The 114153-nt window shown below is 72.3% G+C and carries 104 protein-coding genes (1 of these 104 only partly in view); 61 read left to right on the top strand and 43 right to left on the bottom strand.

Going from position 1 to position 114153, the window contains the following annotated elements:
* The 21 genes from rplN to truA all read left to right on the top strand — a co-directional run.
* A protein-coding gene (gene rplN, locus ACFQBR_RS13055; RefSeq protein ID WP_013156121.1) for a 50S ribosomal protein L14 crosses the window boundary here: on the top strand, window positions 1-51 show its end. The gene continues 318 nt to the left of window position 1, outside the view; 51 of the gene's 369 nt are visible here — the last part of the coding sequence; the start codon falls outside the window, past its left edge; its stop codon occupies window positions 49-51.
* Between the two features lie 3 nt (window positions 52-54).
* A complete protein-coding gene (rplX, locus tag ACFQBR_RS13050; RefSeq protein WP_267946683.1) occupies window positions 55-360 on the top strand; it encodes a 50S ribosomal protein L24 in 306 nt (101 codons plus the stop codon).
* Window positions 360-935, top strand: coding sequence for a 50S ribosomal protein L5 (gene rplE, locus ACFQBR_RS13045; protein ID WP_267946682.1), 576 nt, complete (start codon window positions 360-362; stop codon window positions 933-935). The genes rplX and rplE overlap by 1 nt, the downstream gene beginning before the upstream one ends.
* A 13-nt stretch (window positions 936-948) precedes the next feature.
* Window positions 949-1134 carry a type Z 30S ribosomal protein S14 gene (locus ACFQBR_RS13040; RefSeq protein ID WP_267946681.1) on the top strand — a complete coding sequence of 62 codons (186 nt, stop codon included), beginning with the start codon at window positions 949-951 and terminating at the stop codon, window positions 1132-1134.
* A gap of 284 nt (window positions 1135-1418) precedes the next feature.
* The gene (rpsH, locus tag ACFQBR_RS13035) at window positions 1419-1817 is read left to right on the top strand and encodes a 30S ribosomal protein S8 (protein WP_267946680.1); all 399 of its coding nucleotides are present in this window, start codon (window positions 1419-1421) and stop codon (window positions 1815-1817) included.
* Window positions 1818-1833: 16 nt separating this feature from the next.
* Window positions 1834-2370, top strand: a complete 537-nt coding sequence (rplF, locus tag ACFQBR_RS13030; protein WP_267946679.1) for a 50S ribosomal protein L6 — start codon at window positions 1834-1836, stop codon at window positions 2368-2370.
* A gap of 2 nt (window positions 2371-2372) precedes the next feature.
* Window positions 2373-2750, top strand: coding sequence for a 50S ribosomal protein L18 (gene rplR, locus ACFQBR_RS13025; protein ID WP_267946678.1), 378 nt, complete (start codon window positions 2373-2375; stop codon window positions 2748-2750).
* A gap of 49 nt (window positions 2751-2799) precedes the next feature.
* On the top strand, window positions 2800-3402 hold the full coding sequence (gene rpsE, locus ACFQBR_RS13020; RefSeq protein WP_267946677.1) for a 30S ribosomal protein S5: 603 nt from the start codon (window positions 2800-2802) through the stop codon (window positions 3400-3402).
* A 2-nt stretch (window positions 3403-3404) separates the two neighbouring features.
* The gene (gene rpmD, locus ACFQBR_RS13015; RefSeq protein ID WP_013156129.1) at window positions 3405-3590 is read left to right on the top strand and encodes a 50S ribosomal protein L30; all 186 of its coding nucleotides are present in this window, start codon (window positions 3405-3407) and stop codon (window positions 3588-3590) included.
* The gene (rplO, locus tag ACFQBR_RS13010; protein ID WP_267946676.1) at window positions 3587-4051 is read left to right on the top strand and encodes a 50S ribosomal protein L15; all 465 of its coding nucleotides are present in this window, start codon (window positions 3587-3589) and stop codon (window positions 4049-4051) included. Before rpmD ends, rplO begins: the two co-directional genes overlap by 4 nt.
* Before the next feature lie 282 nt (window positions 4052-4333).
* On the top strand, window positions 4334-5647 hold the full coding sequence (secY, locus tag ACFQBR_RS13005; RefSeq protein WP_267946675.1) for a preprotein translocase subunit SecY: 1314 nt from the start codon (window positions 4334-4336) through the stop codon (window positions 5645-5647).
* Window positions 5648-6313: an adenylate kinase gene (locus ACFQBR_RS13000; protein ID WP_344182269.1), complete on the top strand. Its 666-nt coding sequence runs from the start codon at window positions 5648-5650 to the stop codon at window positions 6311-6313. It begins immediately after the preceding gene.
* Window positions 6313-7137, top strand: coding sequence for a type I methionyl aminopeptidase (map, locus tag ACFQBR_RS12995; protein WP_267946673.1), 825 nt, complete (start codon window positions 6313-6315; stop codon window positions 7135-7137). Before ACFQBR_RS13000 ends, map begins: the two co-directional genes overlap by 1 nt.
* 67 nt (window positions 7138-7204) lie before the next feature.
* Window positions 7205-7669 (top strand): DUF1707 domain-containing protein, encoded by a 465-nt coding sequence (locus ACFQBR_RS12990; protein WP_344182271.1) that lies wholly within the window; start codon window positions 7205-7207, stop codon window positions 7667-7669.
* A gap of 438 nt (window positions 7670-8107) precedes the next feature.
* On the top strand, window positions 8108-8329 hold the full coding sequence (gene infA, locus ACFQBR_RS12985) for a translation initiation factor IF-1 (RefSeq protein WP_013156135.1): 222 nt from the start codon (window positions 8108-8110) through the stop codon (window positions 8327-8329).
* 54 nt (window positions 8330-8383) lie between these two features.
* Complete coding sequence (gene rpmJ, locus ACFQBR_RS12980; protein ID WP_082206327.1) at window positions 8384-8497, top strand: 50S ribosomal protein L36; 114 nt, start codon at window positions 8384-8386, stop codon at window positions 8495-8497.
* 215 nt (window positions 8498-8712) lie between these two features.
* Window positions 8713-9093 carry a 30S ribosomal protein S13 gene (rpsM, locus tag ACFQBR_RS12975; protein ID WP_267946671.1) on the top strand — a complete coding sequence of 127 codons (381 nt, stop codon included), beginning with the start codon at window positions 8713-8715 and terminating at the stop codon, window positions 9091-9093.
* 65 nt (window positions 9094-9158) lie between these two features.
* Window positions 9159-9563 carry a 30S ribosomal protein S11 gene (gene rpsK / locus ACFQBR_RS12970; protein WP_053616319.1) on the top strand — a complete coding sequence of 135 codons (405 nt, stop codon included), beginning with the start codon at window positions 9159-9161 and terminating at the stop codon, window positions 9561-9563.
* A 184-nt stretch (window positions 9564-9747) separates the two neighbouring features.
* Window positions 9748-10770: a DNA-directed RNA polymerase subunit alpha gene (locus tag ACFQBR_RS12965; protein WP_267946670.1), complete on the top strand. Its 1023-nt coding sequence runs from the start codon at window positions 9748-9750 to the stop codon at window positions 10768-10770.
* Window positions 10771-10840: 70 nt separating this feature from the next.
* On the top strand, window positions 10841-11332 hold the full coding sequence (gene rplQ, locus ACFQBR_RS12960) for a 50S ribosomal protein L17 (protein ID WP_267946669.1): 492 nt from the start codon (window positions 10841-10843) through the stop codon (window positions 11330-11332).
* A 145-nt stretch (window positions 11333-11477) separates the two neighbouring features.
* The gene (gene truA / locus ACFQBR_RS12955) at window positions 11478-12476 is read left to right on the top strand and encodes a tRNA pseudouridine(38-40) synthase TruA (protein WP_344182273.1); all 999 of its coding nucleotides are present in this window, start codon (window positions 11478-11480) and stop codon (window positions 12474-12476) included.
* Between the two features lie 376 nt (window positions 12477-12852).
* On the opposite strand, the gene ACFQBR_RS12950 is transcribed toward truA, so the two are convergent.
* The gene (locus ACFQBR_RS12950) at window positions 12853-13692 is read right to left on the bottom strand and encodes a flagellar basal body-associated FliL family protein (RefSeq protein ID WP_344182275.1); all 840 of its coding nucleotides are present in this window, start codon (window positions 13690-13692) and stop codon (window positions 12853-12855) included.
* A gap of 1513 nt (window positions 13693-15205) precedes the next feature.
* Here ACFQBR_RS12950 and rplM point away from each other — a divergent pair.
* From rplM to ACFQBR_RS12930, 4 genes are all read left to right on the top strand, one after another.
* Complete coding sequence (rplM, locus tag ACFQBR_RS12945; protein ID WP_267946666.1) at window positions 15206-15655, top strand: 50S ribosomal protein L13; 450 nt, start codon at window positions 15206-15208, stop codon at window positions 15653-15655.
* Between the two features lie 37 nt (window positions 15656-15692).
* A complete protein-coding gene (gene rpsI / locus ACFQBR_RS12940) occupies window positions 15693-16202 on the top strand; it encodes a 30S ribosomal protein S9 (RefSeq protein WP_330161793.1) in 510 nt (169 codons plus the stop codon).
* 159 nt (window positions 16203-16361) lie between these two features.
* Window positions 16362-17702 carry a phosphoglucosamine mutase gene (gene glmM, locus ACFQBR_RS12935; protein WP_267946664.1) on the top strand — a complete coding sequence of 447 codons (1341 nt, stop codon included), beginning with the start codon at window positions 16362-16364 and terminating at the stop codon, window positions 17700-17702.
* A 232-nt stretch (window positions 17703-17934) separates the two neighbouring features.
* Window positions 17935-18963 (top strand): ROK family glucokinase, encoded by a 1029-nt coding sequence (locus ACFQBR_RS12930; RefSeq protein ID WP_267946663.1) that lies wholly within the window; start codon window positions 17935-17937, stop codon window positions 18961-18963.
* A gap of 4 nt (window positions 18964-18967) precedes the next feature.
* Here the strand turns inward: ACFQBR_RS12930 and ACFQBR_RS12925 are convergent, their stop codons facing one another.
* Window positions 18968-19564, bottom strand: a complete 597-nt coding sequence (locus ACFQBR_RS12925) for a Uma2 family endonuclease (RefSeq protein ID WP_267946662.1) — start codon at window positions 19562-19564, stop codon at window positions 18968-18970.
* Window positions 19565-19767: 203 nt separating this feature from the next.
* Here ACFQBR_RS12925 and ACFQBR_RS12920 point away from each other — a divergent pair, with 203 nt between their 5' ends.
* Window positions 19768-20541 carry an SDR family NAD(P)-dependent oxidoreductase gene (locus ACFQBR_RS12920; protein ID WP_267946661.1) on the top strand — a complete coding sequence of 258 codons (774 nt, stop codon included), beginning with the start codon at window positions 19768-19770 and terminating at the stop codon, window positions 20539-20541.
* Between the two features lie 9 nt (window positions 20542-20550).
* On the top strand, window positions 20551-21315 hold the full coding sequence (locus ACFQBR_RS12915) for a crotonase/enoyl-CoA hydratase family protein (RefSeq protein ID WP_267946660.1): 765 nt from the start codon (window positions 20551-20553) through the stop codon (window positions 21313-21315).
* 258 nt (window positions 21316-21573) lie between these two features.
* On the opposite strand, the gene ACFQBR_RS12910 is transcribed toward ACFQBR_RS12915, so the two are convergent.
* From ACFQBR_RS12910 to ACFQBR_RS12870, 9 genes are all read right to left on the bottom strand, one after another.
* A complete protein-coding gene (locus tag ACFQBR_RS12910) occupies window positions 21574-23748 on the bottom strand; it encodes an acyltransferase family protein (protein WP_344185543.1) in 2175 nt (724 codons plus the stop codon).
* Between the two features lie 404 nt (window positions 23749-24152).
* On the bottom strand, window positions 24153-26885 hold the full coding sequence (locus ACFQBR_RS12905; protein ID WP_267946658.1) for a CDP-glycerol glycerophosphotransferase family protein: 2733 nt from the start codon (window positions 26883-26885) through the stop codon (window positions 24153-24155).
* 40 nt (window positions 26886-26925) lie between these two features.
* On the bottom strand, window positions 26926-28995 hold the full coding sequence (locus ACFQBR_RS12900) for a glycerophosphotransferase (protein WP_344185542.1): 2070 nt from the start codon (window positions 28993-28995) through the stop codon (window positions 26926-26928).
* The gene (locus tag ACFQBR_RS12895; protein ID WP_344185541.1) at window positions 28992-30461 is read right to left on the bottom strand and encodes a bifunctional cytidylyltransferase/SDR family oxidoreductase; all 1470 of its coding nucleotides are present in this window, start codon (window positions 30459-30461) and stop codon (window positions 28992-28994) included. The genes ACFQBR_RS12900 and ACFQBR_RS12895 overlap by 4 nt, the downstream gene beginning before the upstream one ends.
* A gap of 876 nt (window positions 30462-31337) precedes the next feature.
* A complete protein-coding gene (locus tag ACFQBR_RS12890) occupies window positions 31338-32903 on the bottom strand; it encodes an NCS1 family nucleobase:cation symporter-1 (protein ID WP_267946655.1) in 1566 nt (521 codons plus the stop codon).
* 297 nt (window positions 32904-33200) lie between these two features.
* Window positions 33201-34208: a TIGR03842 family LLM class F420-dependent oxidoreductase gene (locus ACFQBR_RS12885; RefSeq protein ID WP_267946654.1), complete on the bottom strand. Its 1008-nt coding sequence runs from the start codon at window positions 34206-34208 to the stop codon at window positions 33201-33203.
* Between the two features lie 19 nt (window positions 34209-34227).
* On the bottom strand, window positions 34228-35634 hold the full coding sequence (hydA, locus tag ACFQBR_RS12880) for a dihydropyrimidinase (RefSeq protein WP_344183188.1): 1407 nt from the start codon (window positions 35632-35634) through the stop codon (window positions 34228-34230).
* 16 nt (window positions 35635-35650) lie between these two features.
* Window positions 35651-36493, bottom strand: a complete 843-nt coding sequence (locus ACFQBR_RS12875; protein WP_267946652.1) for a nitrilase-related carbon-nitrogen hydrolase — start codon at window positions 36491-36493, stop codon at window positions 35651-35653.
* 363 nt (window positions 36494-36856) lie between these two features.
* On the bottom strand, window positions 36857-37762 hold the full coding sequence (locus ACFQBR_RS12870) for a DUF4352 domain-containing protein (RefSeq protein WP_344183190.1): 906 nt from the start codon (window positions 37760-37762) through the stop codon (window positions 36857-36859).
* Window positions 37763-37884: 122 nt separating this feature from the next.
* Here ACFQBR_RS12870 and ACFQBR_RS12865 point away from each other — a divergent pair, with 122 nt between their 5' ends.
* The gene (locus tag ACFQBR_RS12865; protein ID WP_267946650.1) at window positions 37885-38343 is read left to right on the top strand and encodes a flavodoxin family protein; all 459 of its coding nucleotides are present in this window, start codon (window positions 37885-37887) and stop codon (window positions 38341-38343) included.
* Between the two features lie 372 nt (window positions 38344-38715).
* Here the strand turns inward: ACFQBR_RS12865 and ACFQBR_RS12860 are convergent, their stop codons facing one another.
* From ACFQBR_RS12860 to ACFQBR_RS12825, 8 genes are all read right to left on the bottom strand, one after another.
* Complete coding sequence (locus tag ACFQBR_RS12860) at window positions 38716-40281, bottom strand: polyamine aminopropyltransferase (RefSeq protein ID WP_344183192.1); 1566 nt, start codon at window positions 40279-40281, stop codon at window positions 38716-38718.
* Window positions 40282-40352: 71 nt separating this feature from the next.
* Window positions 40353-40781, bottom strand: a complete 429-nt coding sequence (locus ACFQBR_RS12855; RefSeq protein WP_267946648.1) for a DUF350 domain-containing protein — start codon at window positions 40779-40781, stop codon at window positions 40353-40355.
* A gap of 66 nt (window positions 40782-40847) precedes the next feature.
* Window positions 40848-41195: a hypothetical protein gene (locus ACFQBR_RS12850; protein WP_267946647.1), complete on the bottom strand. Its 348-nt coding sequence runs from the start codon at window positions 41193-41195 to the stop codon at window positions 40848-40850.
* Window positions 41192-41725 carry a DUF2617 family protein gene (locus ACFQBR_RS12845; protein ID WP_267946646.1) on the bottom strand — a complete coding sequence of 178 codons (534 nt, stop codon included), beginning with the start codon at window positions 41723-41725 and terminating at the stop codon, window positions 41192-41194. Before ACFQBR_RS12845 ends, ACFQBR_RS12850 begins: the two co-directional genes overlap by 4 nt.
* A 7-nt stretch (window positions 41726-41732) precedes the next feature.
* Window positions 41733-42338 carry a DUF4178 domain-containing protein gene (locus tag ACFQBR_RS12840; protein ID WP_267946645.1) on the bottom strand — a complete coding sequence of 202 codons (606 nt, stop codon included), beginning with the start codon at window positions 42336-42338 and terminating at the stop codon, window positions 41733-41735.
* A 220-nt stretch (window positions 42339-42558) separates the two neighbouring features.
* Complete coding sequence (locus ACFQBR_RS12835) at window positions 42559-43410, bottom strand: sulfurtransferase (protein WP_344183195.1); 852 nt, start codon at window positions 43408-43410, stop codon at window positions 42559-42561.
* 74 nt (window positions 43411-43484) lie between these two features.
* On the bottom strand, window positions 43485-43910 hold the full coding sequence (locus ACFQBR_RS12830; RefSeq protein WP_344183197.1) for a hypothetical protein: 426 nt from the start codon (window positions 43908-43910) through the stop codon (window positions 43485-43487).
* Complete coding sequence (locus tag ACFQBR_RS12825; RefSeq protein WP_267946642.1) at window positions 43903-44265, bottom strand: hypothetical protein; 363 nt, start codon at window positions 44263-44265, stop codon at window positions 43903-43905. The genes ACFQBR_RS12830 and ACFQBR_RS12825 overlap by 8 nt, the downstream gene beginning before the upstream one ends.
* A gap of 223 nt (window positions 44266-44488) precedes the next feature.
* On the opposite strand from ACFQBR_RS12825, the gene ACFQBR_RS12820 reads away from it, so the two are divergent.
* Window positions 44489-44740, top strand: coding sequence for a site-specific integrase (locus tag ACFQBR_RS12820; protein WP_344183199.1), 252 nt, complete (start codon window positions 44489-44491; stop codon window positions 44738-44740).
* 204 nt (window positions 44741-44944) lie between these two features.
* Entirely contained in the window at window positions 44945-45481 is a 537-nt protein-coding gene (locus tag ACFQBR_RS12815; RefSeq protein ID WP_267946641.1) for a DUF4352 domain-containing protein, read from the top strand.
* 124 nt (window positions 45482-45605) lie between these two features.
* On the opposite strand, the gene ACFQBR_RS12810 is transcribed toward ACFQBR_RS12815, so the two are convergent.
* Window positions 45606-46946, bottom strand: a complete 1341-nt coding sequence (locus ACFQBR_RS12810) for a glycerophosphodiester phosphodiesterase (protein ID WP_344183201.1) — start codon at window positions 46944-46946, stop codon at window positions 45606-45608.
* A gap of 454 nt (window positions 46947-47400) precedes the next feature.
* Between ACFQBR_RS12810 and ACFQBR_RS12805 the strand changes: the two genes are divergently transcribed.
* Window positions 47401-48189, top strand: a complete 789-nt coding sequence (locus tag ACFQBR_RS12805; protein WP_352983898.1) for a DUF4352 domain-containing protein — start codon at window positions 47401-47403, stop codon at window positions 48187-48189.
* Window positions 48190-48446: 257 nt separating this feature from the next.
* Here ACFQBR_RS12805 and ACFQBR_RS12800 read toward each other — a convergent pair whose 3' ends face one another.
* Window positions 48447-50516 carry a hypothetical protein gene (locus ACFQBR_RS12800; RefSeq protein ID WP_344183205.1) on the bottom strand — a complete coding sequence of 690 codons (2070 nt, stop codon included), beginning with the start codon at window positions 50514-50516 and terminating at the stop codon, window positions 48447-48449.
* A gap of 155 nt (window positions 50517-50671) precedes the next feature.
* Between ACFQBR_RS12800 and ACFQBR_RS12795 the strand changes: the two genes are divergently transcribed.
* A complete protein-coding gene (locus tag ACFQBR_RS12795) occupies window positions 50672-52171 on the top strand; it encodes an NAD(P)H-hydrate dehydratase (protein ID WP_352983903.1) in 1500 nt (499 codons plus the stop codon).
* A gap of 45 nt (window positions 52172-52216) precedes the next feature.
* Here the strand turns inward: ACFQBR_RS12795 and ACFQBR_RS12790 are convergent, their stop codons facing one another.
* Both ACFQBR_RS12790 and ACFQBR_RS12785 read right to left on the bottom strand, forming a co-directional pair.
* Window positions 52217-52777, bottom strand: a complete 561-nt coding sequence (locus ACFQBR_RS12790; RefSeq protein ID WP_344183209.1) for an NUDIX domain-containing protein — start codon at window positions 52775-52777, stop codon at window positions 52217-52219.
* Window positions 52774-53442 carry a TetR/AcrR family transcriptional regulator gene (locus tag ACFQBR_RS12785; RefSeq protein WP_344183211.1) on the bottom strand — a complete coding sequence of 223 codons (669 nt, stop codon included), beginning with the start codon at window positions 53440-53442 and terminating at the stop codon, window positions 52774-52776. The genes ACFQBR_RS12790 and ACFQBR_RS12785 overlap by 4 nt, the downstream gene beginning before the upstream one ends.
* A gap of 103 nt (window positions 53443-53545) precedes the next feature.
* On the opposite strand from ACFQBR_RS12785, the gene ACFQBR_RS12780 reads away from it, so the two are divergent.
* The 3 genes from ACFQBR_RS12780 (at window position 53546) to ACFQBR_RS12770 (ending at window position 58245) form a co-directional block, all read left to right on the top strand.
* Window positions 53546-54511 (top strand): hypothetical protein, encoded by a 966-nt coding sequence (locus ACFQBR_RS12780; protein ID WP_344183213.1) that lies wholly within the window; start codon window positions 53546-53548, stop codon window positions 54509-54511.
* Window positions 54508-55809, top strand: a complete 1302-nt coding sequence (locus tag ACFQBR_RS12775; protein ID WP_344183215.1) for a methyltransferase family protein — start codon at window positions 54508-54510, stop codon at window positions 55807-55809. Before ACFQBR_RS12780 ends, ACFQBR_RS12775 begins: the two co-directional genes overlap by 4 nt.
* Window positions 55810-56046: 237 nt before the next feature.
* On the top strand, window positions 56047-58245 hold the full coding sequence (locus ACFQBR_RS12770; RefSeq protein ID WP_344183217.1) for a PrsW family intramembrane metalloprotease: 2199 nt from the start codon (window positions 56047-56049) through the stop codon (window positions 58243-58245).
* Between the two features lie 21 nt (window positions 58246-58266).
* Here ACFQBR_RS12770 and ACFQBR_RS12765 read toward each other — a convergent pair whose 3' ends face one another.
* From ACFQBR_RS12765 to ACFQBR_RS12755, 3 genes are read right to left on the bottom strand one after another with little or no spacing between them, the layout of a single operon-like run.
* The gene (locus ACFQBR_RS12765) at window positions 58267-58527 is read right to left on the bottom strand and encodes a type II toxin-antitoxin system RelE family toxin (protein ID WP_344183219.1); all 261 of its coding nucleotides are present in this window, start codon (window positions 58525-58527) and stop codon (window positions 58267-58269) included.
* Window positions 58524-58805, bottom strand: a complete 282-nt coding sequence (locus ACFQBR_RS12760) for a type II toxin-antitoxin system Phd/YefM family antitoxin (RefSeq protein ID WP_344183221.1) — start codon at window positions 58803-58805, stop codon at window positions 58524-58526. The genes ACFQBR_RS12765 and ACFQBR_RS12760 overlap by 4 nt, the downstream gene beginning before the upstream one ends.
* A 41-nt stretch (window positions 58806-58846) precedes the next feature.
* Window positions 58847-61174 (bottom strand): molybdopterin-dependent oxidoreductase, encoded by a 2328-nt coding sequence (locus ACFQBR_RS12755; protein ID WP_344183223.1) that lies wholly within the window; start codon window positions 61172-61174, stop codon window positions 58847-58849.
* A 164-nt stretch (window positions 61175-61338) separates the two neighbouring features.
* On the opposite strand from ACFQBR_RS12755, the gene ACFQBR_RS12750 reads away from it, so the two are divergent.
* The 3 genes from ACFQBR_RS12750 (at window position 61339) to ACFQBR_RS12740 (ending at window position 64587) form a co-directional block, all read left to right on the top strand.
* Entirely contained in the window at window positions 61339-62286 is a 948-nt protein-coding gene (locus ACFQBR_RS12750) for an HpcH/HpaI aldolase/citrate lyase family protein (protein WP_344183225.1), read from the top strand.
* Window positions 62287-62359: 73 nt separating this feature from the next.
* The gene (locus tag ACFQBR_RS12745) at window positions 62360-63058 is read left to right on the top strand and encodes a response regulator transcription factor (RefSeq protein ID WP_267946628.1); all 699 of its coding nucleotides are present in this window, start codon (window positions 62360-62362) and stop codon (window positions 63056-63058) included.
* Window positions 63059-63165: 107 nt separating this feature from the next.
* A complete protein-coding gene (locus ACFQBR_RS12740) occupies window positions 63166-64587 on the top strand; it encodes a sensor histidine kinase (RefSeq protein WP_344183231.1) in 1422 nt (473 codons plus the stop codon).
* 161 nt (window positions 64588-64748) lie between these two features.
* Here ACFQBR_RS12740 and ACFQBR_RS12735 read toward each other — a convergent pair whose 3' ends face one another.
* Together ACFQBR_RS12735 and ACFQBR_RS12730 are read right to left on the bottom strand one after the other, a co-directional pair.
* Window positions 64749-66038, bottom strand: a complete 1290-nt coding sequence (locus ACFQBR_RS12735; RefSeq protein ID WP_344183227.1) for a glycosyltransferase — start codon at window positions 66036-66038, stop codon at window positions 64749-64751.
* A gap of 343 nt (window positions 66039-66381) precedes the next feature.
* A complete protein-coding gene (locus ACFQBR_RS12730; RefSeq protein WP_378553371.1) occupies window positions 66382-68250 on the bottom strand; it encodes a S1C family serine protease in 1869 nt (622 codons plus the stop codon).
* 275 nt (window positions 68251-68525) lie between these two features.
* Here ACFQBR_RS12730 and ACFQBR_RS12725 point away from each other — a divergent pair, with 275 nt between their 5' ends.
* A complete protein-coding gene (locus ACFQBR_RS12725; RefSeq protein ID WP_267946625.1) occupies window positions 68526-69131 on the top strand; it encodes a response regulator transcription factor in 606 nt (201 codons plus the stop codon).
* Window positions 69132-69149: 18 nt separating this feature from the next.
* Here ACFQBR_RS12725 and ACFQBR_RS12720 read toward each other — a convergent pair whose 3' ends face one another.
* Complete coding sequence (locus tag ACFQBR_RS12720; RefSeq protein WP_344182061.1) at window positions 69150-71318, bottom strand: SpoIIE family protein phosphatase; 2169 nt, start codon at window positions 71316-71318, stop codon at window positions 69150-69152.
* A 402-nt stretch (window positions 71319-71720) separates the two neighbouring features.
* On the opposite strand from ACFQBR_RS12720, the gene ACFQBR_RS12715 reads away from it, so the two are divergent.
* A complete protein-coding gene (locus ACFQBR_RS12715; protein WP_344182032.1) occupies window positions 71721-76205 on the top strand; it encodes a HAMP domain-containing protein in 4485 nt (1494 codons plus the stop codon).
* 6 nt (window positions 76206-76211) lie between these two features.
* Window positions 76212-76850, top strand: a complete 639-nt coding sequence (locus ACFQBR_RS12710) for a response regulator (RefSeq protein WP_267946623.1) — start codon at window positions 76212-76214, stop codon at window positions 76848-76850.
* A gap of 523 nt (window positions 76851-77373) precedes the next feature.
* Here ACFQBR_RS12710 and ACFQBR_RS12705 read toward each other — a convergent pair.
* Window positions 77374-78540 (bottom strand): PAS domain-containing protein, encoded by a 1167-nt coding sequence (locus ACFQBR_RS12705; protein ID WP_344182034.1) that lies wholly within the window; start codon window positions 78538-78540, stop codon window positions 77374-77376.
* Window positions 78541-78643: 103 nt separating this feature from the next.
* On the opposite strand from ACFQBR_RS12705, the gene ACFQBR_RS12700 reads away from it, so the two are divergent.
* Together ACFQBR_RS12700 and ACFQBR_RS12695 are read left to right on the top strand one after the other, a co-directional pair.
* Complete coding sequence (locus ACFQBR_RS12700; protein WP_267946621.1) at window positions 78644-79399, top strand: ANTAR domain-containing response regulator; 756 nt, start codon at window positions 78644-78646, stop codon at window positions 79397-79399.
* 52 nt (window positions 79400-79451) lie between these two features.
* Complete coding sequence (locus tag ACFQBR_RS12695; protein ID WP_267946620.1) at window positions 79452-79799, top strand: STAS domain-containing protein; 348 nt, start codon at window positions 79452-79454, stop codon at window positions 79797-79799.
* Here ACFQBR_RS12695 and ACFQBR_RS12690 read toward each other — a convergent pair.
* Both ACFQBR_RS12690 and ACFQBR_RS12685 read right to left on the bottom strand, forming a co-directional pair.
* Window positions 79789-80721, bottom strand: a complete 933-nt coding sequence (locus ACFQBR_RS12690; RefSeq protein ID WP_344182036.1) for an anti-sigma factor RsbA family regulatory protein — start codon at window positions 80719-80721, stop codon at window positions 79789-79791. The two genes, ACFQBR_RS12695 and ACFQBR_RS12690, sit on opposite strands and share 11 nt — an antisense overlap.
* 86 nt (window positions 80722-80807) lie before the next feature.
* Complete coding sequence (locus ACFQBR_RS12685) at window positions 80808-82085, bottom strand: glycosyltransferase (RefSeq protein ID WP_267946618.1); 1278 nt, start codon at window positions 82083-82085, stop codon at window positions 80808-80810.
* A 770-nt stretch (window positions 82086-82855) separates the two neighbouring features.
* On the opposite strand from ACFQBR_RS12685, the gene ACFQBR_RS12680 reads away from it, so the two are divergent.
* A complete protein-coding gene (locus ACFQBR_RS12680) occupies window positions 82856-83617 on the top strand; it encodes a PP2C family protein-serine/threonine phosphatase (protein WP_267946617.1) in 762 nt (253 codons plus the stop codon).
* A 120-nt stretch (window positions 83618-83737) separates the two neighbouring features.
* Here the strand turns inward: ACFQBR_RS12680 and ACFQBR_RS12675 are convergent, their stop codons facing one another.
* The 3 genes from ACFQBR_RS12675 to ACFQBR_RS12665 form a co-directional block, all read right to left on the bottom strand.
* Window positions 83738-84418 (bottom strand): copper resistance CopC family protein, encoded by a 681-nt coding sequence (locus ACFQBR_RS12675; protein ID WP_344182038.1) that lies wholly within the window; start codon window positions 84416-84418, stop codon window positions 83738-83740.
* 79 nt (window positions 84419-84497) lie between these two features.
* Window positions 84498-85067, bottom strand: coding sequence for a copper resistance protein (locus ACFQBR_RS12670; RefSeq protein WP_344182040.1), 570 nt, complete (start codon window positions 85065-85067; stop codon window positions 84498-84500).
* 281 nt (window positions 85068-85348) lie between these two features.
* Window positions 85349-85612, bottom strand: a complete 264-nt coding sequence (locus ACFQBR_RS12665; protein ID WP_267946614.1) for a WhiB family transcriptional regulator — start codon at window positions 85610-85612, stop codon at window positions 85349-85351.
* Window positions 85613-86394: 782 nt separating this feature from the next.
* Between ACFQBR_RS12665 and ectA the strand changes: the two genes are divergently transcribed.
* The 11 genes from ectA to ACFQBR_RS12610 all read left to right on the top strand — a co-directional run bounded on the left by ectA (window position 86395) and on the right by ACFQBR_RS12610 (window position 97342).
* Window positions 86395-86904, top strand: coding sequence for a diaminobutyrate acetyltransferase (gene ectA, locus ACFQBR_RS12660; protein WP_267946613.1), 510 nt, complete (start codon window positions 86395-86397; stop codon window positions 86902-86904).
* Between the two features lie 89 nt (window positions 86905-86993).
* On the top strand, window positions 86994-88259 hold the full coding sequence (gene ectB / locus ACFQBR_RS12655) for a diaminobutyrate--2-oxoglutarate transaminase (protein WP_267946612.1): 1266 nt from the start codon (window positions 86994-86996) through the stop codon (window positions 88257-88259).
* A 130-nt stretch (window positions 88260-88389) separates the two neighbouring features.
* The gene (locus tag ACFQBR_RS12650) at window positions 88390-88791 is read left to right on the top strand and encodes an ectoine synthase (RefSeq protein WP_267946611.1); all 402 of its coding nucleotides are present in this window, start codon (window positions 88390-88392) and stop codon (window positions 88789-88791) included.
* 522 nt (window positions 88792-89313) lie between these two features.
* Window positions 89314-90165 carry an ectoine/hydroxyectoine ABC transporter substrate-binding protein EhuB gene (gene ehuB, locus ACFQBR_RS12645; RefSeq protein ID WP_267950523.1) on the top strand — a complete coding sequence of 284 codons (852 nt, stop codon included), beginning with the start codon at window positions 89314-89316 and terminating at the stop codon, window positions 90163-90165.
* A gap of 7 nt (window positions 90166-90172) precedes the next feature.
* Window positions 90173-90901 carry an ectoine/hydroxyectoine ABC transporter permease subunit EhuC gene (gene ehuC, locus ACFQBR_RS12640; RefSeq protein ID WP_267946610.1) on the top strand — a complete coding sequence of 243 codons (729 nt, stop codon included), beginning with the start codon at window positions 90173-90175 and terminating at the stop codon, window positions 90899-90901.
* The gene (gene ehuD / locus ACFQBR_RS12635) at window positions 90898-91536 is read left to right on the top strand and encodes an ectoine/hydroxyectoine ABC transporter permease subunit EhuD (RefSeq protein WP_344182042.1); all 639 of its coding nucleotides are present in this window, start codon (window positions 90898-90900) and stop codon (window positions 91534-91536) included. The genes ehuC and ehuD overlap by 4 nt, the downstream gene beginning before the upstream one ends.
* Window positions 91523-92365 (top strand): ectoine/hydroxyectoine ABC transporter ATP-binding protein EhuA, encoded by an 843-nt coding sequence (gene ehuA / locus ACFQBR_RS12630; protein ID WP_267946608.1) that lies wholly within the window; start codon window positions 91523-91525, stop codon window positions 92363-92365. The genes ehuD and ehuA overlap by 14 nt, the downstream gene beginning before the upstream one ends.
* Window positions 92366-92574: 209 nt before the next feature.
* Window positions 92575-93507: a CPBP family intramembrane glutamic endopeptidase gene (locus ACFQBR_RS12625; protein WP_344182044.1), complete on the top strand. Its 933-nt coding sequence runs from the start codon at window positions 92575-92577 to the stop codon at window positions 93505-93507.
* A gap of 210 nt (window positions 93508-93717) precedes the next feature.
* Complete coding sequence (locus ACFQBR_RS12620; RefSeq protein ID WP_267946606.1) at window positions 93718-95820, top strand: RNA degradosome polyphosphate kinase; 2103 nt, start codon at window positions 93718-93720, stop codon at window positions 95818-95820.
* Window positions 95821-95894: 74 nt separating this feature from the next.
* Window positions 95895-96842 (top strand): NUDIX hydrolase, encoded by a 948-nt coding sequence (locus tag ACFQBR_RS12615; protein WP_344182046.1) that lies wholly within the window; start codon window positions 95895-95897, stop codon window positions 96840-96842.
* Between the two features lie 56 nt (window positions 96843-96898).
* Window positions 96899-97342 (top strand): SRPBCC family protein, encoded by a 444-nt coding sequence (locus ACFQBR_RS12610; protein WP_267946604.1) that lies wholly within the window; start codon window positions 96899-96901, stop codon window positions 97340-97342.
* 101 nt (window positions 97343-97443) lie between these two features.
* Here ACFQBR_RS12610 and ACFQBR_RS12605 read toward each other — a convergent pair whose 3' ends face one another.
* Window positions 97444-98025 (bottom strand): hypothetical protein, encoded by a 582-nt coding sequence (locus ACFQBR_RS12605; protein ID WP_344182048.1) that lies wholly within the window; start codon window positions 98023-98025, stop codon window positions 97444-97446.
* A gap of 268 nt (window positions 98026-98293) precedes the next feature.
* On the opposite strand from ACFQBR_RS12605, the gene ACFQBR_RS12600 reads away from it, so the two are divergent.
* Complete coding sequence (locus ACFQBR_RS12600; RefSeq protein WP_267946602.1) at window positions 98294-98989, top strand: M50 family metallopeptidase; 696 nt, start codon at window positions 98294-98296, stop codon at window positions 98987-98989.
* A 150-nt stretch (window positions 98990-99139) separates the two neighbouring features.
* On the opposite strand, the gene ACFQBR_RS12595 is transcribed toward ACFQBR_RS12600, so the two are convergent.
* From ACFQBR_RS12595 to ACFQBR_RS12585, 3 genes are all read right to left on the bottom strand, one after another.
* Window positions 99140-99493, bottom strand: coding sequence for an STAS domain-containing protein (locus ACFQBR_RS12595; RefSeq protein WP_267946601.1), 354 nt, complete (start codon window positions 99491-99493; stop codon window positions 99140-99142).
* A gap of 597 nt (window positions 99494-100090) precedes the next feature.
* Window positions 100091-102400, bottom strand: a complete 2310-nt coding sequence (locus tag ACFQBR_RS12590) for a hypothetical protein (RefSeq protein ID WP_344182050.1) — start codon at window positions 102398-102400, stop codon at window positions 100091-100093.
* Between the two features lie 150 nt (window positions 102401-102550).
* Window positions 102551-103645 carry a CaiB/BaiF CoA transferase family protein gene (locus tag ACFQBR_RS12585; RefSeq protein ID WP_267946599.1) on the bottom strand — a complete coding sequence of 365 codons (1095 nt, stop codon included), beginning with the start codon at window positions 103643-103645 and terminating at the stop codon, window positions 102551-102553.
* Between the two features lie 338 nt (window positions 103646-103983).
* On the opposite strand from ACFQBR_RS12585, the gene ACFQBR_RS12580 reads away from it, so the two are divergent.
* Both ACFQBR_RS12580 and rsmA read left to right on the top strand, forming a co-directional pair.
* The gene (locus tag ACFQBR_RS12580) at window positions 103984-105135 is read left to right on the top strand and encodes a ubiquitin-like domain-containing protein (RefSeq protein ID WP_378553351.1); all 1152 of its coding nucleotides are present in this window, start codon (window positions 103984-103986) and stop codon (window positions 105133-105135) included.
* A gap of 56 nt (window positions 105136-105191) precedes the next feature.
* The gene (rsmA, locus tag ACFQBR_RS12575; RefSeq protein WP_267946598.1) at window positions 105192-106076 is read left to right on the top strand and encodes a 16S rRNA (adenine(1518)-N(6)/adenine(1519)-N(6))-dimethyltransferase RsmA; all 885 of its coding nucleotides are present in this window, start codon (window positions 105192-105194) and stop codon (window positions 106074-106076) included.
* A gap of 116 nt (window positions 106077-106192) precedes the next feature.
* On the opposite strand, the gene ACFQBR_RS12570 is transcribed toward rsmA, so the two are convergent.
* Window positions 106193-106420, bottom strand: coding sequence for a hypothetical protein (locus ACFQBR_RS12570; protein ID WP_344182052.1), 228 nt, complete (start codon window positions 106418-106420; stop codon window positions 106193-106195).
* Entirely contained in the window at window positions 106407-107897 is a 1491-nt protein-coding gene (locus ACFQBR_RS12565; RefSeq protein WP_378553347.1) for a PspC domain-containing protein, read from the bottom strand. Before ACFQBR_RS12565 ends, ACFQBR_RS12570 begins: the two co-directional genes overlap by 14 nt.
* A gap of 209 nt (window positions 107898-108106) precedes the next feature.
* Here ACFQBR_RS12565 and ACFQBR_RS12560 point away from each other — a divergent pair, with 209 nt between their 5' ends.
* Together ACFQBR_RS12560 and ACFQBR_RS12555 are read left to right on the top strand one after the other, a co-directional pair.
* The gene (locus tag ACFQBR_RS12560; protein WP_267946595.1) at window positions 108107-109321 is read left to right on the top strand and encodes an ATP-binding protein; all 1215 of its coding nucleotides are present in this window, start codon (window positions 108107-108109) and stop codon (window positions 109319-109321) included.
* A 121-nt stretch (window positions 109322-109442) separates the two neighbouring features.
* On the top strand, window positions 109443-110114 hold the full coding sequence (locus tag ACFQBR_RS12555; RefSeq protein ID WP_276567173.1) for a response regulator: 672 nt from the start codon (window positions 109443-109445) through the stop codon (window positions 110112-110114).
* Window positions 110115-110220: 106 nt separating this feature from the next.
* Here ACFQBR_RS12555 and ACFQBR_RS12550 read toward each other — a convergent pair whose 3' ends face one another.
* Window positions 110221-111150 carry a nucleoside hydrolase gene (locus ACFQBR_RS12550; RefSeq protein ID WP_344182066.1) on the bottom strand — a complete coding sequence of 310 codons (930 nt, stop codon included), beginning with the start codon at window positions 111148-111150 and terminating at the stop codon, window positions 110221-110223.
* A gap of 168 nt (window positions 111151-111318) precedes the next feature.
* Between ACFQBR_RS12550 and pcrA the strand changes: the two genes are divergently transcribed.
* Window positions 111319-113649 (top strand): DNA helicase PcrA, encoded by a 2331-nt coding sequence (pcrA, locus tag ACFQBR_RS12545; RefSeq protein WP_355014136.1) that lies wholly within the window; start codon window positions 111319-111321, stop codon window positions 113647-113649.
* Window positions 113650-113897: 248 nt separating this feature from the next.
* Here the strand turns inward: pcrA and ACFQBR_RS12540 are convergent.
* Window positions 113898-114153 (bottom strand): hypothetical protein (locus ACFQBR_RS12540; protein WP_355014137.1); only part of this gene is annotated, 256 nt, incomplete at its 5' end.

The raw sequence follows: 114153 nt of genomic DNA, 5'->3' as shown, positions 1-114153 counted from the left end.
CGTGACAAGAAGTACATGCGCATCATTTCGCTGGCGCCGGAGGTGCTCTGAGCGATGAAGATCAAAACTGGCGACGAGGTCATCGTCCTCGCCGGCAAGGACAAGGGTGCCACCGGCAAGGTCGTCAAGGCCCTGCCGAAGGAAGACCGTGTCGTCGTCGAGGGCGTCAACCTGGTCAAGAAGCACAGGAAGGCGAACCCGGCGGGCGGCCAGCAGGGCGAGGTCGTCACGAAGGAGGCCCCGATCCACGTGAGCAACATCGCGCTCGCCGAGGACGGCAAGCCCTCCCGGGTCGGCTACCGCTTCGAGGACGACGGAACCAAGGTTCGCGTCTCCCGTCGCACCGGTAAGGACATCTGATGACGGTTACCAACGACATCACGGCCCCTCCGATGCCGCGGCTCAAGGAGAAGTACCGTAACGAGATCGTCGCTGCCCTCAAGGAGGAGCACGACATCGCCAACATCATGCAGGTCCCCGGTCTCACGAAGATCGTGGTCAACATGGGTGTCGGCGAGGCGGCTCGTGACGCGAAGCTGATCCAGGGCGCGATCGCCGACATCTCGGCGATCACCGGCCAGAAGCCTCGGATCAACCGGGCCAAGAACTCCATCGCGCAGTTCAAGCTGCGCGAGGGCCAGCCGATCGGCGCCAGCGTCACGCTGCGCGGCGACCGGATGTGGGAGTTCCTCGACCGGCTGCTCTCGCTGGCTCTGCCCCGTATCCGGGACTTCCGCGGCCTTTCCCCGAAGCAGTTCGACGGGAACGGCAACTACACCTTCGGTCTGACCGAGCAGGTCATGTTCCACGAGGTGGACCCGGACAAGGTCGACCGGCAGCGTGGGATGGACATCACGGTTGTCACCACGGCCACGACCGACGAACAGGGCCGCAGCCTGCTCAAGCGGCTCGGTTTCCCGTTCAAGGAAGCCTGAGGGGTAAGCACACATGGCTAAGAAGTCCCTGATCGCCAAGGCGCAGCGGAAGCCGAAGTTCAGCGTCCGCGCGTATACTCGATGCTCTCGGTGCGGCCGTCCGCGCGCCGTCTACCGGAAGTTCGGCCTCTGCCGCATCTGCTTCCGCGAGATGGCGCACCGCGGCGAGCTGCCCGGTATCACCAAGTCGAGCTGGTAGTTTCCGGCGGGGCCGACCAGGCGCTCACTCCCTGAGGAGGGCGCACTGGGTTCGGCCCCCCGAACCGCCACCCCCTTGGTGGCTCGACAAGTGTCCGTGACCGCCCGACGCGGTCAGCGGTCCAGCAACATCCAACCATCAGGGCACGGCAGTCCCGCGAGGGACAGCGGTGCCCACGACCACGCCGTAGGTCCGTTTGTGCACCTCCACGGGGAGACCCGTGGGAGGGCAGGCTCTGGGAAAGCCCGCACTCGGAAACCGCGGTGAGGAAGGGCCAGTCGGCCATGACGATGACCGACCCGATCGCAGACATGCTCACGCGTCTGCGTAACGCGAATTCGGCTTACCACGACACCGTGGCGATGCCGTATTCCAAGATCAAGGCGCACATCGCCGAGATCCTCCAGCAGGAGGGCTTCATTCAGGGCCACCGGACCGAGGAGGCCCCTGTGGGCAAGAGCCTCGTCCTGGACCTGAAGTACGGCCCCACCCGAGAGCGTTCGATCGCGGGCATCCGCCGGGTCTCCAAGCCCGGTCTGCGGGTGTACGCCAAGAAGGAGAACCTCCCGCGCGTGCTGGGTGGCCTCGGTGTGGCGATCATTTCGACGTCCGGTGGCCTGATGACTGACAAGCAGGCCAAGAAGCGCGGCGTGGGCGGCGAAGTCCTCGCCTACGTCTGGTAGAGGGAGAGACTGAAGCATGTCGCGAATCGGTCGACTGCCGCTCTCGGTCCCCAAGGGCGTCGAAGTCACGATTAACGGGCAAGACGTCACTGTCAAGGGGCCGAAGGGCGAACTGAAGCACACCGTCGCCGAGCCGATCACCGTCTCCTTCGAGGACGGGGTCGTCACGGTTGCGCGTCCCGACGACAAGCCGGAGAACCGGTCGCTGCACGGTCTGACCCGTGCACTGGTCGCGAACCTCACCGAGGGTGTCTCCAAGGGCTACACGAAGACGCTGGAGATCCACGGCGTGGGTTACCGCGTCCAGGCCCGCGGCTCCAACCTGGAGTTCTCGCTGGGCTACAGCCACCCCGTCGTGGTCGAGCCCCCGCAGGGCATCACCTTCCGCGTGGAGAAGCCGACGATCCTCCACGTGGAGGGCATCGACAAGCAGCTGGTGGGCCAGGTCGCCGCGAACATCCGCAGCCTGCGCAAGCCGGACCCGTACAAGGCCAAGGGCGTGCGGTACCAGGGCGAGCACATCCGCCGCAAGGCCGGAAAGGCTGGTAAGTAGCCATGGGTATCACCGTGCGCAAGCGGACCTCCAAGAGCGCGACCTCCCGTGCGCGCCGCCAGTTCCGCGTCCGCAAGAAGGTCGTGGGCACCGCCGAGCGTCCGCGTCTGGCCGTGTTCCGGTCCTCCAAGCACATCGTCGCGCAGGTCATCGACGACACCAGGGGTCACACCCTGGTCGCCGCCTCCAGCGTCGAGGCCGACCTGCGCGGTGCCGAGGGCACCAAGTCCGACAAGTCCGCCAAGGTCGGTCAGCTCATCGCTGAGCGCGCCAAGGCCGCTGGGGTCTCCGCCGTGGTGTTCGACCGCGGCGGCAACCAGTACGCCGGCCGTATCGCCAAGCTCGCCGACGCGGCGCGCGAGGGCGGGCTGGAGTTCTAGCGATGACCTCTGTACTGGGCAAGATCAACCACGAGAAGAGGAACCACTGATGGCTGCAGCACCGCGGCGCGGCGCCGGTGGCGAGCGGCGTGATCGCCGTGACGATCGCCGCGGCGGCGCCGCAGACAAGGGTGTCTCCTACATCGAGAAGGTCGTGACCATCAACCGGGTCGCGAAGGTCGTCAAGGGCGGCCGTCGCTTCTCCTTCACCGCTCTCGTCGTCGTCGGTGACGGCAACGGGATGGTCGGTGTCGGTTACGGCAAGGCCAAGGAAGTTCCGGCCGCGATCGCCAAGGGTGTCGAGGAGGCGAAGAAGAACTTCTTCCGCGTCCCCCGCATCCAGGGCACCATCGTGCACCGGGTCCAGGGCGAGGACGCCGCTGGCGTCGTCCTGCTCCGTCCGGCCGCTCCGGGTACCGGCGTCATCGCCGGCGGCCCCGTGCGCGCCGTGCTGGAGTGCGCCGGCATCCACGACATCCTGAGCAAGTCGCTCGGGTCGTCCAACCCGCTGAACATCGTGCACGCCACCGTGGCGGCTCTCAAGGGGCTCAACCAGCCCGAGGAGATCGCCGCCCGCCGTGGCCTGCCGATCGAGGACGTCGCCCCGGCCGCCATGCTGCGTGCTCGTGCTGAGGCGAAGGCAGGAGCCTGACCATGGCCAAGCTCAAGATCACGCAGACCCGCTCCAAGATCGGCGGCAAGGTGAAGCAGCACGCTGCTCTCCAGTCGCTCGGCCTGGGCCGGATCGGCAAGTCCACCGTCCGTGAGGACCGCCCTGAGGTTCGCGGGCAGATCACGATCGTCGCGCACCTCGTCTCTGTCGAGGAGGTTGCCGAATGAGCGACTACAACCCCGACGAGCTGCTCAAGCTGCACCACCTGCGGCCCGCCCCGGGCGCCAACAAGGCCAAGACCCGCAAGGGCCGCGGCGAGGCGTCCAAGGGCAAGACCGCGGGCCGGGGCACCAAGGGCACCAAGGCTCGTAACACCGTCCGTCCCGGCTTCGAGGGCGGGCAGATGCCCCTCATCCGCCGGGTGCCGAAGCTCAAGGGCTTCAGCAACGCGCGGTTCAAGACGACCTACCAGGTCGTCAACCTGGACAAGCTGAGCGAGCTGTTCCCCGAGGGTGGCGAGGTCACCGTCGAGGCCCTGGTCGCCAAGGGCGCGGTTCGCAAGAACCAGCTCGTCAAGGTTCTGGGCACCGGTGAGATCACCGTCGCCGTGCAGGTGAGCGCGAACGCGTTCTCCGCCTCGGCGAAGGAGAAGATCGCCGCTGCCGGTGGCTCCGTCACCGAGCTGTAGGGGTCTACCCCGAAATGCGCAACTGGGGGCGTCCGCCCGGCAGGTCAGTGAAAGACCGGCCGGCGGGCGCCCCCGTGTGTTGTGAGAAGTGATCGTTATGACTCACGACCGCAACTGCCGCGTGATGGCTGTTACAGTTCCATCTGTTTGAGCTCCCCGCTTGACGTACTGTGAATACTTCCGAGCAACGGGCGACTGCCCGCTGCTGACGTTCTACGACGATTCAGGATCGGCCGCGATGTCTGGAACCCGTTCCGCCGCCGAAGCCGCGCAGGAGGAGACGTGCTAGGTGCGTTCGTCCGTGCATTCCGCACGCCCGACCTGCGTAACAAGCTGCTGTTCACACTGTTCATCCTGACGATCTTCCGTCTGGGGTCGGTGATTCCCGCTCCGGGGATCGACTCCGCGGCGATCCGGGAGCAGATGGAGGCGGTCACCGCCGCAGACCAGAGCGGTGTGTACGCGCTCGTGAACCTGTTCAGCGGCGGCGCGCTGTTGCAACTGGCGGTGTTGGCGCTCGGGGTCATGCCGTACATCACCGCGAGCATCATCATCAACCTGCTCACGGTGGTGATCCCCCGCCTGGAGGCCCTCAAGAAGGAGGGCCAGTCGGGGCAGAGCAAGATCACCCAATACACCCGCTACCTCACGCTGATGCTCGCGGTCCTGCAGGCCACCAGCATCGTCGCCATGGCCAGGACGGGCGCCCTGTTCCAGGGGGCCATCCCGGTCAGCACCTACATGCCCAACCAGGACATCCTGACCCTGGTGACGATCGTCTTCGTGATGACCGCCGGCACCGCCATCGTCATGTGGTTCGGCGAGCTGATCACCGAGCGCGGCGTGGGCAACGGCATGTCGCTCCTGATCTTCACCCAGGTCATCGCGATGTTCCCGTCCTCCATCATGGGGCTCTTCGAGGAGCGCTCCATCTGGGTCTTCACCCTCATCTGCATCGCGGGCCTCGTGCTCGTGGCCGCGGTGGTCTTCATGGAGCAGGCGCAGCGCCGCATCCCGGTGCAGTACGCCAAGCGCATGGTGGGACGCCGCATGTACGGCGGAAGCTCGACCTACATCCCGCTGAAGGTCAACCAGGCGGGCATCATCCCCGTGATCTTCGCCTCCTCGCTGCTGTACCTCCCGCAGCTGGTCGTCGGACTGGTCGGCCAGGACTCCACGAACCCCGTGGTGACCTTCATCCAGACCTACTTCCTGTCCGGCACGCACCCCGTGTACCTGGCGACCTTCTTCGTCATGATCATCGGGTTCGCGTTCTTCTACGTGGCGATTACGTTCAACCCCACTGAAGTCGCCGACAACATGAAGAAGTACGGTGGGTTCATCCCGGGTATCCGACCGGGGCGTCCGACCGCCGAGTACCTCGACTACGTCCTGACGAGGCTGACGACCCCCGGATCCCTGTACCTGGGTGTGATCGCTCTTCTCCCGATGGTCGCGCTCGGCGCCACCGGCGCCAACGCGAACTTCCCCTTCGGCGGGACGAGCATCCTGATCATGGTCGGTGTCGGGCTGGACACGGTGAAGCAGATCGAGAGTCACCTCCAGCAGAGGAACTACGAAGGTTTTCTGCGATAAATGCGAGCAGTATTGGTGGGGCCGCCTGGGGCCGGCAAGGGCACCCAGGCCCAGATCCTCGCGTCGGAGCTGTCGATCCCGAAGGTGTCCACCGGTGACATCTTCCGGGCCAACGTCAGCGGTGGCACGGAGCTTGGCAAGAAGGCCAGGGAGTACATGGACCGTGGCGACCTCGTCCCCGACGAGGTCACGAACGCCATGGTCAAGGACCGACTGGCGCAGGACGACGCCGCTGTGGGCTTCCTGCTCGACGGCTTCCCCCGCAACGTCCCGCAGGCCGAGACGCTCAAGGGCATCCTGGCCGACCTGAAGACGCACCTGGACGTGGTCCTGGAGCTGAGGGTGGACGAGGACGAGGTCGTCAAGCGCCTCTCGGGGCGCCGCTCGTGCCCCGAGTGCGGCCGCGTGTACCACGTGGAGTACGACGCCCCGAAGTCCGAGGGCGTGTGCGACCACGAGGGCGCCGCGCTGTACCAGCGCGAGGACGACCGCGAGGAGACCATCAGGCACCGCCTGAAGGTCTACCGCGAGCAGACCGCGCCGCTGGTGGAGTTCTACGAGCGCGAGGGGCTGCTGGCGACCATCGCCGCCACGGGCTCCGTGGCCGCGGTGACGGCCCGGGCCAAGGCCGCGATCGAGGAGCAGGCCCGAAAGGCCAGTTCCTGATGTTTCGGAAGGCGGAGCCGGACGTGCAGATCAAGACGCCGGAACAGATCGCCAAGATGAGGGCGGCGGGCCAGGTCGTGGCCCGCGCCCTGGACACCCTCCGGGCCGCTGTGCGGCCCGGAGTGTCCACACTGGACCTCGACTCCGTGGCGGAGAAGGTCATCCGCGACGCGGGCGCCGTGCCGTCCTTCAAGGGCTACCACGGCTTCCCCGGGTCCATCTGCGCCTCGGTCAACGAGGAGGTCGTCCACGGCATCCCCAGCGCCGAGCGGGTGCTGGCCGAGGGCGACATCGTCTCCATCGACTGCGGCGCCATCCTGGACGGCTGGCACGGGGACTCGGCGATCACCGTCGCCGTGGGCGAGGGCCGGCCCGAGGACCTCCGCATGATGGAGGTCTGCGAGGAGTCCATGTGGCAGGGGATCGCGCAGATGCGGCCGGGCAACCGCCTGGGCGACATCGGCTTCGCGATCGGCGGCCACATCTCCGCGAACGGCGGCTACGGCAACGTCCGCGAGTACGGCGGCCACGGCATCGGCACCGAGATGCACATGGACCCGCACGTCCTCAACTACGGCAAGCGGGGCCGCGGGCTGAAGCTCGTCGAGGGCATGTGCCTGGCGATCGAGCCGATGACCACCCTGGGCCGCCAGGACGTGCTCCAGCTGGACGACGGCTGGACGGTGGTCACGAAGGACGGCAAGAGGGCGGCGCACTTCGAGCACACGGTCGCGGTGACCGCAGAGGGCCCCGTGGTCCTGACCGCCCGTGAGTCCAACCGCGATAAAATCACTCATATGGGGTTCGTCCAGCCAACCTGGTAGCGGCCCCGCCCCACGCGCACCGCGCGCGGGACGCGACCACTCACGGGTGAAGATCGAGGTGCGCGCAGTGTCCGACCCGGTGCCGTCGATACGAACGTCCGACTCCGAGCGCGACCGTGTCGCGCAGCTCCTCCAGACGCACTTCGCGCAGGGCCGGCTCGACCACGAGGAGTTCACCGACCGGCTCGGCCGCGTCTACAAGTCCCGGACGGCGGACGAGCTGGCCACGGTCACCCGCGACCTGCCCGAGCGCGATCTGGCGGACCTGCGCGGGGCGTCCCCCCTCCAGGAGGAGCCCCTGATCGCGCCGCCGATCAGCATGCGGGACCCGGCGCTGATGGTGCCGTGGATCCTGTACGCCGGGGTCAACGTCCTGTGCTTCGTGATCTGGCTGATCCTCTTCCTCACCACCGACTACAACTACCCGTGGTTCCTGTGGGTGCTGGGGCCGTGGGGCATCGTGATGAGCGTGGTGACCTTCGGGGTCCTGGCCTCGCAGCGCAGCCACCCCGGCGGCGACCACTCGCCGTAGGCCGGCCTCCGGGCGGTCGCGGTCCGGCCCTCCCCGGCGCCGGCCCCGTCCGCCCGGCCAGGGACGCCGCACGGGGAAGAAAGCGGCCACCGGAGGCGTTGTCGGGGGCGCCCCCGAACGCGGCCCGGGGCGCGGAGCGGCGCCGGTTCCCCCTGCGGGGGCGACGGTATAGGGTTCTCTGCCCGCCGGTCAGAAGCACTTGCCCGAAGGCGATAGACTGTCACTGCCCATACGCGGGCTGTTGGGTCAGTCTGCCTTCTTTGTGCCACGTCTTCCCATCGACGTACGCCCTTGCAGTTGACCTGAACTACCAGTGTGTCCTGGCGTCGACGACATCCGGCCCGTACGGTGTCGCCGGGGCCGTCGCGTTGTGCGAGGCCACTGGGGTCGCGTCGGGACTGTCCTGATCAACCAATCGATGAGCGAGGCGTGGAGGACATGGCAAAGAAAGACGGCGCCATCGAGATCGAGGGTTCCGTTGTCGAGTCCCTACCCAACGCTATGTTCAAGGTAGAGCTCGACAACGGGCACCAGGTTCTTGCCCACATCAGCGGCAAGATGCGGATGAACTACATCCGTATTCTCCCCGACGACCGTGTCGTCGTGGAGCTGAGCCCGTACGACCTCACGCGCGGGCGCATCGTTTACCGCTACAAGTAGCCCGTCGTGGGCCGCACGGCCCAGGATGAGTGATGTGATGAGTTCGGAGTCACCATGAAGGTCAAGCCGAGCGTGAAGAAGATCTGCGCGAAGTGCCGCGTGATCCGTCGCAACCGTCGGATCATGGTCATTTGCTCGGACCCGCGGCACAAGCAGCGTCAGGGCTAACAGCCCCCGCAGCTCGCCGCGGCTTCTGAACCGCGACAACCCGGCAAGGGAAGGACTTCCCTCCCGGGCGCAGTACAAACGAAAACCTGTTCCGATTCCCGGCGCCGACGAGGCCCGGGGACAACCCCCGGTCGGAGGCCGGGGCCTCGTCGATTGGGCGACGAGAGGGTGGAACGGGGCAGACCTCCGGGGCATGGATATGGAGTCTCGCCCACATGGCACGTATTGAAGGCGTTGACCTCCCTCGCGACAAGCGGGTGGAGATCGCTCTCACGTACATCTTCGGGATCGGCCGCACCCGCGCGCTCGAGACCCTGAAGCAGACCGGCGTCGACGGCAACACGCGCGTCCACCAGCTGTCCGAAGAGGACCTGGTCAAGCTGCGCGAGTGGATCGGCGCGAACTACCAGGTCGAGGGCGACCTGCGCCGCGAGGTGCAGGGCGACATCCGTCGCAAGATGGAGATCGGTAGCTACCAGGGCGTCCGCCACCGTCGCGGGCTCCCGGTCCGCGGTCAGCGCACGCAGACCAACGCGCGTACCCGCAAGGGCAAGAAGAAGACCGTGGCCGGTAAGAAGAAGGCCGGTAAGAAGTAGTCCGCTCGGACTGTCGACCGCGTCCGAGAACAGCAACGGACCGATGATCTCTGGGAGTTTCGCTAATGCCGCCTAAGGGCCGTCAGGGTGCCGCGCGCAAGGTGCGCCGCAAGGAAAAGAAGAACATTGTCCACGGACACGCTCACATCAAGAGCACGTTCAACAACACGATCGTGAGCATCACCGACCCGACCGGTGCCGTGATCGCGTGGGCAAGCTCCGGACAGGTGGGCTTCAAGGGCTCGCGCAAGTCGACGCCGTACGCCGCGCAGATGGCCGCCGAGGCCGCTGCCCGTCGCGCGCAGGAGCACGGCGTCCGCAAGGTGGACGTCTTCGTGAAGGGCCCGGGCTCCGGCCGGGAGACCGCCATCCGCTCGCTCCAGGCGACCGGCCTCGAGGTGGGCTCCATCCAGGACGTCACCCCGGTTCCGCACAACGGCTGCCGTCCGCCGAAGCGCCGCCGCGTCTGATCGGCAGCGCGTGCCCGCGGCCCCGGCCGGCAGGGCACCGTGCCGTGCTTGATCCCGCGCGGTCCCCGCTGGGGCCCGCGCGGGCTGGGTAGTAATCCGAGTAGTGGACACCGCCGTTCCGGCGGAACGTCCATCCGGTGGCCGTCATATAGCGGTCGGCCATGTGGAAGGGAAAACACGGACCATGTTGATCGCACAGCGTCCCACGCTCGCCGAGGAAGTCATCTCGGACCTGCGCTCGAGGTTTGTCATCGAGCCGCTGGAGCCCGGTTTCGGCTACACCATCGGCAACTCGCTCCGGCGCACCCTGCTGTCCTCCATCCCCGGCGCGGCTGTCACCAGCATCCGCATCGAGGGCGTCGAGCACGAGTTCACCACCGTGCCCGGTGTCAAGGAGGACGTCACGGAGATGATCCTCAACCTCAAGGGCCTGGTCGTCAGCTCCGAGCACGACGAGCCCGTGCTGATGTACCTGCGCAAGCAGGGCCCCGGCGTCGTCACCGCGGCGGACATCGCTCCGCCCGCCGGCGTCGAGGTGCACAACCCCGAGCTGCACATCGCCACGCTCAACGGCAAGGGCAAGCTGGAGATGGAGCTGACGGTCGAGCGCGGCCGCGGCTACGTCTCGGCCACGCAGAACAAGCAGGCCGGCCAGGAGATCGGTCGCATCCCGATCGACTCCATCTACTCGCCGGTCCTGCGTGTGACCTACAAGGTCGAGGCCACCCGTGTCGAGCAGCGCACCGACTTCGACCGCCTGATCGTCGACATCGAGACCAAGCCGGCCATCCGTCCCCGTGACGCGGTCGCCAGCGCGGGCAAGACCCTGGTCGAGCTGTTCGGTCTGGCGCGCGAGCTCAACGTCGACGCCGAGGGCATCGACATGGGCCCGTCGCCGACGGACGCCGCCCTCGCGGCGGACCTGGCGCTGCCCATCGAGGACCTCAACCTGACGGTGCGCTCGTACAACTGCCTCAAGCGGGAGGGCATCCACAGCGTTGGTGAGCTGGTCGCCCGCTCCGAGCAGGACCTGCTGGACATCCGCAACTTCGGTGCGAAGTCCATCGACGAGGTCAAGCAGAAGCTCATCGACATGGGCCTGTCCCTGAAGGACTCCCCGCCCGGATTCGACCCCAGCACGGCGGCCGACTCCTACAGCTCCGACGACGACGAGGGCGAGTCCTTCGTCGAGACGGAGCAGTACTAACCGACCTTCGTCGCCCACATGGTCCACGGCCGAGTGCGGCCGCGGATCGCATCACTAGGAGAACGACACCATGCCCACGCCTACCAAGGGCGCCCGTCTGGGTTCCGGGCCCGCTCACGAGCGGCACATCCTGGCGAACCTCGCGACCTCGCTGTTCCAGCACGGCCGCATTCGCACCACCGAGGCCAAGGCCAAGCGTCTGCGCCCGTACGCCGAGAAGCTGATCACCCTCGGCAAGCGCGGTGACCTGCACGCCCGTCGCCAGGTTCTCACCAAGATCACGGACAAGTCCGTGGTGCACGAGCTGTTCACCGAGATCGGCCCGCGCTTCGAGAACCGTCCCGGTGGCTACACCCGGATCACCAAGATCGGTCCGCGCAAGGGCGACAACGCCCCCATGGCGGTCATCGAGCTGGTCGAGGCGCTGAACGCCCCCGCCGCTCCGGCCGCCGCCCCGGTCGAGGAGCCCGTCGAGGCCCCCGCCGAGGAGACCGCGGCCACGGAGACCGAAGAGGTCGCCGAGACCGACGAGGCCGCCGAGAAGAGCGCCGAGAGCAAGTAGGGCGGATGGCGCGCGCGGGCAGGACCTGTGTGTGCGACCGCTCGCCGAGTGCCCGACCCCTCCGGGGGTCGGGCACTCGTGTTTTCCAGGAGGGCGGGCGCCTGGGGCGCCGCCCTCCGACGGTGGGCCTGAACGGATGGGTGTGATGGACGAGAACGGGACGACGGCCGGGGCCGGGCCCGCGGGGGAGCCCCCGCGCGGCGCCGCGGCGGAGGAGCCGGGACGCGCCGGTGTTCCAGGGGGCGCCGGGGCCGGTGGCGCCGCCGGCCCCCCGGAGGTCGGCGGGGGCGCGGGAGACGCGTCCGGGGCCGAGCCGGCGGTCAGGATCCGGCTGGACATCGCCTACGACGGCACGGACTTCTCGGGGTGGGCCGCGCAGCCCGGGCGCCGCACGGTGCAGGGCGAGCTGGAGTCGGCCCTGGAGAGGGTCCTGCGGCTGCCGCGCGTGGCACTGACCTGCGCGGGTCGCACGGATGCCGGGGTGCACGCCAGGGGGCAGGTGGCGCAGGCCGACATCCCGGCGGCCACCTGGGAGGCCGAGGGGGAGAGGGTGCTCCGCCGCCTCGCCGGGGTCCTGCCCAAGGACGTGCGCGTGACCGGGGCCCGGAAGGCCCCCCCGGGGTTCGACGCGCGGTTCTCCCCGCTGTTCCGGCGCTACGAGTACCACGTGAGCGACGCCCCCCACGGGGTGGACCCGCTGCTGCGCCGGTCGGTGCTGTGGCACAGGAGCCCGCTGGACGAGGGGCGGATGAACGAGGCAGCGGCGCGGCTGGTCGGCGAGCACGACTTCGCGGCCTTCTGCAAGAAGCGGGAGGGCGCCACGACCGTCCGGGAGCTGCTGCGCCTGGAGTGGGCGCGTGTGGACACCCACCTGCTGCGCGGGACGATCCAGGCGGACGCCTTCTGCCACAACATGGTGCGTGCCCTCGTGGGGGCGCTCCTGGCCGTGGGCGACGGGCGCCGGGACGCGGACTGGCCGGGGACGGTGCTCGGCGCGGCCGTGCGCGACTCCTCCGTGCACGTGGTGGGACCGCAGGGGCTCAGCCTGGAGGAGGTGCGCTATCCCGGGGACGAGGAGCTGGCGGCGCGGGCCTCGGCGACCCGGCGGGTGCGCGAGCTGCCCTGCCGGGGGCACTCGGCCTGACACGGTGCGTGTGGCGCCTGGCACGGGGCGCGGCGGCCGGGGACCGGCGGCTGCGCGGCCGGGCCGCCGGGACGGTCAGGGCGTGCGGTGCCCGGTGCGGCCGGGCGCCGCGTCAGGCGTCCTGCGCGACCGGTGCGGTGCCGTGGGGCCCGCGTGGCCTGTGCGACCGGTGCGGTGCAGCGGGGCCCGCGTGGCCTGTGCGACCGGTGCGGTGCAGCGGGGCCGGTGTGACCCCGGGATCCCCCCGCTTTCCACGGTAGGGCCGGGCCGTGGGCGGGGGAAGCCCGCTCCGCGGGCTGTGGACGGGGGCGGAGAGGCCGAGGACGACAGAGGGGGCGCCCGGACCGGGCGCCCCCTCCCCGTGTTCCCGGGCGGATCAGGCGCGGTCCTCGCTGAGGGCGCCGAACGCCTCGTCGAGGAAGCCGTCGCCGATGGTGCGCAGCTCGGTGGCGGACTCGCTCTCCTCCGAGCCCTCCTCGGAGCCGTCGCTGTTGGTGGCCAGGGCGAAGAGCACGTAGCGGCCCCACTGGCCGCTGCTGCCGTGCCCGCCCGCGTGGCCGAGCCGCTCCGCGGGGGTGCCCTCCTCGCCGGCGAGGCCGGCGAACCACTGCGCCCCCACGAGGTCCTGCGCCTCCATGGCGGCGGCGGCGTCCTCGTCCGAGGGCATCGCCGCGACCCCGATGGTCACCGCGTGGGCCTCGTCCTCGCTGAGGTAGGACGCGCGGACCATCTGGCGGCACTCGTTGTCGGAGAGGACCTGGCCGTAGTCGCCGTGCGCGCCCGCGGCGCAGTCCTCGATGTCGTCGACGGCCACACGGGTGAACGTGCCGCCCTCCACGTCCAGGGTCTCGGGGAAGAGGTCGTCCGGCGCGAGCGCGCCCGGGTCGTCGGACTCGTCCGCGACGGCGGAGGCGCTCGCCCCGCCGGACTCCGTCCCCCCGCCGCTGGCGAGGAGGAACGTCACGCCGCCCGCGACGACCAGCAGCGCGGCGAACCCGGCGATCATCAGGAGGCGGCGCTTCCCGGCGCGCGCGTCCGCATAGCCGTCGTCACCGGACGCGTAGTCGTCGTAGTCCTCGTAGTCGTCGATCCCCCGGACGTCGAACTGCGCGGTGTCGACGCCGGCGTCGTCGGGGACCTCGTCCCGGTACAGGGGGCGGTTGTCGCGCCTGCCCGGCGCCGCGGGGACGGCGTGGATGTTCTGTGTGGCCCCCATGGCCTCCGGGGGGAACACGGGGTCACCCCTACCCGGCTCCCCGGCCCCCGGGCCGCGAGGCGGCGCCTGGAAGGCCTGCTGGGGGCTCGGGGCCGCGCCGGGCGGAAGCGCGCCCGGCGGCAGCGCGGGGGCTCCGCCGATCTGGCCGCCGGACGGCACGCCGGGGAGCGGGCGCGGACCGCCGCCCGTGGGGCCCCCGTGCGGGGGGACCTGCCCGCCGGTGGGGGCGCCGTACGTCGGCTGCCCGGTCACCTGGAAGTCCGGCTGGGGCCCCTGCTGTCTTCGGGGATCCTGCGGCCCCTGGGGCGTGCCGGGAGCCTGCGGCAGCCCGGGCGCCGGGGCGCCGGGGGGCGGGCCGGGCCGTCCCTGCACGTGCGGGGGGAGGGGCGGAGCGCCCTGGCCGTGGGGGAGGGCGCCCGGGGGGAGCGTCCGGCCGGGGGGCTGGTGGGGAGCGCCCGGGGTGAGATGTCCCATGCCGGGACCGCCGCCCGTGGGGCCCCCGTACGGGGGGACCTGCCCACCGGTGGGGCCCCCGTGCGGAGGCACGTGTCCGCCGGTGGGAGCGCCGTACGGCGGCTGTCCGGGGTGCATCGGGGGCCGGCCGCCCGTGGGCGCGGCGACGGGGCCGCCGGGGTAGGGCGGCTCCTGGGGGCCGCTCGGGCCGCCGCGGCCCGCGGGGTCGCCCTGGCCGCCGTGGAACCCCTGCTGGGGCCCGCTCTGCGGGTACGGGGGAGGGGTCTGCGGGCCGCCGGGCCGCGCGTGCGGGGGGGAGGGCTGCGGGGGGAGGGGCGGCCGGCCGCCCGCGGGCGCGGAGTGCGGCTGCTGCGGCCCCGATGTGGGATGCTGGCCCTCGGTATGGGGGGCCGCTGATCCGAGCAGGTCCTGGCCGTCACCGGCCTCCGGTCCGAGGGGTCGCCCGTCGGGTCCGTACTGTGGCTGGTTCGGATGGGTACTGATGGGAGTCTCCGAAGGCTCTGGGGATGGGAACCGGGCCGCGGTCGACCGGGCTCACGGCCTGGTGCGCCCTCTGGCGTCAGCACCGGCTCCCGGGGGGTCGGCGTCCGTGACGGGCGTCTCCTGGGGTGCGTGTCGGCGCCCGTCGTTCCGGGCGGAGACCGGCCTTTCGGTGCAAGCGTAGCCAACGCGCGGACGGCCGCAGGACGAAGCACTCTCGGCACAAGGCATAATAAAAGGCGGAGAGGTCACGGATGTGACCCCGTGCCGGCGCTTCCCGCCGAGCGTGGTCCTGCCGGTCCGCACTGTCGCTGGCTTTGACCTGCGCTATGGTGGCCAGGTAGGATATCCCGTCGTTGTGCGTTGAGTTGCCGTGGGCCCCGAACTCCCGTATTCGGGTGCCGATCCACGCACCATCGTCTGCGCACTCACCATCGGAGAGTCCTGTGATTGGCATGGGACACCCGGCCAAACACCCCGCAACCGCGGGTGTGTATACGAGTCCCCCTTCCCACCTTCGGGATGGGGCAGCCGACTGAAGAAGCGAAGGCAAACGATCGTGCGCACATACAGCCCCAAACCAAGCGATGTCCAGCGTCAGTGGCACGTTGTCGACGCTACCGATCTCGTGCTCGGGCGTATGGCGAGCCAGGTTGCCACGCTCCTTCGGGGCAAGCACAAGCCGTACTACGCGCCCCACATCGACACCGGCGACTTCGTGATCGTCGTGAACGCCGACAAGGTCGCCCTGACCGGTAAGAAGCTGGAGCAGAAGAAGGCCTACCGGCACTCCGGCTACCCCGGTGGTCTGCGCTCCGTGGCGTACGTCGACCTGCTGGAGAACAACCCCGAGCGCGCCATCGAGAAGGCCGTCAAGGGCATGCTGCCCAAGGGTTCCCTCGGCCGCCAGATGGCCAAGAAGCTCAAGGTGTACGCGGGCGCGGAGCACCCGCACCAGGCCCAGCAGCCGGTTCCGTTCGCCATCACCAAGATCGAGCAGCCCGCCTAGGCGTTCGCAGACTTTTACAGAGAGCACGAGGAAAACCGTGGTCGAGCCCACCGGCATCGAAGAGGTCGAGCAGGAGATCGCTGACAACCCGGAGGAGTTCCCCTCCGAGTACACCAGCGAGTCCGACGAGACCGTCGCCGCCTACGTCCCCACCGCCTCCGGCCCCAGCGCCGGTACCGGTCGCCGCAAGTCGGCTGTCGCCCGCGTCCGCATCGCCCCCGGTTCGGGCGAGTGGAAGGTCAACGGCAAGCCCCTTGAGGTCTACTTCCCGGACAAGGTCCACCAGCAGACCATCAAGGACCCGTTCGTCTCCCTCGGGTTCGACGGCGCCTACGACGTCTTCGCCCGTCTCGACGGCGGCGGCACCAGCGGCCAGGCCGGCGCGCTGCGCCACGGCATCGCCCGTGCGCTCGCGACCCTGGACCCGGAGAACAACCGCCCGACCCTGAAGAAGGCCGGCTTCCTGACCCGCGACTCCCGTGAGGTGGAGCGGAAGAAGGCCGGTCTCAAGAAGGCGCGCAAGGCTCCCCAGTTCTCCAAGCGTTAGTGCTCATGCGCCGGCACCTGCTCGGCTGAGCTTCGGCCCGTACGCCGTTCCCGTTTCCAGGGGGCGGCGTGCGGGTCTTTGGTTTTTCCGGTGGCTTGCGCCACGCTGAACTTCACCGGCGCCGGACGCGGCGCCGTTTGCGAAAGGGGCTGGTCGCCTGTGGCTCGGCTGTTCGGAACAGATGGTGTACGGGGTGTCGCCGGTCGGGACCTGACCGCGTCCCTGGCACTGGACCTCTCCATCGCCGCGGCGAGGGTGCTGACCCGGGACAGCGGGTCGGGGCGCAGACCCAGGGCCGTGGTCGGCCGGGACCCGCGCGCCTCCGGCGAGTTCCTGGAGGCGGCCGTGGTCGCCGGCCTTGCGAGCACCGGCGTGGACGTGGTCCGCGTGGGTGTGCTCCCCACGCCGGCCGTGGCCTTCCTCACCGGCGAGCTGGACGCCGACTTCGGCGTGATGCTCTCCGCCAGCCACAACCCGGCCCCCGACAACGGCATCAAGTTCTTCGCCCGGGGCGGCCAGAAGCTGGAGGACGCCCTGGAGGAGGAGATCGAGGGCATGCTCGGCGTGCCCTCGACCCCCGCCGTGGGCGACCAGGTCGGCCGGGTCGGCGAGGCGGACGACGGGGCCGAGCGCTACGTCGCCCACGTGCTCGCGTCGGTCCCGCACAGCCTCAAGGGCCTCAAGGTCGTGGTGGACTGCGCCAACGGCGCCTCCACCGCGGTCGCCCCCGAGGCCCTGCGCCGGGCGGGCGCCGAGGTCGTCACCATCGGGGACCGGCCGGACGGCTACAACATCAACGAGGGCTGCGGCTCCACGCACCTCGAGGTGCTCCAGGAGGCCGTGCTCCTGCACGGCGCGGACGCGGGCATCGCCAACGACGGCGACGCCGACCGCTGTCTGGCGGTGGACGCGGACGGCCGCGTGGTCGACGGCGACCAGATCCTCGCCATCCTGGCCGCCGAGGCCAAGGACGCGGGCAGGCTCGCCGAGGACACCCTCGTGGTGACGGTCATGTCCAACCTGGGGCTGAAGCTCGCGATGGAGCGGGAGGGCATCGCCGTGGTGGAGACCGCGGTGGGCGACCGCTACGTGCTGGAGGAGATGAAGCGCGGCGGCTTCGGCCTGGGCGGCGAGCAGTCCGGGCACGTGATCCTGCTGGACCACGCCACGACCGGCGACGGCGTGCTGACCGGGCTGCACCTCCTCGCGGCGATGGCCCACCGCCGGCAGGGGCTGGCCGAGCTGGCCAAGGTCATGACCCGCCTGCCGCAGGTGCTCATCAACGTCCCCGACGTGGACAGGTCCCGGGTGAAGGACTCCGAGGAGCTGTGGTCGGCCGTACGCGCCGCGGAGGCGGAGCTGGGTGAGACCGGCCGGGTGCTGATCCGTCCGAGCGGGACCGAGCCCAAGGTCAGGGTGATGGTGGAGGCTCCCGGGCAGGAGCAGGCGACGGCGGTGGCCGAGCGGCTGGCCGCGGTGGTCCGCTCCGCACTGGGCTAGGACGTGGTCCGCGGGTGCTCCCGGTGGGCCCGGCGCCCGCGCCGCGAGCCCGGAACGACCCGCGGGACACGGCCCGGGCGCTCCAGGGGCCTTCGCTCCGCGAAGGCCCGCCGGGGCGCGGCCCCGACCCCTCGAACGCGCACCCGGGCACGACGCCGCCCGGGTGCGCGTTCCCCTGTGTGGCGGACCCGCCACTCCGGCGCGGGTCCCTGGAACCGGTGAAGTGGTCACGATGGCGGACACGCGGTACGGGCACGCCCTGACGATCGGGGTGGACATCGGCGGCACGAAGGTCGCGGCGGGCGTGGTGACGCCGGGCGGGCGCATCCTCGCCCGCCTGCGCACGGAGACGCCCGAGCGGAGCAAGAGCCCCGCGGTGGTGGAGGACACGATCGTGTCCGCGGTGGAGGAGCTGCGCCGGGAGTTCCCCGTGCGCGCGGTGGGGGTGGGCGCGGCCGGCTTCGTGGACGAACGGCGCGCGAACGTGCTGTTCGCCCCGCACCTGTCGTGGCGCAAGGAGCCGCTGCGCGACGCCCTGTCGCTGCGGCTGGGCCTGCCGGTGGTGGTGGAGAACGACGCGAACGCCTCCGCGTGGGCGGAGGTGTGCGCCGGTTCCGGCCAGGGCGTGGACCACGTCGTGGTGGTCAACCTCGGCACGGGAATCGGCGGGGCGGTGGTGCTGGACGGTCGGCTGCACCGCGGCCGGTACGGGCTGGCCGGTGAGTTCGGACACATGACGGTGGTGCCGGGCGGCCACCGGTGCGAGTGCGGCAACCGCGGGTGCTGGGAGCAGTACGCCAGCGGCAACGCGGTGACCCGGGAGGCCCGGGAGCTGGTGGCGGCGGAGTCCCCTGTGGCCAGGGCCCTGCACCAGGCGGTCGGGGGCGACGCCCGGCTCATCACCGGTCCGCTGGTGAGCGAGCTGGCGCGCAAGGGCGACCGGGCGTGCGTGGAGCTCATGGAGGACGCGGGGGAGTGGCTGGGGACCGGCCTGGCCAATCTGGCCGCGGCGTTCGACCCGGAGCTGTTCATCATCGGCGGCGGCGTGTCCGAGGCGGGGGAGCTGCTGCTGGCACCGGCGCGTGCGGCGTTCGAGCGCAACCTCACCGGGCGGGGCTACCGGCCGACCGCACGGGTCGCGGCGGCGGCCCTCGGGAACGAGGCGGGGCTGATCGGCGCCGCCGACCTCGCCCGGGAGGGACTGCCCCGGTGGCACCAGAGGCGCCGCCAGCGGCGCTTGAGGGGGCCGTACCGGGGCTGAGCCGTCAGCGGGGGGCCAGCGCCTTCACGTCGATGTCGATCGGGAAGGGCACGTCCAGCTTGAGCCGTTCCCGTGCGATGGTGACCGGCACGTAGCGGGGGTCCTTCGTCCCGTCGAGCTCGTAGACGTGGATCGCCGGGCCGTTCTCCTCGTGCTCGACCCTCCAGAAGTGGGGAATGCCCGCCTGTGCGTACTTGAGGGGTTTGGTGGTGCGGTCCCGGTCCCGGGACTCGTCGGACACGATCTCGATGGCGACGAGAACGTTCTCGGGCGGTACGTGGGTGGCCCGGTACCGGTCGAGGTGCTCCTCGTCGCCCTTCTCGAACCGGTAGAGGAGTACGTCGGGTTCCGGCCTCTGGTACTTACCGAGTTTCATCGTCATCTCTTGCAGGACCTCGACGTTCGGGGGAGCCGAGTCCTCCAAGGCATTGGCGAGCCGACGCATGACCTGACTGTGGAACCGGGTCTGGGGGGAAAGCAGGACGAGCGCTCCGTCGATGAGTTCCATCCGGGGTACCCCCGGGGGAAGGTTGTCCATGTGATCGGCGGTCCATCCACCGGGCGGCGGCATGAACCAGGCGGGGAGCGGCTCGGCGGTCATCGATTCCTCCGGGGTCGATTCCTGAGCCCACTGTAATCCTGTCGCTCTGCTCATGACAGGAAGGTAGCGCTCCGTGACGACAAGGTGCGTCGGAGCGGGAAAGGGGCCGGTGGGACGGTGCGGGCTCCGGTCCGGAGAGGTCGTCCGCAATTAACCGAACCCGGTTCTAGTGCGTGGGTCACATCCTCGGTAGAGTTCGGGCCATGGATCTGAACGGAATCTCCGCCCTCGTCTCGGGCGGCGCGAGTGGCCTGGGCGAGGCCACCGCCAAGGAGCTCGCGGCAGCGGGCGCCACCGTCGTCGTCGCCGACCTCAACGCCGAACGCGGCGAGGCCGTCGCCAAGGAGATCGGCGGGGTCTTCGTCTCCACCGACGTCTCCCGGGAGGACCAGGTCAAGGCCGCGGTCCAGGCCGCCGTCGACACCGGCAGGCCCTTCCGCGTCGCGGTCTCCTGTGCCGGGATCGGCTGGGCGACCCGTACCGTCGACCGCCACGGAACCCCCCACGACCTGGACAGCTACCAGAAGGTCATCCAGGTCAACCTCATCGGCACCTTCAACGTGCTGCGCCTGTCCGCGGCCGAGATCGCCAAGACCGAGCCGCTCAACGAGGACGGCGAGCGCGGCTCGATCGTGAACACCGCCTCCCTCGCGGGCATCGAGGGCCAGATCGGCCAGATCGCCTACTCCTCCTCCAAGGGCGGCGTCATCGGCATGACCCTCCCCGCGGCCCGCGACCTCGCCGCGGTCGGCATCACGGTCAACACGATCGCCCCCGGCATCCTGGAGACCCCCATCTACGGGGAGGGCCCCGCCTCGGAGGAGTTCAAGGCCCGCCTGGCCGCGCCGGTCCCCTTCCCCAAGCGCCTCGGCACCGCCGCGGAGTTCGGGAAGCTGGCGCGCGCCCTGCTGGAGATCAGCTACGTCAACGGAGAGGTCGTCCGCATCGACGGCGCGCTCCGCATGCCGCCGAAGTAGGGGGACACCGTGTCCGACGAGGTTCTCTACACGGCCGAGGACGGCGTCGCCGTCATCACCATCAACCGGCCCGGGGCCAGGAACGCGGTCAACGCCGCGGTCGCCGCCCAGGTCGCCGAAGCCCTCGACGACCTGGACGCACGCAAGGACCTGAGCGTCGGCATCATCACCGGCGCGGGCGGCACCTTCTGCGCGGGGATGGACCTCAAGGCCTTCATGAAGGGCGAGGTCCCCCTGGTGGAGGGGCGCGGATTCGGCGGGTTCGCCGAGCGCGGTCCGAGCAAGCCGCTGATCGCCGCCGTCGAGGGCTACGCCCTCGCGGGCGGGTTCGAGGCGGTCCTCGCCTGCGACCTGGTCGTGGCCGCCGAGGACGCCCAGTTCGGGATCCCCGAGGCCAAGCGCGGCCTGGTCGCCGGTGCGGGCGGGCTGCTGCGCCTGCACCACCGGATCCCGCGCAACATCGCCATGGAGTTCGCCCTCACCGGCGACTTCGTCGGCGCCCCCCGGCTGGCCGAGCTGGGCCTGGTCAACCAGGTCACCGTGAGCGGCGGGGCACTGGAGGGGGCCCGCGCCCTGGCGGCGCGGATCACCCCCAACGGCCCGCTGGCGGTGAGGGTGTCCAAGGAGATCATCGCCTCCTCGGACGACTGGTCCTCCGCCGAGATGTGGGAGAGGCAGAACGAGCTGGCGGGCCCCGTGTTCGCCAGCCGGGACGCGATGGAGGGGGCGGCGGCGTTCGCCGAGAAGCGCGCCCCCGTGTGGAAGGGCGAGTAGCGCCGCCCGGCGCCTCCGGCTCCGCGTGCGGCGGCCGTCCCCTCCCGGGGGCGGCCGCCGCCGTCGTCCGCGCCCGGGGGCCGGACGGGGCCCGGCCCCGGACGCCGCCAGGCCCCCGCCAGGCCCCGGTGTCCCTGTCCCGGACGCAGGGCCGGCCCCGGACGCCGCACCGCGCCCGGCGGGCGCGCACGGCCGCCTGGAGGACACGGGGACCGCCGCGCGGGGGAGGGTCCGGTCCACGCCACCGGGGCGCGACCGTCAGGGCCCCTCCCCGCCGCTTCCCGTGGGGCCGGTACGCGGTGGCCCGTCCGCCTCCTCCCCGGAGGAGCCGACGGGCACGAGCGGGTGGCCCGCCGCCTCGGCGAGGGAGCCCCCGTCCGCAGGGGCGTCCACGAGGGCGTCGAGCAGGTGCGGTTCCAGGACCACCGCGAGCGACGTCGAGAACGCGTAGGAGAAGTGGTCGGAGTCGTAGTACACCAGCTGGTTGCCGATGACCCCGCGGCACCGGCCCTCCTCGCACAGGTAGTCGGTCATGTCCAGGAACCGCGTGTTGCCCGGCACCTCCTCCAGGTCCTCGAAGGGGGAGGAGAGCGCCATCGAGCGGGACTGGTCCTCCGTGCAGCGCCCGGCGCCGTGGCGGTCGACGCACTCGGCCACGTCGAACCCGAAACGGGGGGTGTCGCGGACCGCGACCACGTCCGCGCCCAGGTCTTCCAGCTGCCGCCACCGCTCCACGAAACCGTCCGGCACGTGCTCGGAGGCGCCCTCTCCCGCCCGGGTCAGCGATCCCAGGGCGAACACGGCATCGGGCCGCAGCGTCGCGATCTCGTCCATCACCCGGTCGTTCCAGACGGTGCACTCCGCGAAGGGCTCGCCCCGGTAGGTCTGCGGATCCGCGCTGAACTGGCAGGCGTTCTTGGTCATCACCACCAGCCGCCACCCGTGCCGCTCGGCGATGGGGCGCAGGGCCTGGAACCAGTGCCGGGCGTGCGAGCTGCCGGTCAGCACCAGCGTGTAGTCCGCCCCGGGGTCGCCGAACACGCACCTGCGCATCTCCGTGTCCGGGAGCAGGGAGTTGCACTCGGAGGTCTGGTCGATGGTGTCCCGTACGACCGTGGTCGTGTCCGGGTACACCGGCAGCGCGGGCAGGTTCGCCCTCAGCTCGGGGTCCAGGTGCACCGCGGCGCCCGGGTAGGCCAGCGGGTCGGAGCTCAGCTCCAGGCGCAGCCTGCGGTCGTGTTCGATGGACCCGCCCCACAGCAGGCCCGCGGCCAGCACGGGGACGACGAACAGGACGCCCGCGGCCAGCGACCACGACGGGGCGCTCCGCGTACGGGTGAGCCGGCCCACGCCCCCGTCCACCACCCGGCTCGTGGCCACGGCGGCCGCGAACGAGACGCCCAGCACGAGCAGGCCGCCCGCCGGTGTCGGGCGGTCCTGGCCGGTGACCTCCAGGTGGAACACCAGCACGGGCCAGTGCCACAGGAACAGCGTGTAGGCGTGGCCGCCCAACCAGGTGAGCGGGCGCAGTCCCAGCAGGCGGGTCGCCGACAGCGGGGCGCCGTCCCCGCCCGTGCCCGCCAGGACGACCAGGACCGCGGCGCACACCGGCCACAGGGACGCGAAACCGGGGTAGGGGAGCGCGTCGCCGACCACCACCCCGCAGGCGGCCAGCGCGGCCAGCCCCAGCCATCCCGCGGCGGTCCGCAGCCTCCGGGGCAGGCGCACCCGGTGGACGACCAGGGCGAGCACGCCCCCCAGGGCCGGTTCCCACAACCGCGCCCCGGTGTCGAAGTAGGCCCACACGGGCTCGGCGGCGGTGATCCACAGCGAGTACGCGAACGACACCGCCAGCACCGCGCCCACCGCGGGCAGCGCGACCGCGCGCACGTTCCGGCCCAGCCGCGCCGCGAGCAGGCCGGCCGCCGCGATCAGGAGCGGCCACAGCAGGTAGAACTGCCCCTGCACCGCCAGCGACCAGAAGTGCTGCACGGGGCTCGCGGACGCGTTCTCCGCCATGTAGTCGACCGAGTCCAGGGCCAGGCGCCAGTTGCCGAAGTACAGCGCCGAGGCCTGTACCTCCGCGATGACCCCCGTCCACCGCGAACGCGGCAGGAGCAGGTACGCGCCCGCCAGCACGGCCGCGAGCACCACCGCCCCCGCCGGGAAGAGCCGCTCGACCAGCCTGGCCCAGAACGCCCCGAAGGCGATCCGCCCGTCGCGCTCCACCGACCGGACCAGCGAGCCGGTGACGAGGAACCCGGTGAGCAGGAGGAAGACGTCGACGCCTCCGGAGACCGTGCCGAACCAGATGTGGTAGACGGCGATCAGCAGCGCCGCGACGGCGCGCAGCCCCTCGATGTCGGAGCGCCGCCGCCCCGGTTCGACGCGGGCGGGGGAGGGCTCGGGGCGGAAGGGGGCGGGAAGGGGCACGGGTGCGGATCAGCCTCGGGACTCGACAGGGGTGGGCCAGGGGCAGCGGCCGGGCCGTGCTCCGGGAGCGCGGTCGCGGGAGGACCGGGCCCGGCGCCGCCGGGGGCGGGAGCCGGACGCGGCGCCGGGGCGCCGACGGCGCCCGGGAAACCCTGCGGGTCCAGTATCGGCGGGCGCCGCGGGCGGCCCGCCTCCCGGGCGGACCCTGTTGTCGAGTCGAGACGGAATCAGTGTTGACGCGTAGCCTCGCGCCGGGGGGCGGGTGCCCCGGATCACACGGCGGCGGACGGTGCGCCGGGCGTGCCCGGCCCCGATCCGCCTTTCCGCCCCTCCGCCGCGGCGGGGCGCACGGCTCCGCCCCCGGGCTCCGGGAGGACCCGGCGCCCGGGGGCGGAGAACACGTCCTAGCCCTCGCCGCCGCCCAGCATGCGGTCGACCACCCGCTGTGTGGCACGGCCGTCGGAGGGGTGGCAGAAGTCGCGGACGAACGCCTCGTACTGCTGCGCGTACTCCTCGGTGACGGACCCGATGTCCCGGATGGAGCCGATGAGCTCGTCCGAGGTCTTGATCAGCGGCCCCGGGGCCCGCGCGGTCAGGTCGAAGTAGAACCCGCGCAGGGTGTCCCGGTAGTGCTCCAGGTCGTAGGTGAAGAACAGCATCGGTTTGCCGGAGTGGGCGAAGTCGAAGAACACCGACGAGTAGTCGGTGATCAGCACGTCCGTGATCAGGTACAGGTCGGCGATGTCCGGGTACTTGGACACGTCCCACACGAACCCCTGCCCCGCGCCCGGGATGCTGTCCAGCACCTTCGGGTGCTTGCGGAACAGCAGCACGTGGTCCTCGGCGAGCTCGCGCTGCGCCGCCTCCAGGTCGATCCGGAGGTCGAGCTTGAAGCGGGTCCCGCCGTAGCGCTGGTCGTCGCGCCAGGTCGGGGCGTAGAGGACCACCTTCTTGCCCTCGGGGATGCCGAGGAGTTTGCGGGTCCGCTCGGCGCGCTCCTCGCGGTCGGGGGCGTGGAAGACGTCGTTGCGCGGGTAGCCCGCCTCCAGGATCTCCGTCTCGCAGCGGAACGCGCCGCGCATGATGGGCGTGGTGAACGAGTTCGGCGAGACCAGGAAGTCCCACTGGCGGGACCGGTGCGGCAGGCTCGCGATGTAGGCCCGGTTGGCCTTCGGCGTGCCGAGCAGGTCGGCGCCGATCTTCTTGAGCGGGGTGCCGTGCCAGGTCTGCACCACGGTCTGCCCCTCGCGCCGGACGAACCAGTCGCCGATGCCGACGTTCGTGACGACGTACCGGCTCCGGGCCAGCGCCTCGTACCACTCGCGGCTGTGCCACTCCACGGGCACGACGCCCGGCGGCAGGGACACCTGCTGGTCGTCGACCGACCACAGGTGGTCGACCTCCACGCCGCGGCGCACCAGCTCCTCGTACACGGCCCGCGGCGAGTCCGAGAACTGCTTGCCGCCGAAGCTGTTGTAGAACACCGCCGCGCGCAGGGGCAGCGCCTTCTGCTCCGCGGTGAACGCCTCGCGCAGGACCCTCTGCCGGTAGGCGCCCTTCTCGGAGTCGTCGAGCGGACTGGCGGGGGACAGGAACAGGCGGTCGTGGAACCGGTGGTCCACGGAGTAGGAGCGCTTGGCCCCCTGGTGGACCAGGGGCAGCCGCGGCACCAGGTCGTGCCGGATCTTCACCGGTACGTCGTTGGAGTCGTCCCAGTCCCGGACGGAGCGGAACGACATGTACCACCGGCCCTTGCGCAGCGGCAGGGTGTCGCCGTGGGAGTCGTGGTGCTCGGGGTCGATCACCGCCCGGAAGCGCCCGTCGGCGACCTCCACAGGGACGGGGACCTCCTCGAACCGCTCCCCGTGGCGCAGCACCATCACGCGGTCCCGGTCCGGGCCCGTGTAGGAGCCGGACAGCACCAGGTCGCCCTCCACCCACTCCATCGCGTCCACGACGGGCTGGCGGAGGCGGTCGTGCAGGACGAGGGTGTCCACGGCGGTGACGCCCACCGAGATCTCGCGGCCGCCGTCGGTCGGGTGCGCCTGTGAGAGCACGCCCTCGGCGACGACGACCGGCACCCGGCGCCCGCCGACGACCGCGTGGGCGCGCAGCTCACGGGTCTCCTCCGTGTCCGCCACGGAGAGGTCGGCGAGGGGCACGGTGACGCGGCGGCGCCCGTCGGGGCCGTCCGCCTCGGCCCTGTACTCGCGTTCGACCGGCTCCTTGGCCGGGCCGTGGGAGAGCACGAGGCCCTCCACGGGACGCTCGGCCGGGCCGCGCAACCCGAGGCTGAGCAGGTCGGCGTCGAGGGAGTGGCCGACGAGTTCGGCCTCGACGGACTGGATCTCGAACTCCAGCCGCTTCTTGCGGAACGCGCTCACCCAGCGGGTGGACGCGTCCAGGCGGTGGGCGTGCTGGTGTCCGGCGGGGCCGATGTCGCCGGGGACCAGCCCCGCCCTGTGCGGCCTGCCGGAGGCCCACACGCCGAGGGTCAGCGACCACGTCGAGGGCTTCCAGCCCTGGCTCCCGCGCAGCTTGGCGGGGTCGACGAACAGCTCGAACCCGGCCCAGTCGTAGCAGTGCAGCGCCTGCTTGGAGTCGGCCGTGGCGCGCGGCTCGTGCCGCGGGGCCATGCGGACCACGACGCGCCGGCGCGAGGCGGTGTCGGTCAGCCACGCCATCGCGGGGACGCGCGGCGCCGACTCCACGGGCACGTTGCGCACGTACGCGTACCCGCGCAGGCGCAGGCGTCCCTCCACCCAGGCCATGTCGGTCAGCTTGGTGACCAGCGGCATCTCGGAGTTCTTGAGCCGGGTGACCTCCCTGGGCAGGGACGACGGCGCGATGCCGGGCACCTCGACCGAGGGCGACAGGCGTCCCCGCACCAGGTGGGCCTGCGGGTTGTCCCGCTCGTACCGGATGACCGTCTCCAGGTCGTCCAGGCGGTGCTCCTTGGCCAGCCACAGCTTGACCCTGGTCAGCGGGGAGAAGGCCCTCAGGTCACCGGGGGCCGAGCCGCCGACGAACTCGTCGGCGGCGGCGAGGAAGCGCGCCCGCTCGTCCTGCTCGGACTCGGGCAGGTAGCGCATGAGGCGCTGGAGTTCCTCGGGGACCGTGCGCTTTGCTCCGGCCATGGGTTGTCAGGTTCCTTTCAGGAGCGCGGTGGACGGGGCGTCACACACGCGCGGGAGCGGGGTCCGCCCCGGAGGGCGGGGAGTCGGCGGAGGATCCGGGTGCGTCGTCCGGGTCGGGCGCGTCCGCGGACGCCGCCCCGGAGCCGACCGGGTGCTGGTCGCTCCTGCGCCGGTAGAGGTCGTCGACGGCGGCCTCGAAGCGCGACTGGGAGCTGGAGTCGCCGGAGCCGAGCAGGTAGGCCTTGAGCCTGGTGCGGTCCTCCGCCAGGGGGTCGGTCGCGGCCGACCGGACCGCCGCGAGCGCGGCCTCCAGGCCGCGCCCGTCCGGCGCGAGCATGTACGCGGCGCCGGAGGTGGGGTGCTTGTCCTGGAACTCCTCGTCCGTGATGCCCTCGCAGTTGGTGATGGCGTAGGGCTTCTCGGTGGCGATGAAGTCGGCGACGACGCTGGAGATGTCGCTGATGAGCAGGTCGGCCTGGTTGAAGCACGAGTAGAGGGTCGGGCGGGGCCCCTGGATGACCAGGTGCTCGGTGTCGGCGCGGCCCTCCCAGTACACCCGGTGCCACTCCTCGGACAGCTGCTGGAGCTCGGCGGCGGCGCCGGGGTCGGCGGTGCCCTCCTCGCGGGAGTTGTGGGCCTCGTCGGTGGCGCCGTTGTCGGTGTCGAAGGCGGCCAGGCGCCGTTCGAGGGAGGCGAGGTCCGGGCGCTCGCGTCCCGCCGGGGCGCGGTCGCCGTTCGCGGACGCGGCCCGGTTGGCCTCCTCCAGCATCGCGACGATGCGGCGGTGCGCGCCGCGGGCGGCCGCGGACCGGACCCCGGTGAAGGGGTGCGGCTTGTACAGGACGCGCACCCGCGGCTCGGCGGCCAGCAGTGTCCGGATCAGCGCCGGGCCGGCGTCGGTCAGCGACGTGTTGCCGGGCTCGTCCGTCCATCCCTCCCAGGTCGGGGCGTACAGCACGCTGTGCACGGCGTTGGGGGCGGTGTCGGTGCGGATCGCGTCGAGCTGGGGGCGGCCGACCTCCACGATCTCGTCGTCGCGCACGCCCACCCGGGCGCGGTCGTAGCGGTCGCGCCCGGCCCGTCCGGCGGTCCACACCTCGTCGTAGACCTTGCTGAACGGGTTGATGCTGGCGACCTTGTCGCTGTCCCCGTGGCCGATGAACACGTGGCCCAGCAGCGGGTTGCGCAGCATGTGGATGTTCTTGCCGGTGTTGGCCGGGTAGAGGGCCACGCGCGCCGGGCCGAAGTCCAGCGCCATCAGGTCGGTCGAGGTGGGAACGCACAGGACCGGCACCGGCGTCGGGGCGAGCTGCGCGGCGATGACCCGCTCGCGCAGGACGACCACCGACCGGCGCGGCAGCGCGGCCACGGCCTCCAGCCACATGTTGACCTGGTAGGCGGAGTCGGCCGAACCCGAGAAGTACAGGACGACCTCGGGCCGGTAGGAGTCCAGCCAGTTCTGGGCGAACTCCATGACCCGCTCGGACTCGGGGATGGTCCGGGCGCGGGCCAGGTGCCACCCGAACAGCGCCAGGGCCAGCACGGTCAGGGACACGGAGGCGATCGCCCCGACCACGACGGCCCAGACCGCGCCCTCGGCGACGTAGGCGACCGCTCCGGCGACCAGGAACGCGTCCAGGGGCAGCAGGCGGCTCATGGGCTCGCGGACGAGCACCATGGGCGGGCTGTCGGGGATGCGCAGGGGGCCCAGGTCGATGTTGCGGGTGACGATCGGCAGGCGGCGGCGCATCCGCAGCAGCCGGGCGGCCACACCGCACACCAGCTGGAGCCCGAACAGCACCAGGCAGGTCAGCAGGACCATGCCGATGCCCGTGGAGGTGGCCGTGGGCGTGGTGATGAGCAGGCCCAGGGCGAGGAGCTGGCGCAGCAGGGCCCGCGGCGTGATGCCCAGGCGGATCTGCTGGACGAGCTTGGCGAGCGCGGGCAGGCGGTGCAGCAGGAGGGCGTCCATGGCGTAGCTGCCGACGGCCCCCACCAGGAAGACCCACCACAGGCCGGTGATCACGCCGGCGAGCATGACCAGGTAGGACAGCCCGAGCAGGGCGGACCAGCCGATGGTCTCCCTGCCCAGTTCTCTGAACTTGTTCACTTGGCTCCCTCCGTCTCCCCGCGGGGGGCGCCGGTCACGGCGCCGGGAGGGTCCTCGCGGCGCACGTCGACGACGTGGCCGGTCAGGTCGGACAACAGGACGTCCACGGACGTGCGGGCGACCTTCTCCGCGCTGAGGAGGCTTCCGGCCGGCTCGTCGCCGAAGGCGTTGGTGCGCATCGGGGTCTGCGTGCGCTCGGGGTTGATGCAGTTGATCCGGACCCCGTCCTGCGACCACTCGTCGGCCAGCGCCTGCGTGAGGTTGACGGTGGCCGCCTTGGTGGAGGAGTACAGGCTGTACTCGCCCCTCCCGCGCGTGTAGGAGCTGGAGGTGTACAGCAGCAGCTGCCCGCCGGTCTGGGCCAGGTACGGGAAGGCGGCGCGGGCGATGTGGACCGGGGCGAGGTAGTTGACCCGCAGGGCCTCCTCGATGGTCTCCGGATCGGTCTTGTCCAGGCGCCCGATCCGGAGCACGCCGGCGGTGTTGACGACGAAGTCGACCCGGCCGGTGGCGGAGTGGGCCTGCTCCAGGGCCGCGGCGACGTCGTCGGGGTTGGCGACGTTGGTGCGGGTGGCACCGCGCGAGTAGCGGAACACGCGCGCGCCGTGCCTCTCCGCCAGGTCGGCCACGCCCGCGCCGATGCCGTAGCTGCCGCCGAACACGACGACGGTGGCCCCGGCGAGCCGCTTCGCGTAGTCCTCGTCGGAGAACTCGGGGGTGGCGGAGGAGGCCAGCTGGAACAGCTTGTCGGCGATGAAGATGTCCACCGGCTGGGTGACCTTCATGTTCTGCTCCTCGCCGGCCACCACGTGGATGGGGACGCCGGGCGAGTAGCGCAGCACCACCGAGCAGTCGTCGGTCGCCTCGAAGCCCGGGTCGTCCCACGCCTTGACGTAGGCGTCGCGGATGGTGGCCAGACGGAACCCCTGCGGGGTCTGGCCGCGGCGCAGCCGCGAGCGGACGGGGACGTCGGTGATGACGTCGTCGTCCACCTCGATGATCGTGTCCGAGGAGGGGATCGCCACGTCCACGGCCTCGAAGGACCCGAGCGCGGTGACGCAGTCGTCGATGACGCGCTGGGACAGCATCGGGCGCACGGCGTCGTGGAAGAGCACGTTCGTGGTCTCCGCCGGAAGGTGCGCCAGGGCGTCGAGGGCGAGCTGGGTGGTGGCGTTGCGCGATGTGCCGCCGGGCAGGACGCGCGTGACCTTGGACAGGCCGGCGCCGCGGACGATCGCCTCCGCGTCGGAGACGAACCCGGGGTTCATCATCACGATGACCTCGTCGACCCTCGGAGCCTGCTCGAAGATCGTGAGCGTGTGCTCGAGGATCGACTTCCCGGCGATCTTGAGCAGCTGCTTCGGGGTGGCCAGTCCGATGCGCTGGCCGCTGCCGCCCGCCAGGACGACGGCCACGGTGCGGTGCGCCGACGCAGCAGGCGTCGGGCGCGCGGAGGTGTGAGGCAAGGTGATGTCTCCCGTCGAAACGCGAGATGTCGAACGACGCCCCCGGCTACGCGGACCCCGTCGGGGTGGACGTGTGGGGGAGAGGGAACGCGGGAGGGATCAGGACCCGCGCGGGGGATGCGCGTCACTTCATGACATGTGTGCGTTGTCTGGATGAAAGTGGATGCTTCGGCGTCACGTTGACGGCCGTGGCCGCCCCGGGGTTTACCCGGGGCCCGGTGCGAGTTGTAGTTCGTTCTGGTCGTCTTGGTCTGGGATGCGTGTCCTGTGACCCCTGTTCGGGTGACATCGCCCGCCCGCCCGCCACGGTGCGGTAGGACGGCCGGTGGCCCCTGTGTGAACGGAGTGCGGGACGCGTGTCGGGCACCCGGAGCGGGACTCGTGGGCCGACTCCTGGGCTAACGCACCTCCCCAGGGGAACGGTTCGCCCGGACAGCCGGATATATCCACGTAGTGGGAACACACAGGTGAACACTACCTAACCCGCCGAAGCACCTTCTTCTCGTGTGATAGCAGTCATTCGCCCCGCGCCCGCGGCGAAGGGGCCCGCCGGCGCCGGCGGGACCACCGTGGCCAGGGGAGAGGCCCTGACGGCCCGTGCGCGCAGGTCGTCCGCGGACGCGCCGAACCCGGTCCGCGCGTCCGGCCCCGGCGGGTGCCCGACCTGGACCGCCCGCCGTCCGGCCGGGGCGCCGGACTCCGGGGTGCGCCCCGCGGCCGGGAGGGTGTCCAATCCCACCGGAACGGGAGTGCGCCCGGGCCGGCGGACGCCCCCGGGCCGCCGTCGTGCGGGCCGCGGCCCGCACGGTCCGGCCCGGCACGCGGCGGGGCCGCGCCGGACACCGGCGCGGCCCCGGGACCTGTGGGGCGGTCCGGTCAGTCGGCGGGGTCTTCCGCGGCCCGCCGGCCGCCGGCGCGCCGGTCGGGCAGGAACACGCCCAGCGCCCAGTGGACCAGCAGCGCGCTGACGAGCCCGACCAGCCAGCCGTAGTCGGCCAGCGGGGCCAGGACCGGGATCAGGCCGTCGGCGGGGAAGGGGCCCGAGCCCTCGGGGGAGTGCGATCCGCCCACGGCGAGCACCGTGCCGATCCCGAACGCCGCGAGGGCGCGCCAGTTCCACCCGTGCGCGTACCAGTACTCCGAGCCGCGCTCGTACAGCGCGGCCAGGTTCATCCTGGTGCGGCGCAGCAGCCAGTAGTCGGCGAGCAGGATGCCCGCCACAGTGCCGAGGACGCCGCCCACGGTGCCGAGCCAGGTGAAGATGTACACGTTCTCGTTCTCCAGCAGCCTCCACGGGAAGATGAGGACGCTGAGGAAGCACGTGATGACCGCTCCGGTGCGGAAGCTGATCAGCCTCGGCCTCAGGTTGGCCAGGTCGTAGGCGGGGCCGACCAGGTTCGCGGCGATGTTGGTGGACACCGTCGCGAGCAGCACGACGAAGACCGCGAAGAGCAGGCCGAGCCCGCTGCCCATCTGCGCGACGATGTCGATCGGGTTCCACAGCGGCTCGCCGTACACGGAGGCGGTGCCCGCCGTGACCATCACGGCCAGCAGGGAGAACAGCGTCATCGTGGTGGGCAGGCCGAGCGTCTGGCCCACGACCTGGGCCCGCTGCGACGCGGAGAACCGGGTGAAGTCGCTGATGTTCAGGGTCAGGGTCGCCCAGTAGCCGATGACGCCCATGAGGGACGGGAAGAACAGCGCCCAGAAGGACGGGCCCCAGTCCAGGGCCTCACCGGAGTCCAGGGAGAGCATCGGGGCGACGCCGCCCGCCTCGACGGCCATCCACGCCAGCAGGGCCAGGCCTCCGACGACCATCAGCGGCGCGGCCCACACCTGGACGCGGCGCACGCCCTCCATGCCCCACAGGATGATCGCGAGCTGGGCCGCCCAGAACAGGCCGAAGGACAGCCACAGGGTCCACGGGTTGCCGCCTACCTGAGCGGCGCCGGTCCACCCGTCGCCGAGCAGGCGACCGACGAGGACGTACACGCCCTGGCCGCCGACCCATGTCTGGATGCCGTACCAGCCGCACGCCACCGCGCCGCGCAGCAGCGCGGGCAGGTTGGCGCCGCGCAGGCCGAAGGAGGCGCGGGCGAACACCGGGAACGGGATGCCGTACTTGGCTCCGGCGTGGCCGGTCAGCACCATCGGCAGCAGCACGACGAGGTTGCCGAGGACGACGGCGAGCATCGCCTGCCGCCAGTCCATGCCGGCCGCGATCAGGCCGCTGGCCAGGGTCCACGCCGGGATGCTGACCGACATGCTCACCCACAGGGCGGTGAAGCTGCCGGTGCCCCAGTCGCGCCGGGAGATCGGGACCGGCTGGAGGTCGGCGTTGACGAAGGGGCTCTCGGGGAGGGCGGAGCCCTCCGCCAGGGACACGCGTCCGTCGGGATGGGTGACGACGGCGGATTCCGGGGACGGCGGGGCTTGGGTCACGGGACACCTGGTTTCGGTGGTGCTGGGTGGGGAGCGGGGTGGGGGAGCGGCGCCGGGTCCACGGGGGCGGAGCCCGGCAGTATGCACGGAAAGTCCGGATTGTGCATAGGCCACCGAATATCCTCGCACGTCACCCGGGGTGCGACGACGTCTCCCCGCGTGCCTCGGGAACCGGGCCCCGCAAGGCGCCGGAACGGCATGCGGGCGCCTGCGCGCGGCCCGGACGGGGTGGCCGGGCCGCGCCCCGGGGACGCCGTCCGCCTCCCCGCGGCCCGCCCGGCCAAGTGCTCCCGGGGCTCAGGAGAGGGCGGGGACCACGTCGCGGCCGTAGGCCTCGACGACCCCGTCCACGTCGTCGTGCATCGCGTAGACCGCGAACTGGTCCACACCGGCGCTCCGCAGCCGTTCGAGCTTGGCGACGTGCTCCTCGACCGGGCCCACCAGGCAGAACCGGTCCACGATCGCGTCCGGGACGAACCGGGTGTCGGGGTTGTCCACCCGGCCGTGGTGGCTGTAGTCGTACCCCTCGCGGGCCCGGATGTAGTCGGTCAGCTCCTGCGGTACGGCGCCGGACTCGCCGTACCGCGCGACCAGGTCGGCGACGTGGTTGCCGACCATCCCGCCGAACCACCGGCACTGCTCGCGCGCGTGCGCCAGCGCCTCCGGGGAGCCGTCGGTCACGTAGGCGGGGGCCGCCACGCACACCTTCACCGACGCGGGGTCGCGCCCGGCGCCGGCCGCGGCCGCCCGCACCGCCGCGACCATCCACTCGGTCAGGTACGGGTCGGCCAGCTGGAGGACGAACCCGTCGGCCCGGCGCCCCGCCAGGTCCAGCGCCTTGGGACCGTAGGCGCCCATCCACACGGGCAGGGAGCCGCCGCGGACCCACGGCAGGCGCATGGGCGTGCCGTCCACCTCCGCCTCCCGGCCCTCGGCCAGGTCCTTGATCGCCCCCATCGCGAGGGAGAGGCGGTCGAGCGTCGCGGGCCTGCGCCCCGCCACCCGCATCGCCGAGTCGCCCCGGCCGATCCCGCACACCGTCCGGTTCCCGAACATGTCGTTCAGGGTGGCGAACAGCGACGCGGTCACCTCCCACGCGCGTGTGCCCGGGTTGGTCACCATCGGTCCCACGACCAGGCGCTCGGTGCGCTCCAGGATGCGGCTGTAGATGACGAACGGCTCCTGCCAGAGCACGACCGAGTCGAAGGTCCACCCGTGGGTGAAGCCGTAGGCCTCGGCGCGCACCATCCGCTCGACCAGCAGGTCGGCGGGCGGGTCGGTCTGGAGGACGAGTCCGAAGTCCATGTCGTGTCCCCTCGGGCGGTCAGATCAGGTACTGGCAGGTGGAGCGGGGCACGTACCGGCCGTGGCCGGCCTCGCCCAGGTAGGCGCCGCCGTCCACGACGACGCGGCCGCGCGAGAGGACCGTGCGCGCCCTCCCGGTGACCCGTCTGCCCTCGTACGCCGAGTAGTCCACGTTCATGTGGTGGGTCGCGGCCGACAGAACATGCTCCGCGCTCGGGTCGTAGACGACGATGTCGGCGTCCGCGCCGGGCGAGATCGTGCCCTTGGACGGGTAGAGGCCGAACATGCGGGCCGGGGTGGCGCAGGCGATCTCGATCCACCTGCGCCGGTCGATGCGGCCCTCCACCACCGCCTGGTGCAGCAGGTCCATCCTGTGCTCCACCCCGGGCATGCCGTTGGGGATCTTGGAGAAGTCGCCGACGCCCAGGTCCTTCTGCCCGCTGAAACAGAACGGGCAGTGGTCGGTGGAGACGACGGACAGGTCGTTCGTGCGCAGGGCCCGCCACAGGTGCTCCTGGTGCTCCCGCGGGCGCAGCGGCGTGGAGCACACGTACTTGGCGCCCTCGAAGCCCGGCTCGGCCAGGTTGTCGGTGGACAGGAACAGGTACTGCGGGCAGGTCTCCCCGAACACGTTGAGGCCCATGTCGCGGGCCCGGACCAGTTCCTCCACGGCCTCCCGGGCGGACACGTGCACCACGTACAGGGGCGATCCGGCGACGCGGGCGAGCTGGACGGCGCGGTGGGTGGCCTCCGACTCCAGCAGGGCCTTGCGCACCTCCCCGTGGTGGCGGGGGTCGGTCCTGCCCTCGGCGAGGGCCTGCTCGACCAGCACGTCGATGGCGATGCCGTTCTCGGCGTGCACCATGGTCAGCGCGCCGTTGGACGCGCCGCGCTGCATGGCGCGGAGGATCTGGCCGTCGTCGCTGTAGAACACGCCGGGATAGGCCATGAACAGCTTGAACGAGGTCACGCCCTCGTCCACCAGGGCGTCCGTCTCCCTCAGGGAGGACTCGTCGACGTCGGACAGGATCGCGTGGAAGGCGTAGTCGATCGCACACCTCCCCTCGGCCTTGGCCATCCACTCGTCCACCCCGGCGCGTACGGACCGCCCCCGGCCCTGGACGGCGAAGTCGACGATGGTGGTGGTTCCGCCCCAGGCGGCGGCGCGGGTGCCCGTCTCGAAGGTGTCGGCCGAGTAGGTGCCGCCGAAGGGCATCTCCATGTGGGTGTGGCCGTCGACCCCGCCCGGGACCACGTAGTGGCCGGCGGCGTCGACGGTGCGGGCTCCGCTCTCGGCCCAGGAGCGTGCGGTTTCGCTGCCGCGCAGGGCGAGGGCGGCGATCCGCTCCCCCTCGACGAGGACGTCGGCCTCCACCTCCTCGGAGGCGGTGACGACCAGGCCGCCGCTGATGACGGTGCGTTCCACGGCTCTCCTCCCCCTCTCAGCCCTCGACCAGCGGACCGTAGGCGTCCGGGCGGCGGTCCCGGTAGAACGCCCACTGCTGCCGGACCCGGTCGACCAGGTCGAGGTCGAGGTCGCGGACGACCAGCTCCGGCGAGGTGTCCGAGGCGACATCGCCGACGAACTGCCCGCGCGGGTCGACGAAGTAGCTGGTTCCGTAGAAGTCGTTGTCGCCGTACTCCTCCACGCCCACGCGGTTGATGGCGGCGACGAAGTACGCGTTGGCCACCGCGGCGGCCGGCTGTTCGAGCTTCCACAGGTGGCCGGAGAGGCCGCGGCTGGTCGCGGACGGGTTGTACACCAGCTGCGCCCCGGCCAGGCCGAGCGCCCGCCATCCCTCCGGGAAGTGGCGGTCGTAGCAGATGTAGACCCCGACGCGGCCGACGGCGGTGTCGAACACGGGCCAGCCGAGGTTGCCGGGGCGGAAGTAGTACTTCTCCCAGAAGCCCTCGACCTGCGGGATGTGGTGCTTGCGGTACTTGCCGAGGTAGGAGCCGTCCGCGTCGACGACGGCGGCGGTGTTGTAGTAGAAGCCGGGCTTCTCGACCTCGAAGACCGGCAGGACCATCACGGTGCCCAGCTCCCGGGCCAGGGCCGCGAACCGGGTGACGGTGGGGCCGTCGGGGACGGGCTCCGCCCAGCGGTGGTGCTCCGCCTCCTGCACCTGGCAGAAGTAGGGCGCGTTGAACACCTCCTGGAAACCGATGATCCGGGCGCCCTGCGCCGCCGCGTCGCGCGCGTACTCCTCGTGGGCCGCGAGCACGGACTCGGTGTCGCCCGTCCATTCCGTCTGGACGAGCGCGGCGCGGACGTTGTGCGGCATGGTTCCCTCGCTCCTCGGCTGGTGGGCCCGCGTACTCCCTGCTCGCGCCGGTGGTCGTGCGGTGGGCGCGGCGGGCGGTGCGCGTGAGAGTCGCACCTTAGAGAAGAGGGGAACGGGGGGTCAACGTTCGACATCCCCGTTCATGTGATAAGTCGGTGTTTCCGTTTTTCTCATCGTGCACAACAGGGGCGTAATGGCATTTCCGGGTGAAAACAATTCGGAGGAAAACACAGGTTTCGCGCCGTTTTCCCGAGAAATTTCAGGGAACCGCACATGTCCCCGGCGGACACGGCGAGGGGCCGCCGGAAGGGATTCCGACGGCCCCGTTCACGCTCGGCCCCGTGTCCGGGGGGAGGGTGCGGGTCAGGGACTGAGCTCGACCTCGATCTCGTCCCCGCCGTACGTCTCCGAGCTCAGCCCGATGTGGGTGATGTCGGCGGCCGCGGGCACGTCGAAGACGATGCTCAGGCTCACCGGGGTGCCGTCGCTGGGCAGGTCGCTCCACATGGAGTCGCCGAGCGTGCCGGTGGCGTCGTAGTCCTCCTCGAACTGCTCGCCGGAGGACGTGTACAGGTGCTGCTCGTCGCGCCAGAACGTGTCGGTGCCGGCGTAGGCCACGTCGAGGTGCACGATGACGTACTCGCCGTCGGCGGTGTAACCGCCGACCTCGTCGGTGACCTCGGTGCCGGTGATCGTGTAGAGGATGCCGTTGTGCTCGACGGTCTCGCCGGTACCGCCGCCGGACTCGCCACCGCCGCCGGACTCGCCCGAGCCCTCGCTGGGGCTCTCGGTCGTGACCGTCGTGGAGGTGCCGCCCGACTCGTCCCTGTCGTTGAAGACGAAGGCGATGAGCACCACGAGGATGACGCCGATGACGAACAGGCCGCCGCAGCCCAGGCCGACCCACAGCCACGGGGAGCTCTTCTTCGGCCCCTGCGGGCCGGGGCCGTAGGGGGGCTGGGGGCCGCCGGGGCCGTAGGGCCCGCCCGGTCCGCCGGGGTGGCCGTACGGGCCTCCGCCGGGAGGGCCGTAGGGGTCGCCGCCGGGGGGACCGTACGGGTCGCCGCCGGGAGGGCCGTAGGGTCCGGACGGGTCACCGCCGGGGGGACCGTAGGGGTCACCCCCGGGAGGGCCGTAGGGCCCGGAGGGGTAGCCGTCGGACGGGCCGCCGGGGCCGTAGGGCCCACCCGGCGGGGGAGGGCCCATGGGCGGCTGGCCACCGGTCGGAGGTCCCTGGTACGGGCCGTTCGGGGGAGGAGGCTGACTCATGGAGGTCCTGGCTTTCTGCTGCGGGCGGGTCGGGAGGCGGCCGGGCCGTCTTGCCCGTGCTGAGTGTGACGCCGGCCGGAGGCCGACAGTTCCAGACGCGTTCGACTGCCTACTGTGGGGGCATGGCACGACTTCTCATCGTTCACCACACGGTCTCACCCGCCACCCGGGAGATGTTGGGGGCCGTGCTCGACGGTGCCCGCGACGACGATATCGAAGGGGTGGAGGTGCGGTCGAAGGCGGCACTGTCCGCGACCGTCAGCGACCTGCTCGGGGCCGACGCGCTGGTCCTGGGGACCCCGGCCAACATCGGCTACATGTCCGGCGCGCTCAAGCACTTCTTCGACACGGTGTTCTACCCGGCCCAGGGGGAGACCGAGGGGCTGCCCTACTCCCTCTACGTGCACGGGGACAACGACACCGCCGGAGCCGTCCGCGCGGTGGAGTCCATCGCGAAGGGCATCGGATGGGAGCGCCACCGGCCCCCGGTCACCGTCCACGGCAGCCCCGACGCCGCCGCCCGCGAGGCATGCTGGGAGCTGGGCGCCGTCACCGCCCTCGCCGCCCAGGAGAGGGGCTGACCCGGGGACCGGCCGCGTCCTTCCGCACGCGGGGCCGGGCCGTCCCACGCCCGGACCGGACATGCGACGGCCGGCGGCCCGACCGGAACGCCGGACGCCCGTCCCGGCTCCTGTCGGAAAAGGGGCGGTAAGTCTGGGTAAGGGGTTGGCCTGCGCGGGGACCGGGGCGGCGTGGCGACCCCGTGGAAGCCCGCCCCCCGGGACAGGATGGACCCGGTCGCGGGCCGACGTGCGAACGTCCGGTTCGGCGTCCGCCCCCGCACAGACCCACCGCGTGGCCGCCCACTGGCCCACAGTTCCAGGCCGCGCGGTGTCCACTCCACGGGAGGGCGCGCCGGGGCCGCCCCGGCCCCGCGCCCCCCCCGGGGGGCGTCAGTAACCGCGCCAGGCGCCCTGGTGGTAGGCCATCACCCGGGGGTGCATCAGGGTCGACTCCTCGGCGTCGCTCCCGCGCCGGTCCCTCGGGAAGACCTGCGCCGCGTCCAGCAGCGGCTCGTCCAGGAACCGCAGCGGGGGCGCGTCGTCCGGCACGTCCAGCTCGGGCGCCGGCCCCACGGCCGCCAGGTAGAACCCCCAGTTCCCGAAACTCGGCACGTCCACGTTGTACGGGGTGGTCGAGAACCCCGCCGCCTCCAGCGAGCGGTCCACGCTCCAGAAGGCGTCGGGCGCGAAGAACGGCGAACCCGCCTGCACCACCAGGCGGCCGTCGTCGGCGAGGGCGTGCCGCAGGAGCGAGTAGAACTCCACCGAGTACAGCTTCGACGTGGAGGTGTCGTCGCCGTCCGGCAGGTCGGCGACGACCACGTCGAAGCCCTCCCCGTTCTCCCGCAGCCACTGGAAGGCGTCGGTGTTGACCACCTCCACCCTCGGGTCCTCGAACGAGTCCCCGTTCAGCTCCGTGATCACCGGGTCCGTGGACGCCAGCTCGATCACCGCCGGGTCCAGGTCCACCAGCGTCACCGAGGACACGTCGTCGTAGGCCAGGACCTCCCGCAGGGCGAGGCCGTCCCCGCCCCCCAGGACCAGCACGTTCCCGTGCGGGCCGTCCATCGCGGGGTGGATCAGCGACTCGTGGTAGCGGTACTCGTCCAGGGTCGAGAACTGGAGGCTCCCGTTGAGGAACATGCGCACGTCCTCGCCGTCCAGGGAGCGCGTGAGCACGATCTCCTGGTACTCGGAGCGCTCCGCGTGCACGATCGGGTCCCGGTACAGCGCCTGGCGGGCGTCCACCTCGAACCGGTCGGCGTACACGTAGGCCAGGCCGAGCACCGCGATGATGGCGGCCAGGCCCAGGCCCAGCCCCGCGTAGGCGCGCCGGGTCAGCTCCGAGCGGAACAGCCAGAGCACCACCGCGACGCCCACCACCGCGTTCAGCGCCCCCACCACCAGCGCGCCCCGGGGCAGGCCCAGCAGGGGCAGCAGCAGGAACGGGAAGGCCAGCCCGCCGATCAGCCCGCCCACGTAGTCGGCCGCGAACAGGTCCGCGACCGCCTCCGAGGCCTCCTGCCTGCGGATCCTCTGGATCAGCGTCATCAGCAGGGGGATCTCCATGCCGATGAGCAGGCCGATGACGAACGACAGCACCACCAGGGCGGGCTGGTAGGCGGAGAACCAGGCGAAGGCCCCGTACAGCAGGAGCACCGACAGGCCGCCGACCAGGGAGAGCAGGCCCTCGATCACCGCGAACGACACCGCGGGACTGGCCTGGAAGCGCTTGGACAGCAGCGACCCCACGCCCATGGCGAACACCATCACGGACAGCACCACGGAGGCCTGGGTGATGGTGTTTCCCAGCAGGTAGCTGCCGATGGCGACGAGCGCCAGCTCGTACACCAGGCCGCAGGCCGCGCAGATGAACACCGCCAGCAGTACCAGGAACCTGGCGGCCCTGGCGGGGACCGGGAGTCCTGGCCGGGCGCGGGTCGTGTTCTCAGTCAACGCGGATGCCTTCGTGTGGTGGTGCGGGCGGGGCGGTGGCCGGGGTCAGGGGCCCTGCGCTCCCGGGGGCGTCAGGTGAGGGCGGCGGCCACGACGAGCGCGATCGACACGTGCGCGGTGGCGCTCACCCAGGTGGCCGGGTGCGGCTCGTCGTTGCTGATGATCTGGGCGATCTTGGCCGGGATGATGAGGTCGATCAGCAGGAACGACAGGGCCATGACGCCCAGGCCGATCACACCGTAGACCGCGGCCGAGAGCAGGCCGGCGCCCAGGCCCATCTCCGAGTCGCTGGACAGGATCGCCGACGTGACGATGATGGCCGAGCCCAGCGTGTTCGCGGACACGAGCAGCACGGCGTTGCGGTTGCGGTTCTCCCAGATCAGCTGGTGCAGCTTGCCGGGGGTGAGCAGGTCGGTGATCAGGTAGCCCGCCACGAGGATGGCGATGCCCACACCGCCGTAGGCGAGGGCTGCGAGGGAGTTGAAGAGGATCTCGTTCATGGTCCTGTCCGTGTAGGGGGTGACGTCGTCGGGTTGTCGGTCGCGGGGCTCCCGGGGGCGCGGGGACTACTTGCCGAAGCTGCTGCCGCCGCCGCGGTAGCTGCTGCCGCTGCCGTTGTCGTTCCGGTAGTTGTTGCTGCCGCTGTTGTAGCTGCTGCTGTTGTCGTTCCGGTAGCCGCCGCCGGTTCCGCCGAAGAAGAAGAAACCGCCGCCACCGCCGGAGCCCGACGAGGACCCCTCGCAGTCGTCGTCGTCATAGCCCTCCACGGCGACGACGTCGTCGTCGGGGCAGTAGTTGTTGCTGTTGTTGTTGCAGGCGCTCAGCAGGATGAGGATCAGGAGGATGACGCCGACGACGACGACCACCGTGATGATCTTGTTCCTGTTCTCGTGGGTTTCCTCGTGTGCGTTCATGGTGCGGATCTCTCCGGACTGGGGGGAGTGGTCATCGTCGAGGTGGTCGTCACCAGTTCGCCTGTCTGCGGATAGGCGTGCCAGGTGCGCCAGCCGAGGGGAGAACCGCCGAGAGGGGTCAGGTGCAGGGCGGTGATCGCCAGGGGGTCGCCGGGAAAGGCGACGAGGAGTCCGCCGGGGGAATCGGCCACCTCGCGGTGGAGCCGTTCCACGCGGTCGGCCAGTTCGTCGCGCGCGAGGGACTCCACGAGGGAGTCGAAACGGTAGCCGCCCCGGTCCGGGCGTTCCGCGCGTCCGGGGAGCCCGCCCGGCAGGCCGGGCAGGCAGGCGACCGTCTCCACCAGGGCTCCTCCGCCGGAATCCGGCGCGACGACGACCTGGTGCGAGGCCCCCAGCACGCGCAGTTCGACCCGGGCGCCCGCCACCCGGAGGGAGCGGGAGGCCAGCGGCTCGGTCGGCGGATGCCCCAGGGTCCAGACCAGGTCGTCCGCGCCGGTGTCGACGAAGGGGGCGCTGATGCTCGCGCGCACGTGCGGATCAGCTCCCGGGGTAGATGGTGAACGTGCCGGGGGCGACCTTGGTGCCGGTGCTGGCCTCCCAGCCGCCGTGGTCGAACCGCTCGAACGACAGGAGCCTGCCGTCCGAGGACTCGTAGTCGGCGTAGTCGAGGCCGCCCTGCGCCTTGAGGCCTGTGGTGCCCTCGGAGCGGTAGGAGCCGCTGCCCTTCTCCTGGAGGCGGTAGGTGACGCCCTCCAGTTCGATGGTCTTGCTGTGCGGGGTCAGATCCAGGTCCGGGCGTCCGGACCACAGGGCGAGCTCCACGTCCGGATCCTCCTCGACCGAGAGCCAGCGCTTGCCGCCCTCGACCTCCAGGAAGTGCTCGGACCAGACGTAGCCGCCCTCGGACAGGCGCAGGGTGCCGCGGATCCACGTCCGCTCGGCGCCCCAGTCGATCATGTCGCCGGCCTTGATGGAGCGGGGGTCCCCGGCGGCGCTGTCGCCCTGGTCGGCGAAGGGGTCCCGGGGCGCCGCGGGCGGCGGGGGCGCCGCCTGCCGCTGTTTGGAGCGCTGGAGGTAGATCAGGACGCCGGCCACGGCGGCGACGATGAGGAGGATGAACAGCAGAACGAGTTCGACGGACAAGGTTCCTCGTTTCGCGGTGGAGCGGGGTGCGGGGGCGGGTTGTCGGTTGTGCCCCGGCCGCGTCGTTCCCCGGGCGGGGCAATCCTACTGACGGGTCGGACGCCGCACAGGGGGCGCCGGTTCCTTCCGAGACCGGATCGCGACAGGTCACGACGGTGCGTGGTCGGTCCGGGACGGCGCCGGCCGCCCGCGGGGCGGGCCGCCGGGACCGGACGGCCCGTCAGGCGCGGGGGTCGCCGGTCTCCGCGGGGAGCGAGTCGTCCCCGCCCCACCGGCTCCAGGATCCCGGGTACAGGCGGGCGCCGGCGTACCCCGCGTGTTCGAGGGCCAGCAGGTCGTGGCATGCGGTGACCCCCGAACCGCAGTACGCGGTGATGGTCCTGGCGGAGTCGGCGCCCAGGGAGGCGAAGCGCTCGCGCAGGACCTCCGGTGCGGCGAGGAGGCCGTCGCCGTCCAGGTTCGCCGTCCACTCGGCGCTGCGGGCGCCCGGTACGTGCCCGGGGCGGGCGTCCACCGGCGCGGGCCGCTCGCCGGTGAAGCGGGCGTAGGCGCGGGCGTCGACGAGCAGGTCGCCGGGTTCACCGGTCTCCGCCAGGACGGTGTCGGTGTCCACCACCAGTTCGGAGGGCCAGGGCCGCGCCGTCCGGTGCACGGGCAAAGATACGGTCTCCCCCTCCTCCAGGCCGCCGGTCCACGTCCGCATGCCTCCGTCGAGGAACGCGGCAGGGGTTCCCAGGGCGCGGAGCATCCACACCAGGCGGGCGGCCACGGAGCCCCCGGCGTCGTCGTAGGCGACCACCCGGGCGGAGTCCCCGACGCCGAGGCGGCCCAGCGCCTCGGCGAAGTCCTCGGGCGAGGGCAGCGGGTGGCGGCCGACCCCGGGGCCCGCCGGGGCGGCGAGGTCGGTGTCCACGTCGGCGAAGACGGCGCCGGGCAGGTGCCCGGCGCGGTAGGCGTCACGGCCGGAACGGCCGTCGAGGTACCAGCGGGAGTCGACGAGGACCACCTGGTCGCGGTGCTCGCGGAGCCAGTCGGCCGACACGGCCACCGGGAGGGACGAGGGTTCTGACATGGGCGACAGCCTAACCGGCCACCGCCCGCCGCACACGGAACCGGGTCCCCGTCCCGGGGGCGGGACCGGCCTGGTCAGTCCCGGTCCATGCGGTGCACCCGCAGGACCCACCACAGCCCCAGGGCCGGCAGCACGAGCGGGATGAACAGGTAGCCGCTGCCGAAGCCGGACCACACGGTGTCCTCGGGGAAGACGGACGGCCAGAACACGCTCGCCGTCCCCACCACGAGGACGCCCGCCATCTCGACGGCGCACGAGACCAGGGCGACCCGGCGCGAGGTCCGCCCCGCACGGGCCAGGCCCACCGCCGCCACCAGGTAGACGGTCCCGGCGAACAGCGACAGCGCGTAGGCAGCCGGCGCCTCGTCGAACCGCGTGGCCAGCTGGTAGCTCCCGCGGGCGGTCGCGGCCAGCGCGAACACCCCGTACACGGCGACGAGGAGCCGGCCGGGGCCGGTGCGCAGGGTCTTGGCCGCGGTGGGCGCGGACGTCTCAGGCAACGGGGCTCCAGAGCTGTTCCAGGCGGACGAACAGGACGGGCAGGATCAGGCACGCGAAGGCGATCACCGCGGGGCCCCACTTGCTCCGCTCCATGAAGCCCCACACGGCGCACGCGGGCGGCAGCAGCGCCACCGTCGCCAGGTAGGACACGTACATCGCCGTCTCGGCGGGGCGGTCGCCGCCGACCATGGCGGCCACGGAGGCGCCCACCTGTCCGAGCACGAGCAGCCACAGGACGCCCATGCCGACCAGGTGGGGGACCACCATCGGCCGGTCGCGGAAGGTCGAGACGAGGCACCAGCCGGCCATCGCCAGCGACACCATCTGAATCGTCATGGTCAGCCAGTCGACCACGCCGCCTCCGCTCGCACTCCGCCGCGTCCGCCCATGTCAGCGGTCCGCACACCACACCTGTCTACGACACAGCGTAGTACAGCGCAACCCCCGGCTTAACCCAGGGCCGATTATGCGCCTGACCTGCGAAGACTCTTCGGCGAGGCAAACTCGTCCATGAGCACGACGGTCGTCGGCAGCACTATTGCCGCACGACGCCCGTCCTTCACCGCAGGAGTAGTACGTGCCAGAAAAGACACCGGCGAGCCCGCTCCTGACCCTCGGAAAGTCGTGGGAGCGGGCCCTACGGTCCGGGACCGCCACGAAGAAGCAGCGGAAGTCCGCGTCGCCGTACACGATTCGTAACTACCTCAAGACCCTGCGCCTGCTCGACACCCATCTCGAAGGGGTCGGCCGCCCCCGGACGCTGAAGAAGATCACCGCCGAGGACATCACCGGCTGGCTCGACGCCCCCGCCCCGGGTGCCGATCGCTGACCACATCCGGCCGTCTCCCGCGCAACAGGCGCCCCGTGGTCGGTCCGGGGGCTACGGTTCTCCCAACAGCCGCGCACTCCCGCTCAGGGCTCGGTACCCCCGCGGCCCCCGCTCGCCGCTCTGCCCCCACAGACTCGGAGCTCCCCCATGTCCTACGGACCCTATGGACAGTCCGTTCCCCCGCCCCAGCCCCCGAAGCAGGGGATGTCCACCGGAGCGAAGATCGGCCTCGGCTGCGGCGGCTGCGCCGGCGTCCTGCTGATCCTCCTCCTCATGGCCGGCTGCGTCGCCGCCGTCACCTCGGACACCGAGGCAGACGCCCCGCCGCCCGCCGTGAGCGCCACCACCGAGGAGGCCGACGAGGCCTCGGAGGCGGAACCCGCCGAGGAGGAGCCCGCCGAGGAGACCGGCGTGACGATGACGGCCACCCACGCCGGCACCGTCGGCGACACCATCGACAGCACGACCTACACCGCGATCGACGTCGAGGTCGTCAACGACTCGGACGAGCCCGTCGACGTGAACCCGATCAACTTCACGGCCGTCCTCTCCGACGGCACCGTCGTGAGCGACTGGGCCGACACGATCTTCGCCGACATCGACCCCATCGACGCCGTCACCCTCCAGCCCGGCCAGCGGGCCTCCGGGCAGATCGCCCTCGTCGGCGAGGTCGACGTGGCCACCGTCGAGATGGGGGACATCCTCGGCCTGGGCGACCCGGTCGTCGCCGAGGTCGGGTAGGACCCGTACGGGCCCCTGTCGCGCACGCGACCGGGGCCCGTACGCCTCCGACCGGGGCGACCGCCCCCGCCCGGACGGGCGGGGACGCCAGGTCCGCAGCCCGGGCGCTCCCGCGCCGGCACGGTCAGGCCCGGGCCCCCGGCACGAAGCGCGCCCTGACGGAGCGGACCCCGACGCCCACGTACCCGCCCCGGAACCGGGGGTCGGCGGCCGCGGCCACGACCCCGGAGGCGTCCAGGCGGCTGACGCCCACGTGCGTGGGGGAGACCTCGATGCGCAGAGGCACGTACGCCGGGTCCGTCGCGGACACGGGCACGGCCGGACCCGTCGCTGTCGCGATGCGGACCCCGGCGCCGTCGGCCGCCGCGTAGAGGTCGAGCGTCCCGTTCGGCCGCAGCAGGACGTTGTAGCAGTCGACGCGGCCGTGGTCGTCGTCGTGGTAGCCCACGTCCGACCCCATGCAGAACTGGACCTGCGCGGACCGGGTGGCGCTCGTCGCCTCCAGGAGGGCGACCCGCACGTCCCACGTCCACGACTCCGGCGGCGCCTCGTGGCTGAGCGAGCCGAGCACGGCAGCGGTGTAGTTCCCCGGCACCCCCGCCTCCATCCGCGCGGGCGCCAGCTCCAGGGCCGAGCCGGTGAGCACGCCCGTGACCGGGTTCACCGGTGAGGGCAGGTGGCCGTGCGGCCAGGTGCCCAGGGCGTACAGGTCCGGGCCCGGCGCGCGTCCGGCCAGGTAGAGGGGGTCGTCGGTGACGATCCCGGCCGCACCGGCCGCGAGCGCGGCGTCCCGCTCGCTGCGCCGGTTGATCGTGTAGACGAGGGGGCGCAGCCCGGCGTCGGCCGCTGCCGCGATGCGTTCGGGCGGGGCGTCCTTGCGCATCCCGTAGTAGTCGAAGCCCTGGTCGGCGAGCTCGCGGGGGTCGCTGCCGCCGGCGGTCTCGATGTACCCGGCCGGGAGCCCGGCGGCGACGGCGCGCAGCCCGGGACGCCGCTGGAACGACTGGACGATCACCGAGCCGGCCAGGTCCCAGCGGAACACGTGGTCCACGACGGCGTCGCCGACGGCGTCGAGCCGGGCCCCGGCCGGGGCGGGCGGGTACTTGGCCTCGATCAGCCAGGCGACCGGGGCACGGGCGAAGCGGGCGAACACCTCGTTGAGGGTGACGGTGGGCACGTCCGGCCACCCGGTCAGCCCGAGCCGGGACGCCGACCGGACGGGCCACCTCTTCACCGCCGTGGCGGTCAGCCCGGCCACGGGCAGGGCGACGCCGTGCGTCCGGCGCAGGGTCGTGTCGTGGCACAGGACCAGCGACCCGTCGGCGGCGAGGTGGACGTCGACCTCGATCAGGTCCGACCCGGCGTCGATCGCCGCCGCCACGGCCTCCAGGGTGTTCTCGGGGGCGGTCGACCGGGCGCCGCGGTGGGCGACGGCCAGCGGCCAGGACAGGTGGTCGATCAGCACGGGCGTCTCCTCAGGGGGTGGGGACCGCGAACAACCTACGACGCGCGCCCCCGCGGCGGGGCGCACGGGCGGAGGGCGGGGCGCCTTCCCCGCAGCCCACGACGCCCGCGGCGCGACCGGCCGCCGGGCACGGCGGACCGCGGAGCGGACCCGGGGCCGGACCGGCGGGCCCCAGGAGCGGGGCGCGGCAGTGGAGAACCTCACAGGGGCGGGCGGCATCGAACACCGTGCCGCACCGTGTCCGCCACCGGGGTCCGGCCGGATACGTCCGGGGCGCCGGGGCTCCCGCCCGCGTCCGTGTCCGGAACCGGACGGGCCGGGCAGGGGAGCAGCGCGAACGCGATGCGGTCATGTCGGATATTGTCCTCGCAGCCGCACGTGTTCACCCGACGGTGCACGGTGTAGGCGGCGCTTCCCCTTCCACCGCATCGTGCACGAGAGCCGGAGTACCCCCGTGTCCTATCCCCAGTACCCCTCGGGCCCTCAGCAGCCGCCCTACGGCGGCCAGCCTCCCTACGGAGGCCCCACCGGCGGCCAACCTCCCTACGGAGACCCCTCCGGGGGTCAGCCCCCCTACGGAGGCCCCACCGGGGGTCAGCCCCCCTACGGCGGGCCCCCCGGCGGTCAGCCGCCCTACGGTGGCCAGCCGCCCTACGACATGCCCCCCGGCGGCCAGCCCCCCTACGGCGAGCCGCCCAAGAAGGGCATGTCCACCGGCGCCAAGGTCGGCATCGGGGTCGGCGGCTGCCTCGGCGTGGTGATCATCGCCATCGTGCTCATCGTCATCGTCGCCTCCCTGTCGGGGGGTGACGAACCGGTCACGCAGCCCACCACGTCCTCCTCCCCGGAGGAGTCGACGGGCGAGACCGAGTCCCAGCCGACCGAGGAGGAGGCTCCCGTCGAGCAGGGCGGCATCACCGCCAGCGCCACGCAGAGCGGCACCGCCGGCGACGTCATCGACGACACCACCTACACCGTGGTGGACGTCGAGATCACCAACGACTCGTCCGAGGCCCTGGACGTCAACCCGATCTACTTCACCTTCGTGCTGGACGACGGCACGGAGCGCTCCGACTGGGCCGAGACGATCTTCGCCGACATCACCCAGATGGAAGCCGTGTCCGTCGCTCCCGGGGACAGCATCTCCGGGCAGCTCGCCACGGTGGGCGAGGTGACCGTCACCGAGCTCCGGTTCGACCCGAGCTTCGGGATGGAGGAGCCGATCGTCATCCCGGTCGGCTGACCCGACCGGACGAACGGCGGAACGCCCCGGACGCGCCCGAGCGCGGCCGGGGCGTTCCCGTGTCCCGGTGCTCCGGGACGGGCGCCGAGGGGGCGTCGGGGACGGTCCCTCGCCCGCCGGGAACCGTACGGGACCGGAAAGACCGGGCCGGGGCCGATCCGGCGCCGGCGGCGGTCACGGACGCCTCTCCCCACGGACCGGCGCGGCCCGGAGCCGCAGGCCTCCGGGCCGCGCCCGGCCCCGGGGGAGTCCACGGGCTACTTGGGCCAGTAGAAGACCTCGGCGGTGGCCGACGTGACCTGCGCGCTCGCGTCCCCGAACTGCGCGACCCGCACCCGCACACGCCTGCCCTTGGCGAGATTGCCCTTCCAGGCGTAGGTGAAGTGCCCGTTCCCCGCAGCCTGCACCGGACTCTCGATGGGACGGTTGCGGGCCACCTTCCAGCCGCCGCTGCCGTCGGACTCGTACTCCGTGGCACGCAGCTGCACCTCGGTCCCCGAGGCCAGCCCCTGGAGGGTGACGCCCACGGAGAGGTCGTAGAGCGCCCCGTCCGGCTCGTCCGGTCCCACGAGGGCGTACAGGTCGCCCCGGTGGCCGTCGTGTCGGCGGTCGAACTTGAGGCTGGCCCACGTGCCGGGTGTCAGCTCCTGTGCGTCGTCCTTCTCGAACCTGCGATGTCTGGGCACGTCATCTCCCTCGGTTTCGTCGGGCTTCTTGGCGAAGGTTCCGTCCTTGACGAGCTTGTAGGCCCTGTCCCCGGGACACGAGGTGGAGATGAAGTCGCGGTGGCCGAGCACCTTGCCGGAGATGGAGGTGTCCGGTTCCATCAGCCACTGGCGCAGCTGGCGGACGGCGTTGATCTGCTCGGGTGTGATGGCGTCCTTCGGGCCCGTGGCCAGGGTCACCGAGTAGTGGGAGGTGTTGCCCCCGGGCTGCGCGGCCTGGGCACGGTACAGACCGCGGCCTTCCAGGACATATCCGTGCGCACACGCCATGAACGAGTTCCCGGTGAAGTACACCGTGCCCGCCCGTCGGGCGAGCCAGGTACCGTTCGGCGTGGTCGGGCACCAGATGCGACCGTCGTAGGGTTCCTTCGTGATGGAGAAGGCCGACTTCCGTGTTTGCGCGGCCTTGGGCGCGAAGTGGGTCTTGCGCCTCAGTTCGACCTTCCACATGTCGTACTTCGTCGACGGCGTCGGCGGGCGCCTTCGCAACGACGTCGCATATCCCGCCAGGATCACGGCGAACTGGAAGGCCTCCGCCGCCTCCCGGCTCTTCTGGCTGAGGGCCTGTACGTCGACGGTTCGGCTGTTGTGTCCGTCGGCCAGCAGGGAGGCCTCGATGAACAGGCCGAGCTGAGCCCGTGTGAGGGACCGGAGAAATCCGTATCCGGGAACACGTCCGGGCGCGTGGTCGAGAAGCACCCGACCCGCGTCCACCGAGAGATGGAACTCCACGAGGTGCCGGTTGACTGCTTCCCGCCACCGGGGGACCCCGTCCGCAGCAGTCCCGGAGCGGGGGAAGCCGTCACACGCGGGGCCGAAGAGGGCATGCAGCGCTCCCCTGATCCTGGCCACGTTCTCCGGGTTCTTCTGCTCGGACTGGTAGATGACCACGCCCGTGCTGGGAACGCGGCTCCGGCTCTGCGGCGTGATGTGCCCTTCGGTCCAGAACCACGCCACCAGTTCCACCAGGGCGTCCGACCACTTGGGCTCGGTCGGGAGAGTGACGCACGGAGCGGACAGGGGGATGCGGTCCGCGTACTTCAGGGTCCCGGTGGTCGCCCAGACGCGTTCGCGTCCCTGCTGCGTGCGCTCCGCACGCCCTGTCGCCGCCCATCGACCACCGGCCGACTTCTGGCGTTGCGTCCCTGTGCGGCGATAGAACCGCTCAACAGGCCACCGGTGCTGGGCTGTGGTCAGGGAGGAGTGGCTGTGCCCCTCCATCCTGATCAGCTCGCGCGGTACCGCGGGGAAGACGTTCAGCGCCAGCAGCGGCTGCCACTGGGACATGCCCGTCTCATGGTCGAGGGTGAGGACCACATCGCCTTCGGCGATCTCGTGGAATGTCTTCCAGCCCTCTTCTGTGAAGATCTCCGTCTTTTCGTCGACGCAGTATCCGATGTCGGCCCACCCGCGTGAGGGGCCGGTGTGGAACTTGCGGGTGTTGCGCCAGTAGGTGACACACGCCTCGTGCTTCTTGTCGGCGAGGCCCTGGTCGGCGCTGTCGTAGTGGATGACCAGTCCGGATCGGGGGTTGGCCCTCTCGGCGGGGGAGGATCCCCAGCCGAGGTCGGACCGGGACACGTACTTGCTCGGTCGAGGCATACACCCCATTGTTGCAAGCCGACACTCCGAAGGGTAGTGAAACGATGACATCGGGTTGAAATCGGCCTACCTGGAACGCCAGGTGTGGCGCTGTCCGCCCCACGGGCCCCACCTGCGACACGATGGTGGCCGATCGACCCCTCTGGAGGTAGCCGGTGCACTCAGCACACACCGTCAGCGTCGTCCGCGAAGCCGAGCGCGCGCTCATGGCGCGCGTTCCCGAGGGGGCCCTGATGCGCCGGGCCGCGGCCGGGCTCGCGGCCGAGTGCGCCGGGCTCCTGCCCCGGGTCTACGGGGCGGGGGTGGTGCTCCTGGTCGGCGGCGGCGACAACGGGGGCGACGCCCTGTACGCGGGCGCGCTCCTCGCCTCGCGGGGCGCGTCGGTGCGCGCGCTGGCGGCCGGGCGGACCGTCCACGAGGGCGGCGCCGACGCCCTGCGCGCCGCGGGCGGGCGGATCCTGCCGTTCGCGGGCGGCGCGGCCGAGGAGGCCGCCCTGTTCGACGCCGACCTGGTCGTCGACGGGCTCGTCGGCATCGGCGGGCGCGGCGGACTGCGCGAGCCGCACGCCGCCCTGGCGGTGCTCGCCTCGAACGCCCCCGCCCGGGTGGTCGCCGTCGACGTGCCCAGCGGGGTGGACGCGGACACGGGGGAGGTGGCCGGGCCCGCGGTCCGGGCGGACACCACCGTCACGTTCGGCACCCACAAGCCGGGCCTGTTCGTCGACCCCGGGGCGGAGCGGGCGGGCCGCGTCCGGCTGGTGGACATCGGGCTGGGGCCGGAGCTGCCCGGCCCCGCGCTGGTCCGTCCACAGGCTGTGGACATCGCCGCGCTCCTCCCGGCCCCCGGCGCGGAGCAGGACAAGTACCGGCGGGGCGTCCTCGGCGTCCGCGCCGGCTCCGACCCCTACCGGGGCGCGGCGGTCCTGTGCGTGGGCGGCGCGCTGCGCACCGGCGTCGGGATGGTCCGCTTCGGCGGGGGGAGGGGCGTGGCCGACCAGGTGATCGGCCGCTGGCCGGAGGCCGTCGCCGACCTCCGCGACCCGCAGAGCAGCACCGACCTGTCCCCGGGCCGGGTGGCCGCCGTGGTCATCGGCCCCGGGCGCGGCACCCACCCGGCCAACGCCGACGAGCTCAGGGCGGTCCTGGACAGCGAGGTCCCGGTGCTGGTCGACGCGGACGGGCTGACCCTGCTCACCGGGGGCGGGGGCGGTCCGCTCTCCGCGCTGCTCCGCGAACGGGCGCCGCAGACGCTCCTGACCCCGCACGCGGGCGAGCTCTCACGGCTGCTCGACGTGGACCGGGCCGACGTGGAGGCCCGCCGCCTGGAGCACGCGGCGCGCGCCGCCGACCGGTTCGGTTGCACGGTCCTTCTCAAGGGCTCCACCACCGTGATCGCGCACCCGGGCGCCCCCGCGGTCGCCAACCCGACGGGGACGCCGCTGCTGGCCACCGCGGGGACCGGTGACGTGCTGTCGGGGGCGGTCGGCGCGCTCATGGCGTCCGGACTGCCCGCGCGCGAGGCCGCGACGTGCGGCGCCTACCTGCACGGACGCGCCGCCTCGCTGGCCCGCGGCGGTGCGCCGATCAGCGCGTCCGACCTGCTGGACGCGCTGCCGCTCGCGGTGGCCGAGGTCACCCGGGGCCGCGCCGTGTGACGGGGCCCGCCGGGGCGGCCGGGTCGGCCCGGCCGCCCCGGCTGGTCAGCCGTCCGCCGAGCGGGCGGCGTCGAGGCCGCGCTGCACGATGTCGGTGATGAAGTAGTCGCCGGGGTCGCGTTCGTCGCGCAGCCGGTGCACGAGGGAGTCGTCCACCCACAGGTGCTCGGTGTGCTTGTCGGGCTCCAGCCGCGGCGCCGACAGGTCGCCCTCGACCCGCACCAGGTAGTCGACCTCGTGCCGGGTGACGCCGTCGCCGGGGTCCCAGTCGAGCCGGTACAGCTCCGCGAGCACGCCGACGAGCCGCCAGCCGGTCTCCTCCTCGACCTCGCGGGCCAGGCCCTCGAGCATGGTCTCGCCCTGCTCGACGTGTCCGCCGACGATGTCCCAGCAGTGCGGGAACACCTTGCGGGTCGCGGACCGGCGCTGCGCGAAGACGCGTCCCCGGCCGTCGGCGATGACCGCGCCCGCCACGTGGGTCCTCCCGTCGGCGGTGTCGGGGAACTCGATCCCCGGGGCCACCGCCACGCCCTGCCCGGCCGTCGGCCCCGACCCGCCGGTGTCCGTGCCCCGTCCGTCGGCGCCCGCGCCGCCGCCACCGCTCATGCGTCCTCCTCCTGGTCCGCCGGCGACAAGCCTACGTCGCGGTTGCGGCGCGGCAGGCGCAGGGTGAGGAGCCTGGCCCGCGGCGCCAGTTCCCCGGCGAGCTCGAAGACCGCCTCGGTGCGGGTGCGGTCCTCGTCCAGGACGGAGAACAGGTTGACCCCCAGGTAGAACGTGATCGCCCCGTAGGCGACCTCGCGCGCGGGCAGCAGCCTTCCGAGGGCCGATCCGCCCAGGACGCGGTTCCACTCGTGCTCGATGAACGCGATCCACGGCTCCGCGCGGTCGCGGATCTCCGTGCGGAGCTCGGGCTTGGTGACGGCGGCGGCCACGAGTTCGGAGAACTCGGTGATGTAGCCGCGTTCGAGGTCGGTGCGGTAGATGAGCAGGGCCGCCTCCACGAGCTCCTCCAGGCTCTTCGCGCGCCCGGCGATCTCCCGGTACATGGCCATGCGCTCGGCGCTCGACCGGTCCAGCGCCGCGAGCAGCAGCTGGTCGACCCCGCCGAAGTGGTAGAAGACCAGCGCCGAGTTGGCCTCGGCGCGCGTGGCGATGGCGCGGGCGGACGCCCCGGAGTACCCCTCCTCCCGCAGCACCGCGCAGGCCGCGCCGAGCAGCCTCTCCTTGGTCTCCTCGCTGGTCCGCCGTCCGCCGCCGCTCCTGGCCATGGTCCTCCTCGCGTAGCCCCCTTGCCGGTCGGGGTGTGTTCATCATACGGTTTAATCAAGTGATTAAACCAAGTGCTTTAACCGCTTGATGAAGGGTGCCCCCATGTCCCGAAGCGACGAGCCCGAACCCTTTCCGGCCCACGTCCCCACCCGCGCCCGCTGGACGCTCGCCGCGCTCCTGCTCGCGGCCTTCGCCGGCCTGCTGGCCCTGCGGGCCAACCACTGGGGAGGCCTCGACCAGACGGCGCTGTTCTACGTGGGCCTCCCCGCGGTGATCGCCCTGATCGTCGTGTTCACCGTGCGGGCGCGGAGCGCCACGGGCATCGCGATGGCCGTCACCACCGTCGGCCTCGCGCTGGCGGCGGCCCTGCTCGGCGAGGGCACGGTGTGCCTGGTCATCGCCGCGCCCCTGCTCTACGGCATCGCCGCACTCGTGGCCTGGACGGCGGAGGCCTTCCGGGCCGGCGGCAGGGGCGGACGCCACGCCCTGCTGGGCGTACCGGTCCTCTTCGTCCTCGCCCTGGAGGGCGTCGCCGGGACGAGCCTCCTCCCCCGGGCGGACCAGGGCGAGGGGTCGGTGCTGATCGACGCGGAACCGGAGCGGGTCGCCGCCGCGCTGGCCGCCCCGCCCGGCTACGCGGTCCCCGACGCCCTCTTCCTGCGCGCCGTGCCCTTCCCCCACCCCGTCCGGGCGGCCGGGGAGGGCCTGGACCCCGGGGACGCCCGCGTCGTCGACTTCACCCCGAGGCGCACCCTCCGGATCGGCTCCGAACCCACCCCCCGCGACATGGAGCTGGAGGTCGCGGAGAGCGAGTGGGACGGCGACGGCGGCCGCGTGGTCTTCGACGTGGTCCGGGACACGGCGTTCGCGAACTGGATGGACATGCGCCGGGCGGAGGCCGTCTGGGAGAGGGAGGGCGGCGGCACCCGCCTCACCTGGACCGTCGAGTACGAGCGCACCTACGAGCCCTCCTGGTACTTCGGGCCGATCCAGTCGTACACGACCGACCTGGCCGCCGAGTACCTCGCGACGACCTTCCGGGACGCGGTCGCGGGGGCCGGGGAGTGACGGCCGCGGAGGTTCCCGCGGCCCTGGTCCGGGGCGTCGGACTGTTCGTCCCGCTGCTGCTCCTGGCCGCTTTGTGCGCGTGGCGCGCGCCCCGGCCGCGCGAGGTCGCGTCGATGATCGTCGCGGGGGCGTGGGCCCTGCTCACCCTCGTCCCGCTCAACCTGTACGCGGTGCACGCGGGCTGGTGGACCTTCCACGCCGAGGGCGCCGTGTGGCGCGGGATGCCCGTCGACCTGCTGATCGCCTGGGCGGTCCTGTGGGGCGCCCTGCCCGCGCTGATGCTCCGCTTCCTCCCGGTCCCCCTGCTCACCGGCCTGCTCGTGTGGGTCGACGTGATCGTCATGCCGCTCGCCGAACCCGTGGTGGTCCTCGGGCCCCTCTGGCTCCTCGGCGAGTTCGCGGGGTCGGCGCTGTGCCTGATCCCCGCGCTGATGCTGGCCCACTGGACCCGGCGCGGGCAGCTGGTCCGGGCCCGGACGTGGGCGCAGGCCGTCCTGGCCTTCGGGCTCATGGTGGGCCTGCCGCTGTACGCGCTGGACGCCGTCCCCGGCCCGGGGGAGGCGCTGCTCGGCGCCCAGGTCCTCGCGGCGGCGTGCCTGCCGGGCCTGGCCGCGGCCCGCGAGTTCGCGCAGGTGGGCCGCGGCACCCCGCTGCCCTACGACCCGCCGTCGCGCCTGGTCGCCAGCGGCCCCTACGCCTACGTGCGCAACCCCATGCAGGCCGCCATTGCCGCCGTCTACCTGGTGCTCGTGCCGGTGACGGGGGACCTGCGACTGCTGGTCGGCGCCCTGGTCGCGTTCGCCTACGGAGCGGGGTTCGCGTCCTGGCACGAGGGCGGGCAGCTGCGCCGGGCCTTCGGGAGCGACTGGGAGGACTACCGCGAGGGCGTGCGACCCTGGCTGCCCCGGTGGCGGCCGTGGCCCGGCCGGACCCCGGGGACCCTCTACGTGGCGGCCGACTGCTCCATGTGCACCGGCCTCGGCGGCTGGATCGCGGCCCGGGCGCCCGTGTCCCTGGAACTGCGCCCGGCGGCGGAGCACCCCGAGGTCCTGTACCGCCTCACCTACGAGACGCCCGACGGGCTCCGCCGGAGCGGGGTGGCGGCGCTGGCGCGTGCCCTGGACCACCTCCACCTGGGGTGGGCGTTCGCCGGGTGGGCCCTCGACCTGCCCCTCCTCCGCCACGTCGGGCAGCTGTGCGCCGACGCCTTCGGCGCCGGGCCCCGTGCGTCCCGCGACGTCCGCGGCGCACCGGGCGCACGGCCGAGGGAGGGCCTCCCCTCCGGCGGCGGACGGTGACGGCAGGCGCCCGGAGGCCCCCGGGCCCGGCGGCGCCACCGCGCACTACCGGTCGGGCGGCGGCCCCGGGCGCCGGGGGAGGCGCGGCGCGGGCCCGCCGCATGACATCACGGCCACAATGCCGCAGAGCGCCTCTTCCGCCGCCGCCCCGCGCCGTTATGCTCGGTCGGGCCGTTCCGTCCGCCAAGGGGCGGGACCGGCCCCCGTATCCGCCCCCCGCACGGCACGAGGACGTCGATGGAAGAACAGGCCATGCTCGCGCGGGACCTCGTCCTTCGTGTCTGTGCCGGAGCGACCGAGCTCGACCCCCAGTGGATCAGGGTCGACGGCAAGGTCACCACGCCCTTCCTCGTGCCCCGGGACCGCAACCTCATCCGCGCGATCGTCTCGGCGGGGCGCGCCATGGGCGTCGACCGGCTCCTGGTGTGCCGGACCCGGCCCGAGTTCTCGTACGACCCCGTCACCGAGGTCCCCCTCGACACCGACACCCTCATCGACCTCATCCGGGGCTGGGGGCCCACCCCCACCGACTTCCTCGTCTGCGTCGAGGACTTCTCCGCCGCCGTCCTGGTCACCGCCGACGAGCTCACGGTCGCGGCCGGGCCCGCCGACTTCGTCCGCGAACTCGTCGGCGCCGACATCCCCCAGGCGCGCGTCCACTTCGGCAACAGGGCCCGCGTCGAGGGCGGGCCCGTCCTCACCCGCGCCGCCCTGCTCTACAACTGCGCCGACACCGGCGCCAGGCACGCCAGGAGCCCGCGCGGTCCCGGACCCGACCTGCCCGAACGCCTCGCCCGCCGGGGCGACCGCCTCCGGGAGCGCTCGCCGCGCGCCGTCGGCGCGCTGCGCGCCCTGCGCGGGGCCTGGGGGTGGCTGGCGGTCGTCGCACTGCTGGTCGCGCCCCTGTTCGTCCCCAGCCTCGACACGGCCCTCCCCGCACTGGCCGCGGCCTTCGTGCTGCTGTTCCAGCTGGCCTGGCCCGCGCGGTCGCGCACCGTCTCCTTCGCGACCCTGCTGCGGGTGGCCGCCCTCGGCGCGCTCCTGCTGTGGCCGCTCGCCCTCGCCGAGGCGGCCGTCGTCGGGCTCCTGGGCGTCGACCCGTACGGGGTCGTCGGCTACACCTATGTCGCGGTGGCCGTGGAGGAGGCCGGCAAGCTCGCGCCGCTCCTCCTCCTCGGCCTGGTGGCCCGGCGGCGGACGCGCCGCCTGGCCGCCGTCGACTTCCTGCTGCTGGCCGCGGCGTCCGGCGCCGGCTTCCAGCTCGCCGAGCACCTGCTCACCGGTGTCTCCACCGGGGGCGGCGACCGGCCCGGCGGCGGGGGGTTCCTCCTGCCGGGCGGGAGCACCGTCACCGACGCCTCCGGCGCGGTCCTCGCGGTCTTCTCCGGCCACGCCGTCACCACCGGCCTGGTCGGGGCGGCCCTCGGGCTCGCCGTCGTCGGCCGCCGCTACGGCGCGTGGCTGTGGCTGCTGCCGCCGGTCGCGTTCACCGCGGCGTTCCTGGAGCACCTCAACCTGAACGCCGTGCTGGCCAACGCGGCCCTCCACCCGGTGTCCGGTTTCGTGCACGGCCTGCTCGGCGGCGGGGTCCTCACCCCGTGGCTGCTGGTCGTCCTCCTCCTGTGCGCCGTGGCGATGGACTACCGGACGATCGGCACCGCGGCCGAGTCGACGCCGCCGCTGCCCGGCCGCCCCCCGCTGGCCGGGCTGCGCCGCAGGGCCCGCGGCAGGTCCGTGGCGATGAGGGTGCGCGTCCCCGCGGACATCGCGCCGCTGTTCCGGAGGCTGGCGCTGTCCTGGGTGGACCTGCCGGTCACGCTCGCCACGACGCTGTCCACGATCGTCCACGAGTTCGCGGTGTCCGCCATCGCCGCGCGGCGCGGCCCCGGGGCCCTCTGCGACACGTGGCGGTTCCTCCGCCGGCGCCGGGCGAACGCCATGGCGGAGGCCCGGTCCGCCGGCCGCCCCTGGCGGAGCCACCCCTCGCAGGAGGAGCTCACCCGGCAGGCGCGCTCACTGGCCCGGCGGCTGGGCCTGGCCGCCACCGGCGGTGTCACGGCGGCGACCGCCTCGTTCGCCGCCGCCGCGGTGTACGCCGCCGCGGCCCCCGGGGCGTCCGGGCCGGGCGGAGCCGCGGACCCGGACGCGCCGGCCTACGCGTTCGTGGCACTGGACCGGCTCCAGCTGTGGCTGGGCGGTCTGACGGGGGCGGAGACCGCGTGGGCCGCGCTCGTGCTGGTCGCGGCGCTCTCCCTGCTGGTCTCCGGCAACGGGGTCCCGCACGCTCACCCGCGCATGCGCGAGTTCCTGCGGGCGCCGACGGCGAACACGGGCGCGATCCTGGGCATGCTCGCCCCGGGCCAGGTCGGCTACGCGCTCCTCGGGCTGGCGGGGCTGCTCCTGCCCCGTCGGGTGGACCGCCTCCTGGTCCGCTGAACGCCCCCCGAAGAGCACTCCCTAGAACCTGTAGGCGTCCCTGCGGTGGCGGATGGAGTGGATCTCGATCGCGTCCTTGTCCGGTCGGATCCGGTAGACGATCCGATAGGTCCCCCTCCGGGCCGAGTGCAGGCCGGCGAAAGGCTCGTCGAGGGGTTTTCCGACCCGCCAGGGGTTCGTCCTCAAGGGCCCGTTGACGAATTCGTACGCGGCTGACGCCACGGCCTCGGGAAGTTCCTCGGCGAGGGCACGCCTGGCAGGACCCAGGTAGACGACCCTCACGCCCGGGGATCCCTGCCCAGGCGTGCCCCCATCAGCTCGGCCATGTCCTCCTCGGTGGTGAACTCCCCGGACTCGGCGGCCTCGGCGAGGTCCCTCCTGGTCTCGGGGTCGGAGAGGATGCTCAGTGTCTCCATCAGGGAGTCGTACTGGGCCACGGACATCATGACGACCGCGGGGCGGCCGTTCTTCGTGAACGTGTAGTCGGCGTGTTCGCGCTGTGCGCGATCAGCGAGCTCGGCGATCCTGGCCTTGGCCTCGGTGATCGGAATGGTCTCCATTCTGGTCATTATAATGGCCATTTGTGTTCGCGTCCACGTACTCAGGGAACCGTGATGCCTACAGGCGGCTCGAACGCGCGGACCGGCGGCACCGGGCCGGTGAACGGCTCCACCCTCACCCGCACCGTCTGCCCCGTGCACCCCTGGCTCAGCCGTGACGTCCCCACGTCCTCCGTCAGCGCGTTCGGGTTCCCGTGCGCGCACGTCACGCCCGGCGCCGACGGGTCGTACCAGGCGCCGGTGGACAGCTGCACCACGCCCGGCCTCAGTGCGTCGCTCACCACCACGCCCGCCAGGCACGACCCCCGGCCGCTCGACACCCGCACCACGTCGCCGTCGGCGACGCCGCACGCCCGTGCGTCCTCGGGGCCGATCCGCAGCGGCGAGCGCCCCCCGACCTTCTGCGACATGCTGTGCGCGCCCATGTCCTGCTGGCTGTGCAGCCTCCCGCTGGGCTGGTTCGCGAGCAGCACGAGCGGGAACCCGTCGTCCGCGCCGTCCACGGCCGGCCCCGGCAGCCACACCGGGTGCCCCGGGCAGTCCTCGTACCCGAACGACGCGATCGTCTCCGAGAACAGCTCGATCCGCCCGCTCGGCGTCCGCAGGGGCCTGCCCTCCGGGTCGGCCCGGAACTCGCCCAGGAGCGCCTCGTCCTCCACCCGGCCGGGCATCTCCACCCGCCCGCGCTCCCAGAACTCCTCGAACCCCGGCACCTCCGCGCCGTGCCTGGCCACCAGGGACCGCCACCGCTCGTAGACCGACCTCATCCACTGGGCGCTGGTCCGCCCCTCCGTGAACTCCTCGCGCAGCCCGAGCCGCCCGGCCAGGTCGGCGTACGTGTCGTACTCGTCGCGCGCCTGCCCGTGGGGGGACACCGCCCGCGGCATGGCCCGCACGCTCAGGTCGCCCTTGCTGGCCGTCAGGTCGTCGCGTTCCAGCACCGTCGTCGAGGGGATGACGATGTCGGCGTGCCGGGCCGTCGCCGTCCAGTGCGTCTCGTGGACCACCACCGTCTCCGGCCTGCCGAACGCCCCGGTCAGCCGCTCCAGGTCCTGGTGGTGGTGGAACGGGTTGCCGCCCGCCCAGTACACCAGCCGCACGTCCGGGTACCGGCGCTCCTCGCCGTCGAAGTCGTACCGACCGCCCGGCTCCAGCAGCATGTCGGCGATCCGCGCCACCGGGATCGACGAGTCGACGGGGTTGGCGCCCTGCGGCATCCTGGGCAGGCCCATCGGGGTCGAACCGCCCCCGTAGTTGCCCATCGACCCGTACCCCGACGCGAAACCCGCTCCCGGCAGCCCCACCTGTCCCAGGCAGCACGCCAGCGCCAGACCGGCCCACAGCGGCTGCTCGCCGTACCGGGCGCGCTGCACCGACCAGCCCACGTTGACGAGCGTGCGCTTCTCCGCCATGCGCCGTGCCAGCGTCCGCAGCTCGCCGGCCGGGACCCCGCTGATCCGCTCGGCCCACTCGGGCGAGCGCTCCACCCCGGGCCGGTCGCCGCGCTCGTCGCGTTCCCCCAGCACGTAGGAGCGCAGCACGTCCGCGCCGACCGTGTACCGGTCCAGGAAGCGGGTGTCGGCCAGCCCCTCCGTGAACAGGACGTGCATCAGGGCGAGCATCACCGCCGTGTCGGCGCCCGGCGGGATCGACACCCATTCGGCCTTGACGTCCTCGGGGGTGTCGTCGAACAGCGGCGACACCGACACGAACTCCACCCCCGCCTCCGAGGCGGCCCGCATCTCCGGACCGGCGGTCTGGGCCGCCCGGCCCCCCGAGGTCGTCCACGTGTTGGACAGCCGCAGCCCGCCGAAGGTCACCAGCAGCTCTGTGTGCTCGCGGATCTGCGTCCACGCCGGCGCGCGGTGCAGCAGCCGGTTCGCGGCGGGGGTGCCGATGATCCTGGGGAACAGCACCTCGACGGCGCCGTGGCTGTAGGTGGCGACCGACCGCGTGTACCCGCCGATCGTGTTGAGGAAGCGGTGCAGCTGGCTCTGCGCGTGGTGGACGCGCCCGGCGCTGCCCCACCCGTACGAACCGCCGAAGATCGCCGCGTTGCCGTGCTCCGTGCGCACCCGGTCGAGCTCCGCCGCCAGCAGGTCCAGGACCGTGGCCCATTCGACCTCGACGTAGTCGTCGTCCGGGGCGCCGCGGTGCGGGTCGGGGCCCGGGCCGCGCTCCAGCCACCGGCGGCGCACCGCGGGACGGGCCACCCGGGACGCGTGGTGCTGGGCCGCGGGGGTGTTGGCCATCACGGGGGAGGGCGCCGGGTCGTCGGGGTCGGGGCGGACGCCGACGACCCGGTCGTCCTCGACGACCACCTGGTAGCTGCCCCAGTGGGCACTCGTCGGACGCAGCGTGGCGGACATGGTCACTCTCCCTCGGTCACTCCGGCCCCACCGGGGGACCCGTCTCTCACTCTACGCACGCGCAGGTGGGATGATGGGCCCCGCGACCCGTGGACGGCGGCGCCGGGAGCGGCTCCGCCGCGGGGGCGCGCACACAGGCACGGTCGAGCGGAACAGGGACGGCGATGGGCGAACTCAGGTCGCGGCGGTCGGTACTCGCGGTCCCGGGGTCCAACCCCAGGTTCGTGGACAAGGCGAGGGGCCTCGGCACCGACGCCTTCTTCCTGGACCTGGAGGACGCGGTCGCCCCCTCGGAGAAGGAGGCCGCCCGCGGCACGGTCGTCCGCGCCCTCACCGAGGGCGGCTGGGACGGACGGGTCAGGTCGGTCCGCGTCAACGACACCACCACGGAGTGGGCCTACCGCGACGTCATCGCCGTCGTGGAGGGCGCCGGGGCCGACCTGGACTCGATCGTCCTCCCCAAGGTCACCGCGGCCCGCGACGTCGAGTGGCTCGACACCCTGCTCACCCAGATCGAGCGCGCCGTCGGCCTCCCGGTCGGCCGCATCGGCATCGAGGCGCAGATCGAGGACGCGCGCGGCCTCGTGAACGTCGACTCGATCGCCGCGTCCTCGCCCCGCCTGGAGTCCCTGGTCTACGGCCCCGCCGACTTCATGGCCTCCATCACCATGAAGAGCCTGGTCGTGGGCGAGCAGCCGCCCGGCTACGACACCGGCGACGCCTACCACTACGTGCTCATGCGCATCCTCACGGCCGCGCGCGCCAACGGCGTCCAGGCCATCGACGGCCCCTGCCTCCAGATCCGCGACGTGGACGCCCTCCGCCGCTCGGCCGGGCGCACCGCCGCCCTGGGCTACGACGGCAAGTGGGTCCTGCACCCGCTCCAGGTGGAGGCCGCCAACGAGGCCTTCTCCCCCTCCCAGGAGGACTACGACCACGCCGAGCTGGTCCTGGACGCCTACGCGCACGCCACGACCGTGGACCGCCGGGGCGCCGTCATGCTCGGCGGGGAGATGCTCGACGAGGCCTCCAGGAAGATGGCGCTCGTGGTCGCGGGCAAGGGCCGGGCGGCCGGGCTGGAGAGGACCCGCGCGTTCGTCCCCGGGTCCTGACCGGCGGAAGCTCTGACACGCGCCCCACCCGCCTCTTACCGCCTTCTCACCCGGATAGGGAACCATGGGCGCCATGGAAGCCACCGCCACGGTCCTGGTCGCCGACGACGACCGCGCGATCAGGGACTCACTGGAACGCGCCCTCCAACTGGAGGGCTACAGCGTCCGGACGGTCGCGGACGGGGTCCAGGCGCTCGCCGCGGTGCACGCCGACCCCGTCGACCTGCTCGTCCTCGACGTGATGATGCCCGGCGTGGACGGGCTGGGGGTGGCCAGGGTGCTGCGGGCCGAGCACGACCGCACGCCCATCCTCATGCTCACCGCCCGCGTGGAGACGCCCGACCGGGTGGCGGGGCTGGACGCGGGGGCCGACGACTACCTCGCCAAGCCGTTCGAGCTGGACGAGCTCCTCGCCCGGCTGCGGGCCCTCCTGCGCAGGGCCGCGCCCGTTCCCGAGGACACCGCCGACGAGGGCCCCCTGCGGGCGGGGGAGCTGCGCCTGGACCCGCGCGCCCGCCGGGTGTGGCGCGGCGAACGCGAGATCGAGCTGTCCAAGACCGAGTTCGACCTCCTCGAGCTCCTCATCCGCAACACGGGGATCGTCCTGGACCACGCCACCATCTACGACCGCATCTGGGGCTACGACTTCGGTCCGGAGTCCAAGAACCTCGCCGTCTACATCAGCTACCTCCGCCGCAAGCTGGAGGACGGTGGCCCGCCGCTCATCCAGACCGTGCGCGGAGTCGGGTACACGCTCCGCCCGCAGGGGTGACGGGCGTGCGAACGCCCGCCGCCGACGGCCGCGGGGACGGCGCCGGTCCGGACGTGCCGGGCCCCGGGGCCGCCGGCGCCCACGCCGCCCTCCCGTGGCGCGGCGGCGTGGTGCTCAACCCGCGCGGCTGGCGGCTGGGAACCCGCTTCGCGGTCATCTTCGCGCTGGTGGCCACCGTGATCATCGCCCTGGTCGGCACCCTGGCCTACACCACCGCCGCCGCCCTCATCCGCGCCGACGTCAGGAACGGGTTCGAGAGCACCGTCGCCGACCTGTCCGACAAGCTCGTCGAGATCCACGGGCAGGAGGGCGGCGGGCCCTCCGCCGGCCCCATCCCGTTCCTGTCCAGCGACAACCTCCAGGTGCAGCTCCTCGGCCCCGACGGCCGCCGCACCGTCAGCGTCGAGGACCCCGCCGAGGTCGTCTTCTTCACCCCCTCCGACGCGGACATGGAACTGGCCGCGACGGCCAGGCCGGGCGTCGTCGACATGCGCGAGCAGTCCATCGAGGGGCAGGCCTACCGGATGGCCACGGTCTCCGTCGGCGACGGCGCCGGAGCCCTGCAGCTCCTCCAGCGGCTGTCGCCCACCGAGCTGATGCTCGACCGCCTCGCCACCCAGATCCTGTGGGTGGGCCTGCTCGTCGCCCTCTGCGCCGCGGCGGTGGGCTGGCTGGTCGGCCACCGCACCACCGGGCGCCTCGTCCGCCTCACCGACGCCGCGGAGTACGTCAGCTCCACGGGCCGCCTCGACCCCGTCGGGCCCGGCGACGCGCACGAGGAGGGCAACCACGACGAGGTCGACCGCCTCGGCAGCGCCTTCAACGCGATGCTCGCCCGCCTGGCCAGGTCCAAGGAGGAGCAGCGCCGACTCGTCCAGGACGCCGCGCACGAGCTCCGCACCCCGCTCACCAGCCTCTACACCAACGTCCAGGTGCTGGGGAGGGTGGACCGGCTCAGCCCCGAGGCGCGGGAGAGCCTCATCGACGACCTGCGCGGGGAGACCCGCGAGCTCACCGCGCTCGTCAACGAGCTGGTCGGACTCGCCACCGGCGACCACGAGGACGAGGCGATGCGCGCGGTCCCCCTGAGGGAGGTCGTCGACAGGGTCGCCGAGCGCACCCGCAGGCGCACCGGGCGGGACATCGTCGTGGACGCCGACGACAGCGTGGTGTGGGGGCGCCCCGGCTCCCTGGAGCGGGCCGTCGCCAATCCGGTGGAGAACTCCGCCAAGTTCGACCCCGACGGCACCGCGCCCATCGAGATCCGCGTCCGGGCGGGCGCGGTCGAGGTACTGGACCGCGGCCCCGGCATCGACCCGGAGGAGCTGGGCCGCGTCTTCGAGCGCTTCTACCGCGCCACCGTCGCCCGGGGCCTGCCCGGCTCCGGGCTCGGACTGTCCATGGTGAAGGAGATCGCCCAGGCCCACGGCGGCCGGGTGTTCGCCCGCAACCGCGAGGGGGGCGGCGCCGCCATCGGGTTCCAGCTGCCGGAGCACGGGCCCGGGGGGCCGGAGGCTCCGCCGGGCTGAGGGTGCGGGGCCTGCCGGGGCGCCGCCTCCCGCGGGCGGACCGGGAGCGGGACGGCGGGGCCCCGGGCCCGTGTCCCGGGGGCGCCGCTCCGCGGTGGGCGGTCCCGCGTGGCCGCGCCGGTCCGGGCCCCTCCTCCGGGGCGGGCGGTTCGGCGCCGCCGTCAGCCGCTCAGGACGGCCCCGGCCGCGGCGGACGCCGGGACCGCCGTTCCCTCCGCTGCCTCCAGGTAGATCCGCTCGAACCGCTCCAGGGAGTCCTCCAACCGGTGCCGCGAGGCCATCGCCCGGCTGTGCTCGCCCATCCTCAGGCGCCCGCCCTCGTCCGCGACCACGTCCTCGATCCTCGCGGCCAGCTCCTCAGGGCTGCCCGGCCGGTACAGGTACCCGTTGCGGCCCTCCTCCACCAGGTGCGGCAGCGCCATGGCGTCCGCCGCCACCACCGGCAGGCCGCTCGCCATCGCCTCCAGGGTCGCGATGCTCTGGAGTTCGGCGACGCCCGCGATCGCGAACACGTCCGCGCACCGGTACACGTCGGGCAGGTCCTCCTGCGACACGAAACCCAGGAACACCACCCGGTCCGCCACGCCCTCGGCCACGGCCAGCTCCTCCAGGCTCCGCCGGTACGCGCCGTGCCCGGCCAGCAGCAACTGGGCGGAGGCCGTCCGCGCGGTCGCCCGCACCAGTTCCTCGGCGCGCTTCTCCTCGTCCAGCCGGCCCACGAACAGCACCGTCGTCCGGTCGGGGACGCCCAGCCGCGCGCGCAGCCGCCGCTTGGACGCCGCCCCGCCGTCCAGGGGGCTGAACCCTGCCAGGTCGACCCCGCAGGACACCGGCTCGACCGGCTTGGCGAACCCCTGCTCCCGCAGCAGCCCGGCCGCCGCGGGCGTCGGGGTCGTCACGTGTTCCGTCCGGGACAGCACGGCGCCCAGGTCCCACCAGGCGATCCGGGCGGCGTACGGGCGCAGCGGCCCGGGAACGCGCACGTAGTCGAAGAGGTTCTCCGGCATGAAGTGGTTGGTCGCGACCACGGGGACGCCCCTGGCGCGGGCCGCCGCGGCCAGCATCCGGCCGACGAGGAAGTGGTTCTGGATGTGCACCGCGTCCGGCTCCAGCCGGTCCAGCAGCAGGTCCAGGTGCCCGCGCACCCCCAGGGGGACAGCGAGGCGCACGCTGTCGTGGACGAGGGAGGACATCGAGCGGAGCCTGTGCTCGACCACCCCGTCCCGTTCGACCGTGCGGGGCGAGCCCTCCGGGGAGGGGCACACGACGTGCACCCGGGCGCCGCGCCCGGCCAGGCCGCGGGCGAGGCGCTCGGTGAAGTAGGCGGCGCCGTTCACGTCCGGGGGGTAGGTGTCGGTGCCGATCAGCACCCGGGGCCGGCGCTCCGGGCCGCCGGCCGGCCGGGGAGGGGGCGCCGTCGTGGGGGAGGCTGAAGCGAAGGACGTGGACATGGACCGGATCTCCTGGCTGTCGGGTCGCCGCGTACGCACGAGTGTGACCCACCCGCGTTGACCGTCGCCGACCTTCCGGTGACGGAGGGGCGACCGCTCAGGTAGCACACGGCGCAGAGAAGGATACTCTGCGTGTTCACCCGTGTGCGCAAGCGCACCGTGATGTGGCCGATCGGTGATCTCCGCCGGACCCGGGAGGGCGGGGCCCGGGGACCCCGGGGGCCGGGGCGGTGGCCGCCCGCGGACGGCGCGGCGCGGCGGGGCGGGGCGGGAACGGCGACGGGGCGGCCCCGGGCCGAGAGCCCGGGACCGCCCCGTGGAGAGGGACCGCGACCGCGTCCGGTCAGTTGCCCCCGTCCTGCTCCGCCTCGTTCTCGACGGACTCCGAGCTCTGCTCGCCGAGTGTGACGGCCACGTCCTGGGGGGAGCCGCTGCCGCCGGACACCACCCCGAAGGTGACCTCCTCGCCCGGCTGCCGGGAGCGGATCTCGGCGATCAGCTGGTCCGGCGTCGTGACGGCCCGGCCGTCCACGGACACCACCACGTCGCCCGCCGACAGGCCGGCCTCGTCCGCGGCGCCGCCCTCGACCACCTCGACGACCTCGGCCCCGCCGCCGCGGCTGTTGGTGATGGTGGCCTCGATGGCCGGGTAGCTCGCGCTGCCGTCCTCGATCAGCTGCTCGGCGATGGGACGGGCCTGGTTGACCGGGATGGCGAAGCCCAGGCCCACGGAACCGCTGTCCTGGGAGATCCCCGCGATCGCGGTGTTGATGCCGATCACCTCGCCGGCCATGTTCACCAGCGGGCCGCCCGAGTTGCCGGGGTTGATCGCCGCGTCCGTCTGGATCGCGTTGATCACCGTCGAGGTCTGGCCGTTGCCGTTCTCGGTGGCGCCCGTGTTCACCGGCCGGTTCAGGGCGCTCACCACGCCCGTGGTGACCGTCCCGGACAGGCCCAGCGGGGAGCCGATCGCGACCACGTCCGCGCCCACGCCGACCTGCTCGGAGTCGCCGAGGGTGGCCGGTTCGAGGTCGTTGCGCCCCTCGGCCTGGATGACCGCGATGTCGGAGACCGTGTCGGCGCCCAGCACCTCGGCGGGGGCGGAGGTCCCGTCGTTGAACAGCACCTCCAGCGGGCCGCCCCCGGACGCCTCCACCACGTGCGCGTTCGTGAGGATCTGGCCGTCGGAGGAGATGACCACGCCGCTGCCGCCGCCGTTGGCGGTCTGGATCGACACCACGCTCGGCAGGACGCTCTCGGCGACCTCGCCGACCGCCCCCTCCGTGGGCGTGCTGCCCTGCTCGCCCGTCAGGGAGCTCACCGGGGAGCCCAGGCCGTTCGGGAAGAGGTAGGCGGTGCCCAGGGCCGCGGCCGGACCGACGATCAGGCTCGTGACCAGCGCGGTCACGGCGGCGATCGTCACGACCCGCCCGCCCCGCTTCTTGCCGCCGTCGGCCGCGGGGCCGGGCGCGGCAGCGCCGTACGGGGGGTGGCCGTGGCCGCCCGGACCGAAGCCCGAGCCGTCGCCGAACGGGGGCGGGCCGCCGGGCCCGCCCGGAGCGCCCGGACCGCCGGGCGCCCCCGGGCCGTTCGGGCCGCCGGGTCCCTGCGGACCGCCGTACGGACGGCCGGGGCCGGCCTGGTGCGCGGCGAACTGGTCGGGCGGGCCGCCCGCCGGACCGCCGGGGCCGCCGACGTGCGGCGGGAACGTGTACGAGGCGCGGTCCGCCTCGTTGGGGCCCGTGGCCCACCGCGGGGCGTGCTCCGGCGGGGAGAAGCGCGGACCGGTTCCGGTCACGTGCGCCCCCGCGTGCTGCACGGGGTGTCCGGGGTGGGCCGTGCCCGGGTGCTCCCCGTACCCCCCGTGCGGCAGGGGCCGCTGCTCCGCCGCGAACGGCGGGCCCGCGTGACCCTCCGCCTGCGCGGGCCGCCCCTCGGCGTCCTCCGGGCCGGCGGTCCCCGTTCCGGCGTCCTCCGGCCCGGGGGCCCCGGACCCGCTGCCCTCGGCCGCCTGCGGCGCGGACGACCGGTCCTCGTACCCGGCGGGAATGCCCCCGCGCTCCCCGCCGGGCACGGGCTCGTGCGCCCCGCCGTCGGCGGAGGAGTGTCCCTGACCGGACGGCACCTGCTGGTCGGTCGGCTCGGCGGGGAGGCGGGCGTTCCCGGCCGCCGCACCGGGCTCGGTACCTGTACTCGGTTCGTTGGGGTTCAACTCATCCTCCGACTGGCGGGACGATGTCTAGTGGACGGGATCCATCATGCGCCGCATGGGTTAGAACAGGGTGAGAGCCCGATATACCAGGGTTTCGAGTCCGTGCCGGGGGGCGGCGGACCGGATGCCGGCGGGGACGCGCGCTCCCCGGGCCGCCTCCGCGGGGGCCGGACCCAGCGGCCCTCGGAGCTCCCGTGCCTGCAAGAACCTTATGCACCACAATGTCCGGAACAATACCGCGCCGGGGCTCCGGCTACACGTGAGAAGGGCCGACCTTGATCAAGATCGTGCTGGCCGATGACGAACACCTCGTCCGAGGGGCCATCGCGGCCCTCCTCGGCCTGGAGGAGGACCTGGAGGTCGTCGCGCAGGTGGGCCGCGGCGACCAGGTGGTCGACGCGGTCCTCGGACACGGCGCCTCCATCGCCGTCCTGGACATCGAGATGCCCGGCGGCACCGGCCTCGAGGTCGCCGCACAGCTCAAGCAGAGCGCGCCCGGTTGCGGCGTCGTCATCCTCACCAGCTTCGGCCGCCCCGGCTACCTGCGCCGGGCCCTCGCCTCGGGTGCGCGCGGGTTCCTCGCCAAGGACGCCCCGGTCGACCAGCTCGCGGGCGCCATCCGGCGCGTGCACGGGGGAGGGCGCTACATCGACACCGACCTCGCGGCCGCCGCGATGGTCGGAGGGGAGAGCCCCCTGACCGACCGCGAGGCCGAGGTGCTCCGCGCCGCGTCCGACGGGGCCACCGTCGCCAGGATCGCCGCCGCCCTGCACCTGACCGAGGGGACGGTCCGCAACTACCTCTCCAACGCCATCGGCAAGACCGGTGCGGACAACCGCATGTCGGCCATCCGCACGGCGCAGGACATGGGCTGGCTGTGACGGGGAGCCCGGTCCCCGTCACAGGAAGCGCAGCACCAGCATGGCCGTGTCGTCCGTGTGGCCGCCCGGCGCGTACTCCTCCAGCTCGCGGTCGATCCGGCTGATGACCGCCTGCGCGGTCAGGCCGGAGCACCCGGAGAAGATCTCCAGCAGACCCTCGTCGCCGAGCATGTCCGTGTTGCTGCGCCGCTCGGTGACGCCGTCGGTCACCGCGAGGACCACCTCGCCGGGACGGATGTCGACGCTCTCCGTGGTGAAGCCCACGTCCTCGAACGCCCCCAGGAGGGGCTGCGACATCCCGAAGTTCTCGACCTCGCCCTTCTGGTTGAGCCGCATCGGGAGGGGATGGCCCGCGGACACCATCCGTACGCGCATCCCTCCGCCCTCGTCGGTGGCCGGGGTCATCTCCCCGTAGAGCATGGTGAGGAAGCGGGTGGAGGTGTTCTCGTCCAGGATCGCCATGTTCAGCCGCTGCATGATGTGCGACGGGGTGAACCCCTCCTTGGCCAGGGCGCGCAGGGTGTGCCGGGCCAGGCCGGTCACCGCCGCGGCCTCCGGTCCGGTCCCGCACACGTCGCCGATGGCGAAGCACCAGCGGCCGCTCGCGGCGAACACGTCGTAGAAGTCGCCGCCGACCTGGTTCTTCTCGTCCGCGGGGCGGTAGAACACCGCGTGGTCCACGCTCGGGATCACCGGCTCCTTCTCCTTCGCGGGAAGGAGGCTGCGCTGGAGGGCGCTGCTCATCGCCGCCTGCTTCTCGTGCAGGCGGGCGTTCTCCATGGCGGAGGCCACGCGGCGGCTGAGGTCGTCCGCTACGTCGACCTCCTCGCGGGTGAAGTCGTCCGCCTCGTTCTTGCCGATCGTCATCCGGCCGAGCGCGCGGCCGTGCGCCACCAGCGGGATGCTGATCGCGGGACCGCTGGCCAGCTCGCGGACCAGCTGCTCGTCGAGCCCCTCCTCGGCGAGCTCGGCGGGCGACCACAGGGGCTGCGGCTCGCGCTGCTCCCGCGGCGGCAGCCCGGTCAGCAGGGCGCGCAGGACGTCGTTGTAGTTCTCGTCCCCGTGCACCACGTGGGTGAGCTGGGAGCCGCCCAACTCGTTGATGGTGTGGATGGAGCACCACCGGCCCAGTCGGGAGGTGATCAGCTGGGCGGCGAGCGCGCCCGTCATCCGCTCGTCCAGCGTGCCCGCGAGCAGGTCGCTGGCCTCGGCCAGGAAGCTCAGCGACGCGCGCCGGTTGAGCTCGACCTCGGCCAGGCGCGAGCGCTCCACCGGAAGCGCGATGAGGTCCGCGCCCTCCTGGAGCTTCCTGGCGGCGGACGGACCGAAGTGCCTGGCCCGCCTGGAGGCGACCCCGAGCAGGCCGGCCACCCGGCCGTCCACGATCAGCGGCGCCGTCACCAGCGAGCGCATCCCCGCCCGCGACAGGCGGCCGCGCCCGGTGCGGGCGATCATCAGGTCGTCGTTGATCACCGCGCCGGGCTCGGGCGCGGCGGACGGGAAGGTCTCCTCGGTGCGCACGCGCAGCGGCCGCCACGGCGCCCCGCCCGGGGTCAGCCCGACGGCGGCGCGCACCTCCCACATGGTCTCGTCGGAGGTCGCCAGCGTGATGTAGGCGGCATCGCCGCCCAGGGCGGTCGCCGCGTACTCCACGGTGCGCTCCAGCAGCTGCGGCAGGGTCAGCCGCGAGCCGAGGGCGGCGTCCAGCGCCGACCACGGCGCGGGGCGCACCTGACGGGCCGGACCGCGCCGCACCTGGGGCGACTCCAGCGAGGGGTGCTCGCCGGGGGCGTCCTCGATCCGGAACCACACCGCCTTGTCGTTGCGCCCGTAGCTCACGCCCCAGCTGGACGCGATCGCGGACGCCAGGGCCAGCCCCAGCCCGCCGCTGCGCTCGTCGTCCCTGGACGGCGAGGTGTCCACGGCCAGCGGACCGGCCTGGGGCACGGCGCGCTCGGGCGCGGAGTCGGTGACCATCACCTCGGTCGCGCCCTCGGCCCGGCGCACGGTCACGTCCAGGCTCGACCTCGCGTGGATGACGGCATTGGTCACCAGCTCGCTGACCAGCAGGATCACGTCGTCGAACGGATCGGGGACGCCCCAGGAGAGGAGGGTGTCGTGAACGAACTCACGGGCAGCGGCCGCGGTCTCCGGGGCAGGAGGGAACTCTCGTCGAGCGACCTTCAACGCGTCGTGTGCTGGCAAGCCGTCGGTGTCCTTCGTCGCTGGATACGGGCGAGGGGGTGGTGGTCACTGACACGATACGCGTGCGCCCGCCCTCGGATCCCGGGGTATCGCCCGGAAACCTCCGGACCGGGGGTCGCGCGGTACCGCTCCCCGTGATACCACCACGTCCCCCGGGGCACGGGGGACGGCGCGCTGACCGGCTCGGGGAGGCGGGCGCAGGAACCCAACATGGAGAACCCGCCCGTGCCGCCCACCCCGGCCGGTTAGTGTAAGTCGACACATCCGCTTCTTTCGGGTGGTACTTCGCGCGGGTAGCGTGACGGGGTGTCACCAAGGGTACGCGGGCCACACCGCGGACCCCCCGGACACAGCGGTGACGAGGCAGGTTGAGGAGGGGGTTCGATGCCCGAGGCGGTCAAGGAACTGGTGGCCGACGACCAGCTCGACGAGATTCTGCGTGCCCTGTACCGCATGCGCGACGGCGACTTCAGTGTCCGCCTCCGGAAGCGCGGCAGCGGCACGGTCCGGGAGATCGCCTCCGTCTTCAACGAGGTGGTCGACCACAGCGAGCAGCTGAGCAAGGAGCTCCAGCGGGTCGGCGACGTCGTCCGCGACGAGGGGCGCCTCAACGAGCGCGTCAACGTCAACCCCTCCCGCGGGGCGTGGGGCGAGAGCGCCCAGGCCCTGAACGAGCTCCTGGACGAGGTCGCCGAACCCCTGTCCGAGGTCGCCCAGGTCCTGGACTCGGTCGCGGAGGGCCAGCTGAGCCGCCGCGCCTCCACCGACGGCCGCCGCGGCGAGCTCCGGGGCGACCTGCTCCGCCTGGCCACCACCGTCAACCGCATGGCCGACCAGATGAGCGGGTTCACCGAGGAGGTCACGCGCGTGGCCCGCGAGGTGGGCACCGAGGGCAAGCTCGGCGGCACCGCGCGGGTCGAGGGCGTCTCCGGCGCCTGGCGCGAGGTCACCGAGTCCGTCAACCAGATGGCGTCCCGCCTCACCGTGCAGGTCCGCGACATCTCCGAGGTGACGACGGCCGTGGCCCGGGGTGATCTGAGCAAGAAGATCACCATCGACGTCCAGGGCGAGATGCTCGACCTCAAGGACACCGTCAACACGATGGTGGACCAGCTGTCCACGTTCGCGGACGAGGTCACGCGCGTGGCCCGCGAGGTGGGCACCGAGGGCAAGCTCGGCGGCCGGGCCAACGTGCGCGGCGTGCAGGGCATCTGGAAGGACCTCACCGAGAACGTCAACTCGATGGCGGACAACCTGACCAACCAGGTGCGTGACATCTCACAGGTCACGACGGCGGTGGCCAGGGGCGACCTGACCCAGAAGGTCCAGGTCGACGTGCAGGGCGAGATGCTGGCCCTGAAGAACACCGTGAACACCATGGTCGACCAGCTCGACTCCTTCGCCGACGAGGTCACGCGCGTGGCGCGCGAGGTCGGCACCGAGGGCAAGCTGGGCGGTCGCGCCAACGTCAAGGGCGTGTCGGGCATCTGGAAGGACCTGACCGACAACGTCAACTCCATGGCGAACAGCCTCACCTACCAGGTCCGCAACATCTCCCAGGTGACGACCGCCGTCGCCGCCGGCGACCTCACCAAGAAGATCACCGTGGACGCCCAGGGCGAGATGATGGAGCTGAAGGACACCATCAACAAGATGGTGGACCAGCTCGACTCCTTCGCCAGCGAGGTCACCCGGGTGGCGCGCGAGGTGGGCACGGAGGGCAAGCTCGCCGGGCAGGCCCACGTCCGCGACGTCTCCGGGGTCTGGAAGGACCTGACGGACAACGTCAACTCCATGGCCAACAACCTGACCTACCAGGTGCGGCAGATCTCCATGGTCACGCGCGCGGTCGCGGCGGGCGACCTGACCAAGAAGGTCACGGTCAACGCCAAGGGGGAGATCCTCGAGCTCAAGGACACCATCAACGTGATGGTCGACCAGCTGTCCGCGTTCGCCGACGAGGTCACGCGGGTCGCCCGCGAGGTCGGCACCGAGGGCAAGCTGGGCGGTCGCGCCAACGTCAAGGGCGTGTCCGGCATCTGGAACGACCTCACCGAGAACGTCAACTCGATGTCGCACAACCTCACCACCCAGGTGCGCAACATCTCCGAGGTGACGACGGCGGTCGCGGCCGGAGACCTCACGAAGAAGATCGACGTCAACGCCCAGGGCGAGATCCTGGAGGTCAAGACGACGGTCAACACCATGGTGGACCAGCTGTCGGCCTTCGCCACGGAGGTCACCCGCGTCGCCCACGAGGTGGGCAGCCAGGGGCAGCTGGGAGGCCAGGCCAAGGTCGAGGGCGTCTCGGGCACCTGGAAGCAGCTCACCGACAGCGTCAACGGGCTGGCGGGCAACCTCACCACGCAGGTGCGCGCGATCGCCGAGGTGGCCAGCGCCGTCGCCGAGGGCGACCTGACCCGCAACATCCAGGTCGACGCCCGCGGAGAGATGGAGCAGCTCAAGGACAACATCAACCTGATGGTGTCCAACCTGCGCGAGACCACCGCCACCCAGCGGGACGCCGACTGGCTCAAGTCCAACGTGGCCCGCATCTCCGGCCACATCCAGGGCCACCGCGACCTCAAGGAGCTGGCCCGCCTCATCATGACCGAGGTGACGCCGCTCATCGGCGCGCAGCACGGCGCCTGCTACCTGCCCGAGGCCCAGGACGACGAGGAGAACTTCCTCTTCTACGCGGGGTTCGGCTTCGAGCCGGGCGAGAGCCGCCGCCGCGTCCGCAAGGGCGTCGGACTCATCGGCGAGGCCCTCTCTCAGCAGGTCGAACAGCAGGTGGGCAACATCCCGCCGGGGTACGTCAAGGTCGAGTCCGGCCTGGGCGAGGCCTCGCCCCGCAACCTGTACATCCTCCCGATCGTCTCGGAGGAGCGCGCCCTCGGCGTCGTGGAGTTCGCCTCCTACGGCGAGTTCCGCGAGATCCACAAGAACTTCCTGCGCCAGCTGGTCGCCCTGCTCGGCACGACGATCAACACCATCCTCGCCAACAACCGCACCGAGCACCTGCTGGAGCAGTCCCAGCAGCTCACCAGCCAGCTGCGGGAGCGCTCGAACGAGCTCCAGCGCCAGCAGGAGGAGCTGCGCGGCAAGAACGCCGAACTCCGGCAGAAGGCCACCCAGCTCGCCAACCAGAACAGGGCCATCGAGCTCCAGAACCAGCAGATCCAGCGGTCCAGGAACGCCCTGGAGGAGCGGGCGCACCAGCTCCAGGTCTCCTCCAAGTACAAGTCCGAGTTCCTGGCGAACATGTCGCACGAGCTGCGCACACCGCTCAACAGCCTGCTCATCCTGGCGCGACTGCTCGCCGACAACGGGGAGCAGAACCTCTCGCCCAAGCAGGTCGAGTTCGCCCAGACCATCCACAAGGCGGGCAGCGACCTGCTGCTGCTCATCGACGAGATCCTCGACCTGTCCAAGGTGGAGGCCGGCCGCGCGGAGGTCCAGCCGAGCGAGGTGTCCATCGGACAGCTGGTGGACTACGTCGAGGCGACCTTCCGCCCGGTCACGGGCGAGCAGGGGCTCGCGTTCGCGGTGGACGTGTCGCCGGACATCCCGGGGACGCTGTGGACCGACGAGCAGAGGCTCCAGCAGATACTGCGCAACCTGCTGTCCAATGCCGTCAAGTTCACGCCGCAGGGCGAGGTGCGCCTCCTCATCGAGCCCGCGTGGGCGCTGGAGGACGCCGACCTGGAGATGTTCGAGGAGAACGAGGAGGTCATCGCCTTCACGGTCGCGGACACCGGGATCGGCATCGCCGAGGACAAGCTCCAGGTCATCTTCGAGGCCTTCCACCAGGGCGACGGAGGCACGTCGCGGAGGTTCGGCGGCACGGGCCTCGGCCTGTCGATCAGCCGGAACTTCGCCCGCCTGCTCGGCGGGGAGATCCGGGTGCAGAGCGTCGCGAACCAGGGCTCGACCTTCACACTGCTGCTGCCGGTCCGTCTTCCCGAGGACGCCGGGGACCGGGACGACCAGGCGGTCGGCGTGTCCTCGGTGCCCATGCTGGAGACCGGCCGCGGCGACACCGACCCCGCCCAGGACGCCTTCGGGACCGGGTTCGGGACGGGCGTCCCGATCAACGACGACTTCGCCATGCCGGACGAGGACTTCGACGCGGCGGTGGCCGCCCTCACCGACATCGGCCACGAACCGCTGCCCACCGTCCCGGTGCTCAAGGCGCCCGAGTCGGCCGCACCGGCCGGGGGAGAGGCCGCGGAGGAGCCGAAGGAGGCCGAGGCGCGCACCGACCCCGAGCGGCGCGCCGTCCTGGCCGGCCAGCGGGTCCTCATCGTCGACGACGACGTGCGCAACGTCTTCGCCCTGACGAGCGCCCTGGAGGCGCAGGGGCTGGAGGTGCTCTACGCCGACAACGGCCACGCGGGCATCGCCAGGCTGGAGGCCAACGAGGACATCTCCCTGGTCCTCATGGACGTGATGATGCCGGAGCTGGACGGCAACCAGACGACCCAGCGCATCCGGGAGATGCCGCAGTTCGCCGACCTGCCGATCATCTCGCTCACCGCCAAGGCCATGCAGGGCGACCGCGAGCGCAGCCTCGCGGCGGGCGCCACGGACTACGTGACCAAGCCCGTCGACCTGGACCACCTGCTCGACGTCATGCGGCGCTGGCTCACCGCGGGCCGGGAGGAGACCATCGCCGGAGCGGCGGCCGAGGACGCCGCCGCCGCGGCGGCCTCCGCCGGAACCGGGGCCGACGGCGCGGACGGCACACGGACCGGGCAGAATGGCGCGACGGCCGACGACGGCGACAACACCCGCGCCGGTACCAGGGATAACAACGACCCGAACGGGGACACTGGCACCAGCACCCCGACCGAAGACCTGGAGTAACCCGAAGTGACCCAGAAGGCCAACATCCTTCTCGTCGACGACCGCGACGAGAACCTGATCGCGCTGGAGGCCGCCCTCACGTCCCTCGACCAGAACCTGGTCCGTGCGAACTCCGGGGAGGAGGCGCTCAAGCACCTCCTGGGCACCGACTTCGCGGTCATCCTGCTCGACGTGGTCATGCCGGGGATGGACGGGTTCGAGACCGCCGCCCACATCAAGCAGCGCGAGAAGACCAAGGACGTGCCGATCATCTTCCTGACGGCACAGGAGATCGACCGGCACCAGGTCTTCCGCGGCTACGCGTCGCGCGCGGTCGACTTCCTGCTCAAGCCCTTCGACCCGTGGGTGCTGCGCTCCAAGGTCGAGGTGTTCGTGGAGCTGCACCAGCTCAAGGCGCAGATGCGCGAGCAGGCCCGCGCCCTCCAGCGCGACCTCGGCCAGGAGACCGGGGAGCCGGGCAAGATCCTGGCCGAGCAGCTGGCGCTGCGCTCACGGCAGGTGCAGTCCGACCTCGCCGAACTGCGCGAGCACATCGTCACCAACTACCAGGACGTGGACCAGCCCCTCGTCAACGGCGTGCGCCGGATGGACCGGTCGGTGTCGCAGCTGTCCACACTGGTGGACACCCTGCACGGCCCCGAGTAGCTGTGTTTGCCCTGGGGCTCCGCTTCGCTTTGCCCCGGGGTTCGGGCGCCTTGAGGCCGGTGTGCTTCCTGTGCTTGCTTGGGGGCTCCGCTTCGCCCCGTGTTCGGGCGCCCGGAAGCCGGTGTGCTTCGTCCTCGTCTGCGCCTGTCGCTCGTGCCTCGCTCGCGGCTTGCCCCCTGTTGTTTTTGGGGCTCCGCTTCGCTTTGCCCCGGGGTTCGGGCGCCTTGAGGCCGGTGTGCTTCGTCCTCGTCTGCGCCTGTCGCTCGTGCCTCGCTCGCGGCTTGCCCCCTGTTGTTTTTGGGGCTCCGCTTCGCTTTGCCCCGGGGTTCGGGCGCCTTGAGGCCGGTGTGCTTCGTCCTCGTCTGCGCCTGCCGCTCGTTCCTCGCTCGCGGCTTGACTCGTCCTGCAGCACCCCGGCGGCGCCCTCACGCACAACCCCCTGGGGCGGGGTCGCGTTCTCACTCGCAACCCCCTGGGGCGGGGTCGCGTTCTCACTCGCAACCCCAGGGGCGGGGGAGCGGGATCAGGGGACGGGACGGGGAGGGAGCGCGAGTCCGATGTGCTCGCCGATCTCCTCGATGAGCCCCAGGTCGGCGAGTCGGAAGCTGCTGCGGTTGCTGCGGCGGATCAGGGTGAGCGCGCCGCGCACGCCCCGGCTCCCCCGGAGCGGGACGGAGAGGAGCGACCCGGCCCCGAGCACCGCGAGCAGGGGAGCGCCCGACCCGGCGGAGCCCAGCACCGACTCGTCCTCGATGAGGGGGAACAGCAGGGACTGGCCCCGGCCGAGCACCTCGCCGGGGATCTCGGACCCCCCGGGCGACACTGCCGCGACCTCCTCCCGCACACCGGGCGCCGCGTCGGGGGGACCGGCGACCACGGCGCGCCGGGCGACCCCGGGGTCGGTGGGCAGGTCGCACACGTCCACGACCACCCAGTCCGCGTAGGAGTCGGCGAGCAGTTCGGCGGCGTCCGCGAGGGCGAGCGGCTCCCCCGCCCCGCCGGGCCCCGCGGACCGCAGCAGCAGCCGCGTCATCCTCGTCAGGACGTCCAGCCGACGGGCGGCGAGGACCACCACCTGGTCCTCCACCTCCGGTTCGAGCGGGGACGGGGCCTCCTCCTCGGCGCCGTTCATCGGCGGCGACATCGCCACCAGCACCAGCGGGTTCGGCTCCGTGGGCAGCTCCAGGCGGGTGAGGGTGAGGTGGACGTCCTCCGCCCACCCGCGCTGCGCCAGCCGCGACTCCAGCGAGGCCGGCCCGTCGCCGCGCAGCACGGCCGCGAGCCAGGACTGCATCGCCGCCCTTTTGCGCAGGTCCACGAAGTGGGCGAAGGTCTTCCCGGTGAGGTAGCCCGGTGCGCTGCCCAGCTGGGCGGCCCCCGCGTTGTTGATCCGTCTGATGTACCCCTCGTGGTCCAGCAGCACCACCGGGACGCTGAGCTCCGTGAACACCGCCCGGAGCAGGTTGCGGTCGTCGTCGTTCTGGCGACGCGGCCCGGGCTGGCTGTGGGCGCGGGCCAGCTGCGCCCCCGCGTCGTTGAGCAGGCGTTCCGCGTACTCCAGCTCCGCGAGGGCCGCCTCGGCGGTGCCCTCGGCGTCGTCCGGGTACATCGTGTGCGTGTTGCGGAGGGCGGCTGTTCTCTCACTGAGAGCAGTGGTCTCGCGTTGCAACCCGGCGAGGTTCTCCGACACGCTCAGGGCTCCCGTCGTGGCTGGTCTCTCCCGGATGTCCGGGTCCGTGATCCCCAAGGTTACGGTTAGCGGGTGAGCCCCGGACGCGGAAGGAGGCCCCGCCGTGTGGATCGAACGCCTGGCCCGCGACATCGGTGCGCTGGGACAGGCGGAGAACACCACCCTCGAACGCGCCCTCGACCAGATGAGCAGGGCCGCCGCCTTCGGGGTCCCCGGCTGCTCGGCCGCCCTCGTCGTGCTGTGGCGCGAGGTCGAGGGGGCCGACGGGACGGTCCGCCACGTGGTGACCGACTACGGCGCCTCCCACGCCGACCTCTCCGCCGCCTTCGAGCACCAGTACACGACCGACCAGGGACCGACGGTGGAGGCCGTGCGGGAGATGGCCCGGGTCGGGGTCGCCGACGTGCTCCGCGAACCCCACCGGTGGCCGAGCTACACCGCCATGGCCGTCCAGTGCGGCGACCGCTCCTCCATCACCCTGCCCAGCCTCCTGTCCGGCGACGGCGCCGACGACGACCGCGTGGTCACGTTCGGGGTGCACTCCGGCCGCGCCGACGCCTTCGACGAGCAGGTCGTCGCACCGCTCACCGCACTGCTGGCGGAGCACGCGGCGGCGGCCCTGCACACGGTGGGGCGCCAGGCCGACGTGGCGCGCGAGACCGCGCACATGCGCCGGGCGATGTCCGCGCGCACCTACATCGACCAGGCCAAGGGCATCATCATGCACGCGCGCGGCTGCGACGCGGACACGGCCTTCACCGCGCTGCGGGAGGTCGCCCAGCGCAACCGCAAGCGGGTCGTGGACGTGGCCAGGGACCTGGTCATGGAGAACACGGCGGGTGACGAGTCCCGAGCGTGATCGAAAACCGCCATGATGAGGCTCCGACCCGCAGCGACAAGGAGAAGCGACCGTGACGTCAGACATCTCGATCCGTCGCGAGCATGACGTCGTCGTCGTCACTCCCGTGGGGGAGATGGACGCGGTGACCTCTCCCGGCCTGGCCGACGTCCTGGAGGAGGTCCTGGCCGCCGACCGGCCGCGGGGCGTGGTGGTGGACCTCGCCAAGGTCGGCTTCTGCGACTCCCGCTGCATCGGGGTGCTCGTCGCGGCCTTCCGGCGCGGCCGGGACATGGACGTGGGGTTCGTGGTCGCCGAGCCGCAGCAGCAGGTCAACCGCCTGTTCGTGATAGCCGGCATCGACCAGGTCATCCCGATCGTGCCGAGCACCGACGAGGCGGTCGACTCGCTCAGGGGCTGAGCCCCCCGAGCCCGTCCACGAAGTGCAGCCGTACCGTCGACCCCCCGCCGTCCCCGCTGATCTCCAGGAAGTCGCAGCTCTGGCGGGTGATCCACAGCCCGTACCCGCGCGGGCGCATGCTGTCGGCGGGACGGTAGCCCGCCAACGGGTCGGTGAGGCCCCCGTGCTCGTCGAACACGTCGCACACCCACCGGTCGGGGCCCCGCCAGAGACTGACGGAGCCCTTGCCCGCCCCGTGCTCCAGCACGTTCGCGGCCAGCTCGTTCACGGCCACGACGAGGCTGTCGGCCCGGTGCCGGGCCAGGCCCAGGGACTCGCAGAGCGCGGTCAGCTCACGGCGCAGCCGGGGGAGCGACATCCCGATCTCCAGCCGGTGGACGGGCCCGCCGACCGGCAGGGGGTCCGGCACGGCCGGCAGGGCGCCGAACGCCGCCGTGCCCAGGTAGCCGGGGTTGGGACCGGGCCCGCCCGGGCCCATCAGCGCCGGGTGGGTGGCGCGCACCGCCGCGCGGGCCCTCGGGCCGAGCACCCGCCCGTCGTAGGCGCACAGCAGGCGCAGGCCCAGGGGCGCCAGCGCCGTGCACAGGACCGACTCCAGGCGCAGCCACTCGCGCGTCTCGGTCCCCGAACCTAAGGGGGGCGGTGGCTCCGCCACCAGCGCCACGGGTTCGTGGGTGAGGGTCAGGCGGTGCAGGGCCGCCAGGGTGCGCCCAGGGGCCTCGTAGAGCCCGTCCCTGTCGAGCACGTGGACGCGCGCGCCCTCCGCGGGGGACAGGGACCCGACGAGGGCGGCGGCGCGGGCCCCGGAGACGGCGAGCGCCGCGTGGGCGCCGCCGCCCAGCGCGGACCGCAGCCGCTCCAGGGCCGTGTCGTGGAACCGCCCCTCGCTCTCGAAGAGGAGTCCCTGGTGCTCGAAGGTCATCGGCGCACGGCTCCGCGCCCCGGCCGCCCGGAGGGGGCTCCGCCGGGCTCGGGACACGGACACGGGGGGACGGGGGAACACACGGATCAGCGGGTGGCCCCGGACAGCAGGAGGCCGTCCGTCTCGCTCCCGTCGGCGCCCTCGTCCTCCGCCTGCTGCGGGCGCGACCGGTCGTAGGCGATCTCGGTCTCCACGGCGATCCGCTGCCACGTGAACCGCGAGCGGGCACGGTCCACGGCGGCGATCCCGTAGGCGGTGCTCATGGTCGGGGTGCTGAGCACGGCGCGCACGGAGCGCGCGACCTCGTCCGGCCGGCCGAACCGCATCAGCACGCCGCTGGTGCGGTGCAGGACCGCGCCGGGGGTCGCGCCGGTCGCGGTGGCCACGACGGGCAGGCCGCAGGCCATGGCCTCCAGGACGGCACCGCCGTAGGGGTCGTAGGAGGCGGCGGACACGTACACGTCGGCCGAGCGCAGCAGGCGCGGCAGCTCCTTGCGCTCGACCGGTCCGACGAGGTGGACGCGGTCGTCGACGCCGGCCTCCTTGGCCAGGAGCTCCACCCGGCGGGCGTTCTCGTCGAGGGCGACGTCGAGGTCCTCGGCGGTGGAGACGATGAGCAGCTCCGCCTCGGGCAGGCGGGTCATGGACTCGACGAGGCGGTCGGCGCCGCCGGCCTCCGTCAGGGAGGTGACCGACACCAGCCGCGCGCGCTCCTCGCGCCGGGAGGTCCAGTGCTCGGCCGAGGTCCCGCCCTCCATGCTGAAGTGGTCGGGGTCCACGCCGAAGGGCACGACGCTCACGTGGTGCCGGGGCACGCCCAGGCGCGCCAGCTCGCCCTGCTGGTCGGTGGAGTTGACCAGGACGTGGTCGGCGCGGGAGGCGAGGATCGTCTCCATGCGGGCGCGTTCGGGGTGGTGGGACAGCCCGGAGCGCTGTTCGCTGGCGTTGAGGGAGTGGAAGGTCTGGACGATGGGGGTCCCGCTCTGGTCGCTCTCGCTGTGCGCCTGGGCGTGCAGCGCCGCGAGGCCGCTGGTCCAGCCGATGGCGTGCAGGACGTCGGGCGCGTCCTCGTCCAGGACCGCGGCCAGGGCGGTGCCGAAGGCGCCGGTGTGCTCGGCGTGCTCATCGGCGGGAAGCGGGCTGGCGGGACCGGCGTCGAGGTAGGTGACGGAGACGCCGCGCGCCATCCGGGTGCGCCCCTCCGGCTGCTCGGGGTCGCTGCGACGGGCGTAGACCGTCACCTTGTGACCGAGTTTGGCCAGCTGCCGGGAGAGCGCGCAGACGTGCAGGCTCGCGGGGCAGGCGGGCTCCCCCCGGTGGGCGGGAAGGGGGTTGGCGTGTTCGGCGATCATGGCGATCTTCACTGGGCTGGACTCCTTGGGCGAGAACGGTGCCCGTCGTAGGTGCGAACGCCCGAGGTGACTCCGGAGCGGGGATCGGAATCCCCCCGGGCGGGACGGCGGCTGTGCGATCCAGGGGAGAGCGGGCGCACGGGTCGGGAACGCCCGGGCACAGCGGGTGGTGGACGCCGGGCAGCACTGACGGCCGCGCGCACGGAGGGCACGCGGCTGCTGCGGGGCGAACCGGGAAAGGAAGAGAGGCAGGGCAGACGCACAGTGATCACACCAAACGACCGTCGAAGGAGATCGAGGACCACGGGCGCGACGGAGTCGCGGCGCACGCGGCGGGTCGTGTGTGTCTGCGTCTTAGACACCCAACGGGGCCCATTCTGCCAGACGCCTCGCGGGCGGACAACGCGAGGCCGGTCTCGCGCCATGCCCCAAGGAGACTTCGGGGCGGACCGTAATACCCCGGGACCCCCTGTGCGCTGGGGGTTCTCCGTACCCGCCGATCGGCCCTGTCGGGCGCGCGTGGACGCCGCTACTGTCGGACCGGGACCACGGAAGGCCGCGACACACACCGGAGGCCCACCCGTCACAGCACTTTTATCGGCCGGAACCGGTGCGGGAACTGCATATCCGGGTGTTTTCCGCCATGATGTACGCGGATTTTGACCGACTCCAGCAGTAGGTCGGTACGGTTACAGAATCCAGACGTTGAACGGGACTCGACCAAGGTCCGGCGCGTGGCGCCGGGCAACCGGCCACGGCCGACGAAACGGGAGGAAGGGCGTATGGGTGTCGCTGGTGGGGAAGTCATTGTCACGGCCCTCACGCACCGGGGCGCTATCCGCCCCGCCAACGAGGACGCCGTCGTCATGGGTGCTCTCACCGTCGCCAGTGCGAACATGACCTCTCCGGTCCGCTGCGTGCTGCCGGTGAGCGAGCCCGTCATCCTGGCGGTCGCCGACGGGATCGGCGGACAGGCCGCGGGAGAGATCGCCTCGGAGCACGCGGTGCACCGCATGGCCGAGATGGGGCCGCGGCTGAACGGCCCCGAGGAGATCGCCCAACTGCTGAGCAACATCGACGAGGAGATCAAGGACCACGCCCTCCAGCACACCGAGTTCTCCGGCATGGGGACCACGGTCGCCGGCGTCCTGCTCAACAACGACGGCAACTTCTGGTTCAACGTCGGAGACTCCCGGACCTACCGCCTGGAGGGACGCCGCCTGCGGCAGCTCTCCGAAGACGACTCCCCGGCGCTCCCCCCCTCCGAGGACGGCCGCCCGGTCACCACGAACTTCATCACCCAGTCCCTGGGCGGCAGTTCCGGCGGCTCGATGGTCCCGCACGTGGGACGCGACGACGCGGCCGACCCGAGCGCCTGGCTCATGTGCAGCGACGGACTGTCCGACCTCGTCCTCCCCGAGGAGATGGAGCGGATGATCGCCGAGGCCGGCAGCGACGAGGCCGCCGTGCACGCCCTGTGGCAGGCCGCCATGGAGGCCGGCGGCAAGGACAACATCAGCATCCTGCTGGCGCGCCGAGTCTGACCCCGGCTCCGACGCGCGGGTCCCGCCCCGCGGCGGCCGGCGCGGGGCGAACACGAAGGGCCCGTACACCTCGCGGTGTACGGGCCCTTCCGCTCGTGGACCGCGCGGGTCCGCGCCGGCCTACTTCCGGTCGGCGCCGCCGCCCGGGCGGTTGCGCATCCGGACCAGGACGAGCACGACCGCGCCGATGCCCGCGATCGCGACGACGGCCACCACGGCCAGCGCCACGGGGGAGACGCCGCCCTCGTCGGCCTCCTCGGCGGAGACCTCCTCGGCGGCGGGCTCCCCGGCGGGCTCGTCCGACTCCTCGGCGGAGGGCGCCTCGCTCTCACCCGCCTCCGGCTCCGGCGCCGCGGCGGCCACGGCCTCCTCGGTCACGGTGAACGTCAGGCTGTCCTGGATGGGGTGGCCGTCGGAGGACACGACGCGGAACCCGATGGTGTACTCGCCGGCCTCGTCCAGGGGGCTCAGCCCCACGGACACGTCCGTGCCGTCGAACGAGAGCTCGCCGTCCTCGTAGGTGGTCTCCCCGTCCGGCCCCGTCACGACGACGGCGCTTCCGCTGCCGCCCTCCATCGGCGCGTTGTTGAAGGTCAGCACGACCTCCTCGGGCACGGTCTCCAGGGTCTGCCCGTCCTCGGGGCTGGAGTCGGTCAGCACGTCGTGGGCCAGCGCGGGCGAGGGAGCCAGCGCCAGTGCCGCGGCGGCGAGGGGGGCGAGGAGGACGGCGGCCGCGCGCGGGAGCACGCGGGAGGCTGTCCCGGTTCCGTCGAGGGGGGCGCTGCTGCTGGTGGTGGTCATGTTCTTCTCTCAGCGTTCGTGGTCGGTTCGCGCCCGGCGCGCGGGTCCTCCGGTACGGGGACCGCGCGGTCCGGGCCTCTCACAGTGCGGACGGATGCGAACCGGGAGGCCCCCGGGGCCGGTGCGCCGAGAGCGGGGCGGGGGAGGGCGCCGCGGACCGGGTCGGAGACCGGGCCGGAGCGGCGGCGCCGAACGCGAGGCGGGGGACGAGCAGCGGCGGCAGCGCGCGTGCGAACAGCGCGGCGAGGAACCACAGGGCCGCCTCGCCGTGGGCGAGCAGGGCGGAGGCGAGCAGGGCCGCCCACAGGTGCGCGAGCAGCATGCCGGGCGCGAAGCCGAGCGTGTGCGCGAGGAACCCGTGGCCCGCGTGGCCGGCGTCGGCGCCGAACGCGGGGTCGACCGAGCCCTGGAGGACGAGGTGCAGGACGACCTGGACCGTCGCCATGACGGCGAGGATGTCGCCGAAGCCGCGCATGGACCGGGTGAAGAACCAGAGCACGGGGAAGAGCACCGCGGTGGCGGCGGCGAACCCGCCGGCGGAGGCGGGGACCTCCGCCCACAGGTTGTGGCCGCCCCAGGCCAGCCCGGTGCACGCCGCGGCGAGGGACGCCGTGCGTGTGAGACGGAGAGTGCCGTGGGCGGGTCGCACGTGAACGAACCTAGGCCGTGCCCCGGGGGGCCGCAAGATCTCCCAAAGGTGAGAACCGTGCCCCTGGGGTCGCGGATCGGCGCGGAGCGTGACGGTCCACCGTTCGGCACCTCGCGTTTCCGGTCGGGCGGCCGGGGTCCTCCTCCCGGGCCGCGGGGCGGGAGCGACGCCGGGAGGGGGCGCGGACGTGGAAGAGGCCGCCGGGCGCGATCCCCCGCGCTCCCGGCGGCCTCCTCCGTCGCCCTTCGCAGCCTTCGTGCGCGGGCGGACCCGGGGGTCCGCTAACCGGCCGGTACGAGCTCGCGCCGCATGTAGCGTCGCTGCTCGGGGGTGGTGCCACCCCAGACTCCGTGAGCCTCACCGGAACGAAGGGCCCACCGCAGGCACTCTTGGCGAACAGTACAGCTGCGGCAGACGGCGACGGCCTGTTCGGTGTCGGCGCGCCCGATCCCGGTGCTGCTCACCGGGAAGAAGATCTCCGGGTCGTACGAGCGGCAGTTGCCCTGCTCGACCCAGTCCTCGCTCTCGTGGTACAGGCGGTTCACGGGGCGCCTCCGATCCGTGGCTTGGTCCATGGTCCGTGGGCCGCGCCGTGTTCCCGCGGCGGGGCCGGAAGTCTCCGCCCCGCCCGCGTTCCCGTCGACCGGGCGGAACTGCGGCGAAGCGATGCGACTAAGTGTAGTACTACATGAGGTCGTACTACACGGAGTCTGCTGGAAATCCGCCGAATGATCAAGGACGTTCGGCCGTGTCAGGCCCCCTCTCCGCCCCTCGGCGGGCGGGGACGGGGCCGTGCGCGCGGGCCGGGCGGGGGCCGGGAAAGCTCGGGAAATTCCAGCGCACGGACCTTTTCCGGAGCCCCGCCGCGTAGCGTGTGACCTGAGGCGCCGCCCCGAAGAGGCGTTATGTCGCGAGGTTCCCACCGAATTGATGTGACTTAACGCACGCTTAATATTGCTCGGTAAAGCTCTATGTTTGACCGTGTCGGACGGCCGCCGCGCGAGGCGCCGCCGCCGCCCCCGTGCGCCGCCCGTACGCGGCCCGCCCGCCGAACCGCCTGATGGGCGGGGCGTGGACCGCGCGACCGGGGTCCCCGCGACTCCCCTTGAAAGCCCTGGTCAGGGCCTTGGTTCGCTGCTAAATAAACGGGCCATACCCGATGCGAACCTCCCGAAACATCTGCGCGGAATCTCCGCGGAACCTCATTGACATTCGTTCGCTAAGTTCGATCGACGTGCCACATCTACGAACGAACCTCCAAGCACGCGACCGAACTGACACCGGGGCCGAGAGCCCTGAGACGACAGGGGCCGCGGGCCGTGGGGACGTGCGCCTCGCGCACCCGTCCCCGGAGGACGGGCCGCACATGTGGCGGCTGGCCCGGGAGACGGGAATGGACGTCAACTCCCCGTACGCCTACGCGCTCTGGTGCCGGGACTTCGCCACGACCAGCGTCGTCGCCCGCGACGGCGAGGGCCGTGTCGCGGCCTACGTCACCGGCTACGTGCGTCCCGACAGTCCCGACACGTACTTCCTCTGGCAGGTCGCCGTCGACTCCGCGTTCCGCGGACAGCGGCTGGCCCGCCGGATGCTCGACTTCATCGGCGACCGGATCACCGACCGTGGTCTGCGCTATCTCGAAGCGACCGTCACACCCGACAACACCGCTTCCCGCGCGCTGTTCGCGTCGTTCGCCCGGGACCGGGACACCGAGGCCGTGTGGAGTCCGCTCCTGACCGGGGAACACTTCCCCCAGGAGGGGGACACCCCGCACGAGCCCGAGGACCTGGTCCGGATCGGCCCGTTCGGGCAGGCACCGGGTCAGGGGCGTGACTGACCATCCGCACCGGATCGACCGATCCCGACCCACCCCGTCGTCCAAGCCATGAGCCCACGAACCTGGGGAAAGGAACCGAGGTACACACGATGGAGACCTTCCAGCGCCTGGAGTCCGAAGTCCGCGGATACTGCCGGAACTGGCCGGTCGTCTTCGACAGGGCGGTCGGAAGCCATGTCTACGACGAGACCGGCAAGCCTTACCTCGACTTCTTCGCGGGAGCGGGCTCGCTCAACTACGGGCACAACAACCCCGAGCTGAAGACCTCGCTCATCGAGTACCTGACGGACGACCGCATCGTCCACAGCCTCGACGCCTACAGCGTGGCCAAACGCGAGTTCCTGGAGACCTTCGAGCAGATCGTGCTCAAACCGCGGGACCTCGACTACAAGGTGCAGTTCCCCGGTCCGGCGGGCAACAACGCGGTCGAGGCCGCGCTGAAGCTGGCCCGCAAGTACACCGGCCGCTCGACGATCGTGAACTTCACCAACGGCTTCCACGGCATGACCCTGGGGGCCCTGGCCGTCACCGGCAACTCGATGAAGCGCGGCGGCGCGGGCGTGCCGCTCGACCACGTGGCCACGATGCCGTTCGACAACTACCTCGACGGGCGCACGCCCGACTTCCTGTGGCTGCGCAGCCTGCTGGACGACAGCGGCAGCGGGCTGGACAAGCCCGCCGCCGTCATCGTCGAGGCGGTCCAGGGCGAGGGCGGCATCAACGTCGCCAGCGCCCAGTGGCTCCGGGAGCTCTCCGACCTCTGCCGCGAGTACGAGATCCTCCTGATCGTCGACGACATCCAGATGGGCTGCGGCCGCACCGGCGACTTCTTCAGCTTCGAGGAGGCCGGGATCACCCCGGACATCGTCACGCTGTCCAAGTCCATCAGCGGCTACGGCCTGCCCATGGCCCTCACCCTGTTCAAGCGCGAGCTGGACGTGTGGGAGCCGGGCGAGCACAACGGCACCTTCCGCGGATTCAACCCGGCGATGGTGACCGGCGCCGAGGCGCTGCGCCGCTTCTGGAGCGACGACTCCTTCGCCGCCTCCACCAAGGCCAAGGGCGACATGGTCGCCGCGCGCCTGGGGGAGATGGCGGCGGAGCACTCCGACTTCGGCGCGCACGTGCGCGGCCGCGGGCTCGCCCGGGGCCTGGCCTTCGAGCAGGACGGCATCGCCAAGAAGGTGGCGGCCGAGTCGTTCGACCGGGGCCTGCTCCTGGAGACCTCCGGGCCCGAGGACGAGGTCGCGAAACTTCTTCCGCCGCTCACCGCGACGGAGGAGGAACTGACCGCCGGCCTTGACATCATGGCTGACGCGGCCCGTGCCGCGGTCAAGGTGGCGCAGCCGGCCTAGGGCCCCGGCGGCGGTTCCACATCCACGCGGTACGGGGTCGGACGACACTCCCAGGAGGGAGGGTCGTCCGGCCCCGCGCCGCGTCGCACCACCCCAGCAAGGCGCAGCAGCGCGTTTAAGGAGCAAGCCAGTGATCGTTCGCAGCATGGACGAGGTCAACGACACCGAGGCCGACATCAAGACGGAGAACTGGCGCAGCCGCCGGATCATCCTGGCCAAGGAGAAGGTGGGCTTCTCCTTCCACGAGACCGTCCTGTACGCGGGCACCGAGTCGACCTTCTGGTACGCCAACCACGTCGAGCTCGTGCACTGCATCGAGGGCGAGGCGGAGCTGACCAACGAGGAGACCGGGGAGAAGCACACCATCACCCCGGGCACCCTCTACCTCCTCAACGGCCACGAGAAGCACACCGTCCGTCCCAAGACGGACTTCCGCGTGCTCTGCGTGTTCAACCCGCCCGTGACCGGGCGCGAGGTCCACGACGAGAACGGGGTCTACCCGCTCGTCGTGGAGGAGGACGCCCCCGCGTAGGGCGCCGACACGGCAGCAGGTGGGCGGGGTCCGCGCGGCGGACCCCGCCCACGGCCGTGTCCTGGGTTTTGATGGGGGACTCCGGACCGGGCCCGGGGCGCGACGGGGGAAGGGAAGGACGGCGGAGAACCGACGCCCCAGTGTGACCGCGCCTCGGACCCAGGGTCACCAGGTACAGGTGACCCGCCCTGAACAGGCCGAAAGCCGGGTCACCCGGCGACCGCGTATCCATAACCAGTGCATAACGGACTAAACCCGTCTCGTTACTGCCGGATGTGCTCGGGGAGGGAGACCCCGTACCAGCGCCGCCGCTCCGTGTCCCGACCGGCGGCGGCAGCCGCGGCCCAGCGCCGCGCACCGCCCGCACCAGGCGTCCCACCATCCGAATGCGCGGCGCACCCGTCCTGCCTTCCCGGTCGGGGGCGCCGCCTCGCGAATCACCGAGGAGCAGTCGTGAAGAAGCAGGTACCAGCGATCAGCCGAGGAACCTGGGGCCGCCGAGACGCACTCCGACTGGGCGGCGTGGGGCTCGCCACGGTCGGCCTCGCCGCCTGCACCCGGGTCGACGGGGGAGGCGGCGGGGAAGAAGGGGGACAGTCCACCCTGGAACGCCTGCGCGAACAGGGCTTCGTGAGCGTCGGCCTCGCCAACGAGATCCCGTTCGGGTTCATCGACGGCAGCGGCGCCCCCGCGGGGCAGTCCCCGGCCGTCGCCAGAGCGGTCTTCGAGGAGCTGGGCGTCCCGGAGATCCAGCCGACCCCGGTCACCTGGGACGGCCTGATCCCCGGCCTCCAGGCGAACCGATTCGACGTTCTCGCCGCCGGCGTGTTCATCACGCCGGACCGCTGCGAGCAGGTCGCCTTCACCGAGCCCACCGCCACGTCCCCCGAGGCCTTCCTCGTCAACGAGGGCAACCCCGAGGGCATCGAGCACTTCACCTCGTTCGTGGACAACCCCGACCTGACCCTGGCCGTCCTCAACGGCTCGGTCGAGCAGAGCTACGCCGAGTACTTCGAGGTGCCCGAGGGCCAGCTGGAGCTCATCCCCGACCAGACCACCGGCTACGAGCTGCTGGAGGCGGGCCGGGTCGACGCGGTGTCCATGCTGAAGGTCTCCCACGAGTACCTCCTCATCGACCGCGGCGGCCCCTTCGAGGTCACCGAGGCGTTCTTCCCCGAGATCGACGGCCGGGAGGAGAAGGGCTGGGGCGGCCTGTGCGTCCGCCAGGAGGACACCGAGCTCCTGGAGGAGATGAACCGCGTCATCGCCGAGTTCAAGGAGAGCGGACGCCTCCTGGAACTGGGCGAGGAGTGGGGCTTCACCGAGGCGGACCTCCCCGACGACACGACCACCGCCGAACTCTGCGAGGGATGACCACGACGTGGACTTCCTGATCGAGCAGCTCCCCCGATATCTCGACGGCGCTCTGATCACCGTCCAGCTGACCGCGGGCGGCAGTGCGCTGGCCTTCGTGCTGGCCATGGTCTTCGGGATCCTGGGCAGCATGAAGCACTGGCTTCCCCGGGCCGTGGCCACGGTCTACGTGGAGGTCTTCCGCGGTATCGCCGCACTGGTCCTGATGTTCTGGATGGCGTACGCCCTACCGCTGGTGTCCGGCTACAAGCTGGACGACACCTTCGCGGCGATCGTCGCCCTGGGCATCAACCTCGGAGCCTACGGCGCCGAGGTGGTGCGCGCGGCCGTCAACGCCGTGCCCAAGGCCCAGGTGGAGGCGTGCGTCGCGCTGAACATGTCGTGGTTCCAGCGGACCCGCCTGGTGGTGCTCCCCCAGGCGTGGGCGCAGATGCTGCCCACGTTCGGCAACCTGGTCATCGAGCTCATGAAGGCCACCGCTGTGGCCTACCTCATCGGTGTGGCCGACCTGACGGCCGTGGCGCAGCAGATCCGCTCCGCCACGGGTGAGACGGTCCTGGCCTTCACCGGAGCCCTCATCCTCTACTACCTGATCGCGCAGGTGCTGATCTTCGGCATGCGACTGCTCGAACGCCGCGCCAACCGCAAGCTGGGACGGATCCCGCCCGGAGGCACCGGGCTGCTGGCGCTTCTGCGGCCCCCGTCCGTGGGCACGAAGGTGGGTGTCGCCAAGTGATCTGGGACTTCGAGTTCACCCTGGAGGTCATGCCGGACCTCCTGCGCGGCCTGTGGGTCACCGTCCAGGCCACCGTGTTCGGCTACCTGATCGCGCTGGCCCTGGGCCTCGTGATCGCCATGGTCCGCCGGATCCCGGTGCTCGGGACGATCGTCCACGTGGTGATGGAGTTCATCCGCACCACGCCGCTGCTGGTGCAGCTGGTCTTCGTCTTCGCCCTCGTGCCCGCGGGCTTCTCGCCCCTGATGGTCGGCATCATCGTCCTGGGGGTGCACTACGCGGCCTACACCGCCGAGGTGTACCGCTCGGGCATCGAGGGCGTGGCCGTGGGCCAGTGGGAGGCGGCGCGCGCGCTGAGCCTCCCGGCCCGGCGCACGTGGGGGGCGATCGTGCTGCCGCAGGCGATCCGCAAGGTCATCCCCGCGCTGGGCAACTACCTCATCGCGATGTTCAAGGACACCCCGCTGCTCTTCGCCATCACGGTCGTGGAGCTCCTGGCCACCGCCCAGCAGGTCGGCCAGGCGAGTTTCAAGATCGTGGAGGCGTTCACCCTCGTCGGGTTCCTGTTCCTCCTCGTGAGCATCCCGTCCGCGATCATCATCCGACGACTGGAGCGACGCTATGCCGCCGTCTGACACCCCTACGAACGCACGGCCCCAGGGTGGCGGGGCCGGGGCCGGGGGAGGCCCCCTGATCGTCTTCGACCAGGTGGTCAAGCGCTTCGGCGACCTCACCGTGCTCGACCACCTGGACTTCTCGGTCGACCCCGGGGAGCGGGTCACCCTCATCGGGCCCAGCGGTTCGGGGAAGACCACCATCCTGCGCCTGCTGATGACCCTGGAGAAGGTCACCGAGGGCGTCATCCGGGTGGGCGGCGAACCGTTCAGCCACATGCCCCGCGGCGGTTCGGGAGGGCTGGTCCCGGCCGGCGAGAGCTACCTGCGCGAACGCCGCAAGCGCATCGGCATGGTCTTCCAGCAGTTCAACCTGTTCCCGAACATGACCGTGCGGCAGAACGTCATCGAGGCCCCGGTCCACGTCCTCGGGATCCCCAAGGAGGAGGCGAACGCCAAGGCCGAGCAGCTGCTGGACCTGGTGGGCCTGGCGGACAAGGTCGACGCCCACCCGACCCAGCTGTCCGGCGGCCAGCAGCAGCGCGTGGCGATCGCCCGCGCGCTCGCGATGAGCCCGGAGATCCTCCTCCTGGACGAGGTCACGTCGGCGCTGGACCCGGAGCTGGTGGCCGGTGTCCTGGACGTCCTGCGCGAGGTCGCCGAGAGCACGGACATCACCATGCTCTGCGTGACCCACGAGATGGGTTTCGCCCGCGACGTGTCGCACCGCGTGCTCATGTTCGACCAGGGGCAGATCGCGGAGGAGGGGACGCCGGACCAGATCTTCGGCGACCCGCAGGAGGAGCGGACCCGGTCGTTCCTCAGGTCGGTCCTGGACAACGGGGTCTGACACCGGCCGCCGCCCGGCCCGGTCCACGGCGCGGCGGGACGGCGTGCCACGGGGCGGGCCCGGGTCGGAGCACGACCCGGGCCCGCCCCGTTCCGCCGTCCGGAGCGCCCCGATCCGAGACGAGTGGCGACATACCGTGGTCATTGGACAGCTTTTAGTTATCTCTTGGGCAGAATGAGAGTCCTGATACAGGGGGGACTCTTGTGACCATGGTGCGAAGATGGGGGCTCACCTGGTGGTCGGCCCTCGCCGTCCTGCTCGTCGCGGTGCCGATGGCCGTCCACCCCGACCTGCGCTCCGACGTCCTGGGCGACTTCGCCGTCCTCTTCCTCGTCTCCTGGGGGCCGATGCTGGTCGGCGGCCTCCTGGCCTGGGCCCTGGTCCGGTCGCTGGGGGCGCGTGACGCGCTGGACCGCAGGATCGCCGCGGCGATGGTGGGCCACCCCCTGGGCCGGGAGCTCGCCTGGCTGGCGGTCTGCCTGGGCGCCTTCATCCTCAGCATGGTCGTGCTGTCGCTGTTCTTCGGCATGTACGAGGCGACGATCGGCGCCGACCTGGCGATGTCGGCCTCCCTGGTGTCCCGGCTGCTGTTCCTCTTCACCCTGCCCCTGCTGGTCATGGACCGCTCGGGCGTCACCATCGACGGGAAGGGCACCGCCATGCCCTCCCTCGCGCTGAAGGTGACCGAGGGCTGGCGCTGGTCGGGCCTGGCCCCGGTCGGCCTGGCCCTGGGCCTGATCGCCTACCTGCTCGTCCCGTACACCGGGCTCCCGCCCGTGTCCTTCCCCCTCGTCGGCTTCGTGCTCGCGTTCGCCTTCGTCGCGGTCTGCGAGGAGATCTTCTTCCGGGGTATGGTGCAGACCCGCCTGGAGATCCTGATGGGCCGGTGGGGCGGCATCCTGGCGACCTCGGTGGTCTTCGCGCTCACCTACGCGGTCATCCAGCCCTACGACGCCGTGTCCCAGCTGACCGGCGTCGACTTCGTGTACGACACCGGGCTGTCCCTGCTCACCTACGCCACCGCAGGCGCGTTCTACGGCTACCTGTGGGCCTGCTTCCGGAACACGTGGCTCAACGTGCTCATGCGGATCGGGATGTTCGTCGTCATCATGCCGCCGGACCTCCAGATCGGGATCACCTAGGGCCCCGCGGGCACGTCCGCCCGCCCGTCCCACCCCTGTGACCGGCCCCCTTTCCGTCCCCGGACCGTGGAAGACCGGCAATCCGTCCGTGAAATACCCTGACATCCGCCCGTGGGCGGGTACACAAGGTCCATAGCGGTCGCGTGGAGGTCATTTCCCCCTCACGGGGTTGTCACCGTGCGGTCATGAAAGAGGGGGAGTCTGCCCACTGTGAGCACGGAATCAGCGCCAACGCCAGCGGGTCCCACGACCGAGCTGCCCGCCGACAGGTTCATGGACCGGGAGGAGGGGTGGCTGCGGTTCAACCAGCGGGTCCTGGAACTCGCCGAGGACGAGGACATCCCGCTCCTGGAGCGCGCCCGGTTCCTGGCCATCTTCTCCAGCAACCTCGACGAGTTCTTCATGGTCCGGGTCGCCGGACTCAAACGGCGCCTGGCCACCGGGCTCGCCGTCGCCTCCTCCAGCGGACACCGGCCGCGCGCCCTCCTCGAACGCATCTCGCTCTTCACGCACGAGCTGATGCTCCGCCAGGCCGCGTGCTTCGAGGACAGCGTCGCCCCCGCCCTGCGGGACGCCGGGATCCGCATCGTGCGCTGGGGAGAGCTGGACGACGACGAGCGCGAGTACCTGCACGGCTACTTCCTGCGCTCCGTCTACCCCCTGGTGACCCCCTTCGCGGTCGACTCCGCGCACCCCTTCCCCTACATCTCCGGCCGCTCGCTCAACCTCGCGGTCACCGTCCGCGACCCGCTCGACGAGCGGCGCATGTTCGCCCGGGTCAAGGTGCCCAGCTCCCTGCCGCGCTTCATCGAGCCGGGCCCCCGCCCGGGCGGCAGGTTCGTCCCGGTCGAGGACGTCATCGCCGCCCACCTGCCCCAGCTCTTCGAGGGCATGCAGATCCTGGAGCACCACGCCTTCCGGGTGACCCGCAACGCCGACCTGGAGGTGGACGAGGACGAGACCGACGACCTCGTCACGTCGCTGGAGAACGAACTCCTGCGCCGCCGCTTCGGCCCCCTCGTGCGCCTGGAGGTGGAGGAGACCATCTCCGCCGAGGTCCTGTCGATCCTCACCGAGGAGCTCGGCGCCGAGGAGGAGGAGATCTACCGCGTGCCCGGGCCGCTCAACCTCGCCGGGCTGGCCCAGATCGCCGACGCGGACCGGCCGGAACTGCGCTTCCAGCCCATGGTCCCGGTCGAACCGCGGGCCCTGACCATGGGGGACCTCTTCTCGACCATCCGCGGGCGGGAGGTGCTCGTCCACCACCCCTACGAGTCGTTCGCCACCACCACCGAGCGGTTCCTGGCCATGGCCGCCGCCGACCCCGCGGTCGTGGCGATCAAGCAGACCCTCTACCGCACCAGCGGCGACTCACCCATCGTCGAGGCCCTCATCGAGGCCGCCAACGCGGGCAAGGAGGTCGTGGTCCTGGTCGAGATCAAGGCCCGCTTCGACGAGCAGAACAACATCCAGTGGGCGCGCAAGCTCGAACTCGCGGGGTGCCACGTCGTCTACGGCGTCGTCGGACTCAAGACCCACTGCAAGCTGTCCATGGTCATACGCAAGGACGACGACGGGCTGCTGCGCCGCTACTGCCACGTCGGCACCGGCAACTACAACCCCAGCACCGCCCGCATCTACGAGGACTTCGGCCTGTTCAGCTCCGAGCCGGAGGTGGGGGAGGACGTCAGCGACCTGTTCAACAGCCTGACGGGGTTCTCCCGCAAGAAGCACTACCGCCGCCTGCTCGTCGCCCCGGCAGCACTGCGCGAGGGCCTGCTCCAGCAGATCTCCCAGGAGATCGAGAACAGCCTCAAGGGCGACCCCGCCCGGATCCGGATCAAGGTCAACTCCCTGGTCGACGAGGAGATCATCGACGCCCTCTACCGGGCCTCGCAGGCCGGGGTGGGCGTCGACCTGTGGGTGCGCGGGAGCTGCGTCCTGCGCGCGGGCGTCCCCGGCCTCTCCGAGAACATCAGGGTCCGCAGCATCCTGGGCCGCTTCCTCGAACACTCGCGCATCTTCGTGTTCGCCAACGGCTGGCGGCCGCAGGTGTGGATCGGGAGCGCCGACCTGATGCCGCGCAACCTGGACCGCAGGGTGGAGGCGCTCGTCCGGATCTCCGACCCCGAGCAGTGCCGCCGCCTGGTCGGGCTCATGGACCTGGCCATGGCCGCCACCACCTCGTCCTGGCGCCTCGAACCGGACGGCACGTGGACCCGGCACACGCACGGCGAGGACGGGCTGCCCCTCGTCGACCTCCAGGACAGCCTGCGCGGAGACCGCCACCTGCGCGTGGTGGAGGGCGGATGAGCGGGGGAGCGGAGGCCGGCGCGGACGCCGGGGCCCCGGACGGGAGAACCGGGGGACCGGAACGGGAGGTACGCGTGACCAGTGCCTTCCCGCAGCGCGACACGGCGGTCGGCGGCTACCTCGAACCCATCCGCGCCGGCGGCGCCGTGCTGTGGCGCACGGGTGCCGGCGGCGCGACCGAGGTGGTCCTCATCCGCCGCCCGGAGCGGGGCGACTGGACCCTGCCCAAGGGCAAGCTCAAGAACGGCGAGCACCCCCTCACCGGCGCGGTCCGCGAGGTCGAGGAGGAGACGGGGCTGACCCCGCTGATGGGGCGCAGGCTCCCGCCGCAGCACTACCTCAAGGACGGGTGGCCCAAACAGGTGGAGTGGTGGGCCGCCACCCCGGACCTCCCCGGCGGGGAGATCGACTACAAGCCCAACGAGGAGGTCGAACTGGTCGAGTGGGTCCCCGTGGCGGAGGCACGGGACAGGCTCACCTACGACCACGACGTCCAGGTCCTCGACAACTTCCGGGCCGGGCCCGCCGTCACCGTCCCCGTGATCCTGTTGCGGCACCTGTCGGCGGGGGACAAGCGCGCGTGGTCCGGCAGCGACCTGCTGCGCCCCCTCGACGGGGCAGGGCGGTCCGACGCCCTGGCCCTGTCCCGGGTGCTCGGCGCCTACGGGAGCCCCCGGGTGGTCTCCTCGGCCGCCGCGCGGTGCACGGAGTCGGTGCTGCCGTACACCGTGGAGCACGACGTGCCGATGCGGACCGAGCGCGCCTTCACCGTGCGGGAGGGGTCGGAGTACGACGTGGAGGAGGCCCGCGAGGAGTTCGGGCGCATCATCGCCGAAGGGCGGCCGACGGTCGTCTGCACGCACGGGGAGCTGATCCCGAAGCTGATGTCGGCGGCGCTCACACGGCTGGGGGCGCCGGTCACCCAGCAGCTGGGGCTGCGCAAGGGCTCGTTCTGGGTGGTGCACGTCGAACCCTCCGGGGGGACGCTGGCGGGGGTGGAGCGCCACGCGCTCCGCGGCTGAGCCGGGTTCGCCGGACCCGCGCGGGGCGCGGCGGACGACGGTGACATGATGCGGTCATGGCCAAACACAAGGTTGCGCGGAGCGTCGTGGTGGACGCCCCCGCCAAGCGGATCTTCGACATCGTCGCGTCACCGGCGCTGCACTCCGAGTTCGACGGCTCGGGCACCGTGCGCGGCACCCACTTCGGCCCCGACCGGCTGGAGCGGGGCAGCGAGTTCGGCATGGACATGCGCATGTTCGGTGTCGGCTACCGGATCACCAACCGGGTGGTGGAGTACGAGGAGGACCGGCTCATCGCCTGGCGGCACGGGGGACCCCACCGCTGGCGCTACGAGCTCCGGGAACTGCCGGAGGGCGGCACCCGGGTCACCGAGACCTTCGACTACTCGCGGGGGCTCCCGGCGTTCTACGTCCTGATGGGGATGCCGGCGAAGAACGGGCGCAGCATCGAGAGGACCCTGGAGCGCCTCAAGGCCGCGGCGGAGCGGGACGGGGCCTGAACCCTCCCCGGTCCCGGGGAACGGCGGCGCCCACGGCCGGCGGCCGTGGGCGGAGCTGTTCACACGGGTCCGGCGCCGTGCGGGCGTCCGGGGCCCGCCGGCTAGAAGTAGCCGGGGTGCTCGGCCTCGACGAGCTCGGCCTCGGGGGCCTCCGCGCCCTCGGTGCTCTCGGCCCCGGTCTCCTCCTCGGCCTCCTCGGCCTCGGCGGTCTCCTCGGACTCCGCGCCCTTGGTGGCCTCCTCGGCCCCGGGGGCCTCCGCGGTGGCGGCGTCCGCGCCTCCGACGGCCTCGCCCTCGACGGTCTCGGCCTCGGTGCTCTCCGCCTCGGCCTCCGCGCCCTCGGCCGCCTCCGTGTGCTCGGCCTCCTCGGCCCCCGCGGGCTGGCCCGGGTGCTCGTGACCGGCCCCGGCCTCCTCGGACGGGTGTTCGTGCCCGGCCCCGGCGGGCTGGCCGGGGTGCCCGTGACCGGTGTTCCCTCCGTGGTGGTCCTGCCCGTGGCCTTCGGACCAGCCGTGGTCCTGCCCGTGGCCGTCGTAGCCCCCGAGGCCGGACTGCTCGGCTGCGGGACGCTCGGAGCCGCGGGGCCCCTCGGCCCCGGCCCACGCGGAGGCGGGGGAGGCGGCCAGGCCGACGGCCGCACCGGCGGCCAGGGTGATGAGAGCGAGTCCGGCGATACGTTTCACGACATGATCCTTGCTGTGTGTATCTGAGTAACTACTGTCAGTCGTGACTGTAGGACGGTCGTCCCCTTTTGGCCAGTTCATCGGTGCGGTGCACCCGTTTTCGTGCCGCCCCGACCGTTATCCACAGGCCCCCGCAGCACTCGGCCATATGCCCTAAAGTTCGGCAAGGGCCCGTGTTCTCCGCGTCTCCCGGCAGCCGTGGCGCGAACCGGTCGGGCCCGTCGACGGTACGCCGAAGCAGGAGTCGGGGGCAGTGGTGGGAACAACCTTGGGTGACGTCTGGCAGGAAGTCCTGTCCGTACAACCGGAGCCGGAGTCGTGGATCGTCGTCTCCGCGGCCGTCCTGGCCCTGGCCGCCGTCCTGCTCGGCCCACCGTGGAGGGTCGGGCGCAACGTCGTCACCATCGCCCACGAGGGCGGGCACGCGCTCGTCGCGCTGCTCAGCGGCCGACAGCTCACGGGTATCCGGCTCCACTCGGACACCTCCGGTGTGACCGTCTCCCGCGGCAGGCCGACCGGCATCGGCATGATCCTGACCGTCTTCGCGGGCTATGTCTCCTCGTCGGTCATCGGGCTCCTGGGCATCCTCATGCTCATGTCCGACCGCATCACCGCCCTGCTGTGGCTGAGCATCGTCGTGCTGGCCGCGATGCTGCTGATGATCCGCAACGTCTACGGAGTGGTGTCGGTCGTCGTCACCGGCGCGGTGGTGTTCGGCGTCAGCTGGTTCACCCCGCCCGAGGTCCAGGCCGCCTTCGCCTACCTGTTCATCTGGTTCCTGCTCTTCGCCGGCGTGCGACCGGTCTTCGAGCTCCAGTCCCAGCGCAGGCGCAACCCCTCCCCCCACTCCGACGCCGACCAGCTCGCGCGGCTCACCGGAGTGCCCGGCACCCTCTGGGTGGTGGTGTTCGCCCTGGTGAACCTCGCGGTGACCGCGCTCGGCGTGTGGCTGCTGCTCTTCTGAGGCGACCGGTCGGCACGTCCCGCGGGGGACGGCCGGTTCCGGACACACGAAAGGGCGCGGCCCGGTGGTCGCGCCCTGTGCGGGGTCCGGCGGGGCCCGTACGGCCCTCGCCGACCGGGGAGCGGGTCGGGGCTCCCCGTCGGTGGACGGTCAGTCGGCGCGCGGTGCGGCGAGTGCCTCGGAGACCGTGGTGAAGACGGGGATGCGCGTGTCGAGCGACGTCACCCGCAGTGTCTGCATCACCCGGTGGATGGGCGAGGCGATGGCGAGGAGCGCCTGCTGCTCCTTGGCCGCCTTGTGCGCCCGGATGAGGACGCGCAGACCGCTGGAGTCGATGAACCGCAGGTCGGAGCAGTCCAGTACGACCCGCCCGAACGGCTGAGTGGTCAGGGCCTGGGTCACCGCCTCCTGGAAGCGGTGCTCGGTGGCCATGTCGATCTCCCCGTCCAGCGCCAGAACGCGCCCGGCGTCGTGCAGGGTGGAGGAGATGTTCAGGTCGGGCATTGCGACTCCGGCGTATTCGGGACGTGCCCGATGGGTCGGCGAGGCGGGCCGTACGCCGCTCCATGAGCGTGCGTCGACCGGCGCGTTCGCCGCGTTACCGCGGTGGCCAAGCTGATGGTTCATCGAGTTCCTTGCGTGGTGCCCCGGGCTGGGTCCGGGAACGAAACGCCTTCTCACCTGGGTGTCCTGGGGGTTCCGCGTGAAGCACGGATGCCCGTCGAACGTGCGAACCCGGGTCGAAAGTTCCTGGACGCGTCCTGTCCCGCCGCCGGCGGCGGAGGACGCGTGGTGCGTCGTCGGACGCGTCGCTTGTCGCTTCGGGCCACTCCCAGCCCTCTGCAACTGTGAACCCGCCCGTGGGAGCGGGCATTCCCCTCGCGGTCGAGGAGTGGACTTCCGGGGCGGTGGAATCGCGGCCGTCCCCGTGTGCCGGGCGGTCGGTCACCGGGATCCCCAGGGGCCCCGGCAGGCGCCATGTTCCTCTAACGGACCCGCCCAGCCTCGGACTTTACCATAGGGCCGTGGCCGATTCGTGACGTGAGCGACGCAAGGTCGTGCTCGTGCTGTTTGCTCTTCCTGTGCCTCATGAGGCACAGATCACAAGCAGTGGGCGTTCTCGGTCGGTTGACGGCCGGGTGTCTGGTCCAGGTCCTCCTGCTGGACCGCCCACACGCACGCGGAAAGCGTCAGGGGAACCGCCACGGTGAGGGCGATCGCGGGGATCGCCACCCCCGAGTCGTTGGCCGCGAACCCCGCGAGGGCCGTCACCAGTGAGCCGGTGAGGCCGGCCCGGAGTGTCGGCGCGTACTCGTAGGCGCGCTGGAGCGCCCCGATCCGCCACTTGGTCGGCCGGTTGAGCACCACGAACAGGAACACCAGGGCGCAGGCCGCGAGCAGCGTGAGCTGCCAGTTGCCGAGGGTCCCCAGCATCGCGCCGAGCTTGCGCGCCAGCACGGTCCCGGCCTCGCCGTTCACCACCTGGGCCGCGAACGCCCCCAGGTGGCTGCGCTCCTCCGGCGGGCGCAGGTAGTCCCGCCACGAGAGCAGCGAGATCGCCGCGACCGCCACCGCCCCCACGGCCACCAGCCGCAGGGGGGTGACCCTCACCCCGGCGATCATCATCGTCGTCACCGCGAGTCCCGGGACCAGGGCGATCACCCCGCCGAAGTCGGTGCCCAGCCCGGGCCAGCCGACGATGAGCACGGACGCGGTGCCGACCGCCAGGGTCGTCGCCACGGCCGCGCGCCGCCGGCCCCGGGCGATCAGCCCGTGGGCGATCCCGGCGACCGCCATGAGCATGCCGGTCGCGAACGTCGCGAAGGCGATGTTGCCTATCCCGTAGAACCGCCCGCCCACGATCGGCGAGTAGCCCGTCGGCGAGTTCATCTGCAGGTTCGCCCCGAAGCACAGGTCGAGGAAGAGCACCGCCGTGGTCGCGCCCGCGACGACCGTCATCGGTCCCAGGATGCTCCGGCGCCACGGTCCGGCCACGGCCAGCGCCACCACCAGGGCGTCGGCGGTCACCACGCAGGCGAGCAGCGCCACCAGCGGGCTCCCGGAGGCCCACCACGGGATGAGGTTGGCCAGGTAGCTGGCGACGGGGAAGGCGGCGCCCGCGAGCGCGACGATCCGCGTCACCGACAGGACCAGGGCGCGCTTGCCGCGCTGGCGGCCCGAGTACCGGTGCAGGGCGTAGGCCGCCGCCGCGTAGATGAGGAGCTGGAAGGCGACCAGTCCGCTGAAGAAGCCGGGGATCGCCGCGCCCACGACCACCGCCGCCGTGTTGAAGTCCACCAGGCGCACGAGGGCCTGCTCGACCGACGGCGGACGCTCGGCCAGGTGCCAGACCCGCCCGCTGGTGGGCTCCGTCGCCCTGAGCCCCAGCGCCGTGAGGACGGTCGGCGTGGTGTCGGTGAGGGCCACGAGCCCCGGGCGCCGGGTCGACTCCGACGCCAGGTACGACTCGCTCCCGGAGAACCCGTCCTCGGTGATCTCCCCGGACAGGGCCACGGTGAGCTGGGAGGGACCGGTGTCCATGGACACACCGACGACCATGAGGGACGAGCCGACCGGCAGGATCCGCTCCAGGGCCCTCAGCCGTCCGTCGAGGTCGGCCAGCGCCTCCTCACGCGCCCATTCCGGCACGTCCTCCGGGTCGGGTTCGGGGGGCTCCTCCGCACCGTCCGTCTCCCGTTCCCGCGGGGGGTCGGGGTACAGCCGGGTGAGCTCGGGCAGTTCCACGGCGGCCAGGGACACGCCCTCCAGGCGTTCCGTGGTCAGGTCGAGCGGCCCGTCGGCGTAGTGGTCGACGCGGCCGGAGGTGTCGGCGACGCCGAGGGCGGCGCCGGGGCCCGCCGCCAGGGTGGTTCCGCCGGAGTCCCGCACCGTCTCCCCGAGCAGGCCGACGGGGGCGGAGAAGGCCGAGCGCTCGTTCAGCCGCACGTAGGAGTCGAACCCGGGGACCACCGCGCCCGAACCGTCGCCCTCGGGTTCGGGCGCCGCCTCGCACACGGTGAAGCGCTCGCGCTCGGACAGGGCGCGCTGCCCGGCCGACACCGACAGCCAGCCGTCCGTCGGGCAGGTGCGGGAGGTGGCGCTGCGGATCGACACGTTGCCGATGGCGCCCTCCTCGGCCATCCCCCACAGCGTCGGTGTGTGCTCCGGGGTCACGTCCTGCCACAGCAGTCCCGGTACGCCCACGAGGACCACCGGACCGCCGCGCCGGTCCGTCAGATCGGGGCCGCCCCCGGCCCGGGGAACCTCTGCGGAGGCGGACGCCGCGGGTGTCCGGGGCTCCGCGGCCGCCGTCGGCGCGGCGGCGCACAGCAGGACCGCCCCGGACAGGACGAGCGGACCCAGGCGCGCCCCCCAGCGCGCCGCCGTCCGTGTGACGAGCCGTCGTGGCATGGCGAACCCCCCAGTCGCGCTCAGCCGGACTGGCCACGATAGTGACCATCCGCGCCCGGTAGGGGGACCCGCGCCCGCCGGGCGCGTGGCCCGGGCCCATCGGCCCGAACCGCCCCCGAGGGACGGCCCGGCGCGGGACCGCCGCACCGGTCAGCCGGTGATGCCCCACTCCCGGAGGGTCGTGCCGGTGTCGGGCCGCTCGCGTCCGCGGGTGACACCGCCGGGCGTCCGGTCGAAGCGCGGGGCCGGACCGGGGACCACCCGGGACCCGTGGCGGACCAGGGTCCCGCGGGCCCGCACGTGCGGATGGTCGGGGGCCTCCTCCAGGGACAGGACCGGCATCACGCACGCGTCGACGCCGTCGAACACCGCCGCCCACTCGTCGCGGCTCCTGGTGCGCAGGACCTCCGCGAAGCGCTCGCGCAGCCGGGGCCAGCCGTCCCGGTCCCACTGGCCGGGGAGGTCCTCGCCGGTCAGGCCCAGACCTGCCAGGAACGCGGAGTAGAACTGGGGCTCGATGCAGCCCACCGACACGTGCCCGCCGTCCGAGCACTCGTACACGTCGTACCAGGGGGCGCCCGTGTCCAGGTAGTTCGTGCCGCGCTCGTCGCTCCACGCGCCGCGCGCCCGGTCCTCGTGGACCATCGACATGAGCAGGGAGCTGCCGTCCACCATGGCGGCGTCCACGACCTGGCCCCGGCCGGAGGACTGCCGTTCGACCAGGGCGGCCAGGATCCCGGTGACCGCGAACATGGTGCCCCCGGCGAAGTCGCCGAGGAGGTTGATCGGCGGCACAGGCGGGCCGCCCGCGCGTCCGATGGCGTGGAGGGCGCCGTTGACGGAGACGTAGTTCATGTCGTGTCCGGCGGTGCGGGCGAGCGGGCCGTCCTGGCCCCAGCCGGTGACCCGCGCGAACACCAGGCGGGGGTTGAGCGCGAGGCACGCGTCGGGGCCGAGCCCGAGGCGTTCCATGACCCCGGGACGGAAGCCCTCCAGGAGGACGTCGGCGCGGGCGACCAGGTCGCGGGCGAGGGCGCGCCCCCCGTCGGTCTTGAGGTCGGCGCCCAGAACGGTGCGCCCCTCGCTCATGTGGGGGCCGTCGGCCCCGGCGTTCACGGCATCGGCGGCCGGGGGGCGGTCCAGGCGGATGACACTGGCACCCAGGTCGGCGAGGAGCATCCCGGCCATCGGCGCGGGGCCGATCCCGGTGAACTCGACGACACGGATTCCGGTGAGGGGTCCCATGGGTGCGGGCCTCCAGCTGAGAGAGCGATCTAGAACGTGGTTCGGTTCATTGTGCAGGCTCCGTGCGGAGGGCGCCACAGCGGCACCGCACAAGACCGTTGAAGGAGAAAAGGAAGAAGGGTAACTAAAACCGGCAGAAGGAAAATCATTTCGGCTGATTAAAAACGCGAACCACAATGGGTGTTAATGTGTCCGTGCTCGTGGGAGAGAGCCGCGAAGCCGCGTGGAGATCCCGCGGACCGCCGTCGCCATCAGCGGAGACGGCTCCAGGGGCAGCCCTACCCGGGCGAAACCGGAGAAACCCGAACCACCCCTTTTCCGAGAAGGATGCAGCCGCCATGCCCGCTACCCCGAAGAAGCGCACGCGCCGTGCCAAAGGCCGACGGCGAGCACGGGGCGGACTCCCGCGCCCGTTCATGGCCGTCGCGGTCGCGGGGGCCGTCGCCGTCGCCGCCGTGGGGACCGCCTTCGCCATGGACCGCGGCGTGGTCCTCGACGCCAACGGCGACGAGCGGACCGTGCACACCTTCGGCGGCACGGTCCAGGACGTCCTCGACTCCGCGGGCGTCACACCGGGGAAGGGCGACCTCGTCGTCCCGCCCCCCGAGACCCCGATCGCCTCCGGCGACCACGTGGTCCTGCGCTCCCCGCGCGAGCTGGTCCTCGAACTCGACGGCCACCGGCACGACCACAGCGTCCACGCGCTCACCCTCGACGAGGCACTCCGCGAGATCGGCCTGGACCCCGAGGGGGTCGAACTGTCCGAGGACCGGGACACCCCCGTCCCCGAGGGCGGCCTCACCGTCACCGCCGAACGGGCGCCGCGCATGGTCGTCATGTACGACACCGTGCGCACCGAGACGAGGACCACCGGGGCGACGGTCGCCGACGTCCTCCTCTCCGCCGGGGTGGCCCCCGGCGAGCACGACATCGTCTCGCCCGCCCCGGACGAGCCGGCCGAGCCCGAGATGGTCGTCGAGATCACCCCCGTCGTCGGCGAACCCGTCACGGAGGAGAAGGCCATCACGGCCGAGACCGTCGAGCGGGACAACCCCGACCTGCCCGAGGGGGAGCGCAAGGTCGTCACCGAACCCGTGGACGGGCTCCGGAGGGTCACCACCGCCACCGTCCTGCTCGACGGCGAGGAGGTTCCGCACGAGCTCCGGAACGAGGTCGTCACCGAACCCGTCGAGGGGCTCGTCGAGATCGGCACCGCGCCCCCCGCCGGCGGGGGAGCGGCCGCCGACCTCAACTGGGCAGCCCTCGCCCAGTGCGAGTCGGGCGGCGACGCCGGGGCCGTCAACTCCGCGGGCGGCTACTACGGCCTCTACCAGTTCAGCGCCGCCACCTGGCAGTCGGTGGGCGGGACCGGGCTGCCCTCCGACGCCGGCGCGTCGGAGCAGACCCGGCGCGCACAGCGGCTCTACGACGCCGTCGGCGGCAACTGGCGGAGCCAGTGGCCCCACTGCGGCGCCCACCTCTTCGAATAGGGGGAAGGGCCCCGCCCGGACCGGCCGCCGGGGCAGCGGGCGGGAGCTGGCAAGATGTGGGGGTGACACAGACACCCGCACCCGACGACCGCTCCCGCCTGCTGACGCCCGCCGACGTGCGGGCGCTCGCCGAGCGGTTCGGCATCAGGCCCACCAAGACCCTGGGCCAGAACTTCGTCATCGACCACGGCACCGTCCGCCGCATCGTCCGGGTCGCGGGCGTCACCGACGAGGACGTCGTGGCCGAGGTCGGACCGGGCCTGGGCTCGCTCACCCTGGCACTGCTCCCGCACGTGCGCCACGTGACCGCCATCGAGATCGATCCGGCGCTCGCCGCCGCCCTCCCCGGAACCGTCGCCGACCACGCGCCCGAGCTGGCCGACCGGCTCACCGTCGTCCCCGGGGACGCCATGCGCATCTCCGAGGTGCCCGGCCCCGCACCCACCGCACTGGTGGCCAACCTGCCCTACAACGTGTCGGTGCCCGTTCTGCTGCACCTGCTCGAACTCCTGCCCAGCCTCCGGCGGGTCCTGGTCATGGTGCAGGCCGAGGTGGCCGACAGGATCACCGCGACCCCCGGCGGGCGCATCTACGGGGTCCCCTCCGCCAAGGTCGCCTGGTACGCCCGGGCACGGCGCGCCGGCTCGGTCGGACGCAACGTGTTCTGGCCCGCCCCCAACGTCGACTCCGGGCTCGTCGAACTCGTCCGCCGCCCCCGGCCCGACACGAAGGCCACCCGCAAGGAGGTCTTCGCCGTGATCGACGCGGCCTTCGCCCAGCGCCGCAAGACCCTGAGGGCCGCCCTGGCCGGTTGGGCCGGGTCCGCCCCCGCCGCCGAGACCGCGCTCCGGGCCGCGGGCGTGGACCCGGGCGCCCGCGGGGAGTCCCTCGACGTGGCCGGGTTCGCGGCCATCGCCGAGCAGCGCCCCGCCGCCGGATAGCCCCGGGCCGCGGCCGGACGCGTCCCGGGTGTGCGCACGCCGAAGGGCGCCGCCCCCGTCGGCCGGCGCCCTTCGGCCCGCGCTCCCCGGCCCCCACGGGACCGGGCTCCCGCGCGTCAGTCCTTCGCCCCGCCCGGGCCGTCCGCCACCGCCCCCTCCTTCCGCGACCGCCGCGTGAGCACGCGGGCCACCCCGGCCACCCCCAGGCCGACGGCCAGGACCGGCAGCACCCAGACCACGTCGAACTCCCAGTCGCCGGTGCCGCGCACGGCGAACGCGACCGCGAGGGAGAGGAACAGCAGCCCCGCCACGAACGAGCCCCAGTCGGTCCTACGCTTCGCCATGCCGTACCTCCACTACCCCGACCCGAGAATCGGTGCGCACGTTGATCAACGGGGGTTCGGCCCCGTCGCCGTCCGCCGGACCTTCCGCCGCGCCGCCGGGCGCGGGGACCGGGACGGGTTCGTACACCTCCTCGTGGACGAGGGAGTGCCCGACCAGCTCACCACCGTCCCCCGTGCCTCCGAGGTCCACCATCCCGAGGCCGACGTCCGCAGTGAACGCGACGCGGACGTCCTCCGGAAGGAGGACCTCCAGATGGCCGGCGCCCACGCTCAGCGACACGTCGGCGGTCTCGCCGGGCCCCAGGTCCCCGATGCCGGTCAGGTCCAGGGTCCCCGAGCCCACGGTGAGCAGGTGGTCGCCCGCCTCGGCCTCGGCGACCGTGGCCGGACGCCAGGTCTCCCCGCCGATCCGCACCCGGGTGAGGTCGGTCACCGACGCCAGCGCGAGCGCCAGGGCGGCCACCAGCCCCATGGACACCAGGCCGCGGGGATCGCCGGCCCAGGCGCCGACCAGCGAGCAGAGGCCGATCACCGCCAGGACCCCGGCGAGGAAGAACACGCCCGTCTCCGGACCGAACAGCAGCGTCGCCGTCTGCGCGCTCCACAGCGAGGACGACCAGCCGAACACGGCCAACGGGACCAGGACGGCCCCGGCGACGACCGTCCACAGGGCGAACGACGCCAGCGGCGCACCCCTGCGGCACGTCCCGCCGGTGTCCCGGTCCGGGTCGACGGCGGAGGAACCGCCGCCCCCGTGCCGTCCGCCGGGCCCCTCCTCCGCGTCGTCGTCCTCCCCCGCCGCTCCCGACCCGTCGGCGTGCGCGGAACGCTCCGCCACCACCGCCAGGTCCACCGGGCCCTGCGGGGCGGACGCCCACGGCTGGGCCGGGTTGTAGTAGGTCGGGGACGGCCCCGACACCGGGGCCGCGGGCGGCGGCTCCTTCGACGCCAGGTCCTGCCGCAGTTCCGCGAACGCCGCCCGCAGGTCCACCCCGCGGTTGCGCGCCGTCAGCAGCCCCAGCACCAGCGGTACCGCCAGCACCAGGGTCGACCACCCCAGGCCGCCCACCAGGCTGAACGCCGTCGCCACCGCCAACCCGACGGCCAGCAGCTTCGGCACCGCACGCGAGGGGAAGCTCCGGTTCAGCATCTGCTCGAACGTCGCCGGCCCTCCCTCCGGCCCGCGCATCAGCATCCACGCGCCGGTGTAGAGCAGCAGGCCGGCGCCCCCGGCGAACGCGGTCAGCACGAACCCCGTCCGCCACACCACGGGATCGACCCCCGTGTACCGGCCCAGGCCCGCGCACACACCGGCGAGGACCCGGTCCTCGTCCCCCTTGCGGATCTCGCGCCCCGAAGCCTCCGGGCGCGCCTCGGCGGCGGCCCGGGGCACGCCCTCCGCGGCTCCCGGGGAACCGGGCGCCGGGAACGCGCCGCCCCCCGGACCGCCGGGAGTCGGATCGTCAGCCATGGTCACTCACCGCACTTTCCTCACCCACCCATGGTCACCCGAAACCACGCGCCACGGCATCCGGGACGACCCTGAACACACCCTGACCGGGGCCAGGGCAGGACCAGGGACGCGCCCCGGATGCCGAACACCTCCCACGGAGGGCATCCTGGAGCACAGGACACACGAGCGGCGCGCACACCCCGCGCCACGCGACGGAAAGCGGTGATCGGGCGGTGGCAGCAACGGCCGCGGACACCCCGCGGCTCACCCGCGCGGTGGAAGGCAGGCTCCTCGGAGGGGTCGCCGCCGGACTGGCCCGGCACCTCGGACTCGACCCGGTGGTCGTCCGCCTCGCCTTCATGGCCCTGTCCGTCGGCGGCATGGGCCTCGCCGTGTACGTCGCCCTGTACTTCTTCGTCCCCGCCGACCCGGAGGACGGGGACGAGCGCGGACCCGGTGAGGCGGAGGGCCGGCGCAAGGGCCGCGACATCTCCCAACTGATCGCCTACGTCGGCCTCGCCGCGGCGCTCGGCTTCCTGTTCCTGCTCTTCGGCGGGGTGTTCGACCCCCTGCTCTGGTTCGTGGTGTTCGGGACGCTCGGAGGGATCATCCTCTGGCAGCAGGCCAACCCCTCCCAGCGCGACGAGTGGATGACCAGCGCCGTCGGCAGGGGGGACCGGGGCGGCAAGGGCGTCATGCGCGCCGGGACGGGCGTCCTCCTGGTCGTGGTCGGCGTCATCGGCTTCCTCGTCTTCCAGGAACAGCTCCAGAACGCCCGCGCCGGCCTGACCTTCGCCTTCACCCTCCTCGCCGGGGTCTCCCTGATCGCCGCGCCGTGGATCATCGGACTGGTCCGCGAACGCGACCAGGAGCGCCGCGAGCGCATCCGCAACGCCGAGCGCGCCGAACTCGCCGCCCACATCCACGACTCCGTCCTGCACACCCTCACGCTCATCCAGCGCCGGGCCGAGGACCCGCGGGAGGTCCAGCGCCTCGCCCGCGTCCAGGAGCGGGCCCTGCGCAGCTGGCTCTACCAGCGGCCCGCCGACGCCGACACCACCGTGTCGCCCGCGCTCGAACGCGTCGCGGCCGAGGTCGAGGAGGAGCACGGCGTTCCCATCGAGGTGGTGTGCGTGGGCGACTGCCCCATGGACGACGCCCTCTCCGCGATGCTCCGCGCCGCCCGCGAGGCCATGGTCAACGCCTCCAAGTACGCGGGCACCGACAGCATCTCCGTGTTCGGCGAGGTCGACCAGGACGAGGTGCTCGTGTTCGTCCGCGACCGGGGCGCCGGGTTCGACATGGACGACATCCCCGAGGACCGCATGGGCGTGCGCGGATCCATCCTCGGCCGGATGGAGCGCCACGGCGGCTCCGCGCGCATCCGCACCGGTCCGGGCGAGGGCACCGAGGTGCAGCTCCGCATGGCCCGCATCCCGGAGGCGTAGCGCCGGCCGGAGCCGAGAGGGAGGACCCCGGGGCGCCGTCCGCCGACCGGATGCGGACAACGGGCGCCGCGACCCCCGGCGCCGCTGTCCCCCGCCCCCCGACGTGGGTAGAGTCCAGGGTGTGGGAGACGAGAGCACGACCTTCAGTGACGGTGACGCGGTGCCCCGCGTCGTGATCGTGGACGACCACCGGCTGTTCCGCAGCGGGGTACGTGGCGAACTGGGCGACGCCGTCGACGTCGTCGGGGAGGCAGGGGACGTCGACAGCGCCGTGCACGTCATCGGGGAGCAGAAGCCCGACCTCGTCCTCCTGGACGTCCACCTGCCCGGCGGCGGCGGTGTGGAGGTGCTGCGCAGGGTCCTGTCACAGCACCCGCAGATCCGCTTCCTCGCGCTGTCGGTCTCCGACGCGGCGGAGGACGTCATCGGCGTGGTGCGGGGCGGCGCCCGCGGCTACGTCACCAAGACCATCTCCGGCAAGGAGCTGGCCAACGCCATCGTGCGCGTGGCCGACGGCGACGCGGTCTTCTCGCCGCGCCTGGCCGGTTTCGTGCTGGACGCGTTCTCCGCGACCGACGCCCCGCCGGTCGACCCCGAGCTGGACCGCCTCACCCAGCGCGAGCGCGAGGTGCTGCGGCACATCGCGCGCGGCTACGCGTACAAAGAGGTGGCCAAGGAGCTGTTCATCTCCGTCAAGACGGTGGAGACGCACGTGTCCTCGGTCCTGCGCAAGCTCCAGCTCTCCAACCGGCACGAGCTGAGCAGGTGGGCGACGGCCCGACGGCTCGTCTGACGCGCTTCCGCCGGGGCGGGGCCCGCCCCGGCCGGAGGGACGCCGCGTACCCGCCGTGCGAACGGCGACGGCGGCCGCCCCCCCGGGGGCGACCGCCGTCGGCGCGTCAGCGCAGGGAGTCCATCATCCTGGTGAGGAACTCCGCCTCCGCCACCCCCGTGACCACCCGGGCGGGCCGGCGGTCGTCGGCCCCCGGACGCGGGCGCAGGTCGGCGACGGTCATCCCGCGCGTGAGCCCGCCGGACAGCTCCACCCGCAGCGGCGCCTCGAACGAGTCCGTCACCAGGTGCCCGTCCACCAGGACCGCGGCGGCCAGCGGATCGTGCATCGCGCACTGGCGGACGCCGAAGATCCCCGTGTAGAAGTCCGCGTAGAAGTCCAGGAACGCCGACGTGCGCTCGGCGCGCTCACCCGGCACCGACCGCAGGTCGGACAGCCACTCGGGCGTCGCCACCGTCTTCATGGTGATGTCCAGCGCCACCAGGTCCAGGTCGAACCCGGCCGCGAACACCGCCTCCGCGGCCTCGGGGTCGTTGTTGATGTTCGCCTCGGCGTGCGAGGTCACGTTGCCGGGGGCCCGCACCGCGCCCCCCATCACCACGAGGCGCCGCACCAGCTCCGGCAGCCGCGGCTCCAGCCCCAGCGCGATCGCGATGTTGGTGAGCGGGCCCACCGCCAGGACGTCGATCTCCCCCGGGGCCTCGCGGACCAGCCGCACCAGCAGCTCGGCAGCGGACTCCGCGACCGGCTTGCCCGCGGGCGCGGGCAGCTCCACGTCGCCCAGGCCGTTGCCGCCGTGGACGTGCGCGGCGAGGCGGGGAGCCTGCACCAGCGGCCGGGCGGCGCCGACCGCCACGGGCACGTCCGGACGGCCGTACAGCTCCAGGAGCCGCAGCGCGTTGTCCGCCGTGATGTCGACGCTGTTGTTGCCGAAGACCGCACCGATCCCGACGATCTCCACCTCCGGGCGCGCGGCCAGGTAGGCGAGAGCGACGGCGTCGTCGATCCCCGGATCGCAGTCGACGAACACACGCATGGTCAAGGAAACTCCCCCCGAGACAACCGCGGTCCCCCACCGGGGACCCGTACCAAAACAGCCTAGGCCGCCGGTCAGCGCACTTTCACCCGCGAAACGGGCAGAGTGTGCGGAGGCGCCCCCGGTGACCGGGACACCGCCGTCCCCGGGCGGCCGTAACCTGGAGGAGTGTCCTCCCAAGAGCAGCTTCTCGAAGGTCTGAACGGTCCCCAGCGCGACGCCGTCACCCACAGCGGCGCACCGCTCCTGATCGTGGCGGGCGCCGGATCGGGCAAGACCCGCGTCCTGACGCACCGCATCGCCCACCTCATGGCCGAGCGCGGCGTCCGCCCCGGTGAGATCCTCGCGATCACCTTCACCAACAAGGCCGCCGCCGAGATGAAGGAGCGCATCCAGGCCCTCCTCGGCGTCCGTGCCGCGAACACCATGTGGACGATGACGTTCCACTCGGCGTGCGTGCGCATCCTGCGCAGGGAGGCGCACAGGCTCGGCTACCCCAGCAGCTTCACCATCTACGACTCCGCGGACTCCGCGCGGCTGATGCAGCTGGTCTGCAAGGAGATGGACCTCGACCCCAAGCGGTTCCCGCCCAAGTCGTTCTCCTTCCAGGTGTCCAACCTCAAGAACGAGCTGGTCGACTACGACACGGCCGCCGAGCAGGCCCAGACCGAGCAGGAGAAGAAGCTGGCGGAGGCCTACCAGCTCTACCAGCGGCGCCTGCACGAGGCGGGCGCCATGGACTTCGACGACCTGATCATGGTCACCGTCAACCTGTTCCAGATGTTCCCGGACGTCGCCGAGTACTACCGGCGCCGCTTCCGACACGTCATGGTCGACGAGTACCAGGACACCAACCACGCCCAGTACGCGTTCGTCCGCGAGCTGGTCGGCGCGGCCGAGGACTCCGACACCGGCGTGGTGCCGCCCGCCGAGCTGTGCGTGGTCGGCGACGCGGACCAGTCCATCTACGCGTTCCGCGGTGCGACCATCCGCAACATCCTGGAGTTCGAGCGGGACTTCCCCAGCGCGCGGACCATCCTCCTGGAGCAGAACTACCGCTCCACCCAGAACATCCTCTCGGCGGCCAACGCGGTCATCGACCGCAATGAGGGGCGTCCGGCCAAGAACCTGTGGTCCGAGCAGGGCGACGGCCCGGCCATCACCGGCTACGTCGCCGACAACGAGCACGACGAGGCCGCGTTCGTGGTCGGCGAGATCGACAAGCTCACCGACGAGGGCACGGTCACGCCCAGCCAGGTCGCCGTGTTCTACCGCACCAACGCGCAGTCCCGCGTGTTCGAGGACGTGTTCATCCGCACCGGCCTGCCGTACAAGATCGTCGGCGGCGTGCGCTTCTACGAGCGCAAGGAGATCCGCGACATCCTCGCCTACCTGCGGGTGCTGGCCAACCCCGAGGACACGGTCAGCCTGCGGCGCATCCTCAACGTGCCCAAGCGCGGGATCGGGGCGCGGGCGGAGGAGGCGGTGGAGCTGTTCGCCGCACGCGAGCGCATCTCCTTCTCCAGGGCGCTGCGCAGGGTGGACGAGGCGCCGGGGATCGCGACCCGCTCGGTCAAGGCGGTGCAGAACTTCACCGCCCTGCTCGACGAGCTGGCCGAGGCGGTGCCGGGCAGCACGCCCGCCGAGGTCGTCGAGGCGGTGCTGAGCAAGACCGGGTACCTCTCCGAGCTCGCCGAGTCCAAGGACCTCCAGGACGAGAGCCGGGTGGAGAACCTGGAGGAGTTCGTGGACGTGGCCAGGGAGTTCGAGCACACCTTCGCCGCGCTCCTGGAGGAGGAGCCCCCGGACGAGGACGAGGAGGACGGCGCCGTCCCCTCCGGCACCCTCGATCCCGGGGAGCCGACGCTGGTCGACTTCCTGGAGCGGATCTCCCTCGTCGCGGACACCGACCAGATCCCCGACGCGGACGACACCGGCGGCGTCGTCACCCTGATGACCCTGCACGCGGCCAAGGGGCTGGAGTTCCCCGCGGTGTTCCTCACCGGCATGGAGGACGGCGTCTTCCCGCACACCCGCACGCTGGGCGACAAGACGCAGCTTGAGGAGGAGCGGCGACTGGCCTATGTGGGCCTGACCCGCGCCCAGCGGCTCCTCTACGTCAGCCGCGCGGCGGTGCGCAGCGCCTGGGGGACGCCCTCCTACAACCCGGGTTCGCGGTTCCTGGACGAGATCCCCGCCTCCCTGGTCGACTGGCGCAGGGCGGAGTCCAGCCTGGCCGCCCCGCCCAGCCGCGGCATCGGCGGCGGGCGCGGTTCCGGAGGGTTCGGCAGCACCTTCGGAGGAGGTCCGCGCCGCGGCGCCGGCAAGGAGGCGCCGACGCTCGGCGTGGGCGACCTGGTCAACCACGACTCGTTCGGCATGGGCCGGGTACAGCTCGTCGAGGGCGCCGGCGACAAGACCAAGGCCCGCATCGACTTCGGCGCCGACATCGGCGAGAAGGACTTCCTCGTCAAGTACGCCCCGATCGAGAAGCTCTGACGCCGACGTGTGCCGGTGTGTCCCGGTCCCGCCCGCGCAGGCGGAGGGGAGCGGGACACACCACACGGACGGATTCCCCGGAACGCGTCACGAGGACTCCTACGCAGGGGTACAGTTGGTCAAGACCGAGCGAGACGGACGCGGAATCTCCGCGGACGGGCCGGTCCCTCCCAGAGTCATCACCGGTACGGTCCTCCGAGCCTCGCGGTTCGAGCACTGTTCGGGCCATGTAAACTCAGGGAGTCGCTTCAAAAGCCCAGTCCATTCGGACAAAAGCAGACGAAGCAAACGGGCTTTACCCCGATCAGAACCACCACAAACCGCCGATTTGGCGGGGCGCGGAACACCTGATAAAGTAAAGACACAACAAAGCGGAAACGCAGACGCCTTCCACGGAAGAGCAGACAGCCGGAACGGCTGGCGCTTGTACGGGAAGAGCGGTTGTTTCTTGAGAACTCAACAGCGCGTGTTTGATTTTCTTTAAGCCATGTTTGTTTTGGCCCC

Origin of the sequence: Nocardiopsis tropica (assembly GCF_042660575.1) — a bacterium.
GTDB lineage: Bacteria > Actinomycetota > Actinomycetes > Streptosporangiales > Streptosporangiaceae > Nocardiopsis > Nocardiopsis tropica.
This window is presented reverse-complemented; position numbering and strand designations above follow the sequence as displayed.

Excerpts from the sequence above, each read along its gene's own strand:
- ACFQBR_RS12780 (WP_344183213.1), top strand. The coding sequence starts at position 53,546 with ATGTCCCGAAGCGACGAGCCCGAACCCTTTCCGGCCCACGTCCCCACC.
- map (WP_267946673.1), top strand. The coding sequence starts at position 6,313 with ATGTTTCGGAAGGCGGAGCCGGACGTGCAGATCAAGACGCCGGAACAG.
- ACFQBR_RS12585 (WP_267946599.1), bottom strand. The coding sequence starts at position 103,645 with ATGGGACCCCTCACCGGAATCCGTGTCGTCGAGTTCACCGGGATCGGC.
- ACFQBR_RS12965 (WP_267946670.1), top strand. The coding sequence starts at position 9,748 with ATGTTGATCGCACAGCGTCCCACGCTCGCCGAGGAAGTCATCTCGGAC.
- rplR (WP_267946678.1), top strand. The coding sequence starts at position 2,373 with ATGGGTATCACCGTGCGCAAGCGGACCTCCAAGAGCGCGACCTCCCGT.
- ACFQBR_RS12920 (WP_267946661.1), top strand. The coding sequence starts at position 19,768 with ATGGATCTGAACGGAATCTCCGCCCTCGTCTCGGGCGGCGCGAGTGGC.
- ACFQBR_RS12610 (WP_267946604.1), top strand. The coding sequence starts at position 96,899 with ATGGCCAAACACAAGGTTGCGCGGAGCGTCGTGGTGGACGCCCCCGCC.
- ACFQBR_RS12800 (WP_344183205.1), bottom strand. The coding sequence starts at position 50,516 with ATGCCTCGACCGAGCAAGTACGTGTCCCGGTCCGACCTCGGCTGGGGA.
- rpsH (WP_267946680.1), top strand. The coding sequence starts at position 1,419 with ATGACGATGACCGACCCGATCGCAGACATGCTCACGCGTCTGCGTAAC.
- ACFQBR_RS13000 (WP_344182269.1), top strand. The coding sequence starts at position 5,648 with ATGCGAGCAGTATTGGTGGGGCCGCCTGGGGCCGGCAAGGGCACCCAG.
- ACFQBR_RS12855 (WP_267946648.1), bottom strand. The coding sequence starts at position 40,781 with ATGAACGAGATCCTCTTCAACTCCCTCGCAGCCCTCGCCTACGGCGGT.
- ACFQBR_RS12590 (WP_344182050.1), bottom strand. The coding sequence starts at position 102,400 with ATGCCACGACGGCTCGTCACACGGACGGCGGCGCGCTGGGGGGCGCGC.
- rpsK (WP_053616319.1), top strand. The coding sequence starts at position 9,159 with ATGCCGCCTAAGGGCCGTCAGGGTGCCGCGCGCAAGGTGCGCCGCAAG.
- ACFQBR_RS12715 (WP_344182032.1), top strand. The coding sequence starts at position 71,721 with ATGCCCGAGGCGGTCAAGGAACTGGTGGCCGACGACCAGCTCGACGAG.
- ACFQBR_RS12835 (WP_344183195.1), bottom strand. The coding sequence starts at position 43,410 with ATGTCAGAACCCTCGTCCCTCCCGGTGGCCGTGTCGGCCGACTGGCTC.
- ACFQBR_RS12815 (WP_267946641.1), top strand. The coding sequence starts at position 44,945 with ATGTCCACCGGAGCGAAGATCGGCCTCGGCTGCGGCGGCTGCGCCGGC.
- ACFQBR_RS12625 (WP_344182044.1), top strand. The coding sequence starts at position 92,575 with ATGGTGCGAAGATGGGGGCTCACCTGGTGGTCGGCCCTCGCCGTCCTG.
- rpsM (WP_267946671.1), top strand. The coding sequence starts at position 8,713 with ATGGCACGTATTGAAGGCGTTGACCTCCCTCGCGACAAGCGGGTGGAG.
- ACFQBR_RS12580 (WP_378553351.1), top strand. The coding sequence starts at position 103,984 with ATGCCCGCTACCCCGAAGAAGCGCACGCGCCGTGCCAAAGGCCGACGG.
- ACFQBR_RS12950 (WP_344182275.1), bottom strand. The coding sequence starts at position 13,692 with ATGGGGGCCACACAGAACATCCACGCCGTCCCCGCGGCGCCGGGCAGG.
- rplO (WP_267946676.1), top strand. The coding sequence starts at position 3,587 with ATGAGCGACTACAACCCCGACGAGCTGCTCAAGCTGCACCACCTGCGG.
- ehuA (WP_267946608.1), top strand. The coding sequence starts at position 91,523 with ATGCCGCCGTCTGACACCCCTACGAACGCACGGCCCCAGGGTGGCGGG.
- rplE (WP_267946682.1), top strand. The coding sequence starts at position 360 with ATGACGGTTACCAACGACATCACGGCCCCTCCGATGCCGCGGCTCAAG.
- ACFQBR_RS12885 (WP_267946654.1), bottom strand. The coding sequence starts at position 34,208 with ATGGACTTCGGACTCGTCCTCCAGACCGACCCGCCCGCCGACCTGCTG.
- ACFQBR_RS12675 (WP_344182038.1), bottom strand. The coding sequence starts at position 84,418 with ATGACCACCACCAGCAGCAGCGCCCCCCTCGACGGAACCGGGACAGCC.
- ACFQBR_RS12925 (WP_267946662.1), bottom strand. The coding sequence starts at position 19,564 with ATGACCGCCGAGCCGCTCCCCGCCTGGTTCATGCCGCCGCCCGGTGGA.
- rpmJ (WP_082206327.1), top strand. The coding sequence starts at position 8,384 with ATGAAGGTCAAGCCGAGCGTGAAGAAGATCTGCGCGAAGTGCCGCGTG.
- ACFQBR_RS12870 (WP_344183190.1), bottom strand. The coding sequence starts at position 37,762 with ATGAGTCAGCCTCCTCCCCCGAACGGCCCGTACCAGGGACCTCCGACC.
- rpsE (WP_267946677.1), top strand. The coding sequence starts at position 2,800 with ATGGCTGCAGCACCGCGGCGCGGCGCCGGTGGCGAGCGGCGTGATCGC.
- rpmD (WP_013156129.1), top strand. The coding sequence starts at position 3,405 with ATGGCCAAGCTCAAGATCACGCAGACCCGCTCCAAGATCGGCGGCAAG.
- ACFQBR_RS12690 (WP_344182036.1), bottom strand. The coding sequence starts at position 80,721 with ATGACCTTCGAGCACCAGGGACTCCTCTTCGAGAGCGAGGGGCGGTTC.
- truA (WP_344182273.1), top strand. The coding sequence starts at position 11,478 with ATGGACGAGAACGGGACGACGGCCGGGGCCGGGCCCGCGGGGGAGCCC.
- infA (WP_013156135.1), top strand. The coding sequence starts at position 8,108 with ATGGCAAAGAAAGACGGCGCCATCGAGATCGAGGGTTCCGTTGTCGAG.
- ACFQBR_RS12760 (WP_344183221.1), bottom strand. The coding sequence starts at position 58,805 with ATGGAGACCATTCCGATCACCGAGGCCAAGGCCAGGATCGCCGAGCTC.
- ACFQBR_RS12785 (WP_344183211.1), bottom strand. The coding sequence starts at position 53,442 with ATGGCCAGGAGCGGCGGCGGACGGCGGACCAGCGAGGAGACCAAGGAG.
- ACFQBR_RS12875 (WP_267946652.1), bottom strand. The coding sequence starts at position 36,493 with ATGCCGCACAACGTCCGCGCCGCGCTCGTCCAGACGGAATGGACGGGC.
- rplX (WP_267946683.1), top strand. The coding sequence starts at position 55 with ATGAAGATCAAAACTGGCGACGAGGTCATCGTCCTCGCCGGCAAGGAC.
- ACFQBR_RS12865 (WP_267946650.1), top strand. The coding sequence starts at position 37,885 with ATGGCACGACTTCTCATCGTTCACCACACGGTCTCACCCGCCACCCGG.
- ACFQBR_RS12755 (WP_344183223.1), bottom strand. The coding sequence starts at position 61,174 with ATGTCCGCCACGCTGCGTCCGACGAGTGCCCACTGGGGCAGCTACCAG.
- ACFQBR_RS12745 (WP_267946628.1), top strand. The coding sequence starts at position 62,360 with ATGGAAGCCACCGCCACGGTCCTGGTCGCCGACGACGACCGCGCGATC.
- ACFQBR_RS12905 (WP_267946658.1), bottom strand. The coding sequence starts at position 26,885 with ATGGCCGGAGCAAAGCGCACGGTCCCCGAGGAACTCCAGCGCCTCATG.
- ACFQBR_RS12850 (WP_267946647.1), bottom strand. The coding sequence starts at position 41,195 with ATGAACGCACACGAGGAAACCCACGAGAACAGGAACAAGATCATCACG.
- ectB (WP_267946612.1), top strand. The coding sequence starts at position 86,994 with ATGGAGACCTTCCAGCGCCTGGAGTCCGAAGTCCGCGGATACTGCCGG.
- ACFQBR_RS12770 (WP_344183217.1), top strand. The coding sequence starts at position 56,047 with ATGGAAGAACAGGCCATGCTCGCGCGGGACCTCGTCCTTCGTGTCTGT.
- ACFQBR_RS12930 (WP_267946663.1), top strand. The coding sequence starts at position 17,935 with ATGGCGGACACGCGGTACGGGCACGCCCTGACGATCGGGGTGGACATC.
- ACFQBR_RS12550 (WP_344182066.1), bottom strand. The coding sequence starts at position 111,150 with ATGCGTGTGTTCGTCGACTGCGATCCGGGGATCGACGACGCCGTCGCT.
- ACFQBR_RS12735 (WP_344183227.1), bottom strand. The coding sequence starts at position 66,038 with ATGTCCACGTCCTTCGCTTCAGCCTCCCCCACGACGGCGCCCCCTCCC.
- rplF (WP_267946679.1), top strand. The coding sequence starts at position 1,834 with ATGTCGCGAATCGGTCGACTGCCGCTCTCGGTCCCCAAGGGCGTCGAA.
- rplQ (WP_267946669.1), top strand. The coding sequence starts at position 10,841 with ATGCCCACGCCTACCAAGGGCGCCCGTCTGGGTTCCGGGCCCGCTCAC.
- ACFQBR_RS12790 (WP_344183209.1), bottom strand. The coding sequence starts at position 52,777 with ATGAGCGGTGGCGGCGGCGCGGGCGCCGACGGACGGGGCACGGACACC.
- ACFQBR_RS12750 (WP_344183225.1), top strand. The coding sequence starts at position 61,339 with ATGGGCGAACTCAGGTCGCGGCGGTCGGTACTCGCGGTCCCGGGGTCC.
- ACFQBR_RS13040 (WP_267946681.1), top strand. The coding sequence starts at position 949 with ATGGCTAAGAAGTCCCTGATCGCCAAGGCGCAGCGGAAGCCGAAGTTC.
- ACFQBR_RS12595 (WP_267946601.1), bottom strand. The coding sequence starts at position 99,493 with ATGCCCGACCTGAACATCTCCTCCACCCTGCACGACGCCGGGCGCGTT.
- ACFQBR_RS12680 (WP_267946617.1), top strand. The coding sequence starts at position 82,856 with ATGGGTGTCGCTGGTGGGGAAGTCATTGTCACGGCCCTCACGCACCGG.
- ACFQBR_RS12570 (WP_344182052.1), bottom strand. The coding sequence starts at position 106,420 with ATGGCGAAGCGTAGGACCGACTGGGGCTCGTTCGTGGCGGGGCTGCTG.